Source organism: Gammaproteobacteria bacterium (genome assembly GCA_024235095.1).
Classification (GTDB): domain Bacteria; phylum Pseudomonadota; class Gammaproteobacteria; order Competibacterales; family Competibacteraceae; genus UBA2383.
Genome location: JACKNC010000001.1, coordinates 2,653,187 through 2,768,529 on the forward strand (window position 1 = coordinate 2,653,187; position 115,343 = coordinate 2,768,529).

The 115,343-nt window shown below is 56.7% G+C and carries 101 protein-coding genes and 7 pseudogenes (2 of these 108 running past the window's edge); 62 read left to right on the forward strand and 46 right to left on the reverse strand.

The features are described 5' to 3' along the window. On the reverse strand, positions 1 to 1,246 hold the 5' end (the start) of the coding sequence (recC, locus tag H6973_11750; protein ID MCP5126271.1) for an exodeoxyribonuclease V subunit gamma. The gene continues 1,991 nt to the left of window position 1, outside the view; the window shows 1,246 of its 3,237 coding nt (coding positions 1-1,246); its start codon is at positions 1,244 to 1,246; the stop codon falls past the left edge of the window. Positions 1,247 to 1,258: 12 nt separating this feature from the next. Then, positions 1,259 to 2,176: a DUF721 domain-containing protein gene (locus H6973_11755; GenBank protein ID MCP5126272.1), complete on the reverse strand. Its 918-nt coding sequence runs from the start codon at positions 2,174 to 2,176 to the stop codon at positions 1,259 to 1,261. 116 nt (positions 2,177 to 2,292) lie between these two features. Here H6973_11755 and H6973_11760 point away from each other — a divergent pair. The 3 genes and pseudogenes from H6973_11760 (at position 2,293) to H6973_11770 (ending at position 4,704) form a co-directional block, all read left to right on the forward strand. Further along, positions 2,293 to 3,434, forward strand: a pseudogene (locus H6973_11760) (IS3 family transposase). 541 nt (positions 3,435 to 3,975) lie between these two features. Further along, a complete protein-coding gene (locus tag H6973_11765; GenBank protein ID MCP5126273.1) occupies positions 3,976 to 4,164 on the forward strand; it encodes a transposase in 189 nt (62 codons plus the stop codon). A 39-nt stretch (positions 4,165 to 4,203) separates the two neighbouring features. Continuing rightward, positions 4,204 to 4,704: a transposase gene (locus tag H6973_11770; GenBank protein ID MCP5126274.1), complete on the forward strand. Its 501-nt coding sequence runs from the start codon at positions 4,204 to 4,206 to the stop codon at positions 4,702 to 4,704. A gap of 319 nt (positions 4,705 to 5,023) precedes the next feature. Here H6973_11770 and H6973_11775 read toward each other — a convergent pair whose 3' ends face one another. Further along, complete coding sequence (locus H6973_11775; protein ID MCP5126275.1) at positions 5,024 to 6,082, reverse strand: IS110 family transposase; 1,059 nt, start codon at positions 6,080 to 6,082, stop codon at positions 5,024 to 5,026. Between the two features lie 277 nt (positions 6,083 to 6,359). Here H6973_11775 and H6973_11780 point away from each other — a divergent pair, with 277 nt between their 5' ends. Both H6973_11780 and H6973_11785 read left to right on the forward strand, forming a co-directional pair. Further along, a complete protein-coding gene (locus H6973_11780; protein ID MCP5126276.1) occupies positions 6,360 to 6,653 on the forward strand; it encodes a transposase in 294 nt (97 codons plus the stop codon). 230 nt (positions 6,654 to 6,883) lie between these two features. Next, positions 6,884 to 7,303 carry a hemerythrin family protein gene (locus tag H6973_11785; protein MCP5126277.1) on the forward strand — a complete coding sequence of 140 codons (420 nt, stop codon included), beginning with the start codon at positions 6,884 to 6,886 and terminating at the stop codon, positions 7,301 to 7,303. A gap of 177 nt (positions 7,304 to 7,480) precedes the next feature. Here H6973_11785 and H6973_11790 read toward each other — a convergent pair whose 3' ends face one another. Next, on the reverse strand, positions 7,481 to 7,639 hold the full coding sequence (locus tag H6973_11790) for a transposase (GenBank protein MCP5126278.1): 159 nt from the start codon (positions 7,637 to 7,639) through the stop codon (positions 7,481 to 7,483). 53 nt (positions 7,640 to 7,692) lie between these two features. On the opposite strand from H6973_11790, the gene H6973_11795 reads away from it, so the two are divergent. From H6973_11795 to H6973_11830, 8 genes and pseudogenes are all read left to right on the forward strand, one after another. Then, entirely contained in the window at positions 7,693 to 8,007 is a 315-nt protein-coding gene (locus H6973_11795) for an IS1 family transposase (GenBank protein MCP5126279.1), read from the forward strand. 31 nt (positions 8,008 to 8,038) lie between these two features. Beyond that, positions 8,039 to 8,401: a hypothetical protein gene (locus tag H6973_11800; GenBank protein MCP5126280.1), complete on the forward strand. Its 363-nt coding sequence runs from the start codon at positions 8,039 to 8,041 to the stop codon at positions 8,399 to 8,401. A 54-nt stretch (positions 8,402 to 8,455) separates the two neighbouring features. Beyond that, positions 8,456 to 9,760 (forward strand): IS21 family transposase, encoded by a 1,305-nt coding sequence (locus H6973_11805; GenBank protein MCP5126281.1) that lies wholly within the window; start codon positions 8,456 to 8,458, stop codon positions 9,758 to 9,760. After that, the gene (locus H6973_11810; GenBank protein MCP5126282.1) at positions 9,760 to 10,539 is read left to right on the forward strand and encodes an ATP-binding protein; all 780 of its coding nucleotides are present in this window, start codon (positions 9,760 to 9,762) and stop codon (positions 10,537 to 10,539) included. Before H6973_11805 ends, H6973_11810 begins: the two co-directional genes overlap by 1 nt. Positions 10,540 to 10,648: 109 nt before the next feature. Next, the gene (locus H6973_11815) at positions 10,649 to 11,104 is read left to right on the forward strand and encodes a hypothetical protein (protein ID MCP5126283.1); all 456 of its coding nucleotides are present in this window, start codon (positions 10,649 to 10,651) and stop codon (positions 11,102 to 11,104) included. A 38-nt stretch (positions 11,105 to 11,142) separates the two neighbouring features. After that, a pseudogene (locus H6973_11820) lies at positions 11,143 to 12,180 on the forward strand (IS4 family transposase). A 282-nt stretch (positions 12,181 to 12,462) separates the two neighbouring features. Continuing rightward, a complete protein-coding gene (locus H6973_11825; GenBank protein ID MCP5126284.1) occupies positions 12,463 to 12,906 on the forward strand; it encodes a hypothetical protein in 444 nt (147 codons plus the stop codon). 294 nt (positions 12,907 to 13,200) lie between these two features. Beyond that, on the forward strand, positions 13,201 to 13,560 hold the full coding sequence (locus tag H6973_11830) for an IS1 family transposase (protein ID MCP5126285.1): 360 nt from the start codon (positions 13,201 to 13,203) through the stop codon (positions 13,558 to 13,560). Positions 13,561 to 13,624: 64 nt separating this feature from the next. Here H6973_11830 and H6973_11835 read toward each other — a convergent pair whose 3' ends face one another. Both H6973_11835 and H6973_11840 read right to left on the reverse strand, forming a co-directional pair. Further along, the gene (locus H6973_11835; GenBank protein ID MCP5126286.1) at positions 13,625 to 13,930 is read right to left on the reverse strand and encodes a DDE-type integrase/transposase/recombinase; all 306 of its coding nucleotides are present in this window, start codon (positions 13,928 to 13,930) and stop codon (positions 13,625 to 13,627) included. Between the two features lie 41 nt (positions 13,931 to 13,971). Next, a complete protein-coding gene (locus tag H6973_11840; GenBank protein MCP5126287.1) occupies positions 13,972 to 14,538 on the reverse strand; it encodes an IS630 family transposase in 567 nt (188 codons plus the stop codon). 31 nt (positions 14,539 to 14,569) lie between these two features. Here H6973_11840 and H6973_11845 point away from each other — a divergent pair. Next, positions 14,570 to 14,998, forward strand: a pseudogene (locus H6973_11845) (IS110 family transposase). Between the two features lie 113 nt (positions 14,999 to 15,111). Here the strand turns inward: H6973_11845 and H6973_11850 are convergent. Further along, positions 15,112 to 15,867, reverse strand: a complete 756-nt coding sequence (locus H6973_11850; GenBank protein ID MCP5126288.1) for an ATP-binding protein — start codon at positions 15,865 to 15,867, stop codon at positions 15,112 to 15,114. 91 nt (positions 15,868 to 15,958) lie between these two features. Continuing rightward, a pseudogene (locus H6973_11855) lies at positions 15,959 to 16,135 on the reverse strand (IS21 family transposase). Positions 16,136 to 16,229: 94 nt separating this feature from the next. Between H6973_11855 and H6973_11860 the strand changes: the two are divergent. Then, positions 16,230 to 17,404: pseudogene (locus tag H6973_11860) on the forward strand (IS630 family transposase). Here the strand turns inward: H6973_11860 and H6973_11865 are convergent. Then, a complete protein-coding gene (locus H6973_11865; GenBank protein MCP5126289.1) occupies positions 17,393 to 18,658 on the reverse strand; it encodes an IS21 family transposase in 1,266 nt (421 codons plus the stop codon). The pseudogene H6973_11860 and the gene H6973_11865 overlap by 12 nt on opposite strands. A gap of 243 nt (positions 18,659 to 18,901) precedes the next feature. Here H6973_11865 and H6973_11870 point away from each other — a divergent pair. The 4 genes and pseudogenes from H6973_11870 (at position 18,902) to H6973_11885 (ending at position 21,839) form a co-directional block, all read left to right on the forward strand. Next, positions 18,902 to 19,384, forward strand: a pseudogene (locus H6973_11870) (IS110 family transposase). A gap of 457 nt (positions 19,385 to 19,841) precedes the next feature. Further along, complete coding sequence (locus H6973_11875) at positions 19,842 to 20,531, forward strand: IS630 family transposase (GenBank protein ID MCP5126290.1); 690 nt, start codon at positions 19,842 to 19,844, stop codon at positions 20,529 to 20,531. Then, positions 20,532 to 20,897, forward strand: coding sequence for a transposase (locus H6973_11880; GenBank protein MCP5126291.1), 366 nt, complete (start codon positions 20,532 to 20,534; stop codon positions 20,895 to 20,897). A 90-nt stretch (positions 20,898 to 20,987) separates the two neighbouring features. Then, positions 20,988 to 21,839, forward strand: coding sequence for an IS5 family transposase (locus H6973_11885; protein ID MCP5126292.1), 852 nt, complete (start codon positions 20,988 to 20,990; stop codon positions 21,837 to 21,839). 319 nt (positions 21,840 to 22,158) lie between these two features. Here the strand turns inward: H6973_11885 and H6973_11890 are convergent, their stop codons facing one another. From H6973_11890 to H6973_11900, 3 genes are all read right to left on the reverse strand, one after another. Next, positions 22,159 to 23,217 (reverse strand): IS110 family transposase, encoded by a 1,059-nt coding sequence (locus tag H6973_11890; protein ID MCP5126293.1) that lies wholly within the window; start codon positions 23,215 to 23,217, stop codon positions 22,159 to 22,161. A 143-nt stretch (positions 23,218 to 23,360) separates the two neighbouring features. Beyond that, on the reverse strand, positions 23,361 to 24,104 hold the full coding sequence (locus tag H6973_11895; protein ID MCP5126294.1) for an MBL fold metallo-hydrolase: 744 nt from the start codon (positions 24,102 to 24,104) through the stop codon (positions 23,361 to 23,363). 38 nt (positions 24,105 to 24,142) lie between these two features. Continuing rightward, complete coding sequence (locus H6973_11900; protein ID MCP5126295.1) at positions 24,143 to 26,839, reverse strand: bifunctional acetate--CoA ligase family protein/GNAT family N-acetyltransferase; 2,697 nt, start codon at positions 26,837 to 26,839, stop codon at positions 24,143 to 24,145. Positions 26,840 to 26,947: 108 nt separating this feature from the next. Between H6973_11900 and acsA the strand changes: the two genes are divergently transcribed. Both acsA and H6973_11910 read left to right on the forward strand, forming a co-directional pair. After that, positions 26,948 to 28,705, forward strand: coding sequence for an acetate--CoA ligase (gene acsA / locus H6973_11905; GenBank protein ID MCP5126296.1), 1,758 nt, complete (start codon positions 26,948 to 26,950; stop codon positions 28,703 to 28,705). Between the two features lie 203 nt (positions 28,706 to 28,908). Then, entirely contained in the window at positions 28,909 to 29,169 is a 261-nt protein-coding gene (locus H6973_11910) for an acyl carrier protein (GenBank protein MCP5126297.1), read from the forward strand. A gap of 50 nt (positions 29,170 to 29,219) precedes the next feature. On the opposite strand, the gene H6973_11915 is transcribed toward H6973_11910, so the two are convergent. The 4 genes from H6973_11915 to hypE form a co-directional block, all read right to left on the reverse strand. Next, complete coding sequence (locus H6973_11915) at positions 29,220 to 29,528, reverse strand: antibiotic biosynthesis monooxygenase (protein ID MCP5126298.1); 309 nt, start codon at positions 29,526 to 29,528, stop codon at positions 29,220 to 29,222. A gap of 468 nt (positions 29,529 to 29,996) precedes the next feature. Then, a complete protein-coding gene (locus tag H6973_11920; GenBank protein MCP5126299.1) occupies positions 29,997 to 31,340 on the reverse strand; it encodes a hypothetical protein in 1,344 nt (447 codons plus the stop codon). A 69-nt stretch (positions 31,341 to 31,409) separates the two neighbouring features. After that, positions 31,410 to 32,054, reverse strand: a complete 645-nt coding sequence (pdxH, locus tag H6973_11925) for a pyridoxamine 5'-phosphate oxidase (protein ID MCP5126300.1) — start codon at positions 32,052 to 32,054, stop codon at positions 31,410 to 31,412. A 122-nt stretch (positions 32,055 to 32,176) separates the two neighbouring features. After that, positions 32,177 to 33,199, reverse strand: coding sequence for a hydrogenase expression/formation protein HypE (hypE, locus tag H6973_11930; GenBank protein MCP5126301.1), 1,023 nt, complete (start codon positions 33,197 to 33,199; stop codon positions 32,177 to 32,179). An 82-nt stretch (positions 33,200 to 33,281) separates the two neighbouring features. Here hypE and H6973_11935 point away from each other — a divergent pair, with 82 nt between their 5' ends. The 9 genes from H6973_11935 to H6973_11975 all read left to right on the forward strand — a co-directional run bounded on the left by H6973_11935 (position 33,282) and on the right by H6973_11975 (position 43,231). Beyond that, positions 33,282 to 33,518, forward strand: coding sequence for a HypC/HybG/HupF family hydrogenase formation chaperone (locus H6973_11935; protein ID MCP5126302.1), 237 nt, complete (start codon positions 33,282 to 33,284; stop codon positions 33,516 to 33,518). Continuing rightward, a complete protein-coding gene (locus H6973_11940) occupies positions 33,511 to 33,864 on the forward strand; it encodes a hydrogenase maturation nickel metallochaperone HypA (protein MCP5126303.1) in 354 nt (117 codons plus the stop codon). The genes H6973_11935 and H6973_11940 overlap by 8 nt, the downstream gene beginning before the upstream one ends. A 5-nt stretch (positions 33,865 to 33,869) precedes the next feature. After that, positions 33,870 to 34,718: a hydrogenase nickel incorporation protein HypB gene (gene hypB / locus H6973_11945; GenBank protein ID MCP5126304.1), complete on the forward strand. Its 849-nt coding sequence runs from the start codon at positions 33,870 to 33,872 to the stop codon at positions 34,716 to 34,718. A gap of 23 nt (positions 34,719 to 34,741) precedes the next feature. Next, positions 34,742 to 35,863, forward strand: coding sequence for a hydrogenase formation protein HypD (gene hypD / locus H6973_11950; GenBank protein MCP5126305.1), 1,122 nt, complete (start codon positions 34,742 to 34,744; stop codon positions 35,861 to 35,863). 24 nt (positions 35,864 to 35,887) lie between these two features. Further along, a complete protein-coding gene (gene hypF / locus H6973_11955; protein ID MCP5126306.1) occupies positions 35,888 to 38,140 on the forward strand; it encodes a carbamoyltransferase HypF in 2,253 nt (750 codons plus the stop codon). Between the two features lie 125 nt (positions 38,141 to 38,265). After that, positions 38,266 to 38,631 (forward strand): cyclic nucleotide-binding domain-containing protein, encoded by a 366-nt coding sequence (locus H6973_11960; GenBank protein ID MCP5126307.1) that lies wholly within the window; start codon positions 38,266 to 38,268, stop codon positions 38,629 to 38,631. Further along, positions 38,628 to 41,177 carry a circularly permuted type 2 ATP-grasp protein gene (locus tag H6973_11965; protein MCP5126308.1) on the forward strand — a complete coding sequence of 850 codons (2,550 nt, stop codon included), beginning with the start codon at positions 38,628 to 38,630 and terminating at the stop codon, positions 41,175 to 41,177. Before H6973_11960 ends, H6973_11965 begins: the two co-directional genes overlap by 4 nt. Positions 41,178 to 41,179: 2 nt before the next feature. Further along, positions 41,180 to 42,088 carry a transglutaminase family protein gene (locus tag H6973_11970; protein MCP5126309.1) on the forward strand — a complete coding sequence of 303 codons (909 nt, stop codon included), beginning with the start codon at positions 41,180 to 41,182 and terminating at the stop codon, positions 42,086 to 42,088. A gap of 69 nt (positions 42,089 to 42,157) precedes the next feature. Further along, on the forward strand, positions 42,158 to 43,231 hold the full coding sequence (locus tag H6973_11975; protein MCP5126310.1) for a serine protease: 1,074 nt from the start codon (positions 42,158 to 42,160) through the stop codon (positions 43,229 to 43,231). 45 nt (positions 43,232 to 43,276) lie between these two features. Here the strand turns inward: H6973_11975 and H6973_11980 are convergent, their stop codons facing one another. The 6 genes from H6973_11980 to fur form a co-directional block, all read right to left on the reverse strand. Continuing rightward, the gene (locus H6973_11980; protein MCP5126311.1) at positions 43,277 to 44,536 is read right to left on the reverse strand and encodes a sodium ion-translocating decarboxylase subunit beta; all 1,260 of its coding nucleotides are present in this window, start codon (positions 44,534 to 44,536) and stop codon (positions 43,277 to 43,279) included. A gap of 19 nt (positions 44,537 to 44,555) precedes the next feature. Further along, the gene (locus H6973_11985) at positions 44,556 to 44,966 is read right to left on the reverse strand and encodes a biotin/lipoyl-binding protein (GenBank protein MCP5126312.1); all 411 of its coding nucleotides are present in this window, start codon (positions 44,964 to 44,966) and stop codon (positions 44,556 to 44,558) included. Positions 44,967 to 45,025: 59 nt separating this feature from the next. Beyond that, a complete protein-coding gene (locus H6973_11990) occupies positions 45,026 to 45,373 on the reverse strand; it encodes an OadG family protein (GenBank protein MCP5126313.1) in 348 nt (115 codons plus the stop codon). Positions 45,374 to 45,406: 33 nt separating this feature from the next. Then, complete coding sequence (locus tag H6973_11995; protein MCP5126314.1) at positions 45,407 to 46,957, reverse strand: acyl-CoA carboxylase subunit beta; 1,551 nt, start codon at positions 46,955 to 46,957, stop codon at positions 45,407 to 45,409. Positions 46,958 to 47,225: 268 nt separating this feature from the next. Further along, the gene (locus tag H6973_12000; GenBank protein ID MCP5126315.1) at positions 47,226 to 48,209 is read right to left on the reverse strand and encodes an ACP S-malonyltransferase; all 984 of its coding nucleotides are present in this window, start codon (positions 48,207 to 48,209) and stop codon (positions 47,226 to 47,228) included. Between the two features lie 159 nt (positions 48,210 to 48,368). Beyond that, on the reverse strand, positions 48,369 to 48,803 hold the full coding sequence (gene fur / locus H6973_12005) for a ferric iron uptake transcriptional regulator (GenBank protein MCP5126316.1): 435 nt from the start codon (positions 48,801 to 48,803) through the stop codon (positions 48,369 to 48,371). Positions 48,804 to 48,895: 92 nt separating this feature from the next. Between fur and H6973_12010 the strand changes: the two genes are divergently transcribed. Further along, complete coding sequence (locus H6973_12010; GenBank protein MCP5126317.1) at positions 48,896 to 49,225, forward strand: outer membrane protein assembly factor BamE; 330 nt, start codon at positions 48,896 to 48,898, stop codon at positions 49,223 to 49,225. On the opposite strand, the gene H6973_12015 is transcribed toward H6973_12010, so the two are convergent. Next, complete coding sequence (locus H6973_12015; protein ID MCP5126318.1) at positions 49,222 to 49,539, reverse strand: RnfH family protein; 318 nt, start codon at positions 49,537 to 49,539, stop codon at positions 49,222 to 49,224. The genes H6973_12010 and H6973_12015 overlap by 4 nt on opposite strands. A 16-nt stretch (positions 49,540 to 49,555) precedes the next feature. Next, positions 49,556 to 49,993, reverse strand: coding sequence for a type II toxin-antitoxin system RatA family toxin (locus H6973_12020; protein ID MCP5126319.1), 438 nt, complete (start codon positions 49,991 to 49,993; stop codon positions 49,556 to 49,558). Between the two features lie 257 nt (positions 49,994 to 50,250). Between H6973_12020 and H6973_12025 the strand changes: the two genes are divergently transcribed. The 5 genes from H6973_12025 to cobI all read left to right on the forward strand — a co-directional run bounded on the left by H6973_12025 (position 50,251) and on the right by cobI (position 57,307). Beyond that, positions 50,251 to 53,649, forward strand: coding sequence for a S8 family serine peptidase (locus tag H6973_12025; protein ID MCP5126320.1), 3,399 nt, complete (start codon positions 50,251 to 50,253; stop codon positions 53,647 to 53,649). A gap of 155 nt (positions 53,650 to 53,804) precedes the next feature. Then, positions 53,805 to 54,668 carry a sirohydrochlorin chelatase gene (locus tag H6973_12030; GenBank protein MCP5126321.1) on the forward strand — a complete coding sequence of 288 codons (864 nt, stop codon included), beginning with the start codon at positions 53,805 to 53,807 and terminating at the stop codon, positions 54,666 to 54,668. Between the two features lie 46 nt (positions 54,669 to 54,714). Then, positions 54,715 to 55,362 (forward strand): precorrin-8X methylmutase, encoded by a 648-nt coding sequence (locus H6973_12035; GenBank protein ID MCP5126322.1) that lies wholly within the window; start codon positions 54,715 to 54,717, stop codon positions 55,360 to 55,362. Beyond that, the gene (gene cbiE, locus H6973_12040) at positions 55,362 to 56,609 is read left to right on the forward strand and encodes a precorrin-6y C5,15-methyltransferase (decarboxylating) subunit CbiE (protein MCP5126323.1); all 1,248 of its coding nucleotides are present in this window, start codon (positions 55,362 to 55,364) and stop codon (positions 56,607 to 56,609) included. Before H6973_12035 ends, cbiE begins: the two co-directional genes overlap by 1 nt. Further along, the gene (gene cobI / locus H6973_12045) at positions 56,606 to 57,307 is read left to right on the forward strand and encodes a precorrin-2 C(20)-methyltransferase (protein ID MCP5126324.1); all 702 of its coding nucleotides are present in this window, start codon (positions 56,606 to 56,608) and stop codon (positions 57,305 to 57,307) included. Before cbiE ends, cobI begins: the two co-directional genes overlap by 4 nt. Positions 57,308 to 57,362: 55 nt before the next feature. Here cobI and H6973_12050 read toward each other — a convergent pair. Next, positions 57,363 to 58,291 (reverse strand): annotated as a pseudogene (locus H6973_12050) (IS1595 family transposase). Positions 58,292 to 58,415: 124 nt separating this feature from the next. Between H6973_12050 and H6973_12055 the strand changes: the two are divergent. Both H6973_12055 and H6973_12060 read left to right on the forward strand, forming a co-directional pair. Then, complete coding sequence (locus H6973_12055) at positions 58,416 to 59,054, forward strand: hypothetical protein (protein MCP5126325.1); 639 nt, start codon at positions 58,416 to 58,418, stop codon at positions 59,052 to 59,054. A 13-nt stretch (positions 59,055 to 59,067) separates the two neighbouring features. Further along, on the forward strand, positions 59,068 to 59,847 hold the full coding sequence (locus H6973_12060; protein MCP5126326.1) for a cobalamin biosynthesis protein: 780 nt from the start codon (positions 59,068 to 59,070) through the stop codon (positions 59,845 to 59,847). Between the two features lies 1 nt (position 59,848). On the opposite strand, the gene H6973_12065 is transcribed toward H6973_12060, so the two are convergent. Further along, complete coding sequence (locus H6973_12065) at positions 59,849 to 61,663, reverse strand: RNB domain-containing ribonuclease (GenBank protein ID MCP5126327.1); 1,815 nt, start codon at positions 61,661 to 61,663, stop codon at positions 59,849 to 59,851. Between the two features lie 469 nt (positions 61,664 to 62,132). Between H6973_12065 and H6973_12070 the strand changes: the two genes are divergently transcribed. Next, positions 62,133 to 63,665, forward strand: a complete 1,533-nt coding sequence (locus tag H6973_12070) for an acyl-CoA carboxylase subunit beta (GenBank protein ID MCP5126328.1) — start codon at positions 62,133 to 62,135, stop codon at positions 63,663 to 63,665. 15 nt (positions 63,666 to 63,680) lie between these two features. Further along, on the forward strand, positions 63,681 to 65,666 hold the full coding sequence (locus H6973_12075; GenBank protein ID MCP5126329.1) for an acetyl/propionyl/methylcrotonyl-CoA carboxylase subunit alpha: 1,986 nt from the start codon (positions 63,681 to 63,683) through the stop codon (positions 65,664 to 65,666). Between the two features lie 174 nt (positions 65,667 to 65,840). On the opposite strand, the gene H6973_12080 is transcribed toward H6973_12075, so the two are convergent. From H6973_12080 to H6973_12095, 4 genes are all read right to left on the reverse strand, one after another. Beyond that, positions 65,841 to 66,755, reverse strand: coding sequence for an AraC family transcriptional regulator (locus H6973_12080; GenBank protein ID MCP5126330.1), 915 nt, complete (start codon positions 66,753 to 66,755; stop codon positions 65,841 to 65,843). Between the two features lie 191 nt (positions 66,756 to 66,946). Further along, positions 66,947 to 67,087 carry a hypothetical protein gene (locus H6973_12085; protein ID MCP5126331.1) on the reverse strand — a complete coding sequence of 47 codons (141 nt, stop codon included), beginning with the start codon at positions 67,085 to 67,087 and terminating at the stop codon, positions 66,947 to 66,949. A 129-nt stretch (positions 67,088 to 67,216) separates the two neighbouring features. Beyond that, positions 67,217 to 68,281 carry an NAD(P)-dependent alcohol dehydrogenase gene (locus tag H6973_12090; GenBank protein ID MCP5126332.1) on the reverse strand — a complete coding sequence of 355 codons (1,065 nt, stop codon included), beginning with the start codon at positions 68,279 to 68,281 and terminating at the stop codon, positions 67,217 to 67,219. Between the two features lie 26 nt (positions 68,282 to 68,307). Further along, positions 68,308 to 69,294, reverse strand: a complete 987-nt coding sequence (locus H6973_12095) for an aldo/keto reductase (protein MCP5126333.1) — start codon at positions 69,292 to 69,294, stop codon at positions 68,308 to 68,310. A gap of 325 nt (positions 69,295 to 69,619) precedes the next feature. Between H6973_12095 and H6973_12100 the strand changes: the two genes are divergently transcribed. Next, positions 69,620 to 69,793 (forward strand): hypothetical protein, encoded by a 174-nt coding sequence (locus H6973_12100; protein ID MCP5126334.1) that lies wholly within the window; start codon positions 69,620 to 69,622, stop codon positions 69,791 to 69,793. Positions 69,794 to 70,021: 228 nt separating this feature from the next. Here H6973_12100 and H6973_12105 read toward each other — a convergent pair whose 3' ends face one another. After that, positions 70,022 to 70,786: a DsbC family protein gene (locus tag H6973_12105; GenBank protein MCP5126335.1), complete on the reverse strand. Its 765-nt coding sequence runs from the start codon at positions 70,784 to 70,786 to the stop codon at positions 70,022 to 70,024. Between the two features lie 26 nt (positions 70,787 to 70,812). On the opposite strand from H6973_12105, the gene queA reads away from it, so the two are divergent. Continuing rightward, positions 70,813 to 71,934, forward strand: coding sequence for a tRNA preQ1(34) S-adenosylmethionine ribosyltransferase-isomerase QueA (gene queA, locus H6973_12110; GenBank protein ID MCP5126336.1), 1,122 nt, complete (start codon positions 70,813 to 70,815; stop codon positions 71,932 to 71,934). 94 nt (positions 71,935 to 72,028) lie between these two features. Further along, positions 72,029 to 72,913: a protease HtpX gene (htpX, locus tag H6973_12115; protein ID MCP5126337.1), complete on the forward strand. Its 885-nt coding sequence runs from the start codon at positions 72,029 to 72,031 to the stop codon at positions 72,911 to 72,913. A 41-nt stretch (positions 72,914 to 72,954) separates the two neighbouring features. On the opposite strand, the gene H6973_12120 is transcribed toward htpX, so the two are convergent. After that, positions 72,955 to 75,054 carry an EAL domain-containing protein gene (locus H6973_12120; protein MCP5126338.1) on the reverse strand — a complete coding sequence of 700 codons (2,100 nt, stop codon included), beginning with the start codon at positions 75,052 to 75,054 and terminating at the stop codon, positions 72,955 to 72,957. Between the two features lie 51 nt (positions 75,055 to 75,105). Further along, positions 75,106 to 76,122 (reverse strand): EF-P beta-lysylation protein EpmB, encoded by a 1,017-nt coding sequence (epmB, locus tag H6973_12125; GenBank protein ID MCP5126339.1) that lies wholly within the window; start codon positions 76,120 to 76,122, stop codon positions 75,106 to 75,108. A gap of 44 nt (positions 76,123 to 76,166) precedes the next feature. On the opposite strand from epmB, the gene efp reads away from it, so the two are divergent. The 3 genes from efp (at position 76,167) to genX (ending at position 79,683) form a co-directional block, all read left to right on the forward strand. Further along, positions 76,167 to 76,736: an elongation factor P gene (efp, locus tag H6973_12130; protein ID MCP5126340.1), complete on the forward strand. Its 570-nt coding sequence runs from the start codon at positions 76,167 to 76,169 to the stop codon at positions 76,734 to 76,736. Between the two features lie 155 nt (positions 76,737 to 76,891). Then, the gene (locus tag H6973_12135) at positions 76,892 to 78,703 is read left to right on the forward strand and encodes a diguanylate cyclase (protein MCP5126341.1); all 1,812 of its coding nucleotides are present in this window, start codon (positions 76,892 to 76,894) and stop codon (positions 78,701 to 78,703) included. Next, a complete protein-coding gene (gene genX / locus H6973_12140; GenBank protein MCP5126342.1) occupies positions 78,703 to 79,683 on the forward strand; it encodes an EF-P lysine aminoacylase GenX in 981 nt (326 codons plus the stop codon). Before H6973_12135 ends, genX begins: the two co-directional genes overlap by 1 nt. Positions 79,684 to 79,760: 77 nt before the next feature. On the opposite strand, the gene H6973_12145 is transcribed toward genX, so the two are convergent. Then, on the reverse strand, positions 79,761 to 80,606 hold the full coding sequence (locus H6973_12145) for a hypothetical protein (GenBank protein MCP5126343.1): 846 nt from the start codon (positions 80,604 to 80,606) through the stop codon (positions 79,761 to 79,763). Between the two features lie 328 nt (positions 80,607 to 80,934). Between H6973_12145 and H6973_12150 the strand changes: the two genes are divergently transcribed. From H6973_12150 to H6973_12160, 3 genes are read left to right on the forward strand one after another with little or no spacing between them, the layout of a single operon-like run. Then, positions 80,935 to 81,270 (forward strand): hypothetical protein, encoded by a 336-nt coding sequence (locus H6973_12150; GenBank protein ID MCP5126344.1) that lies wholly within the window; start codon positions 80,935 to 80,937, stop codon positions 81,268 to 81,270. Between the two features lie 19 nt (positions 81,271 to 81,289). Next, a complete protein-coding gene (locus H6973_12155) occupies positions 81,290 to 81,973 on the forward strand; it encodes a response regulator transcription factor (GenBank protein ID MCP5126345.1) in 684 nt (227 codons plus the stop codon). 6 nt (positions 81,974 to 81,979) lie between these two features. Continuing rightward, complete coding sequence (locus H6973_12160; GenBank protein ID MCP5126346.1) at positions 81,980 to 83,353, forward strand: hypothetical protein; 1,374 nt, start codon at positions 81,980 to 81,982, stop codon at positions 83,351 to 83,353. 41 nt (positions 83,354 to 83,394) lie between these two features. On the opposite strand, the gene H6973_12165 is transcribed toward H6973_12160, so the two are convergent. Then, entirely contained in the window at positions 83,395 to 84,297 is a 903-nt protein-coding gene (locus H6973_12165) for a cation diffusion facilitator family transporter (protein MCP5126347.1), read from the reverse strand. A gap of 285 nt (positions 84,298 to 84,582) precedes the next feature. Here H6973_12165 and ptsP point away from each other — a divergent pair, with 285 nt between their 5' ends. The 5 genes from ptsP (at position 84,583) to H6973_12190 (ending at position 91,387) form a co-directional block, all read left to right on the forward strand. Then, positions 84,583 to 86,850 carry a phosphoenolpyruvate--protein phosphotransferase gene (ptsP, locus tag H6973_12170; GenBank protein MCP5126348.1) on the forward strand — a complete coding sequence of 756 codons (2,268 nt, stop codon included), beginning with the start codon at positions 84,583 to 84,585 and terminating at the stop codon, positions 86,848 to 86,850. Positions 86,851 to 86,915: 65 nt separating this feature from the next. Next, positions 86,916 to 87,752 (forward strand): alpha/beta hydrolase, encoded by an 837-nt coding sequence (locus H6973_12175; GenBank protein MCP5126349.1) that lies wholly within the window; start codon positions 86,916 to 86,918, stop codon positions 87,750 to 87,752. A gap of 30 nt (positions 87,753 to 87,782) precedes the next feature. Next, positions 87,783 to 88,844, forward strand: coding sequence for a low specificity L-threonine aldolase (locus tag H6973_12180; protein ID MCP5126350.1), 1,062 nt, complete (start codon positions 87,783 to 87,785; stop codon positions 88,842 to 88,844). Positions 88,845 to 88,853: 9 nt separating this feature from the next. After that, complete coding sequence (gene murB / locus H6973_12185) at positions 88,854 to 89,879, forward strand: UDP-N-acetylmuramate dehydrogenase (GenBank protein MCP5126351.1); 1,026 nt, start codon at positions 88,854 to 88,856, stop codon at positions 89,877 to 89,879. Positions 89,880 to 90,007: 128 nt separating this feature from the next. After that, complete coding sequence (locus H6973_12190) at positions 90,008 to 91,387, forward strand: hypothetical protein (protein MCP5126352.1); 1,380 nt, start codon at positions 90,008 to 90,010, stop codon at positions 91,385 to 91,387. A gap of 280 nt (positions 91,388 to 91,667) precedes the next feature. Here H6973_12190 and H6973_12195 read toward each other — a convergent pair whose 3' ends face one another. The 3 genes from H6973_12195 to H6973_12205 all read right to left on the reverse strand — a co-directional run bounded on the left by H6973_12195 (position 91,668) and on the right by H6973_12205 (position 97,490). Then, a complete protein-coding gene (locus tag H6973_12195; protein MCP5126353.1) occupies positions 91,668 to 94,670 on the reverse strand; it encodes a protein kinase in 3,003 nt (1,000 codons plus the stop codon). Between the two features lie 31 nt (positions 94,671 to 94,701). Beyond that, entirely contained in the window at positions 94,702 to 95,472 is a 771-nt protein-coding gene (gene cobA / locus H6973_12200) for a uroporphyrinogen-III C-methyltransferase (protein MCP5126354.1), read from the reverse strand. Positions 95,473 to 95,717: 245 nt separating this feature from the next. Further along, positions 95,718 to 97,490: an N-acetylglutaminylglutamine amidotransferase gene (locus H6973_12205; GenBank protein MCP5126355.1), complete on the reverse strand. Its 1,773-nt coding sequence runs from the start codon at positions 97,488 to 97,490 to the stop codon at positions 95,718 to 95,720. Between the two features lie 343 nt (positions 97,491 to 97,833). On the opposite strand from H6973_12205, the gene leuC reads away from it, so the two are divergent. From leuC to H6973_12225, 4 genes are all read left to right on the forward strand, one after another. Then, the gene (gene leuC, locus H6973_12210) at positions 97,834 to 99,237 is read left to right on the forward strand and encodes a 3-isopropylmalate dehydratase large subunit (protein MCP5126356.1); all 1,404 of its coding nucleotides are present in this window, start codon (positions 97,834 to 97,836) and stop codon (positions 99,235 to 99,237) included. A gap of 20 nt (positions 99,238 to 99,257) precedes the next feature. Continuing rightward, positions 99,258 to 99,896, forward strand: coding sequence for a 3-isopropylmalate dehydratase small subunit (gene leuD / locus H6973_12215; protein MCP5126357.1), 639 nt, complete (start codon positions 99,258 to 99,260; stop codon positions 99,894 to 99,896). Between the two features lie 23 nt (positions 99,897 to 99,919). Next, a complete protein-coding gene (gene leuB, locus H6973_12220) occupies positions 99,920 to 100,999 on the forward strand; it encodes a 3-isopropylmalate dehydrogenase (GenBank protein ID MCP5126358.1) in 1,080 nt (359 codons plus the stop codon). 87 nt (positions 101,000 to 101,086) lie between these two features. Then, a complete protein-coding gene (locus H6973_12225; protein ID MCP5126359.1) occupies positions 101,087 to 101,992 on the forward strand; it encodes a class I SAM-dependent methyltransferase in 906 nt (301 codons plus the stop codon). A gap of 48 nt (positions 101,993 to 102,040) precedes the next feature. Here H6973_12225 and hrcA read toward each other — a convergent pair whose 3' ends face one another. The 4 genes from hrcA to H6973_12245 form a co-directional block, all read right to left on the reverse strand. Beyond that, entirely contained in the window at positions 102,041 to 103,111 is a 1,071-nt protein-coding gene (gene hrcA, locus H6973_12230) for a heat-inducible transcriptional repressor HrcA (protein ID MCP5126360.1), read from the reverse strand. A gap of 518 nt (positions 103,112 to 103,629) precedes the next feature. Next, positions 103,630 to 105,261: an alpha-D-glucose phosphate-specific phosphoglucomutase gene (locus H6973_12235; protein ID MCP5126361.1), complete on the reverse strand. Its 1,632-nt coding sequence runs from the start codon at positions 105,259 to 105,261 to the stop codon at positions 103,630 to 103,632. A gap of 219 nt (positions 105,262 to 105,480) precedes the next feature. After that, complete coding sequence (locus H6973_12240) at positions 105,481 to 106,416, reverse strand: NADP-dependent oxidoreductase (GenBank protein MCP5126362.1); 936 nt, start codon at positions 106,414 to 106,416, stop codon at positions 105,481 to 105,483. Positions 106,417 to 106,470: 54 nt separating this feature from the next. Beyond that, positions 106,471 to 107,103, reverse strand: a complete 633-nt coding sequence (locus H6973_12245) for an arylesterase (protein ID MCP5126363.1) — start codon at positions 107,101 to 107,103, stop codon at positions 106,471 to 106,473. Between the two features lie 23 nt (positions 107,104 to 107,126). Between H6973_12245 and H6973_12250 the strand changes: the two genes are divergently transcribed. The 4 genes from H6973_12250 to H6973_12265 all read left to right on the forward strand — a co-directional run bounded on the left by H6973_12250 (position 107,127) and on the right by H6973_12265 (position 112,138). Beyond that, a complete protein-coding gene (locus tag H6973_12250; GenBank protein MCP5126364.1) occupies positions 107,127 to 107,873 on the forward strand; it encodes an ABC transporter ATP-binding protein in 747 nt (248 codons plus the stop codon). A gap of 93 nt (positions 107,874 to 107,966) precedes the next feature. Further along, the gene (locus H6973_12255; protein MCP5126365.1) at positions 107,967 to 110,960 is read left to right on the forward strand and encodes a hypothetical protein; all 2,994 of its coding nucleotides are present in this window, start codon (positions 107,967 to 107,969) and stop codon (positions 110,958 to 110,960) included. A 135-nt stretch (positions 110,961 to 111,095) separates the two neighbouring features. Further along, on the forward strand, positions 111,096 to 111,296 hold the full coding sequence (locus H6973_12260) for a hypothetical protein (protein MCP5126366.1): 201 nt from the start codon (positions 111,096 to 111,098) through the stop codon (positions 111,294 to 111,296). Between the two features lie 74 nt (positions 111,297 to 111,370). Further along, complete coding sequence (locus H6973_12265) at positions 111,371 to 112,138, forward strand: hypothetical protein (GenBank protein MCP5126367.1); 768 nt, start codon at positions 111,371 to 111,373, stop codon at positions 112,136 to 112,138. Positions 112,139 to 112,150: 12 nt separating this feature from the next. Here the strand turns inward: H6973_12265 and H6973_12270 are convergent, their stop codons facing one another. The 4 genes from H6973_12270 to H6973_12285 all read right to left on the reverse strand — a co-directional run. After that, on the reverse strand, positions 112,151 to 113,314 hold the full coding sequence (locus H6973_12270) for a 3-phosphoglycerate dehydrogenase (protein MCP5126368.1): 1,164 nt from the start codon (positions 113,312 to 113,314) through the stop codon (positions 112,151 to 112,153). 82 nt (positions 113,315 to 113,396) lie between these two features. Then, positions 113,397 to 114,476 carry a 3-phosphoserine/phosphohydroxythreonine transaminase gene (gene serC / locus H6973_12275; GenBank protein ID MCP5126369.1) on the reverse strand — a complete coding sequence of 360 codons (1,080 nt, stop codon included), beginning with the start codon at positions 114,474 to 114,476 and terminating at the stop codon, positions 113,397 to 113,399. An 85-nt stretch (positions 114,477 to 114,561) separates the two neighbouring features. Next, positions 114,562 to 115,140, reverse strand: a complete 579-nt coding sequence (locus H6973_12280) for a TerD family protein (protein ID MCP5126370.1) — start codon at positions 115,138 to 115,140, stop codon at positions 114,562 to 114,564. A gap of 34 nt (positions 115,141 to 115,174) precedes the next feature. Beyond that, a protein-coding gene (locus tag H6973_12285; protein ID MCP5126371.1) for a TerD family protein crosses the window boundary here: on the reverse strand, positions 115,175 to 115,343 show its final stretch. Its footprint extends 407 nt past the window's final position; only the last 169 of its 576 coding nucleotides appear in the window; the start codon falls outside the window, past its right edge; it ends in the stop codon at positions 115,175 to 115,177.

Consider the following 115,343-nt stretch of genomic DNA (forward strand, 5'->3'; position numbering starts at 1 on the left):
CGCTCAAATCGAGCAGTTCAAAAAACACCTCCATCAGCGGGTTTTCTACCGGCAAGCCCTGATCTGCGACGCTGAATGGAATCCGCCGTTCACGGGGAGCTGCATCGAACACGGCTTCAATGAGCGGCCCGTAACGCGCAATATCTGGTGCCATCACCATGATATCCGAGGGTCGCAAATCACGCTGAGTAGCCAATAAGTCTAGCAATTGGTCATGCAAAATTTCGACCTCGCGCATCGGACTATGGCAGACGTGAATCTGTAAGGAACGATCATCGGGACGCAGTGAGAGGGGAGAATGTTCATCGGTCCCGCGTTCCCGCAAATGGAGAATGTCCGCCTGTAAACAGTGCAACAGGCTATCGCTTCCAGGCTCTACGAAGTGATCCGATTCAATACGCGGATACCCCGGCAATAGATCAATGAAATCCCGTCCCTGTTTGCCGAGCGAGGCTAGCAAGGGGTTGCCAACCGTCAGATATTCAGCATCAGGATCAATGTCCTCGCCCAAACGAGCCAGATCGCGTTCGGCGCGAATATCGCCCCAATACTCGCGGCAGGGATTAAGAAGGAATAAATGCACCTCGACATAGCGCGCCAGTTCCGCCAGCAAATCCAGGTACAGCGGCGGTAGAGCCGATACCCCAACGATGGCGACCCGTTCCGGCAGACGGCGCGGGTCAACCCGGCTTTGGCGCAGCACGGTGCGCAATTGGTTCTGTACGCGCGTCCGGTGAGCTTCATCGCCATGCGCCAATCGCCGCCATAACTCTGCCTGCCAGTGATCCTCCTGGCCCTCTTCCCACTGCATAATCCAGTCAGGCCGGTAAATCAGATACTGATCGAAGCAGTCAGCAATTCGGCAGGCCAGTTCATGGCGGCGGAAATCGTCATCGCCATCGCCCAGCCAGGCGCGCACCGGCGCGAAACGAGGTCCTGCTTCCAGATCCCGCAGCAACGCCATGACTCGCCAGTTCAACACTGGCCGGTCAAACGCTGAGGTTGGCGGTAGCCAGCGCAGCACCGCCCGACTCATCTCCCACAGGAAAGGCGCGGGAAACTGGAAGGCGATATTGGCGCAGACACCCAGTCGGTCAGCCAGTTGCAGGGACAGCCAGCGCGCCATGCCATTGCTCTGCGTCACGATAATTTCGCGCGCCAGTGGGGAATGCAGAGGGTGGCGCAAGGATTCCGCCAACTGGTCTGTAAGGTTTTCGAGGCGATTGCCTTGATGGGTATGAAACATGGGTAAGTCGTACTATGGATCGTCCGACGCGGCATGTTGCGCCAGTCGAAGCAGGGCGGCGCTTAATCGTGGATCCGGTTCATCTCGGGCGGTTTGTTCGATCAGCCGGGCGTTTTCCTGGGTCAGGGTCAGCTGCGGTCGCCGCGATTGCAGGCCAGTCGCCAGCGGCTCCACGCGGATATGGGGTTTGGGCAGCGCGATGCCTAGTTGTTGACCGAGCGCCTGGCGGATGTCGTAGAGCTTGTAACGCAAACGAGTTGCCCAATTAGCGGAATCGGTTTGCACTGTCCATGCTTCCTCATCCATGCGAATCAGGACGGCATGGTTGCGTAAATGTGGCGGCAGATAAGCCTGGAAAATGCGGCTGAGTTGCGCCAATTCCTTGCTCCGCGCGATGAGCTGCCCCAGTACGCCGGGTTGCTGTGATAAACCCTCGCCCAGAGATGGAATTTTAGTTTTCTCTCTCAGCTCTCGCTTGCTGTCAGACAACCCCTCTTCCATCTGTGGGCGAGAGGAGTAAACGCTTACAGGAGCGGCAGAACGCTCGGCTGGGCGCAGTAGCGACACCGCCGGCGCGACTGGGGAAAGCAGCGGTGGTTCAGGGGGCGCTTCCACCCGTCGGATATAGGAAGCCCTAGGGTCGGCCACGATTCTCGGCGGCGATTCATCTGTTGGTACAGACTCGGCATTCCCCCGCATAATGGATGAAGGACGAACACTGTCCAGTTCAGTCACCACCGCCATCTGGGGTTCGGCTACGGGAGATGGTTCCCTGGGGCCGTAACCACGCAACATCTTTAACATTTTAGTCGTGTGTTGCCGGGCCAGAGCGCGGCGGTCGGATGGCGCGTTATCGTCAGTCCCACTCTCCAGTGGATCCTCGCGGATTTCGTCCACTCGATACTCCTCTGGCTTGTGATGTGAGGACAAAATCTTTTGCTTCCTCTGCTGTGTATAAATCGCCAACGTATCAATGGACCCCGAATTTCGGACGGTTAAATAAGGTGGTACTCTGCAAAGTAGAAACGATTGAGGAGAGCGATGAAATGCAGAGGAAAGTCTTCAGTGCCGAGTTCAAGGCCAAGGTCGCGATGGAAGCGCTGGCGGGCCGAAAAACGATCAACGAGATTGCCGGGGTGCATGAGGTGGATCCGAACCAGGTGACCACCTGGAAGCGTGAAGCCCAGGAGGGGCTGAAGGCCCTGTTTGCGTGCAAACGGGGCCGACGTTCCCCCCAAGACGGGACCGATGCCGAGGCGCTGTATAGCCAGATTGGTCGGCTGCAAGTCCAGGTGGAGTGGTTGAAAAAAAAGTCGGGACTGAGTCCACCCAGGTAAAGCGGGCTTGGATCGAACCGGATCATCCGGCACTGTCGGTGGTGGCCCAATGTGAACTGCTGGGACGGGCACGCAGTGGGTGGTATTACACGGCAGTGCCCACGTCGGCGCTGAATCTGGCGCTGATGCGGCAGATGGATGAGCAATATACGGCGCATCCTTTTTATGGCAGTCGGCGGATGACGGCCGTGTTGCGGCAGGCCGGGTATCCGGTTAACCGCAAACGGGTGGTTCGGTTGATGACGGAATTGGGATTGCAGGCGATTGACCCCAAGCCGGTGACCTCGCTGTCCTGTGCGGCTCATCGGATCTATCCCTACCTGCTGCGCGGGGTAGCGGTGACCGTCCCCGATCAGGTGTGGAGTACGGATATTACCTACATTCGCCTGACAGGCGGGTTTGTCTACTTGGTCGCGATCCTGGATTGGTATAGCCGTAAAGTGCTCGCGTGGCAGTTGTCTAATACTTTGGAGACCACCTTTTGCCTGGAGTGCTTGGAAGGAGCCCTGGCGCATCGCCAGCCGATGATCTTCAACACCGATCAAGGAACCCAGTTCACGAGCGTCGCTTTTACCGGGTGCTTGGCGCAAGCCGGAATCCGAATCAGTATGGACGGTCGAGGGCGGGCGCATGACAATAGCTTTGTCGAACGGCTCTGGCGGTCCGTAAAATATGAGGAGGTGTATCCGAAGGCCTATGAAACGCTGGACCCGGCTTACCAGGGCTTGGCGCAGTACTTCGTGTTTTACAATGACCAGCGTCCTCATCAGGCGCTGAACTATCGAACACCCGCTGAGGTGTATGCGGACAGGCAAAGCCGGTCGCTACAAGGTGTAGAGTGTCCACCTTAAATTCGGCTAAATTCTGTCTTGACATTGGGGTCCACCTCAACGATGCTCCTGAATTCATCGCTTGTTGACACAATATCGAATGTTTGGTTCATTTCATTGATGCCAAGTATGTTTGCCGCTACTGTTTCTTTCTCAGCAACACCTATCACAACACTTCCCATAAGTCCTCTTATCTGAGAGACTGTAATAAAAATAACATATTGATTTTATTATTGTTTTTTTGATAGAATTACCCAAAAAAGCCCAAATTATTTTAGTTTCGAAATTTTTGTTCGAGGTGCGCGATGTTTTGGCCGAAGGAAAAACCGTTTAATCGCTATCCCAGTGATCTCACCGATGCGGAATGGGAGAGGGTTCACCCCCTTTTGGAAGAACGCGAGCCAAATACGCGAGGACGTCTCCGAGAAGCAGCAATTCCCGCTCTCTTTTGCTCATCTAAATGATTTATCAATATATTTTTTATTAAACACTGATAAATTTTTTAGAAAAAACCATTATCAATCAAAGACTAGGAAAGAGACCGGGAATCGCTGTCCGAGAAGTGGATCTCCGCGAGATTTTAAATGCAATTTTTTACATCAATAAAACGGGTTGTCAGTGGCGATATCTTCCCAAAGATTTTCCGGCGTATACCACCGTCAGCACTTATTATCATCAATGGATCAATAACGGTGTTTTCGAGAAAATTAACACGGCGCTTCACCAAAAATTTCGTCAAGAAGTAGGGTGAAATGAGACCCCAAGCGCTGCGATCATTGATAGCCAATCGGTGAAAGGCACCCAGGAATGTGCGGATGAAACAGGATTGGATGGAGGCAAGTTAGTTAAAGGAAGAAAAAGGCATATTCTAGTGGATACAATGGGTTGTCTAATTTATGTCGGGGTGCATGCCGCGAATATTCCGGATGTAAAAGGCGCACCACAGGTATTACAAGGTGGGCTATCCATCGCCAATACGATCCGGAAAGTTTGGGCCGATGGTGCTTATCAAGGTGAGTCCCTGGCTCAATGGCTTGAGAAAAACTTTAACTGCACGATTGAAGTTGTTAACAAAAATAAAGAAGAGAAAGGATTTCAGGTTTTACCTCGGCGATGGGTTGTTGAAAGAAGCCTCGCTTGGTTGGGGCGATCTCGTCGATTAAGTAGAGATTACGAAAGGAAGCCTGCATCGAGTCAAAGTCAAGTCTACCTTGCTTCAATTCGATTAATGTTGCGAAAAATATTTAAGAATCGTGAATTATTGCAGGAACCCATTTTAGAGGCTGCGTAGGATATTAAGTTTTCGTACATATATGGTCCGCCCCGCGATGCAAGAGGAAATCGCCGTTTGGCTGAAGGAAAAGTTGCGGCCATATATCCGGCATCGTGTTGAGGCGCTCGCCTGCCCTCGTGCCCTGATGGAATTCGCGCGCATCTCCGTCCTTATCAGTCTCGCAGTCTCGGCAGAGCCGGCTTTTGTACGAATCAGGTTTTCGGAAATGCAGAACTGGTCTTTCATGCCATCACCGTGAGATTCACTCTTCGCAACTTATGGTGGGAGGTACTGGGGTGGTCGTAGCGACCGGGTCGCGGATGAAGCGTAGAAAGACTCAAACCGGAGCCAGAGCGCCTTTGGCCGCATCATAGGGCTGGCCGGTCGTCATCACCGCATAGGCGATCCGGGCGATCTTGTTGGCCAACGCGACGGCCGCCACGTTGGCATGGCGACGGCCTTTCAGTCCCCGGGCCCAGCGGCTCGTCGGATCGTCCTTGCGCTCGACCCAGCGCAACACGGCGCGGGCGCCATGAATCAGCAACTGCCGCAGGTAGACATCCCCCCGTTTACTGATACCCAGTAAGCGGTCCCGTCCACCGGTGGAGTGCTGGCGCGGCACCAGGCCCAGCCAAGCCGCCAAACCCCGCCCGTTCTTAAAGAGTCGGGGATCCTCGCCGACGGCCGCTACCAACGCGGTCGCGCCCTTGGCGCCCAGACCGGGGATCGTCATCAACGCTTGCGCCTGCGGATGGCTTTCCGCCAGGGTCTCAATCTGGGCGTCATAATGAGCAACCCGTTCATCCAAGTGACGGAGTTCGTCAGCCAACTCGCGTAGCTCAGCCCGGAAGCGCTCGCTGAGGCCGTTCTCTGGATCCTCAAGAATCTCCGGCAGGCGCTGGTTCACCGCCACACGCCCCTGCGGGATTTCAATGCCGTATTCCAACAAAAAACCGCGAATCTGATTGACCTGGGCGGTGCGGCGTTCCACCCCCAAACTGCGCATCCGGTGAATCGCCTGGATATCTTGCTGTTCCACGCTCTTGATCGCCACCAACCGCATCCTGGGCCGCTGGGCCGCTTCGCAAATCGCCTCGGCATCGACGGCGTCGTTTTTATTGGATTTCACAAAGGGCTTCACGAACTGGGGCGCGATCAACCGTACCTCATGGCCGTCCTCCCGGAACTGCCGCGCCCAATAGTGCGCACTGCCACAGGCTTCCATGGCCACCGTACAGGCGGGCAGATTCGCCATGAATTCACTCAGACGTACCCGGTTGAAGGTCCTGCGGATCACCCGTTGACCGTTCTCGTCCACGCCGTAAACGTGAAAACTCCGCTTGGCCAGATCAATGCCGACAACCTTAATGACGCGCTCATTGGTATACTCTTTCATGGGTCCGCTCCGTTATCTCGGTTAATATGATGTGAGTCAGCATTCACTATTTCGCCCGCTTTGGGCTCGTTGGAGGAGCGGGGCGGACCATTCCATTAGTCTCTGAAAATATATGTCTTTGTTCATGCCTCGTTTGACAAACACACCATTTTTTTTGTTCTTTCCAAAGAACCAACTTATCAACTTTCTCTTGCTTTGATAAGTATAATGGACCCCAAATTCGGACAGGCAAATAAGGTGGTATTCTGCAAGGTAAAGACTACGAGGAAGAGGTAGTGTGATGCAGAGGAAAGTATTCAGTGCGGACTTCAAGGCGAAGGTCGCAATGGAAGCGCTGGTAGGTCGCAAGACGGTCAATGAGATTGCCGGTATGTATGAGGTGCCCCTCAACCAGGTGACCACCTGGAAGCGGGAGGCTCAAGAGGATTTAAAGACGCTGTTCGAACGCAAGCGGGGTCGACGCGGTCCCGACGAAGCTCAGAATGCCGAGGCGCTCTATAGCCAGATTGGCCGGTTGCAAGGTCAAGTGGAGTGGTTGAGAAAAAAGTCCGGACTAAACCCACCGGGGTGAGGCGCGGCTGGATTGAACCTGGGCGCCCCGGGGTTTCCCGGGTGACTCAGTGCCAACTACTGGGCCTATCACGGAGCGGTTGATGAGGCGCAGAGTGTCCACCTTAAATTCGGCTAAAACTGTCTGGACAATGGGGTCCACCTCACACATCCAGAAAGGCTATGAAGAACACGGGTTTGATGTCGATATTCTAAAGCAATCATTTTCCATTATATATAGGAATAAAGGCGATGAAGCATCAACCGATTGAATGGAAACACGATTATGAACTTGGTATTGAAGATGTTGATTTCCAACATCACTGTTTCTTAAATCTGATTAACCGACTTTTCTATGAATTGGAAAAAACTAAGGATGCGAACTATCGAAATGCGTTAATCACTGAACTGAGTGCCTATACGAAATTTCATTTCATTAGTGAAGAAAATATGATGTACCGAGCGGGTTATCCCGGTTTAGAAGAACATCAGAGGCTTCATTGCGAATTAATCGAAAAGCTTTCCAATAAAGAAAGTTATTTTTTTGTTGAACAATCGCTACATAATACAAGGGTATTGATGAATTTTTTATTAAATTGGTTCTTTCATCATACACTGAATGAAGATAGATTGTTTGCGAATTATTTAAATAGTAATGAAAAGCCTGATTGATGGACTATAGCTGTTTGTTCGCTAAAATCTGTTTATAGTGGACCCCGAAAATCGGACAGTGGTTTAAGCTAAGGCCGACCGATGAATAGGAAAGTCCAGATCATGAGTGACACCAAGTGAGGTGGACCCCAATGTCAAGACAGAATTTAGCCGAATTTAAGGTGGACACTCTACACCTTATAGCGACCGGCTTTGCCTGTCCGCATACACCTCAGCGGGTGTTCGATAGTTCAGCGCCTGATGAGGACGCTGGTCATTGTAAAACACGAAGTACTGCGCCAAGCCCTGGTAAGCCTGGTCCAGCGTTTGGTAGTGTTCTAGACTTAGATATGCTATATTTAGTCTAGAATTCGCTTAAGTATTTTAATGTTTTTTTAAGGAATTTAAATATGGTTTTAAATCCTGTCCTTTGCCCTGTTTGTCGTCATGAAAAAATCGCAAAGCGTGGAAAAACGGAGAATGGAAAACAACGCTACCTTTGTCAGAATCCAGAATGCTCGGTCAAAACATTTATTTTAGACTACGATTACAATGGATATTTACCTGAAGTCAAAAACCAGATCATTGAGATGGCGATCAATGGCAGTGGAGTTCGAGATACCGCGCGCGTTTTAGACATCAGTCCGACGACCGTCATCAATGAATTAAAAAAAACTAGGATAGCAAACTTAGCTAGAGGGTCTAAAGCGCGTTACCTTGACTGAATAAGGGATGGGGAGAAACGCAATGGCCAGAATGACGCCAAGGCCTCCTTCAACACAGACGCTGATACTGACCTGCATGAACCGGCGTTGTCCGGCCTGTGGAGGCCCCCTCTGGTTTGCCTATGAGAATCATCGGACGATCACGACCTTGGAAGGGGTGATCGCTGTAAAATTGCAAATCCGGCGCTGTGTGAATCGAGCCTGTGCATTTTACCATCGGCCATACCGACCGGAATGGGAGGGGCGGTTGGCACTGCCGCATCACGAGTTTGGTTTAGATGTGATCGCCTGGATTGGTGCTTGTCGTTATCAGGACCATCGCACCGTGGCTGAAATTCATCAAGCACTCACCGCGCAGGGCGTGAGGATTGCGCCGTGTCAGGCGACAGCATAAATTGACCCTTTGGCGACATTGAAAATTGACCCCCGAAGCCAGAGGGGAAATTTGATGAAGAGTCAGAAAATCCACCTTCCGAAGATCACGATCAGGAAGGGGGACGAGATGCAAACGCCAGAGACGGTCGCGGCGATGCGGCGGCTGTACGAACTCGGGTGGGGAGCCCGGCGGATTGCCCGCGAACTCGGTTGTAGCCGCAACACGGTCAAACGCCACTTGAGCCAAGAGGATTGGATGCCCGATCGATTACCGAAGCGACGGCGGGCGTTAAGCACGCTCGAAGAGTGGCTGGCGGTGAGCTTTCGCCAACATTGTGGCAACGCGGACGTGGTGCGCCAAGAGTTGCAGCGGGTGCATGGTCTGCAGGTCTCGCTGCGCACCGTGGAACGGGCGGTGCGTCCGTGGCGCCAAGCGCTGGAGGCGGAAGCCCGCGCGACCGTGCGCTTTGAGACGCCGCCGGGGCAGCAACTCCAGATCGACTTTGGGAGCACGACGGTCCGGATCGGCGGCGAACCGGTGGTGGTTCGGCTGTTTGTGGCCACCTTGGGTTATTCCCGGCGGGTGTTTGTAGCGGCCTTCGATCATGAACGACAATCGGCGTGGTTGGACGGGCTGGAAGGGGCTTTTCACCATTTTGGCGGGGTGCCCGAGGAGGTCCTGATGGACAACGCGCGGGCACTGGTGGACGCGCACGACCGGATCACCCGGGTGGTGGTATTCAACACCCGCTTTCTGGCCTTTGCCCGCTATTGGGGGTTTCAACCGCGCGCCTGCGCCCCGTGTCGGGCACGGACGAAAGGTAAGGACGAACGCGGCGTGGGCTCTGTCAAGCGCAACGCCATCGCCGGTCGGATGTTCGACTCCTGGGCCGCGTTAGAGGGGCATCTCCGGGGTTGGTTACGGACGGTGGCCGATGTGCGAATACATGGGACCACCGGCGAACCGCCACTGGCGCGGTTCCAGCGGGCCGAAGCCGACGCGCTACGCCCCTTGAACGGTCGTCCGCCTTTCCATTGGATCCGTGAGTTGACCCGCCGGGTGCATGCCGACAGCTGCATCGAAGTGGACACCAACCATTACAGTGTCCCGTGGCGACTGATCGGCGAGACGGTGACGGTGCAGATCGTCGACGAGTCCCTGCGGGTGCAGCGCGCCGGGATCGAGGTGGCGCGCCATGTCCTGAGCGTCGGCCGGCGCCAGCGGGTGATCGATCCGGCCCACTTAGCCGGCGTCGTGGGGGCGCCGACTGCGGGGGGCGCCGCGAACCCCGCGCCACCCGCCGCGGACCGGTCACCGGCCCCGGTGCTGTTGCGTCCCTTGGCCGAATACGAGGCGATCGCGGGAGGGGGCTGGTGATGAATCCAGACCCCGATACCCTGCCCGGCTTGCTCGCCCGTTTGCAGCTGACCGCGCTGCGCGATCAACTGGATACCTTGTTGGATGAGGCCGCTCGGCGCGAATTCAACCTGCGCGAGGCCCTGACCTTCTTGTGCCAAGCCGAGGTCGCGCGTCGGGAACAGCGACGCTTGGAGATGGCTGCCCGCTTGGCCAAGTTCCCGTTCGCCCGCACCCTGGACGGCTTCGACTTTGCGGCGCAACCGTCCCTTGATCCCAAGCAACTGCGCGAATTAGCGCTGTGCCGCTGGGTCGCCCACGGTGATGCCTTGCTCCTCCTCGGGCCGCCGGGCGTGGGGAAGACGCATCTGGCCGTGGCTTTGGGCGGCCTGGCGATCCAGCACGGCTATTCCGTCTTGTTCACCCCGGCCACGGCCCTCGTCGCTCACCTGGCCAAGGCCCACGCCGACGGTCGCCTAGAGGAACGACTGACCCATTGGGCCAACCCGAAGTTATTGATCGTCGACGAATTGGGTTACCTGCCGTTCGAGCCCAACGCCGCCCATCTGTTCTTCCAGTTGGTCTCGCGACGCTACGAACGGGGCAGCTTGCTGATCACCAGCAATCGCAGTGTGGGGGAATGGGGAACCGTCTTCGGCGATCCCGTCGTGGCGACGGCGATCCTCGATCGCCTCCTTCACCACAGCCAGGTGTTGACCATCCGCGGCGATAGTTATCGCCTGCGGGAAAAACGCCGGTCTGGCTTGCTGAAGCCCGTTTCGGTCTCTCCAACCCAATAACCCAGTAAATCCAGGGGGTCAATTTTCGGTGTCGCCAAGGGGTCAGTTTTCGGTGTCGCTTGACACGCCGCGGACGGTGGGTACCTTATTACAACGGTATGAGGAGTTGGTGAGCGTGATGTTGGCCTCACCGGAGCGGCGGACTCGGTTGCGCCAGCAAGGCCGACTGATCCTCGCTATTGATGGTTTGCAACCGGACAAGGGCCACGAAGTGCTCTGGGTGGTGCGGGACGTGTTATCAGGAGAGGTCCTGTTAGCCCGTAGCCTGCTGGCGTCAGGCCGTGATGATCTCAGTGCGTTGTTGCGGTCGGCGGTCGCGGACGTCGCCGATGTTCCGGTAGTCGGGGTCGTCAGTGATGGTCAAATGGCGTTACGGCAAGCGGTTGCCCACGTCTTTCCGCAGGTGCCGCATCAGCTCTGCCCGTTCCCTTATCTGCGGGAAGCAGGACGACCGATTTGGGAGGCGGATCGGCACGCGCAGAAAGAATTGCGTAAACGGGTCCGGGGGGTGCGAACCCTGGAGCGCGAGGTCGAGGACCCTTACCACCTATCAGTTCTGAGTTAGACTAGGATTATGAGTTTAACGAACATCATGAGGGGATCATGGGAACGATTCGGCAGTTGGCAACAGAAATCGAAGCGGGGTTGAGAGCTGCCCACCCGACGCTACGCAAGACGGTACGCGCCAAGCTAGCTTTAGCGGTGGGCGCCATCCTGGAAGCCCAGACCCCGAATACGGTGGAACTCGCCAATCTCCTACCCTTGGAGACCGAACGGCAAGATATGCGCGAGCAGTGGCTGCGGCGGTTGTTGAAGAATCCGTTGCTGTCGAGTACGGAAGTGCTGGAACCGTGGGCGCGCCAAACCTTGGCGGCGACGGGCCAGCAGGGACAAACGATTATTTTGAGTCTGGATCAAACCGATTTGGGGGATCGTTTTGCGATTTTGATGGTGAGCCTTGGGATCGGCGATCGGGCCTTACCCCTTGCTTGGCGGGTGGAAGCCGGCCCGGCCAATCTGGGTTTTGCGGCCCAGAAAGCGGTATTAGAACAAGTTCGAGCGTGGCTCCCGGCGGGAGCCGAGGTGCTGCTTTCGGCGGATCGCTTTTATCCCTCGGTGGATTTATTCGCGTGGCTTCACGCGCAGTCCGGTTGGCATTATCGGTTACGATTGAAAGGCAATCTCAATGTGGATCCAGGGTTTGGAGACATGACCACGACCGGGGTGCTTGCCACAGGGCAAACCGAGCGCTATCTGCCCAATGTGCGGTTATTCAATCAAGGGGTCGCGACGAATCTGGCGATTTGGCATGAGGGGGCCCACCCGGAACCCTGGATCATCGCCATGAATGACCCGCCGAATCGGGCGACCGTGCGGGATTACGCAAGTCGCTGGGGCATTGAGCCGATGTTCTCCGATTTCAAAAGTCGCGGTTTTCAATTAGAAGACACGCAGTTACAGGCCGCTGATCGGCTCGATCGGTTGCTGCTGATCATGGCCTTGGCCATGTACTGGTGCGTGCGCGTCGGTCAAGAGGAGGCCCACGATCACCCCACGCCCCTGGAAAAAAGACGCAAGAACAGACCGATCCTCACCATTGGACCTTTCGAAAACTCGCCCGTAGCGCCGTTTCCTGGTTCACCTGGGGTCTGCGCGCAATCCACCGGAAGCTACAAATGCAACAACCTTTACCTTCCTTCTATCGAGTTTGCCCCGTGATGAGAAACTGATAGGTGGTAAGGTCGAGGACCGCCGTGATCCGCAGGCCGAGGTCATTCGCGGCTATTGTGCTGCGGTCCGGGGCGCCCTCAGCGAGAGCGGCCATCCCCCCCTCCAAGCGGGGGGACTCCAACTCCAGGAGCGGTTGTCCGCCATCACCGCGAGTCTCGGCCGGCTCGTGGAAAAAGGGGGGAGCTAGCGTCCTTGCCGCGCTTGCAACAACTGCTCAAGCGCGGGTTAGCAGCGACCGCGCCGCTCTGGCCGGAGTTGACGATTGCCCATGGCTGGCTCAAGGAGGCTGCTGACCTTTTGGCCAATCCCGATGGCGCGGCGCGGGCCACCGTTCAAGCCCGGTATGCGGTGTTGTTAGCGGATATCGAAGAAGAAGCGACCCCCACCGTCTATTTACAGGCACTGGCCGCGCAGTTTGCGAAGGTCACCGCCAGCTATGGCCCTTTGGTATTTACTTGTTATGATATTGCTAATTTACCACGTACTAATAATGACTTGGAGCAATTATTTGGTCATTTTCGCCATCAGATGCGCCGCACGACGGGACAGAAGAGTGCGCCGGCCCGCCTCGTCGTCTGTGGCCCCACCCGCTTACCGGCTGCCGTGGTGAGTCAATCGCACCCCTTGCCCGCTTGAAGAATTAGCCCAAGCGGACCTCCAGCAGTGGCGGATGGCGCGGGTCCAATTCGAACAACGCCGCCAACCGCAGGTCTTGGGTCAGCGGTTTCGGCAGGATCCAGACGCCTATTTGCAGGCACTGGAGGAACGCTGGGTCAAGCTAAGTTTGCCGTGCTAGAAAAACAGGACTTTCGCTTATGGGCTATTTTTTACTATATATAGATATTTATTGATCATTACCATACTTTATATGGTAGCCAAGCGAAAGTCCTGAAAAAAAAAGAATCTTGCCTTGAATCCGTCAATCGAGCGGTGCTGAACCACTTAAATTCACAGGAAGTCCTCGTTGAGATTCAAAAAGCTGAAGATCAAGAAGCCGAACTAGACGAGATGTGGAGTTATGTTCAGAGTAAAAAACATCCGCGTTGGCTGTGGCATGCGATCGATCATTACACCGGAAAAGTTCTCGCTTATACCTTCGGTGATCACAAAGATGAAGTGTTTTTAAAGCTTAGAGAGATTCTAGAACCTTTTGGAATAACCCGATTTTATACGGATGACTGGGGAGCCTACGAATGCCACTTGCCACCCGAACAGCATACGGTCGGTAAGGCAAATACTCAAAAAATTGAACGGAAACACCTCACCCTACGGACGCGCATTAAAAGATGAGTCAGAAAGACCATTTGCTTCTCCAAACTTGATAAGATGCATGACATCGTTATTGGTCTATTTATTAATCGGTATGAATTCGGGGTTTTAGTATAAAAACCATGTCTGGAACACTACCCAACGTTTCATAGGCCTTCGGATACACCTCCTCATATTTTACGGACCGCCAGAGCCGTTCGACAAAGCTATTGTCATGCGCCCGCCCTCGACCGTCCATACTGATTCGGATTCCGGCTTGCGCCAAGCACCCGGTAAAAGCGACGCTCGTGAACTGGGTTCCTTGATCGGTGTTGAAGATCATCGGCTGGCGATGCGCCAGGGCTCCTTCCAAGCACTCCAGGCAAAAGGTGGTCTCCAAAGTATTGGACAACTGCCACGCGAGCACTTTACGGCTATATAGTCAAACAGTTTTTAGATAGTTTGAAAAACCGCTGTTAATGCATCAATAAAGAGTTTAACAATTTGGAAGAATTTTTTCAACTTCCCCTTAAGAATAGCCCAGTAGTTTTCAATAGGATTTAAATCAGGTGAATAAGGAGGTAAGAATAACAACTGATGTCCATTTTCTTTAATAATGCTTCTTGTTTCTTCCGATTTATGAAAGCTTGCATTATCCATAACAATAATACAATTTTTTGGGAGTACGGGGATTAAGCACTTCTCAAGCCAAGTATTAAATATCTCCGTATCCGTATAAGATGCATAGGCCAGCGGAGCAATAATTTCATTATTGATGAGACCACCAATCAAATTAAGTTTTTCAGTGGGTTTGCTTTTCCTCTCACCGATAATGATTTCGCCCCTTGGGCTCCAACCCCATTCATTTCTGATATTGTCATGAAATCCAGATTCATCAACATAAACAACATCACGAGACCCATCTTCACGCGATGCATTTTGCTCTAAGAGACTAATGGAATGGTCCGCCCCGCTCCTCCAACGAGCCCAAAGCGGGCGAAATAGTGAATGCTGACTCACATCATATTAACCGAGATAACGGAGCGGACCCATGAAAGAGTATACCAATGAGCGCGTCATTAAGGTTGTCGGCATTGATCTGGCCAAGCGGAGTTTTCACGTTTACGGCGTGGACGAGAACGGTCAACGGGTGATCCGCAGGACCTTCAACCGGGTACGTCTGAGTGAATTCATGGCGAATCTGCCCGCCTGTACGGTGGCCATGGAAGCCTGTGGCAGTGCGCACTATTGGGCGCGGCAGTTCCGGGAGGACGGCCATGAGGTACGGTTGATCGCGCCCCAGTTCGTGAAGCCCTTTGTGAAATCCAATAAAAACGACGCCGTCGATGCCGAGGCGATTTGCGAAGCGGCCCAGCGGCCCAGGATGCGGTTGGTGGCGATCAAGAGCGTGGAACAGCAAGATATCCAGGCGATTCACCGGATGCGCAGTTTGGGGGTGGAACGCCGCACCGCCCAGGTTGCGTATTTCACTGATGCCGGCCATCCATTTCACGGGATGACGGCCGGCGAGTTCAGTCGAAGGCGGCAGCGTATTTCACTCGGTCGGAGCGCAGCGACGCAGTGGATGAGTGTTTACTGTTCCGTGATGGAGTTCGTCAAGGGGGTTTTACGTTTTCGTAAGGATTCTCCGGTCAGGTTGAGGGTGTAGGCGTTATGGACGAGCCGATCGAGGAGGGCATCAGCCAGAGTGGGTTCGTCCAGATAGGCGTGCCAGCTTGCCACGGGCAACTGGCTGGTCACGAGGGTGGATTGACGGTGATGCCGGTCATCGAGGATTTCCAGAAGATCACGGCGGCCCTCGCTGGTGAGCGGTGTTAAGCCCCAGTCATCGATGACCAACACGTGTGCTTTAGCGTACTCGCGTAGCAGCTTGGGATAGCGGCCATCGGCGCGGGCCAACGCCAGTTCAGGGAGCAAGCGGGGCAAACGGACATAGCGCGCGGTATAGCCCAGACGACACGCATGCTGAGCCAAGGCACAAGCAATCCATGTTTTCCCCACGCCGGTGGGGCCGGTAATCAGGCAGTTGAGATGCTCCACAAGCCAGCGTTCACCGAGCAGATGCTGGATGAGGGTTTTATCCAGGCCCCGGGGATGTTGGTAATCCAGGTCTTCCCGGCAGGCTTGCTGGGGCAAACGGGCTTGCTGTAAGCGGTACTGGAGGCGACGATTCGCGCGTTCGGTCAGTTCGCGATCAACCAGGAGACTCAAGCGATCCGTAAAGCTGAGCTGATCGCTATCGGGCATCTGGAGTTGCTCGTGCAAGGCCTGACGCATGCCGCTGAGTTTCAAGGTGTGCAGTTGATCGAGAAGGGGTTGTTTCAGCATGGCGGAGGCTCCTGGGTTATTGGTAATAGCGTGCGCCGCGCACGTTCGCGTGGGTCGCGGTCGAAGGGATGGGCGGTGGCGAAGTCCCCGCATCCGGGAGGCGTTGCTGGTCCAGGCCATGCTTGAGAATCGACTCGATGCTCTTGTAACTCAGTCCCCCAATGGCTAACGCGCGCTGACAGGCGGCCTCCAAGCGGTCGGCGCCATAGGCTTTGCCCAGACGCAAGATGCCCAAGCACGAGCGGTAGCCCTGCTGAGGATGGGGCCGCGTGGCCAGGATACGTTCCACTAGTGGGCTGACACAGAAGTTTTGACAGGTAGCGGTGGGTGCCCTATGGTTGAGATCAACAGGAGGAATCACCATGGCCCACAAGTATCTGGTTGATCTAACTGAAGAGGAGCGGGAAGACCTGCTGAAGGTCATTCATAAAGGCAAGGCAGCGGCGCGCAAGGTTGCCCGTGCCCATGTGTTGCTGCAGGCTGCGGAAGGGGCGACGGATGAGGCCATTGCCCAAAGCCTTCACTTGGGGATTTCGACCGTTCATCGTACCCGTCAACGGTTTGTCGACGAAGGGTTGCTGGCGGCGTTAAGCGAGCGGCCACGAGTCGGTTTGCCCCCGGCCTTGACCGGCAAACAGGCCGCCTTTCTGGTCGCCTTGGCCTGTAGTACCCCGCCCGCTGGCCGTTGTCAGTGGACTCTCCAATTGTTAGCGGACCGCTTCATGGAACTCCGGCCCATCGAAGCCATTTCCCGTGAGAGTGTGCGGCGCATCCTTAAAAAAACGACCTCAAACCCTGGCAACGTCAAGAATGGTGTATTCCCAGTGTCAGTCCCGATTATGTTTGGCATATGGAGGATGTGTTGGACCTGTACGCCGAACCCGATGATCCTCAATACCCCCAAGTGTGCTTCGATGAAAGTCCGGTGCAATTGACCAGCGAAACCCGCTGTCCTCAACCCGCCCGCCCGGGTCAACCGGCGCGCTATGACTGTGAATACAAACGCGAAGGCACCGCCAATTTATTTCTATTCGTACAACCCTTGCGCGGGTGGCGTCATGTTAATGTCACGAAACAGCGCACCAAACGCGATTTTGCCCAGCAAATGCAGCAACTCGTTGATGTGTACTTTCCGAAGGCGGAGCGAATCCGGTTGGTCGTGGATAACCTCAATACCCACACTCCTGCGGCCTTGTATAGTGTCTTTTCTCCAGAGGAAGCCCGCCGGATCACCCGCAAGCTCGAATTTCATTACACCCCCAAGCATGGCAGTTGGCTCAATATGGCGGAATGTGAGTTCGCTGTTCTCGCCGGCCAGTGTTTGAATCGCCGCATTGCGAACCTCGAAACTTTGCGGAAGGAAATCGCCGCTTGGCAAGGCCCACGCAACCTACGTCAGACCAAAATCCACTGGCAGTTCGGCACCGACTTGGCCCGGGTCAAACTCAAGCGCCTCTATCCTCCCTTGAAATCTTCTGAAACCCCGGTGGACCTAGAAACCTCTGAACCTGTCAAAACTTCTGTGTCAGCCCACTAGAGTCGCCGTGTGGGGGCCGGTCTGGTGAGCCCAGCGCACTAACCGTTCGGGCGTCCATTCGGCGTACTCCCGATGGGCTTTGGGCATGTGGGCGGTTACGGTGGTATGGCGACCAGGCTGCGGATGGCGGCGATGACAAGCCACCCGCTGACGTTGATGGAAGACCTCGACCGTGGTGGCGGTCAGGCGCACCTCCACTTCCTGGCGCACCAGGAGGTAGGGGACCGAATAGTAATGGCGCTCGATGTCAATGTGATAGTCAATGTTGACGCGCGCTTTTTTCCATTGCGCGAACACGTAGGGTTCGGCCGGTAAGGGACGCAACGCCGGTTGTTCCAGCGTTGCAAACCAATGCTGACGGGAACCGGGGAGTTTTTTGAAGGCGCGCTGATTGAGGGCGTCGCGCAGTTCGCGGATGACCGTGTTGAGTTCGTCGAGACTGAACAGAGTCCGATGGCGCAAGCGGGCCAGAATCCAGCGTTCCACCACGAGCACGCCACTTTCCGCTTTGGCTTTATCACGCGGTTTTCGGACACGCGCGGGGATCACCGCGACGCCATAATGGGCGGCTAACTCCAGATAACTGGGGTTGAGGTCGGGCTCATAGCGGTGCGGCGTCTGGACGCCGGTTTTCAAATTATCTGGAACCACAATTTCCGGGACACCGCCGAAAAATGCAAAGGCCCGGACATGCGCCATGAGCCAGTCATCCAGTCCTTGGGTCCAGGTCGCCTCCACATAGGTGTAATTGCTGGCGCCCAGCACCGCAACAAACACTTGGGCCTGGCGGAGTTCACCCGTGATGCGGTCCACGATGGGCACGGTGGGACCGGCGTAGTCCACAAACACCTTCTCACCGGCCCGATGGGTCTGGCGCATCACCACATCGGTATGCGCCACCCAAGCCCGATACTGCTGGCAGAACCAGGTGTATTGATAGCCCTGGGGATGCGTGGCTTTGTACTCTTCCCACAAGAGCCACAAGGTGACGCCGGGGCGGCGTAATTCCTGGTGGACGGTGGCCCAATCCGGTTTTCCGCGATCCGCAGACCCAGCGGCGGGGCGCGGCGGAAACAACCGTCGTTCCAATTCATCGGCCATCATGCCCTTGGGCAGGGGCCAACCCAGGCCCGCTCGTCGGGCGCGTTGCAGATACTCTCCGACCGTGCTACGGCCGATCCCGCAACTCCGGGCAATTTGTGGTTGGCTATGGCCCGCCGCCTGCAAACGAAGCACTTCTTGAATCTTGCGCATGGATAACCTCTCAGTCGGCATGAGTTCCTCCTCGGAAAAAAAGGAACCAGCCTACAAGTTGTTAACCTGCGTCGCTGCTCATTGGCGAAACAACCCGCCGCCTTCCGTGTAATGGCCTGCCGCCTTCCGTGAAACGACCTGCCGTCATCCCGTGAAACGACCTGCCGTCATCCCGTGAAACGACCTGCCGTCATCCCGTGAAACGACCTGCCGTCATCCCGTGAAATACGCACCCAGGTCAATCAGATTCGCGGTTTTTTTGAACGGGTTGCTCATTATGACGCCCAGATTGAGACCCTGGCGGAAAGCCATCCGCAGGCGCAAGCGTTGATGACGATCCCCGGTCTGGGCGCCAAGGGCGCGACCGCGTTGGTAGCGGCCGTCGGCGAGGATCCCCGACTCTTTAAGAACGGGCGGGGTTTGGCGGCTTGGCTGGGCCTGGTGCCGCGCCAGCACTCCACCGGTGGACGGGACCGCTTACTGGGTATCAGTAAACGGGGGGATGTCTACCTGCGGCAGTTGCTGATTCATGGCGCCCGCGCCGTGTTGCGCTGGGTCGAGCGCAAGGACGATCCGACGAGCCGCTGGGCCCGGGGACTGAAAGGCCGTCGCCATGCCAACGTGGCGGCCGTCGCGTTGGCCAACAAGATCGCCCGGATCGCCTATGCGGTGATGACGACCGGCCAGCCCTATGATGCGGCCAAAGGCGCTCTGGCTCCGGTTTGAGTCTTTCTACGCTTCATCCGCGACCCGGTCGCTACGACCACCCCAGTACCTCCCACCATAAGTTGCGAAGAGTGAATCTCACGGTGATGGCATGAAAGACCAGTTCTGCATTTCCGAAAACCTGATTCGTACAAAAGCCGGCTCTGCCGAGACTGCGAGACTGATAAGGACGGAGATGCGCGCGAATTCCATCAGGGCACGAGGGCAGGCGAGCGCCTCAACACGATGCCGGATATATGGCCGCAACTTTTCCTTCAGCCAAACGGCGATTTCCTCTTGCATCGCGGGGCGGACCATATATGTACTAAAAATAACATATTTATTTTATTATTGTTTTTTTGATATAGGCTTGCCAACGATTATCCCTACATTATCAACGAACTGAGCGTTAATCAAATTGTCTAATAACTATAGAAGACCTCTTTAGAGACTCTAAATTTATAGAGGAGGTGCGGCAATGAACGCGGAATGGATGTTTGATGCACGTAAAATACCGGATGAAGTGATGAATTACATCCGGCGTATTGCGGTTCGCGCGGTCGAAGAGAAGCATTATGGTCCGGAGCTTGTTGCTGATTTTTTGGGTATCGACCGAACGAGTATTTATGATTGGCTTCGCAACTATCGTTATGAAGGAGAAGAAGCCCTGGATACCCGGAAAGCGCTCGGCGCCACGTGTGTGATGACTCCGGATATTGATCGATGGTTAAAAGAAACGATACTCAATACGACGCCGGCGGATCATGGCTATGATACGGTTTTATGGACTTTAGAGATCATGGTTAATTTATTGAAAGAGTACTTTGGTTTATGGGTATCGGATGCCACGGTTCGTCTGCATTTACATCAATTAGGACTGAGTTGTCAAAAACCTTGTTATCATGCCTTAAACCAGGATCAGGAGGAAGTTAAAAAGTTTATTAATGAAGAATTTAAAGAGATTCAGAAGCGGGCTCAAGAACTTGGAGCGGATATTGCGTTTCAGGATGAGTCATGGGTTCAAGGCCATACGCGTTCTGGACGGACGTGGGGCTTAGTCGGTCATCCGCCTGAAATTAAAGTGAGTGATGACCGGGGTGGGTTTCACATTTTATCGATGGTTACGGCGACGGGCGAGTTAATATTTGAAGTGACCACTCAAAAATGAGTGAGTGGGGTTTTCATTGCCTTTTTAGAGAAGGCATTAGAGGGTCGAGAGCGCCCATTAATTGTCATCACGGACAATGCGTCTTATCATACCTCGAAAGAAGTCAAAGCCTTTCTTGAGACGCATCGAAAACAAATCCGCTTGTTCTTTCTTCCCCCCCACTCGCCAGAGTTAAATCCGGATGAACAGGTTTGGAATGAGATCAAAAATGATCATCTGGAAAAGGAGCCAATTAAAAACCGGGCTGATTTCAGAGCGCGCGTTTATTCTGCTTTGGAAAAGCTAAAAGAATTTCAGGAAAGGGTCAAATCATTTTTTAGGCTCCCTGATACTCAATACGCTAATCCTGAAAAAGCTCCAGCATGATTTTTGTGGGGATAACTATTAGCAAGACAATAGAATTACCCAAAAAAGCCCAAATTATTTTAGTTTCGAAATTTTTGTTCGAGGTGCGCGATGTCTTGGCCGAAGGAAAAACCGTTTAATCGCTATCCCAGTGATCTCACCGATGCGGAATGGGAGAGGGTTCAACCCCTTTTGGAAGAACGCGAGCCAAATACGCGAGGACGTCCCCGAGAAGTGGATCTCCGCGAGATTTTAAATGCAATTTTTTACATCAATAAAACGGGTTGTCAGTGGCGATATCTTCTCAAAGATTTTCCGGCGTATACCACCGTCAGCACTTATTATCATCAATGGATCAATAACGGTGTTTTCGAGAAAATTAACACGGCGCTTCACCAAAAATTTCGTCAAGAAGTAGGGCGAAATGAGACCCCAAGCGCCGCGATCATTGATAGCCAATCGGTGAAAGGCACTCAGGAATGTGCGGATGAAACAGGATTTGATGGAGGCAAGTTAGTTAAAGGAAGAAAAAGGCATATTCTAGTGGATACAATGGGTTGTCTAATTTATGTCGGGGTGCATGCCGCGAATATTCCGGATGTAAAAGGCGCACCACAGGTATTACAAGGTGGGCTATCCATCGCCAATACGATCCGGAAAGTTTGGGCCGATGGTGCTTATCAAGGTGAGTCCCTGGCTCAATGGCTTGAGAAAAACTTTAACTGCACGATTGAAGTTGTTAACAAAAATAAAGAAGAGAAAGGATTTCAGGTTTTACCTCGGCGATGGGTTGTTGAAAGAAGCCTCGCTTGGTTGGGGCGATCTCGTCGATTAAGTAGAGATTACGAAAGGAAGCCTGCATCGAGTCAAAGTCAAGTCTACCTTGCTTCAATTCGATTAATGTTGCGAAAAATATTTAAGAATCGTGAATTATTGCAGGAACCCATTTTAGAGGCTGCGTAGGATATTAAGTTTTCGTACATATATGGTCCGCCCCGCGATGCAAGAGGAAATCGCCGTTTGGCTGAAGGAAAAGTTGCGGCCATATATCCGGCATCGTGTTGAGGCGCTCGCCTGCCCTCGTGCCCTGATGGAATTCGCGCGCATCTCCGTCCTTATCAGTCTCGCAGTCTCGGCAGAGCCGGCTTTTGTACGAATCAGGTTTTCGGAAATGCAGAACTGGTCTTTCATGCCATCACCGTGAGATTCACTCTTCGCAACTTATGGTGGGAGGTACTGGGGTGGTCGTAGCGACCGGGTCGCGGATGAAGCGTAGAAAGACTCAAACCGGAGCCAGAGCGCCTTTGGCCGCATCATAGGGCTGGCCGGTCGTCATCACCGCATAGGCGATCCGGGCGATCTTGTTGGCCAACGCGACGGCCGCCACGTTGGCATGGCGACGGCCTTTCAGTCCCCGGGCCCAGCGGCTCGTCGGATCGTCCTTGCGCTCGACCCAGCGCAACACGGCGCGGGCGCCATGAATCAGCAACTGCCGCAGGTAGACATCCCCCCGTTTACTGATACCCAGTAAGCGGTCCCGTCCACCGGTGGAGTGCTGGCGCGGCACCAGGCCCAGCCAAGCCGCCAAACCCCGCCCGTTCTTAAAGAGTCGGGGATCCTCGCCGACGGCCGCTACCAACGCGGTCGCGCCCTTGGCGCCCAGACCGGGGATCGTCATCAACGCTTGCGCCTGCGGATGGCTTTCCGCCAGGGTCTCAATCTGGGCGTCATAATGAGCAACCCGTTCATCCAAGTGACGGAGTTCGTCAGCCAACTCGCGTAGCTCAGCCCGGAAGCGCTCGCTGAGGCCGTTCTCTGGATCCTCAAGAATCTCCGGCAGGCGCTGGTTCACCGCCACACGCCCCTGCGGGATTTCAATGCCGTATTCCAACAAAAAACCGCGAATCTGATTGACCTGGGCGGTGCGGCGTTCCACCCCCAAACTGCGCATCCGGTGAATCGCCTGGATATCTTGCTGTTCCACGCTCTTGATCGCCACCAACCGCATCCTGGGCCGCTGGGCCGCTTCGCAAATCGCCTCGGCATCGACGGCGTCGTTTTTATTGGATTTCACAAAGGGCTTCACGAACTGGGGCGCGATCAACCGTACCTCATGGCCGTCCTCCCGGAACTGCCGCGCCCAATAGTGCGCACTGCCACAGGCTTCCATGGCCACCGTACAGGCGGGCAGATTCGCCATGAATTCACTCAGACGTACCCGGTTGAAGGTCCTGCGGATCACCCGTTGACCGTTCTCGTCCACGCCGTAAACGTGAAAACTCCGCTTGGCCAGATCAATGCCGACAACCTTAATGACGCGCTCATTGGTATACTCTTTCATGGGTCCGCTCCGTTATCTCGGTTAATATGATGTGAGTCAGCATTCACTATTTCGCCCGCTTTGGGCTCGTTGGAGGAGCGGGGCGGACCATTCCATTAGTCTCTTAGTATAAAAACCATGTCTGGAATACTACCCACGCCTCCTCAACCCTGAACGCACAAGCGACGCATTTCATCGGGCACATTAGGCGGACATTGACCACACAATAGATTGCCGGGAACAGCGAACACCATTTTTTGGGGCGGCGTCAGATCCAGGCTCTGCATAATCGCCACGAACGCTTCCAGGCTTTTGCCGCCGCCAAGACGTGGATTGCGCGCCTTTTCCTGGGCAATCGAGGACACACAGCGCCCCGCGTAGTCATGCCCCGGATAAACCAGGGTTTCATCCGGCAGAGTGAAAAACTGCTCATGAATACTGTGATACAGAGCGATTGGATCGCCGGACTGGAAATCGGTGCGTCCGCAGCCATCAATCAACAGGGCATCGCCTGAGAACAAGAACGGCTGAACATTGGTTTCCACATGGTAAGCGTGATGGGTTGACGTATGACCCGGTGTAAACAATGGATGTAGCGCAATTTCACCGATCATTAATGGTTTGCCCGCACGCAAACCGACATCCGTGCAGGGCAACTCGTCAAGCGCAGGTCCCGCGATCCGGCTGCCTGCCAAATGCTTAAGCTTGAGCGCTCCGGTCACATGGTCGGCATGGACATGGGTTTCGACGGTAAAAGCCAGTTGCAGGCAGAGTTCGCGAATCACCGCTAGATCCCGCTCCACAGTTTCAAGCACCGGATCGATCAGTGCGCATTCGCCGGTTGCTGGACAACCGAGCAGGTAGGTATAGGTGCAGGACACCGGTTCGAACAATTGCCGAAAAATCATGGCCGCCTCCGTTAATCTGCAAAACCGCCCTGATGGCTTTAGACCAATGGCAACTTCACATGCAGCACTCCAGGATCGTCAGGTGTTGCCTCAATTTTGAAATTGAGCGCCCGATTGAGTCGGAGCATCGATTCATTCTCCCGCAGAACTTCGCCATAAATTTCCTTGATGCCCTGTTGCCTGGCGTATTCGATAATGTAACGCATTAACATCGGCCCCAGCCCGATTCCGATCATGGCGCGGTCCACCAGGATCGCATACTCAGCCCTTTCCATGTCCGGGTCCGCATTACAACGCACCACCCCCCAAATTGTGCCTTTACCGGGAATGACATCTGGATCGGTGACAATAATCGCCATTTCGCGTTCGTAATCCAGTTGTGTCAAACGGGCCGCCATTTCATGCGATAATTCATGAATTGGCTGGAAAAACCGCATCCGCACATCTTCCGCTGGCATCCGTTTCACCAGATTCTGCAACTCCGGTTCATCCTCTGGCAGAATAGGTCGCATCAGGAAAGAACGACCATCGGGCAGGGTATAGCGGCGTTCCATCTGCTTGGGATAGGGCAAAATTGCTAACCTTTTGGCGGCGGGTTCCGCACTGGGTTCGATCACTACATTAGCATCCAACGCCAGCAATCCGTCGGAACTGAGCCAGATGGGATTAATGTCCAGTTCCACCACTTCCGCTAAATCGACCACCATTTGCGAAATTTTTAGCAAGGTCAGAGCAATGGCGTCCAGATCGACTGGCCGGCCACGATTCGTGCTCAGTCGACGATACAACCGGGTTCGCCAGATCAGATCGCGCGCCAGCTGCATGTTCAGTGGCGGCAAGGCGTAAGCGACATCATCGATAACGCCGGCCTCGGTGCCGCCCTGACCGAAAAAGATCACGGGTCCAAACCGTTTGCCGGTCCGCACGCCCATCATCAATTCATAAATATTATGCCGATAGTGCATGGGTTGCACCGCGAAACCGTCAATGACCGCTTCGGGAGCGAGATCGCGCACCCGGTTCAACATCTCGGTCGCCGCCACCAGCACTTCCAGTGGATTCTTGAGGCTGAACGCCACGCCGCCGACATCGGATTTATTGACAATGTCTGGCGAAAGAATCTTGAGAGCGACCGGCATCCCCAATTCCAGCGCTATATCGGTCGCCGCTTCCGGGGTGGATGCAAATTGCAGGGGCACGACCGGGATTTCGTAGGCGCTGAGCACCTGGCTGGCTTCATAGGCGTTTAGCCGTCGACGGCCTGCAGTCAGCGCGATCTGGATAATCCGGCGGGCGGTCTCGGCATCTGCTGTGAACTCCTCGGGCACCGAGGGCGGAGTCTCCATCAGCAGTTCCTGATTACGTCGATACTGAGCCAGCCGCATAAACGCCTCGACCGCCTCGTCTGGCGCTTCATAGGTAGGAATCTGCGCATTTTTGAATAATTCGCGCGCCGGCTCCGCCGACGATTCACCCAGCCAGCAGGTCATCACCAACCGCCGGCTCTTGGCCGCCCGCTCGGTCACGGCCTGGGCGCAGTCCAGGGAGCGGTCGGTCGAGGCCGGGGCGTGGATCACCAGCACCCCATCGGCCCCGGGTTCCCGCAACAATAGATCCAGCGACTGGCCATACTGATCAGGGCCAGCCGTATCGCCAAGATCGACCGGATTTTCAATGACATGGCCGGGCCGGCAGGTTTGCGCTACGCGCTCACGGGTCGCCGCGCTGATTTCCGCCAGATGGCCGTCGTAGCGCAGCAAGGTATCGCTGGTCATCAGTGCCAGGCTGTAACTGTTGCTGACAATGGTGAGCCGGTCGCTGTAAACCGGCCTGGCGGTGGCCAGGGTCTCCGCCGCGCTAAATAATTGTTCGATGCTGTCTACGCGCAGGATGCCGGCGCGCTGGAAGACGGCGTCGTAAACCGCGTCTTCGACCGGACCGGTGCGAAAATCGTGCGGTTTCAGCACGATTACCGGTTTGACCCGGGCGGCGACGCGCGCGGCGGAGACAAACTTGCGGCGATTGCGGGTATTTTCCATATACATCAGGATGGCGCGAGTCTGATAATCCCGTAGCAGATAATCCAGCAGATCGCCAAAGTCGACATCCCAGCGAACGCCTACGGAGATCACATGAGAAAAACCGATATTGCGGCTGGTGGCCCAGTCGATCACGCTGCGCATCACCGCCGCCGATTGACAGAGCAGCGCGATATGGCCAGCCAAGGGTCGATTGCCGCTCAAACTAGCGTTGACATTCGCCGATGGTGCGATATAGCCTAAGTGATCCGGCCCCATGACCCGTAACAAATAAGGCTTTGCCGTATCAAGAATTTTCTGTTTCAGCACTTTCCCATCATCCGGGTGCTTGCGCAACATGTCCTGGCTGAGCAACGCTGCCTTTGCCCCACGGTGATCCTGCAATACTTCGCGGCTGAGTAACAGCACGGCCCGCGTCCCCCGTTGACCGAGTTCATCGATCAGGGCCGGCGCTTCATCGAGCGGCGTGGTTAAAATGGCCAGGTCCGGACTGACCGGCAGACTGGCGATATTCGGGTAGGCCAGCACCCCGGCAATGGACCGCTGATCGGGATTCACCGGCATCACTGGGCCTTTGAAGCCACCTTCAATCAAGTTAAATTCCACGGCGGCATCAGGGCCATCAGGCTGTTTGCCACGCCCGATGACCGCAATGGAGCGGGGTTTGAACAGATATTCAAGATTGCGAATGGTCATGAGCGGGTCTCGAGCAGGGATCAGCGCCGGAGCGGGGCCGGCGGGCGGATTGAACTTGAAGCGTTTAATAATAGCCTGATTCAGCGAGCGACGCTTGGAGAGACTAAGATGATACCCAAAACCCTGAATGACCGCGAACCGGTCCCGAATCTGACAGACATTGAAGCCATGCGCGCTACGTTCTCTTGGGACGCCGCCCGCGCTGAATGCGCCGGTTTGCCGGATGGTGGTCTGAACATTGCCTTTGAAGCAGTGGATCGCTGGGTCGCCGCCGGTTGTGGTGAAGCTGTCGCATTGCGCTGGCTGGGCAAGAACGGTGAGCGACGGGATTTCAGTTACGCCGAATTGGCGCGCCTCAGCAATCGCTTTGCCAACGCTCTCCAACGACTAGGCATTCAACCGGGCGACCGGGTTTGCATTCTGGCGGGACGGATTCCCGAACTCTATATCACTGCGCTGGGAACGCTGAAAGCAGGCGCGGTCTTTTGCCCGCTCTTTTCCGCGTTCGGTCCAGAGCCAGTGCGGGTGCGCTTGGTGAAAAGCCGGGCGCGGGTACTGATTACTACGACGCTGCTGCACCAGCGCAAGGTGCGGGAACAGCGGAGCGAATTGCCGCATCTGGAGCAGGTGTTGCTGACCGACGGCAATGGTGACGAACCCGGCACTCGCTCGTTCCACGCTCTGCTGGAGGCTGAAACCGACCACCGGCCCTCACCGCGCACCCAACCCGAAGACTGGGCGCTGCTGCATTTCACCAGCGGCACCACCGGAACGCCCAAGGGCGCGATCCACGTTCACGAAGCCGTGGTCGCTCATGGGTTGACTGGCCGCTGGGTGCTGGATTTGCGGCCTGGGGATATTTACTGGTGCACCGCCGATCCCGGTTGGGTCACTGGCGTTTCCTACGGCATCATCGCACCGCTGGTGAATGGCGCGACCTTGGTGGTCGATGAAGCGGAATTCGATGCGCGGCGCTGGTATGCCATTTTGGACCGCGAACGGGTCAATGTGTGGTACACCGCGCCGACCGCGGTCCGCATGCTGATGAAAATGGGCACCGAAGCCCTATGTGGACGTGATTTAAGCGCCTTGCGCTTCATGGCCAGTGTCGGCGAGCCGCTGAATCCCGAAGCGGTTCACTGGAGCATGGCGGCGCTGGGCCGACCTTTTCATGATACCTGGTGGCAAACCGAGACCGGGGCCATCATGATCGCCAATTATCGCGCTGTCCCTATCCAGCCCGGCTCGATGGGCCAACCGTTGCCAGGTATCGAAGCGGCCATTGTTCAGCGCCGACCCGATGGCGGCGTGGATCGCCTGCCGCCGGGTGTGGAAGGCGAACTGGCGCTGCGGGCGGGGTGGCCTTCCATGTTCCGGGGCTATCTGGAGGATGAGGAACACTACCGGCAGTGCTTCGCCGATGGGTGGTATCTGAGCGGCGATCTGGCGACTTGTGATGCCGATGGCTATTTCCGGTTCGTGGGCCGCAACGACGACGTCATTAAAACCTCGGGCCATCTGGTCGGCCCATTTGAGGTCGAGAATGTGCTGATGGAGCATCCGGCGGTGGTGGAAGCCGGCATGATCGGCAAACCGGACGAGTTTGCCGGACAGATCGTCAAGGTCTTTGTCGCATTAAAAGCTGGCTACGAACCTAGCGATGCGCTACGCAAAGAATTGCTGGGCTTCGCACGCACCTATTTGGGGCCGGCAGTGGCGCCGCGCGAACTGGAATTTGTAGCGGATTTGCCCAAAACTCGTAGCGGCAAGATCGTGCGGCGACTTTTGCGTGCTCGCGAACTGGGATTGCCACTGGGTGATGTGTCTACTTTGGAAGAGGAACGTTCGCAAGATTCGAATGCTTAGGCGGTTTATTCTAATTTTCACGGGTAAAATAAATAGAAAGCGCTGGATGGCCGAAAAATTGCATTGTTAGCGTTTAGTGCAGCATGAAAGATTGCTTGCTTTTTCAGAGAATCAATGCAAGACTTCATGTTGCGGCGCAACATGCCGAAGCGGTAAAACCAAATTGGAATTTAAGCTTCCATTACTCGTGAGAGGAAATTGTAATGAATGCCATAAGCAACGAGCAGATTCGCGACACGGTTCTGCGCACCCTGAGTGATGTCATCCCGAACGCTGATACTCAGGCGCTTCATCCTGACATCAGTTTTCATGATCAACTTGAGTTGGATTCCATTGATTTTCTCCGGCTGATGATGAGCCTGGAAAAGGAACTCAATGTTACGATCTTTGATTTTGACTACCCAAAGCTGTCCACGCTAAAGGGCTGTGAGCATTATCTGACTGAACGGTTAGGAGGGGCGTGATCGTGCGCCTCACTGATCCCTGTGGGCGCTGGGTAGAGACTGACCTGGCATCAAAGGCGATCCATTTCCACGACTTCGTAGAGGCTGACCGAGGGCGGCGCCTCTACCACCCAATCCGCAAACTGGGTAACCAGTTGGCGGAATTGTTCACTTTCATAATAATTTTCCAGAACTTCTTGGTTGGTCCAGCGGCCGGCCATTAGTAATCGGTCCGCGTTCGTAATGTCCTGATAACAACCATGCTCCAAGCAGCCGGTTTCGGCGCGCGAATGTTCAACCAGCGCCAGCGCCAGTTCCAGTTCCAGCAATTTCATTCTGAACTCGGGACGCGCCTCGAATTTCGCGATCGTCATTAACATTAGCAAGTCCCTCCATTCGCTTACTTGGCGTATGCTCGGTCAATCGCGCCACGTTTATTCCCCAACTCTTAAAGAATCAGAAACAAGAAGACCGATCCCTGGGGACCGGTCTGGGAAACAGGATTAGGATTGGGGGGTTGGCTCTGATCCGAAATCCTGGAATAGGCGCTATGCGGCAGGTTTTTGACCTTTATTCATTATCGCACGCCCCTCCTTTGGTGGTTATAGCCGGGTAATCCCGGTCTTTTTATTTCGAATATTATTTAACATTTGAAATTCCAGATCGCTAATTCGCAAAAGCCTTGAGGGTAAATCCTCGAAATTACTTTGCTGACTCTAATCGCTGCAATTTAATTAAGGTTAACGCGAACCAAGAATGACGGCACATTATACAGGGTATATTTGATACCGCAAGTTTTTTGGCTACTGAATTGTATTCGTCAATATTTCATAACGAAGTTACCTTGATTATGACATTTTACGCAGTTGCTTACGCCGCACTGCCGCCAACCCGGTTACTATCAGCGCGGTAATAATGAGCAATAGCGAAATCCCCGGTTCACTTAACCCCTGGGGATAAATGAGCAGCATCAATCCCAGTCCAGTCATCATGGTTCCCGACAGCAATTTCAGCAACCGCCCCTCCTGTTCCTGGAGTTTTCGCGAACCCAGCGTCCAGGTAAACACCAGAACAATCGCCAGCAAGGGCAGGACATAAATCAGGTTGTAAAGTGCAAGATAGAGATAGTATGCGCTGGTGGATAAATCATTCAGAGTCAAGGTCCGGGTATACACCATCGGGAATCCAGCGGTGCAAAGCAGCTCATAACTATTAGCGACGATAGCCAACATTGCAGTTCCAAGGAGCAACCCCGGCAAGCGATCGCCACCCACCAGCTCCCGCATTCGCTTGAACAGTCTTGGTTTAGCCTGAGCGGAAATGCTTAATGACGGTCCCTGCTGTAAAGCCAGGAAGTCCTTGATATTCAGCCCGCCCATGACCACCGCCAGCAAGCCGGCCAGCAGGGTGATCCATTGCAATTCGCCCAGCCACAGAAAGACATTCAGCCAGGCCGCCATGAACATGAAATAGATAATCCCGGAAAAGAAAATGAAAACGCCCCCGATAAAGAACATGCGCTGGCGGTTGCGGGCATGAACCAGGAGACTGAGCAAAAACAGCAGGACGAAGAACGCGCAGGGATTGAAAGCATCTAGACCCGCTAATACCACCGTCAGTGCAGGCAGCGACCATGCGCCTGGATCGAATGCGCCGATCAACGGTAGCTCCAGAGGTGGTTCATCGGCAGTCATTATGCCAGGCGTTGAAATTTCGCGGGTTTCCACAGAGGCGTTAGGTTGTGAGTAACGATGGTGGCAGGTTTCCAGTTGTTGGCGCAGTAGACGATCGGTGACGCCCGGGTCAAAACCGGTGAATATTTTCCCGCAAAACAGGAATGCTGGCACGGCTTGGGCGGATTCACCCAGCGCCTTGGCCATCCGGCTGTATTGCAACCCGCCAGCCATGTCGCGGCTCAGGTTATAGCTGCGTAAATCCAGCCAGGGATAATCAGCGGGCAACGCCTCAATAAATGGTCGCGCCTTGCGGCAATGGGGGCAGGTTTGCGTCCAGAAGAAATGTAATTGAATGCGCGGTTGATCAGTCGCAGTGCGCGTAACCCACCACTCTTCCGGGGTGGCCAGAGCTGCTTGGACGAACACGGCCAGACAGAACAACAGCGAACCCAGCAATAATCCAGTTGTAGCCCGGTTAAAACAATTTTTTCCTATTACTTGCAGTATGTTGGACATTTGAAAAACGCCCTTGCCTCCGACCCGTGGTCAGGCAGTAGCCGAATCTAGGTCTGCCTAATACCCGCCTCAAGGCTCCAATCGCTCCAGCAACCAACCACCTTCTTTCCGCAGACAATAGCGCAAGCGGTCGTGCATCCGGCCATGACGACCCTGCCAGAATTCCAGCATTTCCGGCTTCACCCGATAGCCGCCCCACTGGTTCGGCATTGGAATATTGTCATCGGAGTACTGGGCGGCCAACTGCTGATAACGCTCCTCCAGAATCTGACGGTTAGCCACCACCTGGCTTTGCCGCGAAGCCAGCGCGCCCAGGCGGCTCTCATGCGGCCGGGTTCTGAAATAAGATTCTGATTCAGAAGGGGAAACTTTGCTAACGATCCCCTCAATGCGTACTTGCCGCTCCAGCTCTAGCCACAGGAACACCAGTGCGGCATGGGGATTTTCCGCGAGTTGCTGGCCCTTATCGCTGCGATAGTTGGTGTAGAACACGAAACCATCAACATCACAATCCTTGAGCAGCACGACGCGTGCAAATGGACGTCCGGTGCGATCAGCGGTAGCCAGCGTCAAGGCGTTAGGTTCAGGCAACTCGGCTTTGATCGCTTCGTCCAGCCAGCGTTGAAATTGCCGGATGGGATCGGGATCGACCTCGGCTTTGGTTAAAGCGCCCAGGGAATATTCCTGGCGCAGTTCGGCAAGGGATTGACTCATGATGACGGAACTCCGGGGCTGAACACTTGGAAAACGGGCATTTTATACTATTTGGTTTTAGGTATTCATCCGCTTCGCTGGCCTGTTGCGAGGGGAGCGCTATCCCGGGTCTTTGGAAAAACTCAGCAGATGCGCGGCAGGGGATCATCTTCCAGCTCCGGGAGAATCCTCTCGCCGCCCAGACCCGTCTGGAGAATAACGCGGGGCGGGCCGGGTTCGAGCACGCCCATGATACAGGCATCATGGAAGCCAAGCCGTTGCAGAGTTTCAACCGCCGGCTCGGCGGCCTCCGGACTCAGCGCGGCCACGACCCGACCTTCCGAGGCCAGATAATAGGGGTCATAGCCCAGGATTTCGCACACCCCCCGCACCTCTTTACGCACCGGCAGGCATTTCTCGAACAGGCGCACGGTAGCGCCCGCAACTGAAGCAATGTCGTGGGCGACCGTGGCCACGCCGCCGCGCGTCGGATCGCGCATGAACCGCAGCCCCGGCCATTGCAGCAAGGATTCCGTGATCGGCGCTACGCTCGTCGCATCCGAAAGCAAATTCCCGGAAAGCCCGAATTGTTCCCTGGCCAGCATGACCGCTGTGCCATGATCGCCCACCGTGCCGCTCACGATGAGGCGATCTCCGGGCCGGATGCGCTCGATGCCCAGTTCGACGCCATGACGGCGTTCGCCGATACCCGTCGTCGCCAGATACAACCCCCCACCTTGGCCGTGCCGGACGACTTTAGTATCGCCGGCCAGGATACGGACACCGCAAGTTTCGCAGGCGCGGGCGATGGAGCGACTGATGCGCTCCAGCACCGCCATTTCCAGACCTTCCTCGATGAAAACGTTTAAGCTCAGATAGCGCGGCGTAGCGCCGGAAACGGCCAGGTCGTTGACCGTGCCATGCACCGCCAGACTGCCGATGTCCCCGCCGGGAAATTCCAGCGGCTCGACGGTAAAACCATCGGTAGTGATCAACCAATCCGATCCAGGCGCATTCAGCGGCAGTCGAGCTGCGTCTACACGGGTATCCAGTTGGCTGCCCAGCGCCTGGGCGAAAACCCCGTCGATCAGTTCGCGCATCAAGCGGCCGCCATTGCCATGAGCCAGGGTGATGCGTGCGTCGGTATGAGTTCTATTTTTGCTCATGGATGTCAACCACTCTTGCAGGTCACTATAATTAATGAAAGGGTACAAAAGTACACTTTATGACCTTGGGAGTCATCCGACTATGTGTCTGGCCATTCCAATGCAGATTACGCAAATTAACGGTTTCGAGGCCCGCTGTTCCGCTAAGGGCGTCGCGCGCGATGTTAACCTCTTCATGTTGCAGGATGAGCCGATTGGCATTGGGGACTGGGTGCTGATCCATGTCGGCTACGCCATTCAGAAAATCAGCGCCGAAGAGGCCCGGGAATCCTGGGAACTGTTCGATGAATTGTTGGCCGGGGAAGAAGTGAGTGCATGAACTCTCCCTGTGCCAGAACATCATCGATCAGCTCACCGACCTGGCCAACGTCCATGACGCGGTCGCGGTTGCGCGGATCGAAATTCGGGTCGGGATGCTTTCAGGGGTCGAGGCGCAATTGTTGCGCAACGCCTTTACTCTGATCCAGGCGGGAACCATTGCCGAAACGGCGGAACTGATCACAGAAGTAACCGCGCCGCGCGTGGCCTGTCGCGTGTGCGGCGCAGAATCCGAAACCTCGCCCAATAACCTGATGTGCCCGGTCTGCGCGAGTCTCGATACGAAACTGATCGACGGGCATGAATTGATCCTCGCGCGGGTTGAACTGGTCACCAATGAAGACTGATCGCTATGTGCAATACCTGTGGATGCAATATCACTGACGGCAATCGCCATTTGCTGAGTCCCCCTCCGGATCGCGCTGCGCCGATTTCCACTCCGGAGAGGATTCTGAACGGCTTGTTGGACCAGAATGATCAGCAAGCCCGAATCAATCGAAGCCGGCTTGACGCGCAGGGCGTGTTAACGATCAACCTGATGTCCTCGCCCGGTTCCGGCAAGACCTCGCTGCTGGAGTCCACCATCCGCGCGCTCCAGGGCAGGTTGCGCATCGGCGTCATCGAGGGTGATCTGGAAACCGAGAACGACGCTGATCGTATCCGCGCGCTCGGTGTTCCAGTCCACCAGATTACGACCGGTACAGCCTGCCATCTGGATGCGCACCTGATTCATAGCGCGCTTGATCGCCTGAATCTGACCGACCTGGATCTTCTGTTTATCGAAAATGTCGGCAATCTGGTGTGTCCCGCCAGTTTTGATCTGGGTCACCACCGCAACGTGATTCTGTTGTCGGTTACCGAGGGTGATGACAAGCCGGCCAAGTACCCCGTCATGTTCCGCGCCGCCGATCTGATGTTGATCAGCAAGACCGACCTCTTGCCTTATCTCACCGAGTTTTCGCCGGCACGGGCAGAGCATTGTTTGCGCCACTTGGCGTCGACTGCGCCTGCTTTGCATCTATCCGCCCGCTCAGGTGAAGGCTTGACCGACTGGCTCGGATGGCTGACAGCGGAAGTCGATCACTACCGCGAGCTACTCAAAGAACACCAAACCTTGACGCCGCGGGTCGAATCCGAAGGCCGCAGGCTCCATGCGCCGGGTCCGCGCATCACCTTCAGGCCACTGACCGCGACGACCTGAAATCCACTGCCGGAGAGTCGCTCATGTCCCATCGCGCCCAGGACTGGCTGGAAAAGATCCAAGCCCTCGATCTGTCCACTCCCGTCCGCATCATGAATGTTTGTGGCGGCCATGAGCGTTCGATTGCTATGGCGGGTCTGCGTAGCCTGTTGCCGGAAACGATCCGCCTGATTCCCGGGCCGGGCTGTCCGGTGTGTATTTGTCCCGAAGAGGATATTTATCAGGCGATCCAATGGACCTTGCAGGAGCCAGCGATTGTGGTCAGTTTCGGCGATATGCTGCGGGTGCCGGTCAATGCGCCGCGTGGCGAAGTCCGTTCGCTGGAAGAGGCTAGGGCCGCCGGCGCGGATGTCCGGCCGATCGCTTCGCCACGGGATGCGTTGCACATCGCCAAAGCGCAACCGGAGCGACCGGTCATCTTTCATGCCGTGGGCTTTGAAACGACGCTGGCCCCCATCGCGGCCCTGATCGCCGAAGGATTGCCGGATAACCTGTTTCTGTTGATGAGCGGTCGGCTGACCTGGCCGGCGGTGGCGATGTTGCTGGAGTCCGGCGACGCCGGCCTGGACGCCCTGGTTGCGCCGGGCCATGTCTCCACGGTGATGGGACCCGAGGAATGGGATTTCGTGGCGACGCGCCATCATATTCCCACAGCGATCGCCGGATTCACGCCGGACAGTTTGTTGGCGGCGACTTATGCGGTGCTCAGACAGGCGTTGGATGGCGAACCCCGGCTGGAGAATTGTTACACGGTGGCGGTGAAGCCCGGCGGTAACTCCGTGGCCCGGCGCTGTTTGACTGAGTGTTTCGACGTGGTCGATGCAAACTGGCGCGGGATTGGAACGATTCCCCATTCCGGCTATGCGCTCAAGGCGTGTTATGCGGCGCACGACGCCCGATTGCATTTTCCCGAAACGCAGACGGAAGGTCGCCGCCGGGTCGGAGACATGCCGCCGGGTTGCGATTGCGCCCGCGTGGTGCTGGGCAAAATCACGCCTCCGGAATGCCGCATCTACGGTTCGCCCTGCACGCCGCGCACGCCCATCGGCCCATGCATGGTATCGGACGAAGGAGCCTGCCGTATCTGGTGGGCGTCGGGTATTCGTGAACGCGCAACATCTCCCGCCGAGTCCATCGCCGCCTGAGCGCATGGTTAAAGCGCGGGCAATATGACCGGATCGGGGATTGCGCAACGCATTCGGATTCAGGGCCGGGTTCAGGGCGTTGGATTCCGTCCTTTCATTGGCCGATTGGCCCGGCGGCTGGGACTGCGGGGATGGGTGCGAAACCGCAGTGGGGACGTTGACATTCACATCGAGGGTGAATCGGCGCAACTTGCCGAATTCGTTCGCGCCCTCTGTGCGGAAGCGCCGCCCCTGGCTCGTCCCGAAACGCCTGTGGTCGAAGATGCGGAGTTTCTGGGCCACCTGGAGTTTACGATTCGCGAAAGCGAAACGGGCGATTCCGGGCCAGTCGTGATTCCCCCCGATCATTTTGTTTGCGCGGATTGCCTGCGGGAAATGGCCGACCCCGCCGCCCGTCGCTACCGCTATCCGTTCACCAACTGCACCCAGTGCGGGCCGCGCTACACGATCATTGACCGGTTGCCCTATGATCGACCCAATACGGCAATGACCTGCTTCCCGCTCTGCGCCGATTGTCAGGCGGAATATGACAATCCCGCCGACCGTCGCTACCATGCTCAACCCCTAGCCTGTCCCCGCTGTGGACCCATACTGGAATTTCGAGGTACAGAATTAATACCCGTATCCGGTAACGAAGCGGCGCTGGCGGCCTGTGTTCGGGCCTTGCAGGTGGGCCTGATCGTCGCCGTCAAGGGCATTGGCGGCTATCACCTGATGTGCGATGCGCGCTCCGAACCGGCGGTGCAACGGTTGCGGGAACGCAAGCATCGACCCTGGAAACCGCTGGCGGTGCTAGTCCCTGAAGATGCTTCATCCAGTGGCGCAATGACGCAGATTGCCGCTCCGAATGATGTGGCGCTGGCTTGGCTGCGGTCGCCGCTGCGCCCGATCGTACTCGCGCCCAAATCGCCTACGTCCGTACTCGCGCCGTCGATCGCGCCGGGACTTGGGGAAGTAGGTCTCATGTTGCCTTACAGCCCGTTGCATCATCTGCTGGCCACCGATTTCGGCGGGCCGCTGGTCGCCACCTCAGCGAATATCAGCGGCGAGCCGGTGCTGACCGACGCTGAGAGCGTGGAAAAACGACTCGGCGTGGTGGCTGACGCTTTCCTGCATCACAATCGACCGATTCGCCGTCCCGCTGACGACTCGGTGTTGCGGATGATGGGCGGCATCCCCCGGCCGTTGCGCCTGGGACGAGGTCTCGCGCCGGTCGAACTGCGGCTGAAAACGCCCGTTAATCGGCCCACCTTGGCGCTGGGCGCGGATCTGAAGAACACCATTGCCCTGGCTGTAGAAGACCGTGTGCTGGTTTCACCGCATCTGGGCGATCTCGGCGCACCCCGGAGCCTGGAGGTGTTCGAGCAGGTCATCAAAGACCTTTGCCGGCTTTATGCGGTTACCCCTGAACGAATCGTCTGCGACGCTCATCCCGGATATTTCTCAAGCCGCTGGGCGCGCGGACGGGATATCGAGATTCAGCGGGTTTTCCATCATCCTGCCCATGCTTCGGCGCTGTTTGGCGAATTTGCCCTGAAAAAACCGATCCTGGCGTTCACTTGGGATGGTTTGGGTTTTGGCGAAGACGGGACGCTCTGGGGCGGCGAGGCGCTGCTGGGGATGCCTGGACAGTGGCGGCGGGTCGCCAGCCTGCGCCCGTTCCGCTTAATCGGCGGCGACCCGGCGAGCCGCGATCCTTGGCGGTGTGCGTTGGCGATGTGCTGGGAAGCCGGTCTGGATTGGCCGGACAGACCTGTTGAAAGCGGTTTGGCGCGGACGGCTTGGGAACGCGAGATCAATTGTCCGGTGACTTCGTCGGTTGGCCGCTGGTTTGATGCTGCCGCTGCATTGATCGGCGTCGCCCAAACGCAAAGCTATGAAGGGCAGGCTGCGATGATGCTGGAAGCACGTAGTGCAGCCTCTCAGGAATTCGTCGAAATGCCGCTGTATTTGGACGACGGAATCTGGCGCGCAGACTGGTCGCCGCTTTTACCCGTGCTAATGGATGAAGAAAGAACCATCGCGGAACGTGCGTCCGGTTTCCACGCCAGCCTGGCTACGCTCATTCTGCGTCAGGCCGAGCGCGTCCGGCAGATACATGGCATCCGGCAGATCGGTTTGGCTGGCGGCGTCTTCCAGAATCGTATTCTGACGGAACAGGCCATGCGGTTGCTTTCGGATGCCGGCTTTGAGGCGCTGTTGCCCGAGCGTCTTCCCGTTAACGACGCCGCCATCAGCTTTGGCCAGATTGTCGAGGCGGCAGCCGGGCCGGGATAAAGTTGCGCTCTCCTCGCTACCCCGAATCTGGCAAAGTCGGCTACACTGTCGCCTATTCTTATCCGCGAACCGGCCAGCGCCGGCGTTCTTACCCCGGTTGATTCCCCGCATGACGAGAAGCTCCCATGTCAACGCAGGAACTTTTTAACAGAACCGAAGAACATCTGCCCTTTTCCGCTGGTGAAGCGATTTTCCAGCAAGGCGAACCGGGCGATACTTTATATATCGTGGCTGAAGGCCAGGTCGATATTCGGATGGGCGACCAGCTCATTGAAACCCTTGGTGCCGGGGATATCCTGGGTGAAATGGCGTTGATCGAAGATCGCCCGCGCAGCGCCAGCGCCATCGCTGTCACCGACTGTTTGCTGGTTCCCGTCACTCGTCAGCACTTCCTTACCCTCATTCAACACACCCCCCTGTTCGCTATTCAGGTGATGCGGGTCCTGGCCAATCGTCTGCGCCGCACCACACAACAACAGAGGCATTCATGATCCAAGCCGCGGTTGCCTACCCGGACGAACTGGAATCGCCCAGCGAAACCCTGGTCGCCAACTATCCGGTCGACGAAACCGGCTATGACGAGATGTGTTCAGCGCCGGGCGTATTGCGTCCGCATTGGCGAGAGATCGCCAAATCGCTGGAAGAAATTGGCGGTGAGGAACTGGAGCGCCGTCATGGCGAGGTGCAACGCTTGTTGCAAACCGATGGCGTTACTTACAACACGTATGACGATCTGCGCAGTTCACAACGACACTGGCTGGTCGATCCCATTCCCCTGCTGATGACGGGTGAAGAGTGGAGCGAGTTGGCGACCGGACTGGAACAGCGCACCCGGTTAATGAATGCGCTGCTGGCGGATTTATACGGCCAGCGACTGGCCATTCGTCAGGGCTGGCTGCCTCCGGAATTGATCTATCCCCATCCCGGATTTCTCGCGCCCTGTCATCAATCGTTGCCGGCCGGGCAGCGTGAGTTGATTTTTCATGGCATCGATTTGGCGCGCGGACCGGACGGCGTGTTCCGGGTCTACGGCGACCGCACGCAGTCACCCGCGGGCGCCGGTTACACGCTGGAGAACCGCATTATCCTGGCGCGGGCGCTGCCGATGCTCTATCGCGACGCCCCACTGCGCCGCTTGGCCAGTTTTCTGGAAACCGAACGCGCCACCCTGGCGGGATTGACCCGGCATCATCCCGAAAATCCGCATGTGGTGCTGTTAACGCCAGGTCCGAACAGCCCGGTCTATTTCGAACATGCTTACCTGGCCAATTATCTGTCGCTCAGTCTGGTGGAGGGCGAGGATCTAGTGGTGCGCGATGGCCGAGTCTGGTTGAAAACCCTCGGTGGTTTGCAGCCGGTCGATGTGATTTTGCGGCAAGTGCTCGACGCTTATTGCGATCCCCTGGAATTGCGCGGCGATTCCCTGCTGGGCGTTCCGGGACTCCTGCAAGCGGTGCGGGGCGGTCATGTAGTCCTGGCCAATGCCTTGGGCAGCGGCATTATCGAAAACCCCGGATTAGCGGCGTTTTTGCCGCTGTTATGCCGACAATTGCTCGGCGAGGATCTGAAGCTGCCTTCGTTGCCGACCTGGTGGTGCGGTAATTCCGATGATCATGACTATGTGCTGAGTCACCTCGATCGCTTGGTGGTGCGTTCGATTTTGCCCAACGGACCCTATTGGGAAGGTTGTCATCTCGACGATACTTTACGAACCCAGTTAATCAAACAGATGCAGGCTAAGCCTCATCTGTTTGTCGCCCAGGAGCCTCAGCCGTTATCGACCGCGCCGGTGCTGGAAGAGGGCAAATTGCTGCCGCGCCCAGTGATGTTGCGCGGCTTTGTGGTCACCGAGGACGATGGGTATCGGGTGATGCCCGGCGGTTTGGCCCGCGTGTCCTCTGGGCTGGATACCCTGCAAGCCGCTCTGCAAAAGGGCGGCATCAGTAAGGACTGGTGGGTGTTGGCGCAGACTCCGCAACGCCATGTCAGCCTGCTGCGTCAGGCTCACGGTCCGATCGTGGCGACGCGCGATGGCAGCGATCTCCCCAGCCGGGTCGCCGATAATCTGTTCTGGTTGGGCCGCTACAGCGAACGGTTCGACGGCACAGCGCGGTTGCTGCGGGAAGCGCTGGGTCGACTGTTGGAATGGGAGCAGGATAATACCGATGAACGCTGCCTGGATGACCTGTTCGAGGCGTTGGATATTCCGGTGCCACCGGTGGCGGAATCGCCGCGCGCCCGCTTCTTTACCTTGCGAGAGACCCTACTGGGTCTGCTGCTCGAGTCCGAACATCCCGGCAGCATGGAGACTATTTTCAACGGCATGTTGCGCACGGGACGGGCGGTGCGCAATCACCTGGGCGATGACAGCTGGCGGTTGCTGAATCGCCTGCAACAATGGGTGAAGGAACCGTCGCCGGGATTAGGCGCCCGGCAAGCACGGGAGTTGCTGGAAGAACAACTGATGCTGGTGGCGGCGTTCTGCGGACTGAATAACGAAACCATGCCTCATCATCAGGGCTGGCTGTTCTTCGACATCGGGCGCTATCTGGAGCGGGTGCTGCGCACGCTGGAGTTGTTCAAACTGGCGTTCATCACCGCTCGTCATCCTGGCGTGCCGCTCTGGGAAGTGGTATTGACCATTACCGACAATCTGACAGTTTACCGGCGGCGCTATCGTTCCGCGCTGCACCCGACGGCGATCATTGATTTGCTGCTCTTTGATGAAGGCAATCCCCGCTCGGTCGGTTATCAACTGCGGAGACTGCAACGGCATATCGGTCGCCTGCAACAACCGGACGACTCTCCCTACCGCAGCGCCGAAGAACGACTCATTCTGGAAGCGATCTCCACCTTGCAGTTGGCGGATATTGCAGCGCTGGCGACCCTGTCCCATGACAGTACGTATTCTAGTACCGAACTGGATCGATTACTGGACGCCCTGCACACGCCTTTGTCGAGTCTATCCGAAGCCTTGACCCATAGCCATTTCAGCCATGCCGAAGTACCTCAGCAATTGATTACCATGCGACCATAAATATGCGGTACACCATTACCCACCGCACGATTTACCAATACAGCAGCGGTGTAGCGCTCTGTCATAACGAAGCGCGGCTGCTGCCGAGGGAAACCAACTGGCAGCTGTGCCGACCCAGTCAGATCCGGATCAAACCACGCCCCGCGTTATTCGTCGAACGTCAGGATTTTTTCGGCAACCGGGTGCTGTACTTTGCGATTCAGGATATTCACCAAAAGTTGGAAGTCACTGTTGCGACCGAGGTGCGCGTCCTCGATGAGCGCTTATTCGATGAATCCAGCCCCTCGCCACCCTGGGAGCAGGCGCGTCAAATGTTGCGGGCAGACCCCGATCCGGAAATTATCGAAGCCCGACTGTTTCGGCTGGATTCGCCGTTTGTAGCCGCCCATCGCGACTTTCGCGCCTACGCAGAACCCAGTTTTACTCCAGATCGCCCGTTACTTGAGGCCGTGGCTGATTTAAACCAACGTATTTACGAAGATTTTACCTACGATCCACATTTCACCACGGTCGCTACCCCACTCAACGAGGTGCTAAGCGAACGGCGAGGGGTTTGCCAGGACTTCGCGCATTTGGCTATTGCCTGTTTGCGCTCGCTGGGACTGGCGGCCCGCTACGTCAGCGGTTATCTGGAAACCCTTCCGCCGCCTGGCCAGCCCCGGTTAATTGGCGCCGATGCTTCGCATGCCTGGTTGGCGGTGTACGTCCCTGGAACGGGATGGGCGGAGTTTGATCCAACCAATAATTGTATGCCCCAGGAAAAACATGTCACCGTGGCTTGGGGACGCGATTATGGCGATGTAGCGCCCTTGCAGGGGGTAATGACCGGTGGCGGCGCGCACACGCTCACGGTGTCGGTGGACGTAGCGCCCAATCCAGAACCCATGAAGGCCAAGAAAAGCAAAGCCTAAACGGAGACTGTCCCAGGGTCGTTTATCATCTTGTTGATTTAGAAAGCAACCGGTAGCGATGGGTAAGTAATGATGACTCGAATCTGGCAAATCGCCTTCAGTAGTCTGTTGTTGATTTTTATAATGATTCCTGGTCAGGTTTCAGGTGCGAGTCAAAAACTTGAGCCTCGGATTATTGGCGGCCGCGAAGCCACTAATTTTTATCCGTGGATGGCGGTTCTGGTGTTTGCCTCGGAACCGGATGTTTACGATGGGTTCTTTTGTGGCGGATCATTGATCGCTGCAAACTGGGTAGCCACCGCCGCGCATTGTGTGGAGACTGAGTTGCCTAGCGAGCTGGATGTCGTGTTGGGCGTGCGCGACCTGAAGCAGGATTTAGCCAATGGAATTGGGCAACGCCTCGGCGTCAAGCGCATTGTTATTCACTCGCAATATGATGCAGGATCGAGCGATTTCGATATCGCTCTTCTGGAATTGCAAGAGGTCGCTAATGATGCGCCTATCCCGGTTTACAGTGGTCAGGATACCCTGGTTGGCCAAGAAGCGTTGATCCTGGGATGGGGGAATACTCAGCGCCGAGGATGGCCGCAATATCCAGCGGTGTTGCAAGAAGCCTTCTTACCGATTGTCGCTAACACGGTTTGCGCGACAGCCTTGGCGCCTGAGGAAATTACTGACAACATGCTATGTGCAGGCTACGCTAAAGGCGGCACGGATACCTGTCAAGGCGATAGTGGCGGACCGTTGCTGGTGAATCTGGGAGAGTACCAGTTGGCGGGCATCACCAGTTGGGGGATCGGTTGTGGCCGGGCCGGCAAATATGGGGTCTATACGCGAGTAGCCAATTTCTCGGCCTTCATTCAGGACAGCCAGCATCGTGATTATTTCGCCTGCGCCGACGTTAATGGCGACAGCGTAGTCGACGCGCAGGATCAAAATCAAAAACGCACTGAAGTCAGAGATGAGTTCAGGCAGTGGCTGCAAGAGTGCTGGTCTACGCAGGCAGACTGTGGCGATGTCAACGGGGATGGTCAGGTCAACAATACCGATAGACGAGTGCGTCGGCAGGCTATGAATAACCAGTACTTCTATTGGCAGCAGAGTTGCTGGTATCCGGAACAGACCACGCCAGCCCAGCAATAAGGCTGCGCAAATGTAAAAAAGGCCGCAAACGCGGCCTTTTTCGGTTCAACCTTTTGGCAATAAGAGGGCAATGAAAGTCGCAGCAAAAATCGCGCTGGTAATGACGCCGCTGATGCTGGCGCCAAGAGCATGTGGTAGGACGACGACTCCGGGACCGACCGACTTCTGCGCGACTTTGGCGCAGGTAGGCACACAACTCACCCCAGCGATGCCGGTGACGGGATTGTATTTCTTGCCGGACAGGTAATATATCGCGTAGCCACCTACAATCCCCCCGATACCGGAAATCAGTAGCGCCAGAATGCCCAGCACCAGCAGTTTCAACACAATCGGATTCAGGATCGTGCCCGCTTCGCACAGTACGCCCAACAGCAGCCCCAGAAAGAATGTCGCGCTGTACAGCACCGTGTTCGAGAATAGCTCGAAGAAGTAGGTCATCTGGCTTTCCCGAACCACCACCCCGATAAACAGTGACAGGAACAACGGTGACGCCACCGGAAACAGCAGGCTCAGCAGCACACAGGCAATCACGGCGAATACCAGCTTTTCATTAGAACTGATCGGCTTGGTTTTCTCCATCGGCATAGGCAGGTTGCGTAGCCGTTCGGGAATCAACAACTTGATCAGGTACGGATATCCACCGTAAGTCAGCCCCAGATACAGGTAGGCCACCACCGTAATCGGTACGAACAAATCCCGCGCCAGCTGCAGCGAGGTGAACAGCACCATCGGCCCATCAGCGCCGCCGATGGTCGCTACCGACGCTGCTTGCCCCGGCGTCAGCCCCAGCGCTACCGCAATCGGATACACAAAGACCGTACCCAACTCGGCGAACAGGGCGACAAACATGCTCTGAAAGGGGCGGGCCATCACGAAGCCGACATCCAGCAGCGTGCCGATGCCCATGAAAACCAGGCAGGCAATCAGACCGTTGCTGAACATGAACGTGTAGATTGGTTGCAGCCAGTTGATCTGCAAGATATTGACCAGCGCCCCAGTGTCCGAGGCCAACGGGGCGACGAACAGGGTGCCAGGCAATTGTTGCGCCTGCTCGGCGGCGATGTTCAGACCAGTTGCTGGATCGTAGGCCGAGAAGAACATGACGCCCGCATTAATGGTAGCCATGCCCAGACCCATGGGAATCATCAGCAGGGCTTCCAGCACGCCTTTGCGTCCCAGATACAGCAGCAGGACGCCTAGTGCCATGAGAAAGACACGGCCGAAGGCGATCTTGGGATCCGTAGAGAACCCTTGCAACAAGGTGTTGATACCTTGGAAAATATCAAGAAAATTCAGGGATTCCATAATGGAACGCTCCCGGTCATCAACCGATGGTTAACAAGACCTGCCCAGCATCGACCGGATCGCCCGGCTTGACCGCGATGTTGGTCACTTTGCCGCCATGCCGGGCGACGACGTGGGTCACCATTTTCATGGCTTCCAGCGAGACTAATTTGTCGCCTTCGCTGACCGCCTGACCAACGCTAACATGCACAGTTTGCACTACGCCGCCCAGCGGCGCGACTTCATCGCCCGGACCTGCGGCTGCTGCTCCAGGCGCTGGCGCTGCGGCAGCGGCGGGCGTTGGCGCGGTAGGCACTGGGGCCACCGGTTGCGGCGCAACGCTCATGCTGCCCGGCTCTGGGTATAAACTCTGAGAGCTGTCAGTTGAAAGGTCTTCGACGGCAACAATGTACTGTTTGCCTTCAACAGTGATACGGAATTTCTTCTCCATGGATGTTTTCTCGCAGGAAAGGGTAAGGGATAGGGAGATTGAAAAACATTCGGGTGAAATCAACGGGAGCGAGGCGCGTGCGACGTGTGATGAACCGAACGCGCCTCGGCGGTCCAACTGTAGCCTCGGGCTAGAGCTTCAATGTGGACGATTCGGTGCGCGCCAGACATCACTGCGACAGCAGCCGTAATCACCGCCAGGTGTTCCGGTGGAATACCAGCGACCGCTACCGGTTGCAGCGGCGCAGCCGGTTTGACTGCGGTCGCAGGCGCAGGCGCGGTCGTTTGTTGCGATAAGGCCCAAACAATGCCGCGAATAACCAGAGCGACCAACATCGAGACGACGATCACGATGCCGTAGATCACGAAGATGTCGCCAATGGCGTCCATCGTAGTGTAGGTGTTCATCGATAAATTTCCGTTAAGTGGTCAGCGCGCAGATTAAAGCGGGATGTCGCCATGTTTCTTGGCGGGCCGCAGTTCACGCTTGGTCAGCAACTTGCGCAGCGCCAGGGCAATCGTAGCCCGGGTGTCAGCCGGTTCAATCACGTCCGTGATGTAGCCGCGTGAGGCGGACATGTACGGCGAGGCAAACTTGGCCCGATATTCCGCCGCCAGCTCAGCCGCCTTAGCCTTGCGATCTTCGGCGGCCTTGAGTTCGTTGCGATAGAGAATATTGACTGCGCCTTCTGCGCCCATTACCGCGATTTCAGCGGTGGGCCAGGCGAACACAAGATCGGCGCCCATTTCCTGGGCGCACATGGCCAGGTAGGAACCGCCATAAGCCTTGCGCAGGATGATGGTGATCTTGGGCACGGTAGCGGATGCGTAGGTGTAGAGCATCTTCGCGCCGTGACGGATAATGCCGCCGCGCTCTTGCTCGATGCCGGGCAAGAAGCCGGGCACATCGACCAGCGTCACGAGAGGGATATTGAAGGCGTTGCAGAACCGGATGAACCGAGCGCCCTTATCGGAAGAGTCGATATCCATCGCCCCGGCTTTGACCAGTGACTGATTGGCGAGGACGCCGACGACAATCCCCTGGATGCGGGCGAAACCGACCACGATGTTGCCCGCCCAACCGGCGTGGACTTCCAGGAACTGGCCATTATCCACCAGACGCTTGATGACCGGTTGCACGTCCATGGGTTCCGAGGAGGTTTCCGGGATCAGCGCATCGATGCCTTCATCTGAGGACAGATCGAGATCGGGATAGGGGCGATGCGGCGGGTCCTCGGTGTTGTTGGAAGGCAAATAGCTGAGCAGGGCCTTGGCGATCTGGATGGCGTGGCGGTCATCGTCGGCGACAAAATGCACGTTGCCGCTGACCGTGGCGTGCATCTGGGCGCTGCCGACCTCGTCCAGGCTGGTGGTGCGCCCGGTGACCGCCTTGATCACCTCCGGGCCGGTGATGAACATATAGGCGTTCTGCTTGGTCATGATGATGTAATCCATCAGGGCCGGCGAGTACGACGCGCCGCCGGCGCAGGGTCCGGCGATGATAGCGATTTGCGGCACTACGCCTGACAGCAGGACGTTTTGGTAGAACACCTCGCCGTAGCCGGACAGGGCGTCGACTGCTTCCTGAATGCGCGCGCCGGCGGAGTCCTTGAAAGCCACTACCGGGACGCCGATTTTCAGCGCCAGTTGCATGGACTGCACGATCTTCTTGGCGTGCATCTTCCCCAGGGTGCCGCCCATCACCGTGAAATCCTGGCTGAACGCCGCAACAGGCCGGCCATCAACAAAGCCGGTGCCGACGATTACGCCGTCGGAGGGCAATTCCTTGTCGGCCAAGCCAAAATGCTTGGCGGCATGTTTAGCGTGAGTTGCGATTTCCTGGAAGGTGTCCGGCTGAAACAGGGCCAGCAAGCGTTCGCGGGCGCCCATCAGACCCTTGGCGTGTCGCTCCTGGAGTTTGTCCTCGCCGCCGCCGGCTAATACTTTGGCGCGGCGTTCCCGCAAGATTTCAAGCTGTTTTTCGGAGAGCATGAACGGTCCTCGTGATGGTTCAAGTCGATCGACAAATTGACGGTCAATAATCCGCGTCCCGCGCTCGGGCCGCGCGGGGCTGGTTATCTTTCTTCAGTGAGACGCGGGGGAACGGCCTGGGCAAGGCGCTGATGATGGCAGAGCATTCACCGCCATCCACGCTAACCCCTTCCAGCCAAACATTTTGATATAGGGTAGCTGAAATCCCGGCAAACGCGAGAGTCGGCGTTGTTGAAATGTGAATGTCTGTCCTGTGTCATCGGGGAATTTACGAGCACAGGGTCTGCGCAGCCTCCCGCAGGGTTTGACTGTTGATGGCGGCATGATAATGGGCGCTGAAATCCGAGCCGCGCAACGCCTTTTTGATCATGCTTTCCAGATTAGGGCGTTTATCTTCGGGATTCGGGCCACTGCCCAGACCGCCGCCAAACTCGACAATGCAAGTGACGCCATCGTGAAAAGCGGTTTCCAGATTATCGATCCAATGGACCGGATGGAACAGTTGGAAGAAAAGCCGGGTCTTGATGGCCGCCGGATCGGGGTCATGGTAAGCGCCGGTATTGTTGGACAGAACGCGGATGGTTGGGGCGTTCATCTCGGCGCTGTCCAGCGCTGAACGGAAATGCAGGGCCGCAGTGATCATATAAAAGGTGTGGAACGCGCCCTCGGTCTTGAGGCGGGTGGGCCGCTTGCGCGGAAAATGCGTATGCGCATCTTCGGTCAATCGATCCAAGTCTTCGCTCAGCCCGCCGACCACGATTTGATCGAGCAGATTGCGCGCGGCGACCACGCAATAGTGTTTTTCAGCCAGCGGGCCGATGTTATCCAGGTGCAGGGGAAAAGCCAGCATTTCGCCGTTGCCGTAGTCGCCCATGCATTCGCCGCGCTTTTGCACAAGTCGCAAGGCCGTCTCAAAGCTCAAAGCCCCGGCGGCGGCCAGCGCGCAGTATTCGCCCAGGCTATGGCCGGCGGCCAGCATGGGTTGCACCTGGTGATCGGTTAATTCATGGAAGATGCCTAAACAAGCCAGCGAATGAACTAACAGGGCAGGTTGTGTGTAGCGGGTCAGCTTGAGCTCTTCTTCCGGTCCTTCCTGGCAAAGTTTGACGAGATCGTAGCCCAGAATATCGTTGGCCTGCTCGTAGAGTTGCCGGGCGGATGGAAAATCGCGGATCAAGTCGCTGCCCATGCCAACATACTGGGAGCCCTGTCCGGGAAAAATGAACATGATGTGCTGGTCCTGACTCGACACGACGATGCGCTCCTGTGGGGAGTAGTGAAAACAAACGCGCAAAGATACGGACAAGTCATGGACAAGGCAAGATGTGTTTGGAGCAACTTCCATGGCGAAGGCTGAAATCCAGGCGTTCAAAGCTGGAGCCTTACCCCGAAGAAGGGAGAAGGCGTTTTTTCAACCCTCATCCGCCGGACGATGGGGACACTCCGCACGGATGCAGTGACCATAAAGAATCAGCCGATGCTCGGCCAGCTCAAAACCAAGCTGTTGTGCAATAATTTGCTGTCGCCGCTCGATTTCCTGGTCACAAAACTCCTCAATCCGTCCGCATTCCAGGCACAGAATATGATCGTGATGCACCCCCTGATCGAGTTCGAACACCGACTGACCGCTCTCGAAGTGATGACGCTTGACCAGGCCAGCTGATTCGAATTGGGTCAACACCCGATACACGGTTGCCAGACCGATCTCCTCGCCGGAATCAGCCAATGACTGGTGAATGGCATCGACCGTCAGATGCGTATTGCCTGGATGTTGCAACATATTGAGGATTTTGATGCGCGGCAGGGTGACCTTCAGGCCCGCCTGCTTAAGTTCTTTGGATCCCACGCGGAATTCTCCCGGGATTTCGCTTACCCACCCGTTGCCGTTGTACGTTATGATGTGATTCTCGTTCATCAGCAACCCGGATCCTGTTTTCCATGTCTGATCTTTCCCTGCGCGCCACCAGCGTCTTGCTTCTGACGCTGATGGCTGGTTGTGAATCGTTCGTTCCCAGCTTCTACACCGTCCCGGTTCGTCAGGGCAATTACATTGACCCAGCGCTCGTTACTGAGTTGCGCCCCGGCATGCCCCGGCAGCAGGTTCAGCGCATCATGGGAACGCCTTTGGTCACTGATCCCTTTCATCAGAATCGCTGGGATTACTACTATCAATACGGTAAGGGCAATAAAATTGCCGAGCAACGGCGCGTTACTCTGTTTTTCAGAGGCGACGCGCTGGATCGCATTGACGCTGAAATTGACGACTAACCATTCTCCGGCTCCAGATCGCCGCCGCCCCGGCGCATGCGCTTGCCTTCGGCAGCGCGTTTCTTGCGCACCTCCTTGGGATCAGCCAGCAAGGGACGGTAAATTTCGATCCGGTCGCCGGTACGGGCAGGCGCTGACAATTTGCTGAGCTTGCCGAAGACGCCGACCTTGACGGTCTGGAGTTGAATCTCCGAAAACTGCTCCTGAATCCGTGACTGAACGATCGCCTGCTCCAGAGTGGCGCCCTCCGGCAATTCGACCGGGATAATCACTTGCCGATCGGGCCGGGCATAAGCGACTTCAGCCCGGATCATCGCTGGATTGGGAAGATTATCTTTTGCCATATAAATCAACCGCCCGTTTGCAGAAAGCATCTACCAGCGAATTGGCGATTTGCTTGAAGACGGGTTCAACAACCTTGCGCACCAAGGCGTTGGAAAACTCGAATTCCATATCCAGCGATACCTTGCAGGCGTCGGCGCGCAAGGGTTCAAAGCGCCAGTAGCCTTCCAGGCGCTGGAAAGGGCCTTCCAACAAGCGGATGTCGATCATTTTGTATTTCTGCATCCGGTTACTGGTCGTAAAGGTCTTATGCACACCACCCTTGGCCATTTCAATCGTCGCCCGCAGCGCATCCTCGCCGCATGGAGCGACATGGGCGGAGCGACACCAGGGCAGGAATTGGGGGTAGCTTTCGATATCATTGACCAGGTTATACATTTCCGCCGCTGAATACATCACCAGCGCGCTTTTTTTGACCGTCGCCACCATTCAATCTCCATTACGGGGTCTTATCGTTCGGGGATTGGACTCTTGAACGCCAGTTTGATTGAATCTGTGTTGATCCTCAAGCATCGTGTGTGCGGGGTAGGATGAAGCCAATTATATCCACGCTCATCCCCACCGCTTGTCTGAAGCAGTTTGGCAAACCTAATGCATTAATTAATTTTGCTGATTGATGGCATAGCCGGTCCTGAATTGTCTGAATCATTAATATTTGATTTTGAAGCTGGAGGAAATGACTTATGGGACATCATCAACCCCCAACGACGGCGCTGTGGAGCAGACTGCTGGCCGTCATTCTGGCCTTAACGGTCGTTACGGCATGGGCGGAGACGCCCACCATCGAAGATTTATCGCCCGAAGATCGCGCGGCGCTCAATCAAGGTCACGCTATCGAAGTCATCGTCGAGTTTGACCAGACCGAAGCGGCGAACATGGCCGCGGAGCACAAGCGACTCGCTGGATTACGCTACGAGGACGCCGCCATTGTGGCCGAGCGCGCGCGAAGTTATCGGCGGCAAAAAGAGAGAGCCTTGGCCGCACTGGCGGCAGAGGCGCTGACCATACAAAACGACTACGAATACTTGCCTCTGTTTACAGTCCGAGTGCGTTCTCCAGCTGCTTTGAGAGCTTTGTTGCGCCAGGATGGCGTCAAGGCCGTGCATTCCAATATCAGGTTACATCACATGTTGCGGGAAAGCTTGCCCCTAATTCGGCAACCGGAAGTAATTGCTCAAGGCGGAGGCGGGGCCGGAGCGACGGTCGCCGTGCTGGATACTGGCGTGGATTATTCAAAGTCGGATTTCGGCAGTTGCGCAGCGCCAGGCGGAGCCTGCAAGGTAGTTTACGCGCAGGATTTCGCGCCTGACGATGGAGCGCTGGATGATAACGATCATGGCACCAATGTGGCAGGCATTGTGCTAGGTGTTGCGCCCAGCGCCCGGATCGCTGCTCTCGATGTGTTCCGAAGCGACGGGTTTGCTTACTCGAACGATATTATTGATGCGATCAACTGGGCGATCGCCAACCGGGATACCTATAACATCGTGGCGATGAATCTCAGTCTGGGCGGCGGCGAATCGTCCTCTCCCTGCGCCAATGATCTGTTCGCCACCCCTATTGCTAATGCTCGCGCCGCCGGCATTCTGGCCGCGATCGCCTCGGGTAACGAAAATCTCAAGGATGCTCTTGGCAGCCCGGCTTGCGTTCCGGCGGCGGTTTCCGTGGGGGCGGTCTACGATAGCGCGCAAGGCAACCGGTCTTGGGGCGACTGTGCGGATCGTCCCACCCAGGCCGATCAGGTCACCTGTTTCTCTAACAGCGCCAGTTTTTTGACCTTGCTCGCCCCAGGCTCAACCATCACCGCAGCGGGCATCAGCATGAGCGGCACTTCTCAGGCGACGCCCCATGTAGCTGGCGCGATTGCCGTATTACGCGCCGCCTATCCCAATGAATCACTGGACGCCACGATTGCCCGGCTTACGAACACCGGTGTTCCTGTCACCGATGCTGCGAATGGCGTCACCAAACCGCGCATCGACCTGCTCAGCGCCTTTACCGCCAACCGCACCGCTTACCCACTCACGGTAGACAAGGCCGGCGCAGGCAGCGGTACAGTGAGCAGCAACCCAGCGGGGATTAATTGCGGCAACCAGTGTCAAGCTGAATTTGCTGAAGGAACTACGGTGAATCTGACGGCGATCCCGGACACTGGATCGGTCTTTGACGGTTGGAGCGGCGCCTGTACGGGAACCACGGCCTGTGCGGTGAGCATGGACGGGGCGCGCAACGTAACAGCGACCTTTACCGCAGTTAGCGCGCTCTCGCTGGGCGAGGCCCTGGATAACACCACTCTGAATTGGAACACGACGGGCGCCGCCGGTTGGCAGGGCGTGCAATTGAGCAATCGGGATGCGGCCCGCAGCGGCGCTATCGGTGATGATCAGCGTTCGGTACTACAGACTGCGGTTACTGGACCAGGAACCCTGACCTTTCAGTGGCGAGTCTCATCGGAACCGAATTTTGATTTCCTGACATTCCAGGTTGATGGTGTGACTTACCAGGTTGATGGTGGGACTCCGTTTGAGATCAGCGGCGCGCAGAGTTGGGAGACCCGGACGGTCACCATCGGCGCGGGGACTCATCAAGTGCAATGGATCTACCGCAAGGATGAGTCGGTTTCCGAGGGCGAGGACGCTGGTTGGGTCGACGCGGTGACCTTTACGCCGACGCAGAGCAACCGGCCCAATTTGACCGTGACTCAAGTCATCAGTCCCGCTAATGGGATGCCGGGAGGAACGATTGAAGTATCGGCAACGGTCACCAATCAGGGCGATGTCGCCGCGGGCAGTTTTTGGCTGGCTTTTTTACTGTCGGGCGATGCAGCGATCGCTCCCGGCGATGTGGATACCGGTTGGGGATGTACTTTCAACGAGGGCCTGGCTGGTGGCGCAACTAATACCTGTAGCGGCGAAATCGTCATTCCCTCGACCCTGGCGCCAGGAACCTATTATCTGGGCGCTTATGCCGATTTCAGGAGTGAAGTCACGGAAAGCGATGAAACCAACAATGGACTGCCCGCGGATAACATTATCGCCATTGCCAACAGCGTCTCTTCGCTAGTGGTGACCCGAACGGGTACGGGAGCCGGCAAGGTCAGCAGCAACCCGGTCGGCATTGATTGCGGCAGCCAGTGCAATGTCAATTTTCCCACTGGCGCAGTAGTGACGCTGACCGCAGTTCCCGATCCGGGTTCTACTTTTATCGGTTGGAATGGTGACTGCGCCGCCAGCGCCGGGAGTTGTCTGATTACTTTGGATACCGACCGGAACGCGACGGCGATCTTCAGCACGACCGCCAGCGCCGAGGTCTTTCCGCGCAATGGGGTCTGGCCCGTTGGCTGGACGACGCCGGTCACCTCCAGCGTAGATTGGACCCTTGCCAGCGACTGGGCCGAAGAGGGTCGGTATAGCTTGCGTTCCGGGGCGATTCGCGACAACCAGCAGTCCCAGGTGGAAATCAGCGGCAATTTTCAAGCAGGCGTGGTTAGTTTTACCTTCTATATTTCGAGTGAAATCGACTATGACTGGTTGACGTTCTCTATTGATGGGATTGAACAGAATGGCTGGAGCGGCGAGGGTCAGCGATCGGTTAGTTTCCCATTGACAGCAGGCTTCCATACCTTGCGCTGGGCTTATGAAAAGGATGAGTCGGTAGCCCTGGGCAGCGACGCCGCCTGGATCGATAGCGTATCCTTGCCAGTGGTCAGCAGTGGGGACGCCGCGACGACGCTTATCACCCACTATTATGTCTCTATTCTGCGCCGCCAGCCCGAACCGGACGGACTGGTTTTCTGGCAACAGTTAATTGCTGAAAAACGAGCGCAAGGTTTGGATGTGAAGCCAGTGTTTCGGGATATGGCGAGCTTTTTCTTCAACAGTCCTGAATATCTGAATCGGAATACCAGTAACGTCGAATTCATCACTAACCTGTATCTCACCTTCTTTCAACGTGAGCCGGAAGCGGGTGGATTGACGTTCTGGCTGGAACAGTTGGCAAGTGGCGTCACGCGAAATGAGGCGATGGCTGGATTCCTGTTTTCCCAGGAATTTACCGACTTCATGCGGGCGCTCGGGCTTTAGACGAAGCCCTCATCCCCAATCCCTCTCTCATCGAGAGAGGGGAGTTTTTGTCCAGACTCTCAAAGGCCGCGGCCCTTTCGATCTGGTTTAAGCCTATAATTCCATCCTATTCGTTCTCCTGTTTCCGATTTCCGAACCCAAGGCATCTCTTTCCAGTGGATCAAACGCTCTCATCGTCTCCCGCCGTCTTGTTGATCGGCCACGGCACCCGCCGCGCTGCCGGCGTTGCGGAATTTCAGAATTTAGCTAATCAGTTGCAGCAAGCCCTTCCTGACCGAACCTGCCTGTCCGCCTTTCTGGAGCTGGTTGATCCCGGCATTCCGCAAGCGCTGGAGACGCTGCGACAACAGGGTTTCCGCCGCATTACCGCCCTGCCCGCGCTGCTGATGGCCGCCGGTCATGTCAAAAATGACATTCCGGTGTTACTGAATCATTTCCAGACTGAACATCCCGACGTTCAAATCACCTTTGGCGCGGATTTAGGCATTCATCCGAACCTGTTGCAAGTCGCCTGCGAACGAGTCGAAAGCATTGAAACCGACTTTGGGTCCAGTTACGATCGCAGGGACACGCTGCTAATGGTCATTGGACGTGGCGGTTCCGATCCCGACGCCAATTCCAATATCAGTAAGATCACCCGCATCTTATGGGAAGGCATGGGTTTTGGCTGGGCGGAAACCGCCTATACCGCCGTAGCTCTGCCGCTGATGGCGGATGCGCTGGAATGCACGCACCGCCTTGGCTTCAAGCAGGTGATTGTGTTCCCCTATCTGCTGTTCACGGGCCGGCTGATCGAACAAGTGCAGGCCACGGTCGCCGCTTATCAAAGTCGTCATCCTGACGTGCGCGCATTGATGGCGCCTTATTTGAACGCGCATCCGCTGATCGTGGCCACCTTCGTCGAACGGTTGGCCGAAGCCGAGCGCGGCGCGGCGCATATGAATTGCCAATTCTGCCCCTACCGGACGCCGATTGTCGGTCGCGAAGACTGGCAGGGCGCACCGCAGACCGCGGATTAACAAGCAGCGCTTTTCACTTTCGCCTTTCACCTTGAGCCTGATGCCCATGCCCCGTTTTGACTATCTTCGTGACCCTGATGAAATCGAGCGCCAGTCATTCGCGCAAATTCGTCAACTGACCGATCTATCGCGCTTTGACGCTGACCAGCAACAGGTGGCAATGCGCCTGGTTCACACCTCCGGCGATCCAGGCATTGTTCACGATCTGCACTTCAGTCCCGGCGCGGTCGAAGCTGGACTGACGGCTCTGCAACAAGGCGCAGATGTGTTGTGCGACATCGAAATGGTCAGTCATGGCATCAGCAAGCGCTATCTCAAGGGTCAGGTGCATTGCTTCCTGAATTCGCCGACGGTGGCCGAACGCGCTCGCCAAACCGGGGAAACGCGCAGTATGGCCGCCATGAGCGAATGGCCGTTGCACTTGGCCGGCTCTATCGTCGCCATTGGCAACGCACCAACTGCGCTGTTCCGCCTACTGGATCTGCTGGACGAAGGCGCGCCCCGTCCGGCGCTGATCATCGGGATGCCGGTCGGTTTCATCAACGCGGCTGAATCCAAACAGGCGATGTGGGATGTTGCGCCCAGCGAGTTTCAAACGCCCTGCATCACCTTGCTCGGGCGACGCGGCGGCAGCAGTCTGGCGGCGGCAACGCTCAACGCCCTGGCGCGCATGGCCAACGGGATTCGTTTTTGATGACGGGGCTACCGGACTGGTCAGGGCCGCCGATTCATGTCATCGGCATGGGTATTGAAACGGGCGAGTTGAGCGTCTCCGCACAAGCGGCGCTGGACCAAGCGGAATTGATCATCGGCTCTGCGGCGCATTTGGCGACTTTCCCTGAATTGACCGCCAGGAAAATCCCCTATCCCAGTCCGATGAGCGGTCTTCGCGACCTGCTGCGGGATCATGCCGCACGGCGCATTGCGTTACTGGCTTCGGGCGATCCGCTGTTTTATGGCGTCGGCTCCACCCTGCTCCGCCATTTTTCACCCGAACATTTTGTTTTTCATCCGAACATTTCCAGCGTGCAAGCCGCCTTCGCCCGCTTGGGCCGACCCTGGCAACAGGCGCAGATGGTGAGCCTGCACGGACGGCCGCTGGCCAGTCTGCGCGCTGTCTTGCAGGGCAACCGATTCTATGCGTTGCTCACCGACCGGGAGAATTCGCCGCCCGCCATTGCCCGGTTGCTGGTTGAAACCGGATTTAGCGAGTCGAGCGTTTGGATCGCAGAAGATTTAGGGCTGCCTGAAGAGCGGTTTCGCCACTTTCAGGCCGCCGACCTGGCCGATACGGCGATTGCATTTTCCGCGCTGAACGTCGTCATGCTGGAAACCCGTGGACCAGGCGGCATTTTACCGGAATTCCCCGGGATTCCCGACGAACAATTCAGCACCGGCGCGGAACCCGGCAAGGGTTTACTGAGCAAGCGGGAAGTGCGTTTGACCATTCTCTCGTTGCTCGCTCCGCGCGCTGGGGATATCGGTTGGGATGTCGGCGCCGGCTGTGGCGGCGTCTCGGTGGAATGGGCGCGTTGGAATCCACACGGCGAGGTCTACGCTGTCGAGTGTCACCCGGAGCGGCTGGAGCATCTTGGCGTCAACCGCGAGCGGTTCGGCGTGGTGAATAACCTGCACATCATTCCAGGCAGCGCGCCGGAAGCGTTGACTGACTTGCCGGACCCCCGCGCTGCATTCATCGGCGGCAGCAGCGGCAACCTGCACGCCATGTTGGAAGCGGTCTGGGCGCGGCTGCAACCCGGCGGGCGACTGGTCGCCAGCGCGGTTACCGAGGATAGCCGGGTGGATTTGCATGGTTTCGCCGGCGACCAACCGGCAGAGTGGACGGAACTGAGCATCGCCCGTAGCGAACGACTGGCCGGTCAGCGCGTGATGCGTCCCTATCTTCCCGTATTGCTCATGAAGATGGAGAAACCCCTATGACCACCGGCACGTTATACGGTGTTGGCGTGGGTCCCGGCGACCCGGAGTTGTTGACGCTCAAAGCGGTGCGGATTCTGCAAAGTGTCCCAGTCGTTGCCTACCCGGCGACCCCGCAAGGCAGCGCCCAGGCCCGCGACATCGCCGCGCAGTGGCTGGAAGGCAAACGGGAAATTCCGATTACCATGCCCTGTATGCTGGATCGCGGCCCGGTCAATCAGGGTTACGACGAAGCGGCTATTGTCATTGCTGACGAACTGAGCGCTGGCCATGATGTAGCGATTCTCTGCGAAGGCGATCCATTGTTCTATGGCAGCTTCAGCTATCTGTTGCACCGCCTCGGCGAGCGCTTTCCCTGCGTGGTTATTCCCGGCATTAATTCGGTCAGCGCCAGCGCCGCCGCCGCTGCGATCCCATTGATCACCGGTGAACAACGGTTAACCGTGATTCCGGCCACCGCCGGCGATGAGGTCATCCGGCAAACTCTACTGAACAGCGACAGCGTGGCGATTCTTAAACCCGGTCGGCATCGACCCCGGTTGCTGGAGCTGCTGCGGGAAACCGGTCGCACCGCAGATACTCTGTACATCGAACAGGCCAGCCGGCCAGCGGAGCGCATTGTTAGACGTTTCGAGGAGATTCCTAACACGCCAGGGCCTTATTTTGCGTTGTTTCTGGCTATAAGAACTAAGAATCAGTAGATGGTATTTGATCAAAATATAATGGCTCAATATGGATTCCAGTCAGTTGGTGTTGTTAGGCGACCAGCAGTTCCAAGAGAGGTCTGAGCAAGCCTTTGCCCCGAATGCGGACGTTATGCACGAACTGAAAGAAGCCCAGGTAGAGCGGCAGCTTTTCTTGCGAAATTCCTCGATGGGGTCGCAACCAGGAACGCAACAGGGACCAGAAACCCTCAGCAGTATTGACATGAATCTCATGGAAGCCATCGCCATCGTCGTCGCGGGCGTATTCACCCCGGCTGTGACACACCGTATGATGATCAAAGCCCCAATCCTTCAATGGGTTATAGATTGCATATTCATCGGTATACACCCGGGTTCCCGGGGCGATGAAAGTCTGAAGGAGCGGTTGGATGGTCGCTTGCTGGACATTATCCAGCATCCGGACGACCACCGCGCCGCCGCGCTCAATCATGCCGAGAATCGGCGGCTTTTCCTGCTCCAGGGTGCCTCGACCCCGTGCCCCCTTCAGCCGGCGACGCCGCCCGCGGCGGCCTTTTTTTTCACCGCGTCCGGATGCCCTTTATGCCCGGCCACCATATAGACCTCGTCGCATTCCACTTCCCCCGCCAAGGTGGGTTCGGGTTGGCGGGCGACGATACCTTGGCGCAGTTGCTCGGTCATCCGCTGCACGTCGTCCGGATTCAACGCCAACTCTTGGGCAATCTGGGCATTAGACAAGTTCAACCCCATAAAATATAAACATAATATCCAAATTCGTAACGGCGGGTGGTGGCCGGCCAACACCGTCCCGGTTAGATCGTCAAAAGAGCGATGGCACCCGGCACACCGATATTTCTGTCGCGCCGGTTGGGTCGTGTCGTGACCCTGCTTCGTCACGTTCGCCGCCCCACAATGGGGGCAGTGAACCCCATCGGGCCAGCGCAGTTGGCGGACCGTTTCGTAACACCGGACATCGTCCAGTAGATTCTGAAGGTTGATCATCGACGGGAAACCTGGAGCGCGGCGGTTCAAAACCTCTTCAGTGTAGCTCCTGTCCCTTGGCAGGGCGAGCCATCTTCAACAGCCTGGAATCCATATTGAGCCAATATAATTTGAGGTGTAAAAATTGAAAACAAATTATATCCTTATCGATTTTGAAAATACCCAACCAAAAAATTTAGAGTTATTAAAGGGAGGGCCGTTTAAAATAAAGTTATTTATTGGTAATAATCAAAATAAAATATCATTAGATGTTGCATTATGTCTTCAGTCTTTTGGTTCGGATGCCGAATATATTAAGATTGAAGGTTCTGGGCCAAATGCTCTTGATTTTCATATTGCATTTTATATTGGTCAGTTAGCAACTGAAGATCCAAGTGGATATTTTCATATAATATCAAAAGATACAGGATTTGATCCTCTAATAAAACATCTAAAATCGAAAAAGATATTTGTGCAAAGAGAGAAAGATATATCTGACATTCCACTAATAAAGATTTCAAATTCTAATACAATTGAAGAAAAAATAGAAGCTATTATAGATAACTTAATTAAAAGAAAATCGTCAAAACCAAGAACCTACAAAACCTTATTAGGAACTCTCAGTTCTTTATTTATAAATAAGCTATCTGATACTGATCTTTCAAGCCTTATGGATGAGCTTGTTAAAAGAAAATTAATTACAATTACAGAAGATAAAGTCAACTATAATTTACCTGATTTAAAATCTCTGATAATACCGCCAGCCGAGATTGATTTAACATAAGGCGGGATTAACCATGCGCCCCGTTACCCTGATCAGCCTGACCGAACCGGGCCGGGCGCTGGCGGAACGATTACTGATGTTAATGCCGGACGCCGAGCATTCGTATCGGCCCCAACCGTTTCAGGATGTGGTGCGCGCCCGGTTCCTGGCCGGTCACCGGCTGATCCTGCTGTGTGCGGTCGGTATCGCGGTGCGCACCCTGGGACCTGTATTGCGGGACAAATATCAGGACCCGGCGGTGCTCGTGCTGGACGAACATGGGCGGTTTGTTGTGCCAATCCTGTCCGGTCATGAAGGCGGCGCCAATGAGTGGGCGCGGCAGATCGCTGAATTCCTGGGTGCGCAGGCAGTGATCACCGGCGCGCAACGCTACACGCAACCTTTGCTAACCGCGGGTCTCGGTTGCAATCGCGGCTGTCCTCTGGAAACGCTGCTGGCGTTGCTGGATGAGACTCTGATCCGTCACGGTTTGCAGCGCAGCCATTTATCCGCCCTGGCCAGCATTGAGCTGAAACAGAATGAAACCGGACTGCACGCTTTGGCAACAGAACTGGGCTTACCGATCAACTTCTATCCGGCGGTGACGCTCAACGAATACAGCGACCGGCTTAGTCGCAAATCCGAGATCGTGTTCCGGGAAACCGGCTGTTATGGCGTTGCGGAAGCAGCGGCGCTGGCCTGCGCTGAACGCCTGGTCAGGCACGATTTTCCGGCGGAATTGCTCATCCCCAAGCAGAAGAATGTGGATGCTACGCTGGCGATTGCGCGGATTTATGGCAATCGGGATGCCTGACTCAACCCACCCGGAAATACGCCTCGCGCGCCGGTAAATCCACGCCGGTCAACCGCAACGGCAATACGCTATCCAGCGCAATGTTCTCGCCGACTTTCACGCGCGCCTCCAGCGCCAACGGCGGAATCAGCACCGAACCCCGAGGCGCCCGCTTTTCCATCAGCACCCCTTCACCCTTCCAACCCGGATGTTGTTGCAAATAGGCCAGGGTCCAGTGTTCGCGGGACAATCGTTCAGCCCGGCGCACGCCTTGCGCAGCCAGTTCCGCCGCGCCAACCCGCGCCACAATCGCCTGAGCGTCCAACAACTCGTCATCGCGTAGAAAGGCGCGCAACTGTTGATGCGCCACCAGATCCAGATAACGGCGCAACGGGCTGGTCACCTGGGCGTAAACCTCCAGCCCTAACCCGCCATGCGGACCCGGCTGACTGCTGTACTGACGGGGTCGCAGGCTACGGCGGAGGGTATGCATCGCCGCCAGGCTGGACGGTTCACGCTCCGCCACATCGGCTACGATATCCTGAGTCGTGAATGGAAACGGCAGTGCACGCTCCAGGGCAAAGCGGGCCGCCGCCTCCCCGGCCATCAACATAGCCTCGGCGACCAGCAAGCGGCTCCGCAAGCGGGTCAGCGGCTCCACTCTCACCCGCCCATCGGACACGGTGATTTTCACTTCCGGCAGGTCAATAAAGATAGCTCCATTAGCCTGGCGACGATGCCGATGCCGCTGAGCCAGTTCATGCAGGGTGCGAAACGGCTCCTCGTCCAGTCGCCGCTCGACCTCCTGATAACTCACCCGCTGGACGCGCACCCAGGTCGGCGTGATCTCCACGTCAGTGACCTTGCCTTCCGGATCGAGATTCAGACCAAAAGACAGTGCTGGCGAAATTTCGGCCAGTCCCAACCCTAACTGTTCAATCGCCGCCGTTGGCAGCATGGGAATCGTCATTTCCGGCAAATACAAGGTTGCGCCGCGCGCGCGCGCCTCTTCATCCGCAGGACTGTTCGGCGGCGCCAGCACCGTAGCGTCAGCGACATGCACCCATAAGCGGTTGCCATCCAGACTCAATGCATCATCAGGATCGCGATTCCCTTCATCGTCAATGGCGAAAGCAGGTAATCCCGTTAAATCCAGGCGCGATTCATGCGGTGGATCAGGCAAGGAAATAGCGGGCGGCTCCAGAACGGCGCCGATCCGGCGCGGCCAGGGATTGATCGACTCGCTCCAGTGATTCAGCCGTAAAAGCAGGGCATGGGCGCTGCCGGGATTCTGTTGGCAATCGAGCGCTTGCAAGACCCGGCTTTGCTCACGTTGCCCCCAGGCTACTTCCTCGATTTCCTGTAAATAAGCAGCGTCCTCTGGACTACAGCAACCCGCTCGCGCCCGCTGTAAAAAGCCATTCCATGCTTCCCGTTCAGCGGCTTTCGCTTCCCGAATCGCCCGTTCCTGCTCGACTTCCGTCAGAGGCCGGACATTGATCGCCTCCGGCGTACCCTGAAAATATAATCCTTCATCCACCAGCCGCCAGACCGACCAGGCCGAGGCCGGAGTGTAAGCGCCATAAATCAATTCCGCCAGTTCCGGCAAAGTCGTCTGACCACCATCGAGCAACTCGCAAGCCGCTTCGACCTCGCCAGCCGACATCGCTAATTCACTCAGGTTACGCACGGGACCTGGATGCAGCAACAGAACATCCTTGGGTCGGACCCGCAGTGATCGGCCATCTTCCAGCTGGATATCCAGCTTGTCGCCGAGTTCGGCGACTCGGGCTGGACCGTTCTTGTACAGCACCAGGCTATTCTGCGGAATGTTCATCGCGCCTCGAAAGTGTAGTAGGGCGGGCATATATAGAGGTTTCAGGCATCATGTTTCATATTTAATAAACAGAAACAGTAAGTTGCTCCTGAATGGATCCGATTTCCAATATGGAATGACAGGATTGGGGAAAGAAGACAAGCGATCATTATAGTCTTTAACAATTCAGAACCGGACTAATGCTGGAATCGGATTCGATGAGCGCTTGGCTGAGTGAAAATATCCAGGGGCGCATAGCGTTGATCGCCTAAAAACCTTATTATAATCGGCGAAACTGATTTTCACGGTTTGCAATCTCGCCTGCCGTCTATCTGAATAAAAAATATGAAAAATATCAAAATCCTGGTTATCCCCTTCCAAAACGTCACCCGGTTTTCACCCGGCTTGCCCCCTCATCCGGGCGGGCCTTCAAGCTCCCGTCGCCGCTGGTTCAGCCGCGGCGTCCGATATCAGTAAGGAGAGAGCGTTCATGCATGACATTATTCATCAATTAGAAGAAAAGCGCGCCGGCGCCCGTCTGGGCGGGGGTCAGCGCCGCATTGACGCGCAGCATAAGCGGGGCAAACTCAGCGCCCGCGAGCGCATCGAAGTACTGCTCGATCCGGGCAGTTTTGAAGAATGGGACATGTTCGTCGAGCATCGCTGCGCCGACTTCGGCATGGCCGATACCTCCATTCCCGGCGATGGGGTAGTCACCGGTTACGGTACGGTCAATGGTCGGATCGTCTTCGTATTCAGCCAGGATTTCACGGTGTTTGGCGGTTCGCTGTCCGAACCTCACGCCGAAAAAATCTGCAAGATCATGGATCACGCCATCAAGGTCGGCGCGCCGGTCATCGGCCTGAACGACTCTGGCGGCGCCCGCATCCAGGAAGGAGTGGATTCGCTAGCCGGTTACGCCAACGTGTTCCAGCGCAACGTCATGGCCTCCGGAGTCATTCCGCAAATTTCCATGATTATGGGGCCTTGCGCCGGCGGCGCAGTGTATTCCCCGGCCATGACCGACTTTATCTTTATGGTCAAGGATACCTCGTATATGTTTGTGACCGGTCCCGAAGTGGTCAAAACCGTCACTCACGAGGAAGTGACTGCTGAAGAACTGGGCGGCGCTATGACACACTCGGTCAAGTCCGGCGTATGCGATCGGGCGTTCGAGAACGACATCGAAGCGCTGTTGATGCTGCGCCGCTTTATTAATTTCCTGCCGGCGAACAACAAGGAAAAGCCGCCATTCCGCCCGACCCCCGACCCAGCGGACCGGCTGGACTATTCGCTGGATACGCTGGTTCCTGACAATCCTAACAAGCCCTATGATATCAAAGAGCTGATCCTGAAGATTGTGGATGATGTCGACTTCTTCGAAATTCAGCCGGACAACGCAAAAAACATCATCGTTGGTCTGGCGCGTATGGATGGTTGGCCCGTCGGCATCGTCGCTAACCAGCCGATGGTGCTGGCCGGCTGTTTGGACATCAAGTCCTCAATCAAGGCCGCTCGTTTCGTGCGCTTCTGCGATGCCTTCAACATTCCCATCATTACCTTCGTCGACGTGCCCGGCTTCATGCCAGGTACATCGCAGGAGTACGGCGGCATTATCAAGCACGGCGCCAAGTTGCTCTACGCCTACGCCGAATGCACGGTGCCCAAGGTCACCATCATTACCCGTAAAGCTTATGGCGGCGCATACGACGTAATGAGTTCCAAGCATCTGCGCGGCGATGTCAACTTCGCCTGGCCGACTGCCGAAATCGCGGTCATGGGTCCCAAAGGTGCGGTGGAAATCATTTTCCGCCAAGATATCGGCGATCTGGCCAAGATCGAAGCCCGCACCGAAGAATACCGCAGAAAATTCGCTAACCCGTTCATTGCCGGCCATCGCGGCTTTATCGATGACGTCATCATGCCGCACGGCACCCGTAAGCGCATTTGCCGCTCGCTGGCTATGTTGCGGGACAAGGAACTCGAAAATCCGTGGCGCAAGCACGGCAACATTCCGCTGTAAAGAGGGAAGCGATCCATGTTTAAAAAAATTCTCATCGCCAACCGCGGCGAAATCGCCTGCCGTGTGATCAAGACCGCCCGCAAAATGGGCATAAAAACCGTGGCCGTTTACTCCGAGGCCGATCGGGACGCGCTACATGTGGAAATGGCCGACGAAGCCGTGCTGATTGGCCCGCCGCCGACCGCACAGAGCTATCTGGTCATGGAGCGCATCCTCCAGGCCTGTAAGGATACCGGCGCGGAAGCGGTCCATCCCGGTTATGGCTTCCTATCCGAGCGGCCCGCGTTCTGCGAAGCGCTGGAAAAGGAAGGCATCGTGTTCATCGGCCCCAAGGTGCGCGCCATCGACGCCATGGGCGACAAGATCACCTCCAAAAAGCTGGCCAAGGAAGCGGGCGTCAGCACCGTGCCGGGGTATACCGAAATCATTAAGGACGCTGACCAGGCGGTGGAGATTGCGCGCGACATTGGTTATCCAGTGATGCTCAAGGCCAGCGCTGGCGGCGGCGGCAAGGGTATGCGCATCGCCTGGAACGACGCCGAGTGCCGGGATGGTTTTGAACGCGCTACCAACGAAGCGCGCTCCTCCTTCGGCGACGACCGGGTGTTTGTCGAGAAATACATCGAGGAGCCGCGCCATATTGAAATCCAGGTGCTCGGCGACAGCTTCGGCAATATTGTTTATCTGGGCGAGCGTGAATGTTCCCTACAACGTCGCCATCAGAAGGTGATCGAAGAAGCGCCTTCGCCGTTCCTGGATGAGAAGACCCGCCGGGCGATGGGCGAGCAAGCCGTGGCGCTGTCCCAGGCGGTGGATTATCAGTCGGCGGGTACGGTGGAGTTCATCGTCGACGCCAAGCGCAACTTCTACTTCCTGGAAATGAACACCCGTTTGCAGGTCGAACATCCGGTCACGGAATACGTGACCGGCCTCGACCTGGTCGAGCAGATGATCCGCGTGGCCGCCGGAGAGAAGCTGAGTTTCACCCAGGACGATGTGCGGCTCAAGGGCTGGGCCATCGAAGCGCGCGTGTACGCCGAGGATCCGTTCCGCAATTTCCTGCCTTCCATTGGCCGGTTGGTCAAATACCTGCCGCCTAAGGAAACCGAGGTGGTGCGGGTCGATACCGGCATTTACGAAGGCAGCGAAGTCTCGATGTACTACGATCCGATGATCGCCAAGCTCATCACCTACGGATCGACCCGCGACCGCGCCATCGCCCACATGCGCGACGCCCTGAACGAATTTTTCATTCGCGGCGTCCAGCATAATATCAGCTTCCTAGCGGCGCTGATGGTGCATACCCGGTTCATGACCGGGCGCATCAGCACCAACATGATCGCCGAGGAATACCCGCAGGGCTTCCATGCCTCCGATGTGCCGCATGACGATCCGGCGCTGCTGATTTCGGTTGCCGCCTTCCTGCATCGCCGGTATATGGATCGCGCCGCCAAAATCAGTGGTCAACTGCTGGGCCACGAGCGAGTGGTCAAGAATGACTGGGTCGTAATGATGGGCGGCGAACAGCACCCGGTGCATATCGACCCTGCCGACGGCGGCTACGATGTGACCTACATGGGCGAAAGCTATCAGGTGCGCAGCGACTGGCAATTCGGTTATCCCTTGTTCAAGGGGACGTTGAATGGCACGGAAATCTGCATCCAGGTCGAGCGTCGCGACATGATTTACCGGCTGTTCCACTGGGGTTCACAAGCCGACATGATGGTCAGGTCACCGTACGTGGCGGAATTGCAGGCCCTGATGCCGATCAAGGAAGCGCCGGATATGTCGAAATACCTGCTATCGCCGATGCCGGGGTTGCTGACCAAGCTCAATGTCGAGATCGGTCAGGAAGTTAAAGCGGGTGAGGACCTGGCGGTGATCGAGGCGATGAAGATGGAGAATGTGTTGCGCGCCGATCACGACGCCAAGGTCGCCAAGATTCTCGCGGCGCCCGGCGACAGCCTAGCGGTCGATCAGGCGATCGTCGAGTTCGAGTAAGCGACTCGCGGCAAACGGGGGATTGTGTCCCGTTCGTCGTTGCAGCGTTGTCCCGCCGCCCGGGCCATTCGGCCCGGGCGGTATTTTTTTCAATAAAGATAAATACCTGATTCATAACACAGCAAGCTGCGGAGAATCAGGCCCTCCAGAGCTTGACGGCGCATTAGATCTTTTTCAGGCACTCCGTAATTGTGCAATATCTTTACTCGGGGAGCAGCCGAACAGACGGCTGTATTCGCGGCTAAATTGCGAGAGACTGGCGTAACCCACCTGAAAACCTGCGCTGCTGACACCCACTCTTCGCGTCATGATTAAATTGCGTGCTTCCTGCAATCTCAGTGTTTTTTGGAATTGCAGCGGACTCATGGAGGTCAGCGATTTAAAATGGCTGTAAAAGGAAGAGGGACTCATCCTTGAAATGGCGGCCAGTTCTTCAATTTTGATGGGTGTAGCATAGTTTTCCTTAAGCCACGAAATAGCCTTTGACACCTTTTGCGCATGGGAATCCGTAATGCCGATCTGTGCGATAGAAGGACCCGCTGGGCTTCGTAGTAAACGGATGAGAATTTCATCAATGACCAGAGGCACCAGAAGATCGGCTTCTTCTTGCTGTAAGATCAGACTCATGATCCGGATGGCAGCGGTCACGATTTTTGGATTGCTGTTACCGACATAAATCGCCTGGGTGTCCAGCGTTTTGGGTACTCCTTGTGGAAAGATTTTCAAAATCAATTCGATCAGTTTCTGAGGATCAAGAGGTACGACAAGACAAAGGAAGGGTTCTTCTGAGCTGGCCTTGACGATGCTGGCGCCGACCGGCACTTCGGCCGCATAAACCACCATACGGGATTCGTTGTATTCGAAGGAGTGGTGTGCCAGCGAAACGCGCTTCGCGCCTTGGGCCACGATGCACATACCCGGCTGACTCATGGTACGCGTCGTTTCAGCGGTCGTTTTCGTCTCCTTGACCACATGCAGGCCGTAACCTAATAGCTGGAAGCGTCCGTCATGCGGTGCGAATTGGGCAATCAAGTCGGCCAGTTTTTTCAAATCTCCGCTGTCCGGTGGATATTCGTTATCCCCGGCCATTGCAAAAGACACTAGGTTTTTATTGGGCTGAAGCATGATTTCCAATCGTTCTCATGGCATCAAATAGGATGATTCATCCGAAAAGCCGAGCGTATCCTGGATGTAACCGTTCAGTCCCCCCTTTGGCAAAGGGGGGTGAGGGGGGGATTTTGGCCCCGTCGCCTGTGCGAAATCCCCCCGGCCCCCCTTTTTCAAAGGGGGGAGGTGAATGCATACTCCTGGATTTTCGGCAGCGCCGTAATCATGATCGAAATATTCAGGATGATCATCAGGTAGCTCACCGGGATGATCGCGAGGATAGAGATGCGCTGTAGGGCGATACTGTGTGGCATGGACGGCTTCACTTTCTTAATGCCCAGGACTTTCGCTTGGATGGCTCCATACCACCGTATATAGTGGATTTACTGGCAAGAACAACGGTACATGTAGTGTGAAGCGAAAGTCCTGATGCCTTGGGTCACTTATACGGCGTCTTGTTTGAGTGAGGCCATATCGATGACAAAGCGGTATTTCACATCACCTTTGACGGTGCGGTCGTAAGCCGTGTTGACGTTCTTGATTACGATGGTTTCGATATCGCAGGTGATGTTGCGCTCCCCGCAGAAATCCAGCATTTCTTGTGTTTCCGGCAATCCGCCGATCAACGATCCGGCTAGCGAGCGGCGGCGGAAGATGAAGGGAATGCCGTCTACTCTGGTGAGCGCTTCGACCGCGCCGACGATGACCATGGTCGCGTCGCGTTTCAGCAGAGCCATATAAGGGTCGATGTCATGGCCGACGGGAATGGTGTTGAGCAGGAAGTCGAAGCTATTTTGCGCCGCCTGCATCGCCGCCTCGTCGGTGGACAGCAGGACTTCATCCGCGCCAAGCTTTTGCGCGTCTGCGCCTTTTTCGGGCGAGGTGGTGATCATCGCCACATGGGCGCCCATGGCATGGGCGAATTTGACGCCCATATGACCCAGACCGCCTAGGCCGATGATCCCAACTTTCTGGCTCGGCCCCACCTTCCAATGGCGCAGCGGGGAATAGGTAGTGATGCCGGCGCAGAGCAAGGGCGCGGCGGCAGCCGGATCGAGATTTTCGGGAATGCGCAGCACGAAGCGTTCATCGACCGTGATCTGGTCGGAATAGCCGCCGAAGGTGAAGGGGTGGGGCGTGCCGCCGATTTTATCTTCGCCGCCATAGGTTCCGGTAAAGCCATTATCACAATATTGTTCCAGCCCATCCTCGCAGGCTTCGCAATGGCGGCAGCTATCGACCAAGCAACCGACCCCCACCAAATCGCCGGGCTTGAATCGGTTGACGTTGCCACCCACAGTGCGTACCCGGCCAACGATTTCATGGCCGGGTACGAACGGGTATTGCGTCCAGCCCCATTCGTTGCGAGCCGAGTGAATGTCCGAGTGGCAGATCCCGCAATACAGAATGTCGATGACGACGTCTTCGGGTCGCGGTTCACGGCGTTCGAACGTGAACGGTTTCAACGTGCCGGTAGGGGAATGTGTGGCGTATCCAAGGGTTTTCATCATCTTAATCGCTCCATCCGGTTCTATCATTGGTTATCAACGTATCTTTGCATCGCCGGCGAGTAACGGTCGCCGTGAAGAGTCATTTCCGAGGTGGCCCGCTCGATGTTCGCCAGGTCGGTCGGCGTTAGTTCCAGCGCTGTGCCGCCAAGATTTTCCTCCAACCGGGATGTTTTGGTCGTGCCAGGGATCGGGACGATCCACGGCTTTTGCGCAAGCAACCAGGCTAGGGCGACCTGCGCGGGCGTGGCTTTCTTTTCCTGGGCGATACCGCTAATCAGAGTAACCAGCGCGTGATTGGCCTTGCGGTTTTCTTCCGTAAAGCGCGGCACGCTCTTGCGCATGTCGTTGTCCGCAAAGGCGGTGCTCTCGTCGATCTTGCCCGTCAAAAAGCCTCTGCCCAGGGGGGCGAATGGCACGAAGCCAATGCCCAATGCGTCCAGGGTCGGCAGGATCTCTTGTTCCGGTTCACGCCAGAACAGCGAATATTCGCTTTGCAGGGCGGTGACCGGCTGTACGGCGTGCGCTTTGCAGATACTCGGTACACTGGCTTCCGATAGGCCGAAATGCCGGACTTTGCCTTCCGCGATGAGGTCTTTCACCGCTCCGGCCACCTCTTCCATCGGTACGGACGGATCGACGCGGTGCTGGTAAAATAGGTCGATCCGGTCAGTGCGCAGACGTTTCAAGGATGCTTCAGCGACCTGCCGGATGCGTTCCGGGCGGCTGTCCAGCCCTTGGGTTGCTACGCCCTCCTGAAAACCAAATTTGGTCGCGATCACGACTTGATCGCGGATTGGTTGGAGCGCCTCACCCACAATTTCTTCATTGGTGAAGGGGCCGTACGTCTCTGCTGTGTCGAAGAACGTCACGCCTAAATCAAAAGCATGGCGGATGAGCTTGATCGACTCCTCCTTGCTGATACCCGATCCATAACCGAAATTCAGGCCCATACATCCAAGTCCCAGTGCGGAAACTTCCAGTCCACGATGGCCTAAAGTGCGTTTTTGCATGATCTTCCTCCTTTTAAGACGTAGGCGGCTTACCTGTTGAGATGGGTCTTCATGATAAATTTTTGGAGAGAAATAGCTTGCCTAAAGCTACAAACATTATGCCCATCTCTACTTAATCGCGAATACGGTTTCGTAGTTTAATTTTTATTTGAAATATTTTTCACATGATCACTTTTTAACTATTAAAAATATAATTAATAGCTTATTCATAATAAGATCAATAGCTGTAATGTCATAGAATAGAATTGGGTAAAAAATGAGTAGGAATAGGCAAACTCATATTTGCCGAAACCCATGAAACAGCAGGACGTGCCAACAACAGTGGTTGCACAATGCCCGACATGGCCATCGCGATATCTTCGCAGGCTACCTCGACAGTTTCCAGATTGGCGTAAACAGCCTGGTAGCGTCCACCCTGATTCAGCAAGTCCCGCAGCGCCAGCCGACAGGAAGTCTTGCCGGTCTGGCGCGGGGTGTGGAGAAAAAAGTATTTTTCTGATCGATCAACCCGATAATTTCATCAAGGTTTCAACGCTGTAGAGGCGACAGGCAGTAATGACGCTCAGGTCGAACCGGACTCTAGCGTTGAAAAAACGCATGGCGCAGATCCGGGAGGCAAGGTCGAGGAGGGGATAACAGCATAGCAGGCGGCGCTAATTGCAGGCCCTGTCCCACCGGGAGAGGGAATTTTCTGGAACGGTTCCAAAGGGTTGTAGAACATGAATTCTCAATTGTTACCTTTTGCCAGAAGCTGCGCTAATTGGGTCGGCGGCACGTACCCGGGAATCAGTTCGCCATCTTCCAGGATCATGCTCGGCGTCCCGCGCACACCCAGTTTCTGGCCCAGTTCAAATTGCGCCTGGATTGGATTGTCGCAGGTTTTGCGCTCGATCTCTTCGCCACGTTTGGCTTTGGTCATCGCTTCCTGTCGATTGTCGGCGCACCAAACCGCCACCGCCTTATTGAATGAATCGGAGTTAATTCCCTCGCGCGGAAACATCAGATAGCGTATCTTGATGCCTTCCTTATTGTAAGCAGCTATCTGACTGTGCATCTTGCGACAATAACCGCAGTCAATATCAGTAAACACCGTCACTGTATGCTGGACTGCCGCCTCTGGCGCGAATACCACCATGTCCTTTTCATTGATGGTCTCGATCGCCTTGCTTCGCAATTCGCCACGCCGGCGATCGGTCAAATTGGCGCGGGAGTCCAGCTCCAGCAGATCACCCTGCAAGACAAAACGGCCATCCGCGCTCAGATAGAAGACCTGGCCGCCCAGAATGACCTCGAACAAACCAGGGATAGCTGTTGGAGCAACACTATCCGGTTGTTCGCCATTAACCGCGGCTTGCAGTTTGGTCAGATCGGGTTGTTTGAGGGCCATCGGAGCCACGCTCAGCGCGGGCGCAGCCGGTTCGGAGCTTTGATTTTCGGCAGCCAAGCTACTGGCGGCGTACAGTGCGGTGATAATCAAAAAGGTCTTATGCATTTCAATATCCACATGATGGCAACGGAATGATCAATCAGAGTTTAGACAGTGATCAGGGTTCCACGGTGACCCCGGTTGCAGTAAAAAAGCCCATCGGATCGCCGGTTCACTCGCTAAGGCGGCAGGATTTCCATTTTGATCTGCCGTCAGAACTGATTGCCCAGTATCCGCCGCTGCAACGTAGCGATAGCCGATTGCTGGCGCTGGACAGCGCGACCGGTCAACTTGACGACTGCTGGTTTCGCGATCTGCCCGAACTGCTGCGGCCAGGCGATCTGCTGGTCTTCAATGACACCCGGGTGATTCCAGCCCGATTGTTTGGACACAAGGCCAGCGGTGGCCGGTTCGAATTGCTGGTGGAGCGGTTGCTGGATGAACGACGGGCGTTGGTCCAACTTCGGGTCAGTAAAGCGCCAAAATCCGGTGGAAAATTGCAATTCGACGCTGGATTTACCGCCACTGTCCTCGGTCGTCACGATGATTTGTTCGAAATTCGCCTGGACGGGAATCAACCACTACTGACGTTGCTCGAACAGCATGGCCGCATTCCCCTGCCGCCTTATATCACCCGCGAACCGACTAGAGCAGACTGGGAGCGTTATCAGACTATCTATGCTCGTCAACCCGGCGCTGTGGCCGCGCCCACCGCCGGTTTACACTTTGATCAGAACTTGTTTGATCGGCTCACCGAACGGGGAATCGAATCCACTTTTATTACCCTGCATGTCGGCGCGGGCACGTTTCAACCGCTGCGGGCAGAGCGTATTGAAGGGCATAAGATGCATGCCGAATGGATTGATGTCAGCGCGGCGGTTTGCCAGCAGATTCAGGCGACCCAGGCGCGTGGCGGGCGGATCGTCGCAGTCGGCACTACTGTCGTACGGGCGTTGGAAACCGCTACCGGCGAGAATAATATTCTTCAACCGTGGAGCGGCGAAACCCGGATTTTCATTTACCCCGGTTATCGCTTTCGCAACGTGGATGCGCTGATTACCAATTTTCATCTACCGGAATCCACTCTACTGATGCTGGTTGCGGCTTTCGCTGGCCATGCGCAAATTCTTAACGCTTATCGCCACGCCGTTGAACAGCGTTACCGGTTCTTCAGCTATGGCGACGCTATGTTGATCAGATCCTCTCACCTCTGACCTCGCAGAGGAAAAGGGAAGTCAATAGCCATTTCTTGAAATTCCCCCCCAAGCGCCTATAGAGTCTTCAACATCATCCTCGCGGAGCGCCATCATGAAGCGTATTTTTCTGTTTGTTGTCACCAATCTGGCCGTGATCATTCTGCTCGGCGTCATCACTCGTTTACTTGGAGTTGATCGCTTTCTGGTTGGAACCGGCCTCAATCTCACCGGTCTGTTGATCTTCTCGGCTATTTTCGGTATGGGCGGCTCCCTGATTTCGCTGCTCATGTCGAAATGGATCGCGAAAATGTCGGTCGGCGCTCAAGTTATCGAGCAACCCCGCACCCAGACCGAGTTGTGGCTGGTGGAAACCGTTCGTTACCAGGCTCAGAATGCCGGAATCGGGATGCCGGAAGTCGCTCTTTATCATTCGCCAGAACCGAATGCCTTCGCTACCGGCGCCAGCCGCAACCATGCCCTGGTCGCTGTGAGCACCGGTCTGATGGAACAGATGAGCGCCGAGGAAGTCGAGGCAGTGCTGGGCCATGAGGTCAGTCACGTCGCTAATGGCGACATGGTGACGCTAACCTTGATTCAAGGTGTGCTGAACACCTTTGTGATCGCCCTGTCGCGAGTGGTGGGTTATCTGGTGGATCAGGCGCTCTCGCGGGGCGGGGAGTATCGCGGCCCCGGCATCGGCTACTACATCACCAGCTTTATCATGGAAATCGTATTCGGCTTCCTAGCGTCGCTGGTTGTCATGTGGTTCAGCCGCCAACGCGAGTTTCATGCTGACGCCGGCGGCGCGCGGCTGGCCAGTCGCGGCAAAATGATCGCCGCACTGGAGCGGTTACGACAGCTGCATGAGCCTTCGCAATTGCCCTCGCAAATGGCGGCGTTTGGCATCAACGGTGGGTTGAGCGAGGGTCTGCGCAAGTTGCTGATGACCCATCCGCCGCTGGAAGAGCGGATCGCCGCGCTGCGCCAGAGAGGATAGGGAGGCAAGGAGTAGCGAAAGCCCCATTCGCTACTCACGACTCACCCCGCATACTGACGAAAATCAAAGTCCAGATGCTCGCTGGCTTCCGCCACCATATTACCTTGTACTAACGTGACGCCGAATTGCCAGATGCTGGCCATCTGTGGCGCAGTCATAACCCCGGCGGCCACGACCCGGGTGTTGATTTCGTGGGCGCGCTGGGCGAGTTGCGCCATCGCCTGCCGGCTGTTTTCATCCTTGGCCTTAGCCAACCGCTCAATCAGGCTGCCATCCAGCTTGATATAGTCCGGCGTTAGTCCCGTAAGCAGCCGCTCGGAATGCGACTTACCGCCAAAATGGGACAGCGCAAGGCCACAGCCCAACTCCCGCAGGCGCACTTGCAACAACCGGGTTTCCTCAAAGCCCTCCTCAGCGTCATCTTCCTTAATTTCAAACACCAGGAATTGCGGCGTCAGCCGGCTTTCCTTGAAACGCTTGACTAACCAGTCAAAGAAATCTTTGTCGGCCAATGAATTACGAGATAGTCGAACAAAAAGAATGGGAGGGGTATCACCTTTCTTCTGGATTTCAATCAATGCCGCCATCCCCCGGATGATGGTCCATTTATCCAGGGTGCTCATCATGCCATACCGCACTGCCACATTGCCCAGTTTATCCATCGATTGGCGATCACCTGCGTCATCTGCAATCCGCAGATAGACTTTATAGCGCGCTTCCTCCGCGCTTTCAAAGCTGACAATCGGTTGATAGTTCAAACTGAAACGACCCTTGGTCAACGCATCGCGAATCAGGTGAATTGTTGCTTCATCTTGCTCGCTGATCGCGCCGCCATCTCGCTCCGAGATACTTTCATCTTTGGGCGGCGTATAAACGTCAACCTGATTACCGCCTTTCTGCCGCGCGGTCTCGCAGGCTCGATCGGCATGGGACAGAATCTGCAATGCGGTTTCATGACTTTCGCGGGCATCGTAAATGCCCACGCAGCAAGTCGTGGTAAATAACTTGCCACTGATTTTGAAGTTATGAGAAGCAATCGTGGCGCGGATATGCTCAGCCAGCATCAAGGGATCGGTCGATGAGCGGGTGGGCGCATAGATCGCAATGACTTCACTGGCGAAATAGGCCGCCATATCATCCGGATCCAGCATGCGTTTGATCAAGCCCGCCGCGTCGCGCATGAATTGGCTGGTGGCTTCAAAGCCCATCGAATGACGAATCGTGGAGCAATCGGTGAACAGCACGTACAACACAGAGCCTTCATGCTCAATTTCCACCGATTCCAGGAAAAATCGCCGGCTGTAGAGACCGGTCACTTCGTCAAACTTGAGCATTTCCTCTAGTTGCTGATTGTAAGGACTTTTCTCTGGAGTCGCATCGCGGACGAGAATCTGGGTGCAGGGTTCGTCATTCATTCGAGTTGGAGCGCACTCCAACAGAATGGGAAAGGTTTGGCCGTTACTTCTTACTCCGACCAGCTCCACGGGTTCAATCGCTTTGCCAGAGCGGATACTACGGCGCAGTACGCTTTTCAGCGCATCCCGGTAGCCCGGTGGGACCATGTGGACCAGTTGAATATTCGCCAGATCTTCCTTGCGCTCATAGCTGAACAGGCGCAGGTAGGCGGCGTTGGCGTAGGCGTGAACGCCCTCATGAATATAGGCAATGGCTTCCTGAATGTTTTCCAGCAACGCCTGACTGCGGATTTCCCCTTCTTTGAAGCGCACCTCAAATGATTTCTCGCGCTTGCGATCCTGGAGATGGCGTAACTCCTTGCGAATGACCGCGACCAGATGATCGGCGTCATCCAGGTAAAAATAATTGTCGGCGCCTTCCTCCAGCAGACGAGACGGTCGAAGTTCCTGGCGATGTTCGTCATCCACTACAACCACGAGGGGAATGTCCTGCTGCGCTTCAGCTACCATCAACCGCATCTCGGCAATGGTGGGCAATTCGTCGGCCAGTCGCAGAAGAATGATATCCAGGGGTTGATAATCGATCGTGCTCCGGGCTTCTTCCGCCTGGTCGGTCTCGGTCAATTCGAGTTGATAATCATCGCCACGAAGGGTTTTGACGATATGGTCAATATCAGATCGGGAGCGATCCACGATCAACAGGTTAATGACAGAAGGCTCAGACACGCGCTCCAACCTCTGCTGGGGGCCAGAATCCAAACGGGAAGCAAGACTTCATCAGCGGCATGATTCCACCAAGGTTTTGGCCAATTGCCCTGGTTGTTCTCGCACCAGCCGAGGCGCCAGGTAGCCTGGCAACCGCTGACGTAATGTGTTCATAATAGCTAATGCTACGTTTTCCTTCACAGCAAAATGCGCCGCACCCTGCACATGGTCAAGCAAGTGCAAATAATAGGGCAGTACTCGGGCGGCAAACAACGCCTCGCTTAATGCCGCCAAGGTTGCTGCATCGTCATTAACGCTGCGCAGCAGCACTGACTGATTCAGCAATGTCACGCCTGCCGTCGCCAAACATTCTAGCGCCTTGACCACGGTTTCGTCGATTTCATGCGGGTGATTGGCATGGATCACCAAAACCGGGCGCAACCGAGTGTCGGTTAGCATTGCGGCCAACCCGTCGTCGATGCGCTCGGGTAAAACAATCGGCAACCGGCTGTGAATCCGCAACCGCTCCAGATGCGGGATCTGCTCCAGCGCCGCCAGCAAGACGCTCAACCGACGGTTGGACAACGCCAGTGGATCGCCGCCGCTGAGGATGACTTCACGAATGCTGGCGTCACTGGCCAAATAGGACAACGCTGATCGCCACTGATTCGCTCCGGCTCGAGCCTCGGTGTAGGAAAACGCCCGGCGGAAGCAATAACGGCAGTGCACCGCGCAAACGCCCGTGGCGATCAACAGCGCGCGACCGGGGTATTTATGCAGAACCCCTGGCGCGGCTTGCGTGGCCTGTTCGTCTAACGGATCAGCGACGAAGCCGGGCGCGGGCGCCAGTTCCTCCGCCAGCGGCAACACTTGCCTTAACAACGGATCGTCTGGATCGCCCCGACGCATCCGCGCCACGAAACCTCGTGGCGCCCGCAGCGGAAATTTTACCGCCGCGGCTTGCGCTGCGGGCAATAAGGCGGGATTGAGGTCAAGCTCTCGCAGTAACTCGTTGGGATCGCGGATAGCGCGGGCGAATTCCCGCTGCCAGCACGAAGCCTGACGGGACAACGGCTTTGCAGTTATCATATATGCTTTATTGCTCAATCACTCTAACAGAAGGCGAATTTTGCATGGCAACGTATAGTACTAATGAATTCAAGGGTGGGCTGAAGATCATGCTGGATGGCGATCCTTATACCGTCGTCGAGAATGAATTCGTCAAGCCCGGTAAGGGCCAAGCGTTCAACCGAGTCAAGGTGCGCAACCTGAAAACCGGTCGGGTCATCGAGCGCACCTTTAAATCCGGCGACACCGTGGAAGGCGCCGATGTCGTCGATGTTGAACTGCAATATCTCTACAACGACGGCGAATACTGGCATTTCATGGACCCGCAGAGTTTTGAACAAGTCACCGCTGACGCAGCAGCGGTGAGCGATGCCGCAAAATGGCTGAAGGAAGAAGCAATTTGCCAGGTTACCCTGTGGAACGGCGTCCCTTTGAGCGTCGCGGCTCCGAATTTCGTCATCATGACCATTATCGAGACCGATCCGGGTCTGCGCGGCGACACCTCGGGCGGTGGTGGCAAACCAGCGACCCTGGAAACCGGCGCGGTGGTCCGCGTGCCGTTGTTTGTCCAGAGTGGCGAGGTCATCAAAGTAGACACCCGAACGGGCGAATATGTGTCCCGGGTCAAAGAATAGTTGCGAAAGTGGGTTTTTACGGGCAGGCCGTACATAATTAACCCGTTAATTCGATTGAAAACAGCAAAGCGGGTTTCTTAAAAGCTGCGCTGCTTGCAAAAATACCCGACTTTAGCCCTCCTGAATCGGCTGGGCCTTGTGTGGAGAATATGGCGATGACTGCCACCTGCACGATTGACGATCTTGAACATGCTGACATTCGCCATGCGATCCAGGTCGCCGATCGGATCTGGTGGGTTGGACATCATCAGGAAAAAGATACTTTTCAATGTCATGTGTATCTGATTGAGCAGGGAAATCAATCGGTGTTGCTGGATCCCGGTTCGGTGCTGACTTTCCGCCATACCCTGCGCAAGATCGAAGAGATCATCCCGTTTTCCCAGATCCGCTATTTTATCTGCCACCATCAGGATCCGGACATCACCGGTGCATTGCCGTTAATCGATCAAATCGTGGGTCGGGACGATGCCGTACTGATTACGCATTGGCGAACTCAGATGCTGATCAAGCATTATGGGTTGCGAATGCCGTTCTGGTTGGTGGAGGAACATGCCTGGAAATTGCCGCTGGAAGACCGCACGCTGGAGTTTGTATTTACTCCCTACGCACACTTTCCTGGCGCGATCTGCACGTTTGACCCAGTATCTCGGGTCTTGTTTTCCAGCGATATCTTTGGTGGGTTAACACCGGAGTTTTCCCTGGTAGCGCAAGGCGAAGCGTATTTCGAGGCTATGCGCCCGTTTCACGAACACTACATGCCGAGTCGGGATATTCTCGGTTACGCGCTGCAAGCCATTGAGCGTTGTCCGATTCGCATCATCGCCCCACAGCATGGTTCGATCATTCCCGAGAAGCTGGTCAGCTTCATGATCAACAAGCTGAAAACCCTGGATTGCGGACTTTACCTGATTGCCTACGGCGACACCGACATCCGGCGTTTGTCCCAATTGAACCAGACGCTGCGCGATATCATACAGACCATGTTGATCTACCGGGATTTTCATGACATTGCTAACAGTCTGTTGGCGATCACTCGGCGAATCTTGCCCGCGACTTCACTGGAGTTTTACGCTCGGCTGGATGAACAGAAAGTTCTGTATCTTTCGCCCGAGAGTCGCTACCGTGGCGTCGAAACCGAGCCGCCCGCCGTCGTCGCTCGCATTCTCGATCTGGATCACAAGCAATGGAGCGAATTGCATGTAACCGGTGCGACCGAGTTCATGCTGGCCGGCGACAGCGATGATGCTTTGGCTTTGATGTTGCCCTTGTTTTCGCCCGCCCAAGGAACGGCGCATGCGGTGGCGATTATTCATCTGGCCGAACCGGCGACCTCTAATGATGAGTTGCGCCAGGTCATTGAGCAGATGAGTGTGCCATTGCAAGTTGCGGTGGGGCGGGAGGTCATTTATCGCCAACTCGACATGGAGCGGCAACGAATTTACGAGCGTTCGATCCGCGATCCCCTGACTGGCCTGTTCACGCGCATCTATATGCAGGAGGTTGTTCAGCGGCTCTGCGACATTCAAGATCGCAATCCTGGCAATCGGGTGGCGGTGCTGATGCTGGATATTGATCACTTCAAAAGCGTGAATGACACCTACGGGCATAATCAAGGGGATGTTGTACTACGGCGGGTCGCTGCGGAAATTCTGAGTTCCATTCGAGGCAGCGATATTCCAATGCGGCTGGGCGGAGAAGAGTTCGCCATCTTTGTAGTGGGCGATGCGGTGGCTCAGGCCACTGTTTTTGCCGAACGATTGCGGACGCAGGTCGCGGCTATTCGTTTTGAGGCGCCGATGACCGGGCGCGTGATCACTGTGAGCATTGGCATTGCGATTCGCCAGCCGCAGGAAACGCTGCTGGATCTCATGCAGCGCGCTGACACGGCGTTGTATGAAGCTAAAAATGGTGGTCGTAACCGGGTTTGCATGACGGCGGAAACCGTAGTGCAATTGCAGCCGGCGTAATGTCAGGCTACAAGCATCCGGCGTCAGGCATACTGCGACTGCGGGCTGAATTACTGGCGCAAATCCGTGCGTTCTTTGCAGCGCGGGAGGTGCTGGAGGTGGAAACACCGATGCTGTCAGCGGCGGCAACTACCGACCCGCATCTGACCAGTTTCGTCACCGCGTATTCAGGACCAGGGCCGCGCCACGCCCAAACGCTGTACCTGCATACTTCCCCGGAATTTCCCATGAAGCGCCTGTTGGCGGCAGGCAGTGGTTGTATCTACCAAATCGCCCGAGCATTTCGCGATGGCGAAGCCGGGCGCCGTCATAATCCCGAATTCACCCTGCTGGAGTGGTACCGGGTCGGTTTTGATTATCATCAGTTAATGCAAGAGGTTACTGAGCTGGTAACAGAATTGCTGGCAGATCGGTTACCGTTAGCGGAACCGGAATGGCTGAGCTATCAGGACATGTTTGAACGACTGCTTGGCCTGAATCCGCATCAGGCAACGGTTGCGCAACTGGCAACCGCTGCGAAAAAAAGGCGCATTTCTATCCCGCCGGGGATGCCGAAGGAAGATGTCGATCCCTGGCTGGACCTGCTGCTTACGCACTGCGTTGAACCCCATCTTGGTCAGGGGCGACTATGCTTCGTTTACGACTATCCCGCTTCGCAAGCGGCGTTGGCCCGGTTGCAACCGGACAATCCACTGGTTGGCGAACGTTTTGAGTTGTATTTGAACGGTATCGAACTGGCAAACGGTTTCCACGAACTGGGGGATGCGGTTGAACAACGCCGCCGGTTTACCGCGGAGAATGCGGCGCGGCAGGCGCAAGGTTTGCCAGTGATGCCGATTGATGAAAACCTGCTGATGGCGCTGGCGGATGGATTGCCCGACTGTGCCGGGGTAGCGCTGGGCTTTGACCGATTGGTCATGCTGGCGGCGGGGAAAGAGATGCTGGCCGAGGTGTTAGCGTTTCCGTTTGATCGGGCTTAAGGCAGTGCGTAAAAAAGCCAACCCCGCAGCGAGCTGCGGGGAATTCAACCCTCGGCAGTTAAAAGCCTCTCTACAAGCTACCGCAAATCATCGTAACGATCATAACGTGGCGGATGCGGCGCATAGCGATCCTCTTCATCCCAGAATCGGTTGCGCGGATGATGCCGCTGGCTGCGATCGCAATCAATGACTCGTTCTTGGCACAGCGTATCGCGCCAAGCGTACTTCAGGAAAAATTGCGCAAAGGGTCGCCGCTCGGCTTCAAATTCCACACGCCGCGATGGAGACCACTCTTTTTCACCATAGCCAGTGCCAGGCGCTGCCCGCAGGGTGCGCGGCGCATCTGCCGCCGCCGGAGGCGCGCCTTGCCGACTGGATTCGCCTGCGCGGCGTTCATTCCGCCGGCCTTCGGACCAGGGCTGTGGCTGCGCCGGTTCATACGCAACTTCTCGAAAAGCCGCCACTGCAATAACCCCCATCGCTGAATAATCGCCCCAGGCACCCGCGTAGGAGTCGCCAGCATCGGTGAAATAGAAACGATTGACCCGATTTTTACCGGTTCGCCAACCTTCATAAGTTTCCTGCTGATAGGGTCCAAGCACATACATTCGTTCGTCCGAACGAAGACTGGAGCGCTCGCCGGAAATGATATTGCGCCCATCCACGGCGATCACCACGCCAATCCGCTGATTGCTGCGATTGCGAATCTGGATCGAATAATTGCTGCCACGCACTGCTTCCAGATGCGCCTTATAAACCATTCCGTGGTTACCGCGCCGTAGCGGATATTGTGGAAACGGTCGCCCTCTTTCGTTGACCACTTCTACCTCGACATCACGCATGTTGAACCGTTGCGCCCAAACCACAGTCGGACCCAACAGGATTAAAATCGCCAATAATCCTGCTTGCCATTTCATGTTCATCTTTGTTCACTCCCGATTAATTGCGGATCCACGGCGTCATTCCCGTGTCGTGCAGTGCGATCCAGACTAGGAAGCGCCGGCTGAATCCCTACTGAATACCCACGGCGCTCCCTCCGTCCATGCCCAGGTTTGCGGCGAAAGATCGAGGATTTTATCTGGATAATTCAGTCCTGATTCACGCTCATCAAGCTAAACTTTAGTCGTAACCGTTCAGTCCCCCCCTTTGGCAAAGGGGGGTGAGGGGGGATTTTGGCCCCCCTTTTTCAAAGGGGGGAGGTGAACGCTTACCTTTAGTCTTGTTCAAGAGTTCATCTGGAAGTTTTATGTCATGTCCAACAGATCGATGCTACTGCGTTATTTGGCGCTTTTAGCGCTAGCGGGCTTGCTCGTCACCGGCAATGCCCAGGCGCAATCCTATCGATCGTACCGCAGCGGCGATTATGGCCCACCTGCCCGTAGCAGAACGGATCGTCAACCGGGCCGCTCGTTCGCCGATCCTGATCGAGCGGCTGACGCCGCCCGCCGTGCGACTGGAGGTCGGGTATTGGGCGTGCAGGGCGCCGAACGCGATGGACGGCGTGGCTATCGGGTCCGCATCCTGCAACCCGATGGTCGGGTTCGCAACTTCCATTATGATCCCGGCAACGGCGCCATGCGCGATTAAACAGCGATTGAGAGACAACATGCGCATTCTGGTTATTGAAGACGAAGCCCCCTTGCTGGAACGGGTCACCGCCCAATTACACGAACAGGGTTACGCGGTGGACGCTGCCGCCGATGGTCGAACCGGACTCTACGTAGGTCAGGAATACCCGCTGGATGCAGCGATTGTCGACCTGGGACTTCCCGAGATGTCTGGCATTGAAGTGATCCGTCGCTGGCGTTCGGAAGGGCGCAAATTCCCGATCCTGATTCTGACCGCCCGCGGACGCTGGCAAGACAAGGTCGAGGGACTGGAAGCGGGCGCTGACGATTATCTGGTTAAACCTTTTCACGCCGAGGAATTGTTAGCGCGGTTGCGGGCGCTGATTCGCCGCACTGGCGGCTGGACCCAGGCGGTGTTGTATTGCGGACCCGTTGCCCTGGACACCGGCGCTCAGCAGGTCGCCTTGAATACCCAACCGGTGGAAGTGACTGCCTATGAATACAAATTGCTGGAATACCTCATGCTTCACGCGGGTACAGTGATTTCCAAAACTGAACTGACCGAGCATCTCTATCAGGAAGATGAGGACCGTGACAGCAACGTGCTGGAAGTGCTGGTGGGCCGATTACGCCGCAAACTCGACCCGGATCGCACACTCAATCCTATTGAAACCTTGCGGGGACGCGGTTACCGATTCCGTCTGGAACGCACCGCCGGCTGAGTGCTGATGCATTCCCTCAGCAGTCGCTTGCTGATTGCCGCCAGCGTGGTGCTGGCCGCCTTTTTGGGATTGACCGGTCTGACTCTTGACCAGGCGTTTCAGGAGAGCGCCCTGGCCGCCGTCCAGGACCGCCTACAAGCGCAGGTTTACATGTTACTTGGCGCGGTCGACATGGACGCTTTTGACCGCCTGACCTTGCCGCAGGCATTGCCGGAAGCCCGCTTCTCAACTCCGGATTCCGGCCTGTACGCGGATGTCATGGACGCCAAAGGCAATCTGGTCTGGCGTTCGCCCTCGCTGCTGGGCATGGCGCTGCCGTTTTTCCCGGCAATCCGCAATCCCGGCGACACCCAGTTTGCACCATTGGAGGCATCGGATGGCCCTCCGCTGTTCCTGCTGGCCTTCACCGTCAGTTGGGAAATAGCCCCGAATCAATACCGGCTTTATACCTTCCGCGTCGCTGAAACTCAGTGGAATTTTCTTGACCAGCTCTGGAGTTTCCGACGTAGTCTATGGGGTTGGTTGCTGGCGGCGACCGCGGTGCTGCTCACGGTGCAGGGTCTGATTCTACGCTGGAGTCTGAAACCGCTGCGGCGCGTGGCGACCGAGGTCACCGAAATTGAAACCGGCCAGCGTATCGAATTAAGCAGTGATTATCCCGACGAATTGCGCCCGCTCACGATCAATCTGAACACCCTGGTGCATCAGGGTCGCACTCTGTTGGATCGCTATCGCAATGCCCTGGGCGATCTGGCGCATAGCCTGAAAACACCGTTAGCGGTATTGCGCGGCGCATTGGATAACAGCGTTTCTCCCGAGGAACTGCGACAGGTACTGGGCGAGCAGTTGGAGCGAATGAATCGCACTGTGGATTACCAATTGCAGCGGGCCGCTGCTTCCGGGCGCATTGCGCTCAGCGCCCCTTTGCCAGTTGCGCCCCTGACTCGCCGGATTCTCGACTCACTGGCCAAGGTTTACGCGGAACGTCATCTGGATTTCTCCTGTGTCATGGAGAACCGCACCATATTCCACGGTGACGAGGGCGATCTGCTGGAAATTTTAGGCAACCTGGCGGACAACGCCTGTAAATGGGCGCAACGTCAAGTGGTCGTCCGTGCCCACTCCGCCGAGCATGACGGGCGGGCGGAACTGGTCGTCGAAGTCGAAGATGACGGGCCGGGTATCCCGGCTGAGCAAGCGCCGTTGCTGCTCAACCGGGGGCAAAGGGCCGATCCGACGGTCGCCGGTCATGGCATTGGCTTGGCGGTGGTGCGGGATTTGGTCGAAGAAGTCTATTACGGACAGTTGGCAATCGACCGTGGCGCGCTTGGCGGCGCGTTGATCCGGGCGCGATTACGCTTTCAGGCGAATGGGGATTAATGATCTGTATTGATTGGGTTGCGCCTGACGAACCGGCTGGTTCATCCTGGTAATGGCGGCGGCGGGGTTTCCGTGGTGGGATCCTCGTGGATGAGGACATCCGCATTCGGAAACACGGTGAGGATTGAGGCTTCAACCTCATCGGCGATCCGGTGCGCCTCCACTAGAGGTATGAGATCATCCAGCATCAAATGCAACTGGATGAAATAAGTTTGTCCGGAACTGCGGGTGCGCACATCATGCACGCCCCGCACCTGGGGATGGTCGCGCACAATCTGCTTGATTTGGGTATGCACCTCGGGGGACAACTCGCGATCCATTAACAGCTGAATGGATTCATGGCCAATCTGCCCGGCGCTGTAGAGGATGTAAAAGGCAATGCCGATGGCAAACACCGGATCCGCGCTCGGCCAGCCCAGCATCGCCAGTCCCAGTGCGGCAATCGTGGCGGCGTTGGTCAACAGGTCCGTGGCATAATGCAAGGCGTCGGCGCGAATGGCCGTGGACTGGGTCCGGCGAATCACCTGGCGCTGAAAGAGCAGCAATACTCCGGTAGCCACCATGGCGAATAACAGGACGCTAACCCCTACCATAGCGTCATTGAGCGGTTGCGGATACAGCAGCCGGTCGATCGCGTGCAGGACCAGAAATACGGCTGAACCGGCCACAAACGCCGCTTGCACCAAACCGGCCAGTGGTTCGGCCTTGCCGTGACCGAAGCGGTGATCGCGGTCCGGCGGTTGCAGGGAATAATGCACCGCCAGAAGATTAATGATCGACGCCGCCACGTCCATCATCGAATCGACCAGCGAGGCCAGGACGCTCACCGAGCCGGTCATTAACGCCGCCGCCAGTTTGGCGGCAATCAATACCGTGGCGGTCGCCACTGAGGCGTAGGTTGCCAGCCGCAGCAGGCGGCCCGCGCGCGCTGGATCAAGGGTCATCTGTATTTCATCATTCATGGGATTAGATTTCGATTAGAGATTGGGATCGGTTTGCTAACATTCTACCTGCCTTCCTTCGGCGCGACTGAACCATTGAGCCTGCTGGTAACCTTAAGCATCATGTTACCCGTCCATAATCCAGGGCTACGCGGGGGCCGCGAGGATAGAGGAGCTGACCAGGCTTTGAACATCCATATTTTTTTCAATTACTTAGTGCTATCACAATCCGTGATGGCGGCTTACGCTGTGTTCCGAACAATTTCCAACCGGAAGGAATTGGACCCTATGCTCGAAACCCTGCGCCGCATCGTTCAGGATGTCAGCGCCGCTCCGGATTTGTCCAGCGCGTTGGCGATTACCGTTAACCGAATTCGGGATGCGATGAATAGCGCGGCTTGCACTGTCTATCTCGCCGACGAGGACAATCGTGAGTTTGTGCTGATGGCTACCGCCGGGCTGAATCCGCAGGCCATTGGCCAGATTCGGCTGAACCGTCAGCAGGGCCTGATTGGTCTGGTCGCCGAGCGACAGGAACCCCTGAATCTTGAAGATGCGCCGCTCCATCCACGCTTTTATGCCGTCCGCGAGGTAGAGGAGGAAGCCTATCATGCCTTTCTGGGCGTACCGCTGATCCAGTACCGGCGCGTACTGGGAGTATTGACCGTCCAGCACACTGCTACCCGCCGCTTTCATCCCGCCGAAGTGGATTTTCTGGTCACTATCGCAGCGCAACTGGCCAGCATCCTGAATCACGCCATCCTCAGCGGCGCCACCAAAGAGCTGCTGAAACCCCTGTTCACCGGAACCCGTGCCTTGCAAGGGGTCGCCGGCGCGCCCGGCATCGCCATCGGCACGATCACTATTCCTCACCTGTTGGCCGACCTCGACGATGTGCCCGACCGTCCGGCGCTGGACCCGGCGGCGGAAGAGGCGGCGTTCCATCGAGCCATTGCTGCCGTCGAACAAGAGGTGCGCGAGGCCAGCGAGCATCTGGCGCCGCTGCTGCCCCCCACCGAACAGGCCCTGTTCACGGTCTACCGCATGATGTTGAGCAGCGACAGTCTACTGAGCGATACGCTGGATGGTATTCGGGCCGGTCATTGGGCGCCGGCGGCCTGGCGCGACGCGATCCGCTCGCGGGCGCGGTTGCTGGAACAGGCCGAGGACCCTTACCTGAGCACCCGCGCCGAGGACATCCGCGATCTGGGCCGAAGGGTGTTGCATCACTTGCGCGCCGCGCCGGCGCAGACGCCGGAACCTACGGCTGAACGTTGTATTTTGGTTGCAGAGGAAATGAGCGTCGCCCACTTGGCGGCAGCGCCGCCGGAGCGACTGGCCGGTATTGTGTGCCTGCGTGGATCGGCGTTGTCCCACGTTGCGCTGCTGGCTCGGGCCATGGGCATTCCGGCTGTGTTGGGCTTGGGCGACCGCCCCTTGGGCCGTTTTGAGGGCAACACCATCATTGTCGATGGCTATCAAGGCCGGGTTTATCTCAACCCCGATGCAGCGATGCGCAAGGAATATCAACAGCTCATCGCTAATGAAGTGGAATTGACCCAGGAATTGCGGACTTTGCGCGAGCAACCGGCGATGACCCAGGATGGCTATCGTATTCCGCTTCATGCCAAGGCCGGTTTACTCACCGATATCGCCAAGGTGATGGATAACGGCGCCGACGGGGTGGGGCTGTATCGCACCGAATTTGCATTTATGGTGCGCGAATCATTTCCCAGCGAGGATGAGCAGTATCAGATTTACCGTCAAATGCTGGCCGCCTTTGCCCCGCGGCCCGTGGTGATGCGCACACTGGACATTGGCGGCGACAAGACCTTGCCCTACTTTCGCATTGAGGAGAGCAATCCATTTCTCGGCTGGCGGGGAATGCGTTTCACCCTGGATCACCCGGACATTTTCCTGACCCAGTTGCGCGCCATGCTGCGGGCCAACACTGGACTGAATAACCTGCGCATCCTGTTTCCGATGATCACCACGGTCGAGGAAGTCGACGAAGCGTTGCAGTTACTGGAGCGCGCCCATCGGGAGTTGTGCGAGGAAGGCTGTCCGGCGGCGCGACCGGAAATCGGGGTCATGATCGAAATCCCCTCCGCGGTCTGGCAAGCTGGACAACTGGCGCGGCGGGTGGATTTTCTGTCAGTCGGCACCAATGACCTCACCCAGTACTTGTTGGCGGTGGACCGTGACAACGCCCGAGTGGCCAGTCTGTATGACAATCTGCATCCATCCATGCTCAAGGCCATTGCCCACGTCATCGCCGAAGGTCATCAGGCGGGCCGGCCCGTCAATCTGTGCGGAGAAATGCCGGCTGATCCAGGGGCTGCGGTGCTGCTGTTGGGCATGGGCGTGGATAGCCTGAGCGCCGGCGCGGTCAGCGTGCCCAAGGTCAAATGGGCGATCCGCAGCTTTACCTTGACCAAAGCGCGTGAACTGGCGCAACAGGCGCTTGCCCTGGAAACCGTTGGCGAAGTGCGCCAATTGCTTAACGAAGCGCTTCGCCAAGTAGGGCTGGGGGAGATTGTACGGGAGTCGATTTGAAAAACAGCAAAACAGTAAGCGCCTTAACGAAAATCACTCTACCGTTTTCCGACGGAACCGGTTTTCTGACCCGCTACACCGGTTTCCCATCCCGTCACATCGCGTCCCGGCCTGTCGATGTGTGGCGTCCACCGAATGATCCAGCCGATTCAACAATCCGTTACCCGGTCATCTACATGCACGATGGCCAGAATCTGTTCGATCCGGCGCTGTCCTTTATTGGCGTCGATTGGGGCATGGACGAGGCGATGATGCGCCTGATGTATGCGGGTCGCCAACCCGGCGCAATCATCGTGGGCATCTGGAACAGTCCGTTGCGTTTTCAGGAATATATGCCGCAGAAACCATTGATGGCGTCCGGAGGACAACGCATTCTGAACCGGTTCATCGAACAGGTGGGAGGAGCGCCACAGTCGGATAGATATTTGCAATTTTTGGTCGAGGAGCTGAAACCATTCATTGATGCCCACTACCCGACCTTGCCCGATCCCGCGCATACCTTGGTGATGGGGTCGAGCATGGGCGGCCTGATTTCACTCTATGCGCTGATCGAGTATCCCGGCGTGTTTGGGGGCGCTGGCTGCCTGTCCACCCATTGGCCGATTGGCGAGGAAACGCTGGTGGATGGACTGGGCGCCGCCTTGCCCTCGGCAGGACGGCATCGGCTGTATTTTGACTACGGCACCGAAACCCTGGATGCTGAGTATGAACCTTGGCAACAGCGGATGGATGAATGGCTACGGAAAGCGGGTTATTGGGAAGGCCGGGATTGGCTGACCCGGAGATTCGTGGGCGCGGAACATTCCGAACGAGCCTGGCGGGCGCGGGTTGATCTACCATTGCAATTTTTGGTTCTTCAAGGTTACCTGAATGAAACCGTGTGGAAAGACAATAACAAGTAAGTATTTCATTTGGAGTATTCTGTTGATCGTATGAATAAAATCCATCGACCTGTTCGCCAATTCGCGAGCGATAACTATTCCGGCATCTGTCCGGAAGCTCTGGACTACTTGCTGGAAGCGAATTCAGGCGATGCCCCAGCCTATGGCAATGATCAATGGACTCAGCGGACGGCTGATCGTTTTCGCGAACTTTTTGAAACCGATTGCGAAGTGTTCTTTGTGTTCAATGGCACCGCCGCTAATTCCCTATCGCTGGCGGCGCTCTGCCAGTCTTATCACAGCGTGATTTGCCATGAGACCGCCCACATCGAAACCGATGAATGCGGCGGGCCAGAGTTCGCTTCGAATGGCTCCAAACTGCTGCTGGCCAAAGGTGAACATGGCAAGCTCAATCCATCCGACGTAGAGCGGCTGATTACCCGCCGCTCCGACATTCACTATCCCAAACCCAAAGTCATCAGTGTCACCCAGGCCACCGAACTGGGGACGGTTTACGCCCTGGATGATCTGCGCGATCTGCGTGAACTGGCCAGGCAATATGGGTTGAAAATGCATATGGATGGCGCCCGTTTCGCTAACGCGGTGGCGACCCTGGACCAGACGCCGGCGCAAATGACCTGGCAAGCGGGTATTGATGTGCTGTGCCTGGGCGGAACCAAGAACGGGATGGCGGTTGGCGAGGCGATTCTGTTCTTTGATCAGGAACTGGCGACTGATTTCGCCTGGCGCTGCAAGCAAGCCGGACAACTGGCTTCCAAGATGCGTTTCATTGCCGCGCCCTGGCTGGGAATGCTGGAAACCGGCGCCTGGCTGCGCAACGCTCGCCGTGCCAACGACATGGCGGCCTATCTTGAGCAACGGTTGCATGAGGCAGCGGGTTTGCAACCGATGTTCCCCCGTCAGGCCAATTCCGTTTTTCTGGAATTGCCGCAGCCAGTCATTCAGACTTTGCAGGCCAAAGGTTGGCAGTTTTACACCTTTATCGGCGTAGGCGGCGTCCGGCTGATGTGTTCCTGGAATACGCCCCAGGAGGCGATCGATCAACTGGTCAGCGACCTGCAACAGGCGTTGACCTCAGCCCCAGGTTGCTGAGCGACGCTGATGTCAGCCGGTCTTTTGCAACGCAATGTGCCGCTGGATGAGCTGAACAGCTTTGGTCTCCCGGCCCGCGCAAACTGGTTCGCTGTCATCGATGCGGCGAAGCGACTAATTGAACTGATGAGCCGGCCTGAATGGGCGTCTCTGCCGCATTTTATCCTCGGTGGCGGCAGCAATCTGGTGCTCACCGGCGATTTTGCCGGACTGGTGTTGCAGGTGCGCATTGCCGGACGGGAGCTGATTGCCGAGAACACGGACGCCTGGTTCGTGCGCGCCGGGGCAGGTGAGAAATGGCATGATTTCGTCTGCTGGACATTGAAGCAAGGCTGGCCGGGGCTGGAGAATCTGGCGCTGATTCCCGGCACAGTGGGCGCGGCTCCAGTCCAGAACATCGGCGCTTACGGATTGGAGGTGGCCGAGCGGTTTCACCGCCTGGAAGCGGTGGATCTGGAAACGGGTGAAGAAGTCCTGCTTGACCGTGCGGATTGCCAGTTCGGTTACCGCGATAGCGTGTTCAAACGGGAAGCAGCGGGGCGCTACTTGATTACAGCGGTCACCTTTCGCCTGCCTAAGCGCTGGCAACCAGTGACCGGTTACGCCGACCTGACGCAGGAACTGGAAGCGCGGCAAATTGTTTCCCCAACCGCGCGACAAATCGCCGATGCCGTCATAGCCATTCGCTTGCGCAAGTTGCCAGACCCGGCGCAGATCGGCAACGCCGGCAGTTTCTTCAAGAATCCACGCGTCGAAGCGGCAACCTTCGCGTCCCTTGCGAATCGTTATCCGAATTTGCCGCACTACTCCCAACCGGACGGGACATTCAAACTGGCCGCCGGCTGGTTGATCGAGCATTGCGGCTGGAAAGGCCGTCCTCTGGGACCGGTCAGCGTTTATGAGCATCAAGCGCTGGTATTGGTCAATCATGGCGGGGCGGCTGGCGCGGATGTGTTGCGGCTGGCGCGAGCCATTCAGGCATCGGTGCAAGCGGAGTTTGGCATTCAACTTGAACCAGAGCCGGTGGTGTTGTAAAAAACCGCCCGCTTCCGAAATTCTCTAATAGACTTGTTTAACAATAATTGCGTTGAGTTTAAACGGGTTCAACGGCCACGCTCATCTGTGAATTCTGCAAAAAATCAAATTTATTTAAGGGTAAGACAATGAAATCATGGCGTAAAATACTATTCACTTTGACAGCAGCGGCGTTGCCTACTGCGGCAGTCCAGGCTGATATGACCGCAATGGAGCGCGCACACAGATTCGGACTCTCCGATATCCGGGGCATTGCCTATATTCCAGGGCCGCAGGGACCCGAGAAGCCACTGGATCCCCGATTTGGCGGGGTCTTACCTTATTTTCAGGGTGAAATACAAACATACGATCTACAGGGTAATCCTTACTATCAGCCTGGAGACCCGAATAATCCGAAAGCTAAATTAAATGCTAAATACACCATTTACTATGACTCGGATTTCTACAATGCCGATTTTCGGCAGCTATGGGGCAAAGATGCGCCAGGCGGCGTAGACCGGCAAGGTCGTGATGATCTGGGTCGATATAAAGTAGAACTCAATGCTAATTTTATCCATCTTTATGATTGGACCACGAATCGCAAACTTCGCAATCATGATCCATTTCTTACCTACGCGGATCAATTGGGTATGCATGTAACTATTCCTATATCCAATTATACCTATAAGATAATATGCGGCTCTGAATCCGGTAACTGGCAGGAGAATGTGAGGCAGGTATTTAGAGATATCTATGAGGATGACCGGATCCCTGATCCAGCTGCCGGAGTCTTAAAAATATTCAATGAATTCGATGGGAGCGAATGCCAGCGAGCTGATCTAGTGGCTCAGATTGCTCTGTATTGGAAGGATTTGGAAGACCAGCGTAATATTCCTGACAGGAATCGATTGCCAATTATTTTCCCTGTCACCTTTAGCATTAAATATGGCCTTCCTGGCGGTGCAGTCCTGGATGTGTTTAACGCAATAATCGCGGAACCAGGGTTGGGCCTGAATTTCTGGAAAGCGCGCGTTATCTATGCGACCAATCCCTTCAATGACGGCCCGTTCATGAGAAATTGGATCGAAAATGATCTGCCCGCCTGGTTCATGGGCCGTAATATTCCGACTAATACCCCGGTGATGTTCACTGAATATGGGCGGAGTTTGGATGAATCCAATCCCCCCACGGAAACCGGTCAGGCTGAATGGGTCAAAGACCAGTTCCAGTCCATGTGGCGACCCAGCAAGCCCGCATACTTCCTGGGCGCTTGCGCCTTCGTAAATGAGTACCGCTTCTGGCTCGCCGCGCCTGAACCTAACTTTGCGCTCACCGATTTCAATCGTGGGGGCGGCGCCTGGAACAAGCCCAGAGTCACGTACATCATGACCGAGAAATACCAGAATCCCAATGCGCCGATGGGGGAACGCTGGGAAGCGAAATATCAGGTTGATCCACAGAAACCGAGGCCAGCGTACTGCGAAGTGGCTCGCATCTATGGCGCTCCGTCTTCAGGTGACTGTCCATAACGTAACCGTTCAGTCCCCCCCTTTGGCAAAGGGGGGTTAGGGGGGATTTTGGCCCCGTCGCCCATGCGCAATCCCCCCCCGGCCTTCCTTTTTCAAAGGGGGGAAGTGAACGCTTACTCCATAACTGCGATGATCGGCGCGCTGGAAAAATTGTTCAATCAGCGTAACTACCTACTACCTCATGCTTCGGAGCAAGTCTAATGCATCAGTATAAAGTAAAGTATGCACTAGCGTTTTTATATAAGCTTTTGATAAAAGAAGGATGATTTTTTGGCGGTCTCTAGGAATGACTTGTCGATAGTGGGACTGGCGCCAGTTGAATTTCACTATACTGACCCGCGCGCGCCTTCTCCCATGCGGCTAATTCTTCCAGGGAAAGCTCCAGCGTCGTCATCTGCACGCGATTCCATATCACCAACCCGCTCTCGCAACCACTGGCCAGCCACCGTCCATCGGGACTGAACGCCACACTGGTGACCTGCCCGGCGCGTTCCGGCAAAATCGCCGCGCATTGCCGGTTCTCCACGCGCCACAGCCGCACGGTGCGGTCGCCACTGCCGCTCGCAAGCAACCGTCCATCGGGACTAAAGGCCACGGTGTTCACGCTGCTGGTATGCCCTGGGAACGCGGCTACACATTGCCGATTCTCCACGCGCCACAGCCGCACCGTATCATCGTCTCGCCGGCGCTCGGAAAAGCTGCCGCTGCCGCTGGCCAGCCAGCGACCATCCGCGCTGAACGCGACCGAAGTCACTCGGCCCGTGCGTCCGGGTAGCACTGCAATGCACTGTTTAAGGTCAACCCGCCACAGTCGCACCGTGCGATCGGCGCCGCCACTGGCGATCAACCGCCCATCCGGTCCAAAGGCAATCGCGCTGACCCCGCCTGCATGTCCGGCCAGCGTTGCCGCACACTGCCCACTCTCCACCCGCCACAATCGCACGGTGCGATCGCCGCTTGCGCTGGCCAACCATTGTCCATCGGGACTGAAAGCGATGGCGTTTACCATTCCGGCGTGACCACGCCAGGTCGCCAGACACGGGCCGCCCTGTATTCGCCATAACCGGATGGTGCGGTCACCAGCGCTAGCGATCAATTGCCCATTCGGACTGAACGCCACCGCGTTAACCGCGCCGCTATGCCCGGCAAAAGTTCTCACGCCGCCTCGACCCTCCATGGGCCACAACCGCACTGTGTGATCCACCCCCCCGCTGATCAGCCAGCGCCCATCCGGACTGAACGCCACCACCGTCTTGCCCGACGGGACGCCCGGCAACGCGCGACTGTCGTGTTCCCAATTCAATGGCGAAGCCGCTGGCCGTTCCCAACCATCCACGCTGACCCGCCAGTGAAAAGGGCGCGTCAGGTCTTGTTCCAGCACCTGGGCGTCTGCATAGCGCGGCGTAGCGACCCGGGATTGCCATTGCCGCAATACCGGGCAGGCGGCGCTGTTCACGGCGATTTGTTCCGACAAGGCGTAGTAACTGCGCAAGACCTCGGCCAACGCTTGCGCATCCTGCCGCAAGGCGTCTAAAGCCTGTTGCACGGCTTGGAGGCTGTCATAAACTCCATCGCGGAGATTCTGATCAAACCCGTCCAGGGCGTTCCGGAAATCCGGGCTGCGATGCAGGATCGCAAACTCCTCCAACAAAGCTTCCAGGCGAGGCGCCGTGTAGCGCTGAATTTCCTCCATCAGCGGCAGCCAGCGCAGCACGACTTTCAACGCCAGCGCCACGCTGCTTTGCGTCGAGGCGTCCAGCAGGGCCGTCAACCAGGCGGGGGGTTGCTGTACCCGGCGCGCCAGACGATCGACTTCTCGCTGAATCTGCTCCTGAAACGCAGGCGACACGGTAGCCAACAGCAATTCGGCCAGAACTACCGCCCAATCCGGATGCACCTTGGCTGGCATACCGTAGGTCACCGCTATTTGCCAGGTTCTTTCATATTCCACGGCCATTGCCCGCCAAGCGGATTGCAGCCACTGGCATTCTGCATTGCCCGCCGCCGCGTAAATACCCAGAATATCCGGCGGAACCCGGTCCAGTTCCAGGAATAGCGCCTGGCTGGCGGCATCGCCCTCCAGCACCGCTTGCGCGGTCGCCGCCAGATCGTTCGCCGCCAGGCTCCATTGCTTCCACACCGGCGGCAGATCCGGCGCCAGATGCGCCAACAACCGGGCCAGACGCTCATCGGCATCCATGTCGCGGACCTCCAGCACCTCTAGCGCGGCCTTGGGCGCTTCCTGTTCGCCCAGATCATGGCGTAGCCAGTCACCGATGGCGCCGCGCAGCAGATCCTCGCGGGCCTCCTCCCAGTGCCGCGCCATTTGCGCCGCCAGTTCGCGGGCGCTGCGGCATTCAACGCCAACCGCTAAACGATAAAACCGGCGGGGACGGAAAGTAACCGCTTCCGGTTGGGCCGTATCGATGGGTGACGCTAATCGATCATCACCGGCCCGCCAGCGACGAATCTCCGGGGCGCCCCAACGTTGCTCTGGATCGCGCAGCAGCAGTCCCCGGCACAAGGTGCGCCACGGTTCAGCCAAGTCTTGAACCGGCGCGGGACGCACCTGCAATTGGTAGCGAATCACCATTGCCGACAGGTCGGCAAAAGGATGGCGACCGGTCAGCGCTTCCAGCAGAATCATGCCCAACGACCAGTAATCCGCGGCGATGCCCACCGTTCCAGACATCATTTCCGGCGCGCCATAACGCATGGCGTCGGGAGGTGCGGTCAATCCGGGCATAGCGTCCGCCAGCGCGGCGACGCCAAAGCCGGTCAACGCCAGTTGCAAGGGCTGTCGGCGGCGCACCAGCACGTTTTCCGGCTTCAAATTCCGGTGCGGGATATTGTGCTCATGCAGTTCCTTCAGCGCCGCGCCCAACTCGGCCAGAATCTCCCAGGCATCCACCTCGGCCAGTGGTCCTGCCGCCATCCAGTCGCGCAGGGAACCCTGTTCGGCATATTCAAAGAGTTCATAGCCGATTCCGTCCGCCTGGCCGTATTCCAGCAGTTGCGCGACATAACGCGGCGCTTGAGTGCTGATCCACTGCAACACCTCGCTTTTGGGCTGGATGCCGGAACGATAGAGTTTGGCCACGGCCCGTTGCCCTGGTTGCGACCGGGATTCCACCAGTACTAAATCTGCCTCTGCGCTCCGGGCGGCCAAATCCCGCATCACCTGGTAACGATCCGCTAAAGCGCGCGGTAGCGCGAAGGAGTTAGCGCGCTCAGGAAAGGCAATGAGCGTGGAGAGTCGCTGCGTGGATAACTTTTGGGGCATGACTGAGTTTCTCGTTCAGCAGGGACAGGGGCTATGCAGGGCGATCCGGCTGAAACCACATCAATTGCGGATGTAATCTTACCACGTTACCTACGATCAAGAGCGCCGGCGAGCGTGCGCCAGCGCTTTCCAGTTGCCGAGGCAATTCGCCGATCGTGCCGACATGGACCCGCTGCCCGACCAGGGTGCCCTGCTCCACCAGCGCCGCTGGCATATCCGCCGCCATGCCATGTTCGCGCAACCGCTCGCAAATATGCCCGACGCTCTTCAGCCCCATGTAAAACACGACCGTCTGCCTCGGCTGTACTAGCACCGGCCAGTTCAAATCCAGCATGCCTTCCTTGAGATGGCCGGTTACAAATACACAGCTTTGCGCGTAATCGCGATGGGTCAGCGGAATGCCGGCGTAAGCGGCGCAACCGGCGGCGGCGGTTACGCCTGGCGCCACCTGAAACGGAATACCCGCCGCCATCAGCGTTTGAATCTCTTCGCCGCCCCGGCCAAAGATGAAGGGATCGCCGCCTTTCAGGCGCAACACTTTTTTACCTTCGAGGGCTAGATTAACCAGCAAGCGGTTGATGTCTTGCTGGGGCAGGGTGTGATGATCTGGAGCTTTGCCAACGAAAATTCGCTCAACCCGGGACTCCAGCAATTCCAGGATTTCTGGACCGATCAGCCGGTCATAAACCGCCACGTCGGACTGCTTCATCAGGCGCAACGCCTTCAGCGTCAATAATTCCGGATCACCGGGACCGGCGCCGACCAAGTACACCTCGCCCACCGTCTGGAGTGGTTCTATCATGGATTTACTTCGGTGATTAATAGAATTGTCATTTTAGCGCCAGGAACCGCTCGCGGGGAATGACGCGCGGCGTCAGCCACGGACATTCGGCTTACCCTTAGTTAATGAGAACTTGCCTGGCGGCGATTGTGAGCGCGTCAGTCAAGGGCGCACCGAGGTTGTCACTGAATCGGGCGGACAAACCGTGTGCCCAGGCTGCCGCCATGGCGCACTTGAAGAAAGCCCCTTGAGTGATAACGATCAGGTCAGAGAGAGTGGATTTGCAGCCACAATTCCAGAAGCGCCACTTGCCAAAGTTTAGAGCCGCGCAAGGGGGTGATGTGTTCCGCGGGGGCGCTGAGCAGGGTTTGCACATATTCTGGGCGGAACAGACCGCGCTCGCGGGCGCGCTGATGGGTGAGCGCATCGCGCACCATGTCCAGCACCGGCCCCTCCAGGTATTTGAGAATGGGCACCGGGAAATAGCCTTTGGGGCGATCGATCACCTCACGCGGCACGATGCGGCGGGCAATGGATTTAAGCACCGCCTTGCCGTCATCGCCCAGTTTGTCCTCAGGCGGCAACCGTCCGGCCAGTTCCACCAGTTCGTGATCGAGGAACGGCACTCGCGCTTCCAAACCCCAGGCCATGGTCATGTTGTCCACGCGCTTGACCGGATCGTCAACCAGCATCACGGTGGTGTCGAGGTGCAGAGCCTTATCCAGCGGGGTCGGCGCATCCACCTCGGCAAAGTGGGCGCGCAAGTAGTCAAGACTGAAATCGTCGCTGGCGAAAGTCGAATCGACGACCTTCAGATATTCGGCGTGATCGCGGTCGAAGAACACCCGGGCATAATCGGCGACGGCGTCCTGGCTTTCCGCCAGGTGGGGATACCAGTGGTAGCCAGCGAAGACTTCATCAGCGCCCTGCCCGCTTTGCACGACCTTGACGTGTTTGGAGACTTCCTGAGAGAGCAGGTAGAACGCAACATTGTCGTAGCTCACCATCGGTTCGGCCATGGCCTGAATAACTTTCGGCAAGGCGTCGAGCAGGTTAGACGTGGGGATATGGATGCGATGGTGGCGGGTCCCGAAGTATTCGGCCACCTGGTCCGAGTAGACGAATTCGTTACCCACTTCGCCGCCGGCGTCTTCAAAACCGATGGAGAATGTCTGTAAGTCGTGTTGACCCAGTTCCGAGAGCAAGGCAACGACCAGACTGGAGTCGACCCCACCGGAGAGCAGGACGCCAACCGGCACGTCGGCAACCATGCGTCGGGACACTGCTTTGCGCAAAGCATCCGCGATTTGTTCTTCGCGCTCGGCGGCGCTCAAGCGGGCCGACTCCGGATCAGTGCGGACTGACAGTCGCCAGTAGGTGTAGTCGGTGCGGGTTCCGTCCGCGGTGAAACGGGTGACAGTCGCCGGCGGCAGTTTTTGTACGCCTTGCAGAATGGTATGCGGGGGCGGCACAACGGCGTGCCAACTCAGGTAGTGATGCAGGGCCACAGGATTGATGCGCGTATCGATCTGCCCACCCGCCAGCAGGGCCGGGAGCGAGGAAGCGAAGCGCAGGCCGCCGGTCACCGGAGCCAGGTACAGCGGTTTGATGCCGAAGCGGTCGCGGGCCAGGGTCAGACAGCCGCTATCCCGCTCCCACAGAGCGAAAGCGAACATGCCGTGCAGGCGGTTGACGCACGCGCGGCCCCAAGCGTGGAAAGCTTTGAGGACGACTTCGGTGTCGCCGTGAGAGAAGAAACGGTAGCCCTGCGCTTCCAGCTCCTGGCGCAGTTCCTGGTAGTTGTAGATGCAGCCGTTGAAGACCAGGGTCAGGCCCAGATCGGGGTCGGTCATCGGTTGTTGCGCATGTTCCGACAGGTCGATGATGCGCAGGCGGCGGTGAGCCAGGGCGACCTGGCCCTGTTGGAAAGCGCCCGCGGCATCCGGGCCGCGGGGTCGCAGCACCTCACCCATGCGGGCTACGGCGCTGATGTCGGCGTCTTGAAGGTCAAATCGGGCTTCGCCGGCGAATCCGCACATTAGGGGGTCCTTTGTCGGTGATGGCAAGGGGGCGAGGCGAGTTTAAAAAAGTCTCATACAACGGCGCAGGAGTCAAATGAGCGAAATGGCGCTACGCTGGATAACATGGCCTGCAAGGATGGGTCGTCGATTTTTTTTACACAGACCGAATTGCGACTCGTAGCCTGGATGCTGTAGGTCGGTCAAAAGCGTAGCGTTGCCCGACAGGAATACCGAATTGTCGGACACGTCCCGTGTTCAACCTACGGATTGCTGCGCTAACTCCACAACCGGGATTCAGTTAGAATAACATTCCGACAAACCCATCTCTTCGAGAATTTCGCGACTGGCAAGAGGATTCATCATGGCGGGCAAGACCCTTTACGACAAGCTTTGGGATGCTCATGTCGTATACACCGACACGAATGGGACGGCGTTGCTCTATATCGACCGTCATCTGGTGCATGAAGTCACCTCGCCCCAAGCCTTCGGCGGTTTGCAGCTAGCGGGTCGTCAGCCGTGGCGGCGGGATTCCATGGTCGCCATGCCTGATCACAACACGCCAACCACCCCTGGCTTTACCGAGATCGACGATCCGGTGTCCCGCCTACAGGTCGAGACGCTGGATGATAACGCTCGCCGCTACGATCTGCGCTATTTCCCGATCGGCGATATGCGCCGAGGCATCGTGCATGTTGTCGGGCCGGAACAGGGCGCAACGCTGCCCGGTATGACAGTAGTCTGCGGCGACTCGCACACCTCGACCCATGGCGCGTTTGCCGCCCTGGCGTTCGGCATTGGCACCTCCGAGGTCGAGCATGTCATGGCGACCCAATGCCTGATCCAGAAAAAATCCAAAGCCATGCAGGTGCGCGTGGAGGGTGAAATCGGCGAGGGCGTGACCGCTAAGGATATGGTGCTGGCGATCATTGGCCAGATTGGCGCCGCTGGCGGCGCAGGTTACGCCATTGAGTTTGTCGGCGACGCAATCCGGGCATTAAGTATGGAAGGACGCATGACTGTCTGCAACATGGCGATTGAGGCTGGCGCTCGATCAGGCATGATCGCTGTAGACGAAACTACGATTGAATATCTCCAGAATCGGGCGTTCGCGCCAGCGGGTGACTTATGGCTGCGCGCCGTGGCGGCCTGGCAAGAATTGCACAGCGACCCGGATGCGGTCTTCGACCGGGTGGCGACCCTGGACGCAGCGACCATCAAGCCGCAGGTGACTTGGGGTACTTCGCCGGAAATGGTGGCGGCGGTGGATGAATGCATTCCCGATCCGGCCCGCGAACTGGACCCAGTCAAACGCAGCGGCATGGAGAAAGCGTTACAGTACATGGGTCTGGAGCCAAATACTCCCATTACGGACATCGCGTTGGACCGGGTGTTTATCGGTTCCTGCACCAATGGCCGTATCGAGGATTTGCGAGCTGCAGCGGCGGTGATTCAGGGTCGCACGGTGGCGTCGAGTCTCAAGCAAGCGTTGGTTGTGCCAGGGTCCGGCTTGGTCAAGCACCAGGCTGAAACCGAGGGCCTGGATCGCGTGTTCAAACAAGCCGGTTTTGAATGGCGCGAGCCGGGTTGTTCAATGTGCCTGGCGATGAACGCCGACCGTTTGTTGCCCGGCGAGCATTGCGCAGCAACCTCGAATCGCAATTTCGAGGGGCGGCAGGGACAGGGCGGGCGGACGCATCTAGTCAGCCCGGCGATGGCGGCGGCGGCGGCGATTGTCGGCCATTTCGTCGACGTGCGGACGTTTTGAGATTCCAAGGAGTTTGTTCAATGAAAGTCTTTAACCAGCTCAAGGGTCTGGTGGCCCCTGTCGACCGCGCTAACGTTGATACCGACGCCATTATTCCCAAGCAGTTTTTGAAATCCATCAAGCGCACCGGCTTTGGCGGCAACCTGTTTGACGAGTGGCGTTATCTGGATCACGGCGAACCGGGCATGGACTGTGCGAAGCGACCGCTCAATCCCGACTTCAGCCTGAACCAGCCCCGCTACGAGGGCGCAAGCATTCTGTTGGCGCGAGAGAATTTCGGTTGTGGCTCCTCGCGGGAACACGCGGTATGGGCGTTGGATGAGTACGGCATCCGCTGCGTGATTGCGCCGAGCTTCGCCGATATTTTCTTTACCAACTGCTTCAAGTCCGGTTTGCTGCCGGTGGTGCTGGATACGCATACGGTAGATCGGTTATTCCGCGAGGTTGAAGCAACATCGGGGTACCGATTAGTGGTGGATTTGCATGCGCAGACGGTCACAACGTCAGGTGGCGCCGTCTTTCGCTTCGATGTCGATGAGTTCCGCAAACAATGCCTGATCAATGGCTGGGACGACATTGGCCTGACCCTGCGCCACGCCGATGAGATTCGCGCCTACGAGATTCGCCGGCGCGAGGAAGCTCCCTGGCTCTTTGCTTGACAGCCTCAAATCCGGAAACGGTCATGACTCATAAGATATTAATCCTCCCCGGCGATGGGATTGGTCCTGAAATTATTGCCGAGGCGGCGAAAGTGCTGGAGTGTCTGCGCCAGGAATGCGGCTTAGACGCGACGCTGGAATACGGTCTGCTGGGCGGTTGCGCGGTCGATGAACTGGGCGACCCGTATCCCGAGGTCACCCGCCGCCAGGCTCGGAATGCCGCCGCCATTTTGCTCGGCGCGGTCGGTGGCCCGAAGTGGGAGCAAATTGACCGGCCCTTGCGCCCGGAACGCGGTCTGCTGGCGATTCGCGCCGATCTGCAATTGTTCGCCAATCTGCGCCCGGCGTTGCTCTACCCGCAATTGGCCTCGGCTTCGGCGCTGAAATCCGAGATCGTCGCTGGCCTGGATCTTCTGATTGTCCGTGAACTGAATGGCGGTATTTATTTCGGCCAGCCGCGCGGCGTTCGCACCTTGGAAAGCGGTGAACGGGAAGGGTTTAACACTATGACGTATCGGGAATCCGAGGTCGAACGGATTGCCCAGATTGCGTTTGAAGCCGCTCGCAAGCGCCAGCGCAAGGTCTGTTCGGTGGATAAGGCCAATGTGCTGGAAACTTCGGAGTTATGGCGGGAGGTCGTGATCCGGGTGGCGAAGGACTATCCCGATGTTGCTCTGTCTCATCAATATGTGGATAACGCCGCCATGCAACTGGTGCGCGCGCCGAAACAGTTTGACGTGATCGTTACCGGAAACCTGTTTGGCGATATTCTTTCCGATTGCGCCGCCATGTTGACCGGCTCAATTGGCATGTTGCCCTCGGCTTCGCTGGATGCGCATGGGAAAGGCTTGTATGAGCCGATTCATGGTTCTGCGCCAGACATCGCTGGCAGGGGCATGGCTAACCCATTGGCAACGATTTTATCCGCGGCGATGTTGTTGCGCTATAGCTTGAATCAGCCACAACTGGCTGAGCGGATTGAGAGCGCCGTGGGCCGGGTATTGGACCAGGGTTTGCGCACCCTGGACATTACGGCAACCGGAATGACGGCGGTGGGCACCCAGGCGATGGGCGATGCGGTGGTGGCGGCGTTGCTGGAGTAGGTATCAGGCGTCAAGGTTTTATGTATCCCGAACGAGAATCAACAGTTTGATGAGTTGTTGTAGAGTATTCAGGGCATGGGGCGTCACATGCATGGAGAGACCGTTGAGGGTATTAGGGTCCAAGAGTGCAAAATAAGCAGTTTTTCCGCGAAATGGCTGGCGCTGCGTGAACCAGTAGATACAGCGTCGCGTAATGCAGAGTTGACGGCCCGGTTGCTTGAATGGCGAGAGCGGTTGGATACGCTTGCAGTGCTGGATCTGGCCAGTGGAACCGGCGCTAATTTCCGCTTTCTCGCGCCTTTACTGGGCGGCGAACAATACTGGCGGCTGATTGATCATGATCCAGCGCTATTAGCTCAGGGCAATAGCGGTTCATCAAATGCTTTCTGGCAAGTTGAGCGACAGTGCCTGAATTTGGCTGATTGGGAGTCGTTGGATTTTCAGAGCGTGCAATTGGTAACCGCTTCCGCGCTGATTGATCTGGTCTCGGCAGACTGGCTGGATCAATTGGCTCAGCATTGCCGGGCCGCTCAGGCGGTGGTGTTCATTGTACTCAGCTATGACGGAACCATTGTTTGGGAACCTGCGCTGGCAGGTGATGAGAGAGTCCGTGAATGGATCAATCACCACCAGCGCACTGATAAAGGCTTTGGCCCGGCGCTGGGGCCGTGGGCCGCTCCCGAATTTGGGAAGATGCTGGAACGCCTGGATTATCAAGTCGAGTTACGTCCCAGTCCCTGGCGGTTGGAGCCTGAGCAAATAACGCTACAGGCGACGCTATTGGAGGGCTGGATTACCGTAGTCCGTGAGATCGCGCCTGATGCAACGGATTGGCTGGATCAATGGGCGGCGCAGCGGTGCGATTTGATCGAATCGGGTAATTCGCGGTTGACGGTAGGACATTGGGACTTGCTGGCTTTGAAGAGTAGGGAGGCGGATCTTACCACCTATCAGTTCCTCATCGCGGACAGATCGATAGCTTGCAGCTCGTAACTCGTAGCCTGGATGGAGCGAAGCGGAATCCAGGATGCCCCTGGCCCATCAAGCATGGTCGTTCAGCGCCGCCGCCAGCAATCGCGCAGTCACGTCGACCACTGGAATTACCCGATCGTAAGCCATCCGCGTCGGGCCGATGACGCCGAGTACGCCCAGCACCTGTCCTTCTACGCTGTACGGGGCGGTGACCACACTGCAACCTTCCAACACCTCGAAACCGGATTCTTCGCCAACGAAGATTTGCACGCCTTCGGCATGCAGACACTGGTCGAACAGGTGCAATAAATCACGTTTGTGATTAAACGCTTCAAACAACTGCCGCAGCTTGTCGAGATCGGACAGGTCCGCGTATTGCATCAAATGGGTCTGGCCGGCCACCACATAATCCTCGCCATCTGGCGCTGTCTCAAAGGTTTGTTCCGCCATTTCCATGACGGTCTGCATCAGGCGGTCGAGGCTGTCACGGGCCTCGCGCAGTTCCCCCAGCAAGACTTCCCGCACCTGCTGAATCTCCTGGCCGGCAAACTGGGCGTTCAAATAGTTCGCCGCCTGTTGCAGCTCCCCGGCGCTATAGGGCCGGCGCGTCTGGATGATACGGTTCTGCACCTCCTGGGTATTGAGCACCAGGATCGCCAGCACCCTGGTTTCGGACAGCGGCAAAAACTCTACGTGGCGCAGGGTGACTACATTACGGCGGGGCAGCATGACAATTCCAGCTAACCGGGTGACCCCGGACAGCAGATTTGAAACGGATCGCGCTAGATCAGCGCTGCTTTGCACCGGTTGACCGATGTGACGGCGCAGGATTTCCACTTCCTGATGATCCAGAGGCCGCAGGCGCAGCAACGCATCAATGAAGAACCGGTAACCCCGGGCAGTGGGCACGCGACCGGCAGAAGTATGCGGGGCGCGCAGGTAGCCCAGATCTTCCAGATCCGCCATCACATTACGCACGGTGGCTGGACTCAAATCCAGGCCGGCATCGCGCGCTAGCGTCCGCGATCCAACCGGCTGACCGTCGCGAATGTAGCGCTCAACCAGCGCCCTCAACAAATGTTGGGTGCGTTCGTTGAGAGCCAGTTGATTTGTCGCCGGCGCGGATTCGGTGCTTTGCATGACTGGTCCTGTGTTCAGTACGCTCCAAGAGGTGTTTTAGGCAGCCTCCAACGAGCTAAGCAAACGTCTTACGTTCGTCTTTATTAAGTAGTATGTGTTTGGTTCAAACAGGTTGTAATAGCTTCCTTAAAGTCTTTGAAGTTTCCATAATAACGCGATGTTCGATTTTTCAGGCGATTAGTCCCTCAAACTGCAGGTCTAAGCGACCGATTTGCCAGTTCATGAAAAAACCGTTCAGTTCCCCCTTTAGCAAAGGGGGATCAGGGAGATTTTAGAGTCGTCGCCCGTGCACAATCCCCTCCCTTTTTCAAAGGAGGGAGGTGAACGCTTACTATGAAAATACCCAAGGTATCTTTATAGATGATGATTGACAACATTACTGAGTGCGCCCGCTTTTGGCTCATTGGGGGAGCGGGGCGGACCATTCCATTAGTCTCTTAGAAACGAGGGGGATTCGGGGGATTGACTTCCCCCTTTGCTATTATCTAATCCGCCCTACGGACATTTCTAATCGCTAGTCAGGTGATCACCGTTGGCTCGTTCCGCCCAGTGCGCTCACGAATGCCAGCGAGACTGTTGGCAATATTGATCAACTCCGCCAGCGCCTGTTGGGTGTCCAGCTCATGCTTGGCGGGATCAGGTTCATAAGCCTCAATGTAAACCCGCAGTGTGGCCCCTTCAGTGCCGGTGCCGGACAGGCGGTAAACAATCCGCGATCCATCCTTAAAACCGATCCGGATGCCCTGCTTTTCGCTGACGCTCTCGTCAATCGGATCAACGTAACGGAAATCGTCGGCGTAATCGACAGTATAGGAGCCGAGTTGCTGACCGGGCAAAGTTGCGCTCGCGGCGCGCAAAGCATCGACCAGGCCGTTGGCGGCGGCGCTGTCTACGGCTTCGTAGTCATGGCGGGTGTAGTAGTTGCGCCCATAGGTCCGCCAGTGTTCGCACACGATCTCGGCCACTGACTGCTGGCGCTCGGCCAGAATGTTGAGCCAGAACAAGACCGCCCACAGGCCATCTTTCTCGCGCACATGGTCGGAGCCGGTGCCAAAGCTCTCCTCGCCGCACAGCGTAATCTTGCCAGCGTCGAGCAGATTGCCGAAGAATTTCCAGCCAGTTGGCGTTTCGTAGCAGTTCAATCCCAGTTTGGCAGCGACCCGATCGGCGGCCTGACTGGTGGGCATGGAACGGGCGACGCCACTGAGATGAGCGCGATAGCCGGGAGCCAATGTCGCATTCGCCAGGATCACCGCCAGACTGTCGCTGGGCGTAACGAAGAAATGCCGGCCCAGGACCATGTTACGGTCGCCATCGCCATCCGAGGCTGCGCCAAAGTCTGGCGCATCCGGCCCAAACAGGTAATCAGCCAGTTCCTTGGCGTACACCAGATTGGGATCGGGATGGCCATGACCGAAGTCTTCCAGCGGTATGCCGTTGATCACGGTCCCTGCTGGAGCGCCCAAACGGTTCTCGATGATCTCGCGGGCGTAGGGACCGGTTACGGCATGCATGGCGTCGAAGCGCATCCGGAAACCGGACTGGAACAGGGCGCGGATTTTGTCGAAATCGAACAAATTTTCCATCAAATCCGCATAGTCGCTGACGGAATCCACGATATCCACTTGCATGTCGCCGACAAAGGTTGTGCCAATCTTGTCCAAGTCAATATCGGGGGTGCCCAGGATATGATAGCGATTAATATGCAGGCTGGCGGTGTAGATGGCTTCGGTCACCTTTTCCGGTGCAGGTCCACCATTTGGAGTGTTGAATTTAATGCCGAAATCCTCGTCCGGCCCTCCCGGATTATGGCTGGCGGACAGGATCAGTCCACCCCGGGCGTTGTGCTTGCGGATCATATGAGAAACCGCCGGGGTCGAGAAAATGCCGCCTTGACCCAGCAGCACCCGGGCGCAACCATTCGCAGCGGCGATGCGCAGGATAATCTGGATCGCTTGCCGGTTATAGTAGCGGCCATCTCCGCCAACGACCAGTGGCGCTTCTTCTAGCTCGCGCTGGGTGTCGAAAACACACTGCACGAAATTTTCCAGATAATTCGGTTTCTGGAAAACCTTAACTTTCTTGCGCAGTCCCGAGGTGCCGGGCTTTTGATCTTTGAAGGGCTGGGTGACGATGGTTTCGACGCTCATGATGCGGGGTTCTCCTCGGTTTTGCTGGAATCTATTAAGGGTATTATGCGCCGCTTGGCGTCAGGATTGAAACCAGGTTGTCTTGCGATCAGCGCTCTCCTGACCAAATTCCTCGCCATGCAGACGGTGCTTGGTGCTTATTGACTTTAATAATTAAATTTTAATACTGAGCCTGTATCCAAAGAGAAGCCAGGGGGAATTTCAGGCCGAGCGCCGCCCTTAGTCAGCGACGCGCAGAACAATTTTGCCGCGCGCGTGCCCTCCCTGGCTGATGACATGGGCTTGACGCACTTGCTTGAGCGGCAATACGGTATGGATAATTGGCTTTATGCGTCCTTCGTCAATTAACCGGGCGATGGCGGTCAGTTGCTCGCCGCTGGGCTTAATAAACACGAAGGCGCTGCGCACGCGGTGCTTGACGGCGATCGCTTCCGGCGGCGGGTCCACCACGGACACCAGGATGCCGCCGGGTTTCAACACCGGCCAGGAACGCTCCTGCGTATCGCCGCCGATGGTGTCGAACACCACATCTACGTTTTTGACGACCTCTTCGAAGGGAACTTGCGTATAGTCGATGAACTGATCCGCGCCCAATTGCGTCACCAGTCCGGTATTCATTGCTGAAGCTGTGGCAATGACACGAGCGCCCAGCGCCTTGGCCAGTTGCACCGCCAGGCTGCCGACGCCGCCGGCCGCGGCGTGGATCAACACGGTTTGACCGGCCTGCAACTGGGCGGCGTCTACCAGCGACTGCCAGGCGGTTAAGGCCGTCAGCGGCACGGCGGCGGCGTGGACATGATCCAGTGTGGCCGGTTTGCGAGCCGCTTCGCTGGCCTTGACGGCGATGAACTCGGCATAAGCGCCGTCACGTTCAATATCCGGGCGAGCATACACCGCATCGCCAATGGCAAACTCATTGACTGCGGCGCCAAGGGCTACGACCTCACCGGACACATCCCAGCCCAGGGTCAACGGCAGGGTATGATGGAGGATGTTTTGCAACCAACCCTCGCGGATTTTCCAGTCCACGGGATTGACCGCCGCCGCCTGGACCTTAATCAGTAGATCATCCGGGTTGAGCGAAGGCAGGGGGACATCCTCTTCATAGTGCAGCATCTCGGGACCGCCATAGGTATGGATGCGCACAGCATGCATGGTAGTGGGCGTCATTCAGGCATCGCTCCATGGGTTTTGATTTGCGAAAAACTACTACTTCAACACACTTTCCAAAACTTTCCAGACATTTTCCAGAATCCGGGGTTGTCCCTCGGCGCGCGGGTGTAAGCCATCGTCCTGAATCAGCGCCGGATTGCCTGCAACGCCATCCAGCATAAAAGGAATTAAGAGGATAGCGTAACGCTGCGCCAGTTCGCCAAAGGTCGCCTGAAACTTTTGCGTGTACAGAGGGCCATAATTCGGCGGAATGCGCATTTCGGCCAGGAGCGCCTGGGCGCCCGCTTGTTGCGAAAGTTCGATCATCTGCGCCAGATTATGGTTCATGACCATCGGCGGTTGTCCGCGCAGTCCATCGTTTGCGCCGAGTTCCAAAATGATTAAAGCGGGGCGGTGCCGTTCCAGCGCCGCTGGCAACCGGCTGAGACCCCCGCTGGTCGTATCGCCGCTGATGCTGGCGTTGACGACTTGGTGTGGATAGCCGCGCTCCGCCAACCGGCGTTGCAACAAACTCACCCAGCCCTGTTCAGCCGGAATGCCATAGGCAGCGCTCAGGCTGTCACCGAATACCAGAATAACCGGCGCTTCAGCGTGAACCGGAGCCATGCACAAGACCGCCAGCCATAACAGCGCAACTGGAAACCAACGTGAGCAATTCGTCTTTTTCATCTGTGGAGAGCCTGGCCATGCGTATGGATCATGATTCGGAAGCGGGCAGTGGCGTAAACGTAGCCGCCCGGTCGACATCGGACAACCCGGTCGCTGAGACGATTATTCGAGTTGAAGACCTGGGCAAACAGGTAACCAGCCCGGAAGGTCCATTGACCATCCTTGACGCTCTTCATTTTAACATTTTCAAAGGCGAAAGCGTCGCGGTGGTCGGCGCATCCGGGTCGGGCAAGTCGACGCTGCTCGGGCTGCTTGCCGGTCTGGATGCCCCGACGCAGGGCCGAGTGTGGCTGGCGGGGGTGAATTTAAACAGTCTGGATGAAGATGGGCGCGCTTTATTGCGGGCGCAGCGAGTGGGCTTTGTATTCCAGTCCTTTCAATTGCTGACCGGACTGACCGCCCTGGAAAATATCATGCTACCGCTGGAGCTGGCCGGACAAGCCGATGCCCGCCAGCAGGCGCTGGAGTTGCTGGAACGGGTTGGATTACAGGCCCGCGCCCGGCATTATCCCTCGCAGCTGTCAGGAGGCGAACAGCAACGGGTGGCCATCGCCCGCGCTTTCGCCGGTCGTCCCGATGTGTTGTTTGCTGATGAACCGACCGGTAATCTCGATCAAAAGACTGGTCATCGCATCATCGAATTGCTGTTCGCCCTCAATCGCGAACAGGGCGCGACCCTGGTGCTGGTCACGCATGATCAGGAACTGGCGGCATATTGCGACCGGGTGCTGGAACTGGATGATGGACGAATGCGTGAACCGGAAGGATAGGGCTAGTGAGAGGTTGTCGAAAACTCGGTTCTCGTTTTATCAAAGACTTATTGCTTAAATCAATCATTTTGACAACACCGGGAGAGCCTTCTGATGAGTTCGCGCGCCGCATCCAGCCTTCCCCGCCAACTTCCGCTACATATTCATATCGCGACCTTGTTTATTGCTTTGATCCTGTTACTCGGTGGAGCGGTCATCTGGAATAGCTATGTCAAGACGACCCATCTGATGCTGCATACCGCCGATGAGCGCTTTAAGCGAATCGCCGACCGTACTGCTCAGCAACTCCACAACTTGTTCACTCCCGTCGCAATCGCGGTCGACCTGCTGGCCTGGCAACAACTGGCGCTGGCAACATCACTGGAAGAGCGATTGCATAGTCTTCCTTACTTGCGTGAAATCCTGCTGCAATCCGAGCATCTGTCCGCCCTGTTCATCGGCTATGATGACGGGGATTTCTTTCTGCTGCGTCCATTGCCGGTCAACTCGCCACTCCGTGCTGCATTCGACGCCCCAGAATCGGCCCACTACCTAGTGCAGAGCGTGGAGCGCGCCGCGGTGGGCGCGGCGATCGGAACCTTCCTGTTCTACGATGCCCGGTTAAACCTGCTACGCCGCGATGCTCGACCTGATTACGTTTTCGATCCGCGTGAGCGACCTTGGCGCCAATTAGCGCTTGGCCGAACCGGCCGGGTCTATACCGAACCCTATCTGTTCTTCACCACCCGTGAGGTTGGCGCGACCCTGGCCCGGCGCACCGCAACAGGCGCGGCGGTGGTTGGCGCTGATCTCACTTTGCATGAAATTTCCACCGTGCTGGCCGCCAGCCGCTTTCTGCCTGGCGCCCAACTGGCGCTGTTCGATGACCGTTATCAGGTCATTGCTTATCCGGAGCCGGAACGACTCCTTTATCGGGTCAAGGGGCAAGAACCACGCTTGGCTCTTCTGTCCGAACTCAAAGAACCGGTGTTGACTGATCTGGAAAATGACCTGCGCGATCCCAGCAAACGCCCAGCACAACTCCAATCGGATGGCTTTGAACTGGAAAGCGCCGGTCAGACCTGGCGCGGACAGGTCAAAACCCTAATCACTCAGGATGGTAAGCCGCTCTATCTGGCGGTGGCCGTACCCCAAAGTGAGTTATTGGCGGACGCCGTGCGCATCCGCAATCAATCGGTGCTAATCGCGGCCGGTCTGGTGCTGATGGCGTTGCCAATCACTTGGTTACTGGCGCGGCGCATCGCCCGACACCTGAAAAATCTGGTGGGAGAGACCGCGCATATCCGCCACTTTCAGTTCCAGGAACCAATCGCCGTGCGCTCCATCATTACTGAGGTCAACCAACTGGCCGAGGCCATGTCGCTGATGAAGTCCACTATTCGCCGCTTTCTGGACATCAGCGCGGCGCTGGCGGCGGAACAGCACTTTGAGCGCTTGCTGGACCGGGTGTTGGCCGAAACCCTGGCGCTGGCCCAGGCGGATGCCGGTCTGCTGTTACTGGTCAGTGACGATGAACGCGAATTGCAACCTGCAGCAGCCCGGTTACGCGATGAGACCCATCCAATCAATATAACCCGGTTTACGGCGCTACCGTTGGCCGACCCGATGCCACACCCACTGATCCAGGAGATTCACGCCACGGCTCCGCAAATTCGCCCGCTAACAGCCAGTGAACCGCTGACTGATTATCTTGCGCCGTTGACCGGTTCACTGACGGAGCGCGCCGGCCAGTTGATTATCGTGCCGTTGCGCAATCGTCAGGAGGAGCCGGTTGGCATGCTGGCGCTGTTGAAGTTCCAGTCAGCCGATGCCAGTGATGGCGTTTCCCCGGAATTACTAGCGTTCATCGCCGCTCTGTCCGGCGCTTCGGCGGTTTCCATCGAAAATCAGAGGTTGTTGCACGCCCAGAAAAACCTGTTTGAAGCCTTCATTCGCTTGTTAGCCGACGCCATTGACGCCAAGAGTCCCTACACCGGTGGTCACTGCGCCCGAGTGCCGGAACTGACCAAATTGCTGGCGCAAGCGGCTTGCACCGCTCAAGAGGGACCGTTTTGCAGCTTTTCCCTGAGCGCAGTGGAATGGGAGGAACTGCATGTTGCCTGTTGGCTGCACGATTGCGGCAAGATCACGACCCCCGAGTACGTGGTGGACAAGGCCACCAAGCTGGAGACGATCCATGATCGGATTCACGAAGTGCGCATGCGTTTCGAGGTGCTCAAACGCGATGCCGAGATCGCCTGCTGGCGGCAGATCGCCGCGAGTGGCGATGCCGAATCCCTACAGGCGGATCTACAGAGGCAATGGCAGACGCTGGACGAAGAATTTGCATTCATCGCCGGATGCAATCAGGGCGGCGAGTTCATGGGGCCGGAACAGGTCGCCCGGGTCAGGCAGATCGCAGAACGAACCTGGCTGCGCACTCTCGACGACCGATTGGGATTGTCGCATGAGGAACTGACCCGGAAGGAACACGCGCCTGCTCAGCCATTGCCCGTTGTTGAACCACTCCTAGCGGATAAGCCCGAACACCGTTTCGCTCGCGGTCCGCAGGATTGCATCGAGCCGAATAATCCCTGGGGATTTCGGTTAAGCATGCCAGAATGGCTGTACGATCGAGGGGAATTGCACAGTCTGTGCATCAGTCGTGGCACCCTGACCGGAGAAGAACGCTACAAGATCAACGAACATATCGTGCAGACGATCATCATGCTGTCGCGACTGCCCTTTCCCAAGCCTTTGCGGCGGGTGCCGGAAATCGCCGGAGGCCATCATGAAAAAATGGACGGGACCGGTTATCCCAAGCGCCTGCATCGCGAGCAGATGAGCCTGCCGGCGCGGATGATGGCGATTGCCGATATCTTCGAGGCGCTGACCGCGATCGACCGGCCCTACAAATCAGGGAAAACCCTGTCCGAGTCGTTACAAATCATGGCCCGGATGCGCGATGAACAGCACATTGACACGGCATTGTTCGAGTTATTCCTGCGCTCTGGCGTTTACCGCCAATACGCCGAACGCTTCCTGCAACCCGGACAGATTGATGAGGTGCACATCGAAGATTATCTGGCTAGGGAAAGAGAGGAATAAACGTGGATCGGTTTTTCGGTTGCGGTTTAGCCTATCGCCCACAGCGATCTTGAACGATCGATTCTGTCATTCGGGTCTGCATGATGTATATTTGAATGGTCGAACATGATCCGCCAAACATCAGGAGCATTCGCCATGAAACCCTACCTTATCATCGTGGAAGATCCCAGTTCCGATAAATTGCTTAATGTCGCAATGATCCAGGCTGACAGCGAGCAACAGGCAGAGACTCAAGCCCGACAACTCTTTCCCAACCTGCCCGAACAGGATCTTTGTGTGTACGATGTCCATGAATTGAATCACGACTATCCTGATGGCTGGACCTATCAGGATTAAATGTTTTTCCTCCGGTCAGCGGCGTTTATGACCGGTCCAGGCGATTCATTGAGTAACCAATAGAGAGTTGCTGCATGGATACCCCCATCGCTGAAACCGAAGACAACGCCGCGGCTGGTATGTCCTATGTTTTGAAGGAGGAAGCCCAACTTGCGCAGATCTGGACTGCCCAGGATCAAACCGAACACGAACGCATTATCCGGGAAATCGTTGACCGATTCAGTGGCGTGCGCCAGCATCTTGAAGGGATACGCGCCCGCGCTGATACTGCGTGGGAGCGGTTTATTACCCTGACCCTGGAGCGCATACTCTCGGACCATCTTCGTAAATTTCTCGATGAGATCGGGGACGAGATGCAAACCGTGACCCAGCAGCTGACCGAGGTCGATTGCGAGATGGACCGGATTCGGGCGCGGATTTACGACCGGCGGCGCGTACTGGCGGAGAAGATGACTTTACTGGAGTCATTGGCGCATCGCACCTCGACCCAGAACCATTTGGGCATGATGCTGGCTCGGGTCGAGGGGTTGGAAGCTTATCTACTAGGCAGAAAGGATGTACCCGTACAATCCTACGACCTGCATTATAAGCGGCATACCAATGCGCCGGGTGATCTGTTGTACCTGCGGGTGCGGTTATTGACGACGCGCATTGCCATCGTCGCTGCTAACCGCAGCCGGTACCTGGGCGAACTCGATACCGGGCTGACCGAATCGTTGCTCGAGGTTGAGCACCTCAAGATCAATCTGGCGGCGTTTACCGCACGGATCGAATGCATGAGCGAAATGTCCCGCTATTGGCTGGCCTATCTCGATATTGCCACGGAAAACCCCGATTCCTAAAGACTGCTCTGCTTACAAAATCCGTATTCCCAGCACGCCTTGTACTTCAGCAATTTCTGCCGCCACGGTTTCCGGCACGGGTCCATCGGTATCAACCAGAGTGCAGGCAATTTCGCCGCGTGATTTATTGAGCATATCCAGAATGTTGATGCCCGCCATGGAAATCGCCTTGGAGATTCGCTCGATCATGTGCGGGACGTTGGCATTGACAATCGCTAGCCGCGGGCCGCCGTTGCGCGGCATCGCTACTTCTGGGAAATTCACGGAATTATGCACGACCCCGTTTTCCAGATAATCGCGCACCTGATCTGCGACCATGATTGCGCAATTATCCTCAGCTTCAGCGGTGGAAGCGCCTAAATGCGGCAGCATGATCACCCGGGGATGATCCTTTAACCGGCTGGTGGGAAAATCACAAACGTAGGACTTGAGCTTACCGGCCTGTAACGCTTCAAACAGCGCCTCCTCATCCACTACGCCCTCTCGGGAAAAGTTCAACAGGGTGAGTCCGGGCCGGCTGTTTTGCAAAAACTGGCGGTTGATCAAGTGACGGGTCGCGTCGTTCAATGGAACGTGCAAGGTAATGAAATCGGCCTGCGCCGCCATCTCGTTCACGCTCAACACCTGCTCGACCTGCGAGGAGAGTTGCCAGGCGTTGCTGACGGTAATGTGCGGGTCATAACCGATCACCCGCATCCCCAGCGCCCGGGCGGCGTTGGCGACCTTGACGCCAATCGCGCCCAGCCCGATCACGCCTAACGTGCGGTTGGGCAGTTCAATCCCGACAAATTGCTTTTTGCCGGATTCGACCTGTTTGGATAATGTCGCGTCATCACCTTGCAGGTTGCGCGCGTAGTCCCAGGCGGCGCAGATGTTGCGCGCCGACAGCAACATGCCGGCGATGACCAGTTCCTTCACGGCATTGGCGTTAGCGCCGGGGGCGTTGAATACGCAGATGCCTTTGGCGGTCATCTGGGGAACCGGGATGTTATTGACACCGGCGCCGGCCCGTCCAATCGCCTTGAGACTGGCGGGAACCGGCCAGTCATGCATCTTGAAGGAACGCAGTAATACGGCGTCGGGGTTTTGGATTTCCGAAGCGATCTCATAGCGGTCACGAGGAAGGCGTTCCAGGCCGGAAACACTGATATTGTTTAAAGTCAGAATCTTGTACATCGTCTTGAAATCGGGTTGGGTAATAAAGTTGGGTAAAAAGAGACACCCTCGCCCTTGGTAGACGAGGGGGAAGTGAGGGTAATCAACCCTGTCGCTTCTGAAAATCCGCCATGAAATCGACGAGCGTCTGGACGCCTTCTCTCGGCATAGCGTTGTAGATGCTGGCGCGCATCCCGCCGACCGAGCGGTGACCGGCCAAGGTCAACAGCCCGGCGCTCTTCGCTTCGGCCAGGAACGGCTTGTCCAATGCCGCGTCGGGTAGAGTGAACGGCACATTCATCCAGGAACGGTAGACGGGATCGACCGGGTTTTTGTAGAAATCGGACTCGTCGATCGCCTTGTACAGCAAATCGGCCTTGGCTTTGTTTCGCTCGCCCATCGCCGTCAGGCCGCCTTGCGCTTTCAGCCATTGGAACACCAGCCCAGCGATGTACCAGGCATAAGTCGGCGGGGTGTTGTACATCGACCCCTCCTTGGCCATGGCCGCATAATCCAGCATGGTGGGCGTTCCAGCGGCTGTCTGACCCATCAAGTCTTCACGAACAATGACGATGGTCAAACCTGCCGGGCCGATGTTCTTCTGCGCGCCGGCGTAGATCACGCCAAACTTGCTGACATCAATCGGGCGCGACAGCAGGGTAGACGAGAAATCCGCCGCCAGAGGGACGCCCGCCTCGGGAACCGTGTGCATTTCAACGCCATTGATCGTCTCATTCGGCGTGTAGTGCAGGTAGGCGGCTTCGGGGTCGCATTTCCAGCCGTCCTGGGCCGGGACTGTAGTGAAGTTGACCGCTTCAGAGCTGGCGGCGACGTTGACCTGGCAGAATTTTTTGGCTTCCGAAATGGCTTTTTTCGACCATTGCCCGGTATTGAGATAATCCGCTTTGTTCTTGCCGCGCAACAGGTTCATGGGAACCATGGCGAACTGGCTGGAAGCGCCGCCTTGCAGGAACAGCACCTTGTAATGGGCCGGAATGTTGAGTAGTTCGCGCAGGTCCGCCTCGGCCTGTTCGGCGATCGAGACAAATTCCTTGCCGCGATGGCTCATTTCCATCACCGACATGCCGGAACTGCGCCAGTCGAGCATCTCGGCTTTGGCCTGTTCCAGAACCGCCTCGGGGAGCATGGCGGGACCCGCGCTAAAATTATAGGGACGTGGCATTGTGAACATCCTTCATGACCGCAGGAAAACGCGGCGCATGGTAGCAGAAACTATACAACCCCGCCAGCGAGCGAAGGGTGGCTTCTTAGCCAAGATTCACGCCAAAATCCCTGGCCACCGCTGCCAACCCGCCGGCGTAACCCTGACCAATGGCCTTGAATTTCCACTCGTCATTGTTGCGGTAGAGTTCGCCAAAGATCATCGCCGTTTCCGTGGACGCATCCTCGGACAGATCGTAGCGGGCGATTTCCTGATCGCCGTCGGCATTCAGAGCACGGATGTAGGCATTGTTGACCTGGCCGAAGTTCTGCTTGCGAGCCTCGGCGTCATGGATGGTCACGACAAAGGATACTTTCGCCGCGTCAGGTGTCATTTTACCCAGCTCGATATCGATCACCTCATCGTCGCCTTCACCCTCGCCCGTGCGGTTATCGCCGCGATGCATGACTGCACCCGAAGGGTCCTGAGCATTGTTATAGAACACAAAATGTTGATCGCTCAGCACCTTGCCACTGCTGCTCAGCACGAAGGCGGACGCATCCAGGTCGAAGGCGCTGCCATCGGTCTTGCGCATTTCCCAGCCCAGGCCAAAGCGCGCTTTTTTCAGACCAGGCGCCTGCTTGCTCAACGAAACATTCTGACCTTTTTGCAAAGATATAGCCATCGTCGAATCTCCTGCCGTTTATAAGTAGCCCAACTTAAATATTGATGCCGTACTGGTTGCACATCGCTTTCAAGCCGCCAGCGTAGCCTTGGCCGACCGCCGTAAAGCGCCATTCACCGCTGTGCCGGTATAATTCGCCGAAGATCATCGCCGTTTCGGTCGAGGCGTCTTCCGCCAGATCGTAACGGGTGATTTCAGCATTA

Excerpts from the sequence above, each read along its gene's own strand:
- H6973_11795 (MCP5126279.1), top strand. The coding sequence starts at position 7,693 with ATGGTTTTAAATCCTGTCCTTTGCCCTGTTTGTCGTCATGAAAAAATC.
- H6973_12010 (MCP5126317.1), top strand. The coding sequence starts at position 48,896 with ATGTCTGATCTTTCCCTGCGCGCCACCAGCGTCTTGCTTCTGACGCTG.
- H6973_12245 (MCP5126363.1), bottom strand. The coding sequence starts at position 107,103 with ATGAAAAAGACGAATTGCTCACGTTGGTTTCCAGTTGCGCTGTTATGG.
- H6973_11900 (MCP5126295.1), bottom strand. The coding sequence starts at position 26,839 with ATGACCATTCGCAATCTTGAATATCTGTTCAAACCCCGCTCCATTGCG.
- H6973_11915 (MCP5126298.1), bottom strand. The coding sequence starts at position 29,528 with ATGTTAATGACGATCGCGAAATTCGAGGCGCGTCCCGAGTTCAGAATG.
- H6973_12195 (MCP5126353.1), bottom strand. The coding sequence starts at position 94,670 with ATGCCCCAAAAGTTATCCACGCAGCGACTCTCCACGCTCATTGCCTTT.
- htpX (MCP5126337.1), top strand. The coding sequence starts at position 72,029 with ATGAAGCGTATTTTTCTGTTTGTTGTCACCAATCTGGCCGTGATCATT.
- H6973_11785 (MCP5126277.1), top strand. The coding sequence starts at position 6,884 with ATGAAGCATCAACCGATTGAATGGAAACACGATTATGAACTTGGTATT.
- H6973_12145 (MCP5126343.1), bottom strand. The coding sequence starts at position 80,606 with ATGAACATGAAATGGCAAGCAGGATTATTGGCGATTTTAATCCTGTTG.
- H6973_11980 (MCP5126311.1), bottom strand. The coding sequence starts at position 44,536 with ATGGAATCCCTGAATTTTCTTGATATTTTCCAAGGTATCAACACCTTG.
- hypD (MCP5126305.1), top strand. The coding sequence starts at position 34,742 with ATGTCCCATCGCGCCCAGGACTGGCTGGAAAAGATCCAAGCCCTCGAT.
- acsA (MCP5126296.1), top strand. The coding sequence starts at position 26,948 with ATGATACCCAAAACCCTGAATGACCGCGAACCGGTCCCGAATCTGACA.
- H6973_11885 (MCP5126292.1), top strand. The coding sequence starts at position 20,988 with ATGTCTTGGCCGAAGGAAAAACCGTTTAATCGCTATCCCAGTGATCTC.
- leuC (MCP5126356.1), top strand. The coding sequence starts at position 97,834 with ATGGCGGGCAAGACCCTTTACGACAAGCTTTGGGATGCTCATGTCGTA.
- H6973_11960 (MCP5126307.1), top strand. The coding sequence starts at position 38,266 with ATGTCAACGCAGGAACTTTTTAACAGAACCGAAGAACATCTGCCCTTT.
- H6973_12270 (MCP5126368.1), bottom strand. The coding sequence starts at position 113,314 with ATGTACAAGATTCTGACTTTAAACAATATCAGTGTTTCCGGCCTGGAA.
- H6973_11850 (MCP5126288.1), bottom strand. The coding sequence starts at position 15,867 with ATGCTGAAACAACCCCTTCTCGATCAACTGCACACCTTGAAACTCAGC.
- hypF (MCP5126306.1), top strand. The coding sequence starts at position 35,888 with ATGACCGGATCGGGGATTGCGCAACGCATTCGGATTCAGGGCCGGGTT.
- H6973_12255 (MCP5126365.1), top strand. The coding sequence starts at position 107,967 with ATGAGTTCGCGCGCCGCATCCAGCCTTCCCCGCCAACTTCCGCTACAT.
- H6973_12205 (MCP5126355.1), bottom strand. The coding sequence starts at position 97,490 with ATGTGCGGATTCGCCGGCGAAGCCCGATTTGACCTTCAAGACGCCGAC.
- H6973_12090 (MCP5126332.1), bottom strand. The coding sequence starts at position 68,281 with ATGAAAACCCTTGGATACGCCACACATTCCCCTACCGGCACGTTGAAA.
- H6973_11910 (MCP5126297.1), top strand. The coding sequence starts at position 28,909 with ATGAATGCCATAAGCAACGAGCAGATTCGCGACACGGTTCTGCGCACC.
- H6973_12165 (MCP5126347.1), bottom strand. The coding sequence starts at position 84,297 with ATGACCCTTGATCCAGCGCGCGCGGGCCGCCTGCTGCGGCTGGCAACC.
- H6973_11805 (MCP5126281.1), top strand. The coding sequence starts at position 8,456 with ATGAAGAGTCAGAAAATCCACCTTCCGAAGATCACGATCAGGAAGGGG.
- H6973_11975 (MCP5126310.1), top strand. The coding sequence starts at position 42,158 with ATGATGACTCGAATCTGGCAAATCGCCTTCAGTAGTCTGTTGTTGATT.
- leuD (MCP5126357.1), top strand. The coding sequence starts at position 99,258 with ATGAAAGTCTTTAACCAGCTCAAGGGTCTGGTGGCCCCTGTCGACCGC.
- H6973_12105 (MCP5126335.1), bottom strand. The coding sequence starts at position 70,786 with ATGCATAAGACCTTTTTGATTATCACCGCACTGTACGCCGCCAGTAGC.
- H6973_12075 (MCP5126329.1), top strand. The coding sequence starts at position 63,681 with ATGTTTAAAAAAATTCTCATCGCCAACCGCGGCGAAATCGCCTGCCGT.
- H6973_12095 (MCP5126333.1), bottom strand. The coding sequence starts at position 69,294 with ATGCAAAAACGCACTTTAGGCCATCGTGGACTGGAAGTTTCCGCACTG.
- H6973_12260 (MCP5126366.1), top strand. The coding sequence starts at position 111,096 with ATGAAACCCTACCTTATCATCGTGGAAGATCCCAGTTCCGATAAATTG.
- H6973_12250 (MCP5126364.1), top strand. The coding sequence starts at position 107,127 with ATGGATCATGATTCGGAAGCGGGCAGTGGCGTAAACGTAGCCGCCCGG.
- H6973_11800 (MCP5126280.1), top strand. The coding sequence starts at position 8,039 with ATGACGCCAAGGCCTCCTTCAACACAGACGCTGATACTGACCTGCATG.
- H6973_11965 (MCP5126308.1), top strand. The coding sequence starts at position 38,628 with ATGATCCAAGCCGCGGTTGCCTACCCGGACGAACTGGAATCGCCCAGC.
- H6973_12240 (MCP5126362.1), bottom strand. The coding sequence starts at position 106,416 with ATGCATGCTGTGCGCATCCATACCTATGGCGGTCCCGAGATGCTGCAC.
- H6973_12035 (MCP5126322.1), top strand. The coding sequence starts at position 54,715 with ATGCCCCGTTTTGACTATCTTCGTGACCCTGATGAAATCGAGCGCCAG.
- genX (MCP5126342.1), top strand. The coding sequence starts at position 78,703 with ATGTCAGGCTACAAGCATCCGGCGTCAGGCATACTGCGACTGCGGGCT.
- murB (MCP5126351.1), top strand. The coding sequence starts at position 88,854 with ATGTCAGCCGGTCTTTTGCAACGCAATGTGCCGCTGGATGAGCTGAAC.
- H6973_12025 (MCP5126320.1), top strand. The coding sequence starts at position 50,251 with ATGGGACATCATCAACCCCCAACGACGGCGCTGTGGAGCAGACTGCTG.
- epmB (MCP5126339.1), bottom strand. The coding sequence starts at position 76,122 with ATGATAACTGCAAAGCCGTTGTCCCGTCAGGCTTCGTGCTGGCAGCGG.
- H6973_12070 (MCP5126328.1), top strand. The coding sequence starts at position 62,133 with ATGCATGACATTATTCATCAATTAGAAGAAAAGCGCGCCGGCGCCCGT.
- H6973_12080 (MCP5126330.1), bottom strand. The coding sequence starts at position 66,755 with ATGGCCGGGGATAACGAATATCCACCGGACAGCGGAGATTTGAAAAAA.
- H6973_12065 (MCP5126327.1), bottom strand. The coding sequence starts at position 61,663 with ATGAACATTCCGCAGAATAGCCTGGTGCTGTACAAGAACGGTCCAGCC.
- H6973_11775 (MCP5126275.1), bottom strand. The coding sequence starts at position 6,082 with ATGAAAGAGTATACCAATGAGCGCGTCATTAAGGTTGTCGGCATTGAT.
- H6973_11935 (MCP5126302.1), top strand. The coding sequence starts at position 33,282 with ATGTGTCTGGCCATTCCAATGCAGATTACGCAAATTAACGGTTTCGAG.
- H6973_11920 (MCP5126299.1), bottom strand. The coding sequence starts at position 31,340 with ATGTCCAACATACTGCAAGTAATAGGAAAAAATTGTTTTAACCGGGCT.
- H6973_11890 (MCP5126293.1), bottom strand. The coding sequence starts at position 23,217 with ATGAAAGAGTATACCAATGAGCGCGTCATTAAGGTTGTCGGCATTGAT.
- pdxH (MCP5126300.1), bottom strand. The coding sequence starts at position 32,054 with ATGAGTCAATCCCTTGCCGAACTGCGCCAGGAATATTCCCTGGGCGCT.
- H6973_12060 (MCP5126326.1), top strand. The coding sequence starts at position 59,068 with ATGCGCCCCGTTACCCTGATCAGCCTGACCGAACCGGGCCGGGCGCTG.
- cobA (MCP5126354.1), bottom strand. The coding sequence starts at position 95,472 with ATGATAGAACCACTCCAGACGGTGGGCGAGGTGTACTTGGTCGGCGCC.
- H6973_11895 (MCP5126294.1), bottom strand. The coding sequence starts at position 24,104 with ATGATTTTTCGGCAATTGTTCGAACCGGTGTCCTGCACCTATACCTAC.
- queA (MCP5126336.1), top strand. The coding sequence starts at position 70,813 with ATGATCAATCAGAGTTTAGACAGTGATCAGGGTTCCACGGTGACCCCG.
- hypE (MCP5126301.1), bottom strand. The coding sequence starts at position 33,199 with ATGAGCAAAAATAGAACTCATACCGACGCACGCATCACCCTGGCTCAT.
- H6973_12155 (MCP5126345.1), top strand. The coding sequence starts at position 81,290 with ATGCGCATTCTGGTTATTGAAGACGAAGCCCCCTTGCTGGAACGGGTC.
- hypB (MCP5126304.1), top strand. The coding sequence starts at position 33,870 with ATGTGCAATACCTGTGGATGCAATATCACTGACGGCAATCGCCATTTG.
- cbiE (MCP5126323.1), top strand. The coding sequence starts at position 55,362 with ATGACGGGGCTACCGGACTGGTCAGGGCCGCCGATTCATGTCATCGGC.
- H6973_11985 (MCP5126312.1), bottom strand. The coding sequence starts at position 44,966 with ATGGAGAAGAAATTCCGTATCACTGTTGAAGGCAAACAGTACATTGTT.
- H6973_12015 (MCP5126318.1), bottom strand. The coding sequence starts at position 49,539 with ATGATCCGGGCTGAAGTCGCTTATGCCCGGCCCGATCGGCAAGTGATT.
- H6973_12085 (MCP5126331.1), bottom strand. The coding sequence starts at position 67,087 with ATGCCACACAGTATCGCCCTACAGCGCATCTCTATCCTCGCGATCATC.
- cobI (MCP5126324.1), top strand. The coding sequence starts at position 56,606 with ATGACCACCGGCACGTTATACGGTGTTGGCGTGGGTCCCGGCGACCCG.
- H6973_12265 (MCP5126367.1), top strand. The coding sequence starts at position 111,371 with ATGGATACCCCCATCGCTGAAACCGAAGACAACGCCGCGGCTGGTATG.
- H6973_12190 (MCP5126352.1), top strand. The coding sequence starts at position 90,008 with ATGAAATCATGGCGTAAAATACTATTCACTTTGACAGCAGCGGCGTTG.
- H6973_11865 (MCP5126289.1), bottom strand. The coding sequence starts at position 18,658 with ATGCGCAAGATTCAAGAAGTGCTTCGTTTGCAGGCGGCGGGCCATAGC.
- efp (MCP5126340.1), top strand. The coding sequence starts at position 76,167 with ATGGCAACGTATAGTACTAATGAATTCAAGGGTGGGCTGAAGATCATG.
- H6973_12180 (MCP5126350.1), top strand. The coding sequence starts at position 87,783 with ATGAATAAAATCCATCGACCTGTTCGCCAATTCGCGAGCGATAACTAT.
- H6973_11810 (MCP5126282.1), top strand. The coding sequence starts at position 9,760 with ATGAATCCAGACCCCGATACCCTGCCCGGCTTGCTCGCCCGTTTGCAG.
- H6973_11990 (MCP5126313.1), bottom strand. The coding sequence starts at position 45,373 with ATGAACACCTACACTACGATGGACGCCATTGGCGACATCTTCGTGATC.
- H6973_11995 (MCP5126314.1), bottom strand. The coding sequence starts at position 46,957 with ATGCTCTCCGAAAAACAGCTTGAAATCTTGCGGGAACGCCGCGCCAAA.
- serC (MCP5126369.1), bottom strand. The coding sequence starts at position 114,476 with ATGCCACGTCCCTATAATTTTAGCGCGGGTCCCGCCATGCTCCCCGAG.
- H6973_11875 (MCP5126290.1), top strand. The coding sequence starts at position 19,842 with ATGAACGCGGAATGGATGTTTGATGCACGTAAAATACCGGATGAAGTG.
- H6973_12235 (MCP5126361.1), bottom strand. The coding sequence starts at position 105,261 with ATGAGCGTCGAAACCATCGTCACCCAGCCCTTCAAAGATCAAAAGCCC.
- H6973_11970 (MCP5126309.1), top strand. The coding sequence starts at position 41,180 with ATGCGGTACACCATTACCCACCGCACGATTTACCAATACAGCAGCGGT.
- H6973_12150 (MCP5126344.1), top strand. The coding sequence starts at position 80,935 with ATGTCCAACAGATCGATGCTACTGCGTTATTTGGCGCTTTTAGCGCTA.
- leuB (MCP5126358.1), top strand. The coding sequence starts at position 99,920 with ATGACTCATAAGATATTAATCCTCCCCGGCGATGGGATTGGTCCTGAA.
- H6973_12135 (MCP5126341.1), top strand. The coding sequence starts at position 76,892 with ATGACTGCCACCTGCACGATTGACGATCTTGAACATGCTGACATTCGC.
- H6973_12280 (MCP5126370.1), bottom strand. The coding sequence starts at position 115,140 with ATGGCTATATCTTTGCAAAAAGGTCAGAATGTTTCGTTGAGCAAGCAG.
- hrcA (MCP5126360.1), bottom strand. The coding sequence starts at position 103,111 with ATGCAAAGCACCGAATCCGCGCCGGCGACAAATCAACTGGCTCTCAAC.
- H6973_12225 (MCP5126359.1), top strand. The coding sequence starts at position 101,087 with ATGCATGGAGAGACCGTTGAGGGTATTAGGGTCCAAGAGTGCAAAATA.
- H6973_12160 (MCP5126346.1), top strand. The coding sequence starts at position 81,980 with ATGCATTCCCTCAGCAGTCGCTTGCTGATTGCCGCCAGCGTGGTGCTG.
- ptsP (MCP5126348.1), top strand. The coding sequence starts at position 84,583 with ATGCTCGAAACCCTGCGCCGCATCGTTCAGGATGTCAGCGCCGCTCCG.